General features: G+C 40.7%; 113 protein-coding genes and 1 riboswitch (2 of these 114 only partly in view). Of the genes, 76 read left to right on the plus strand and 37 right to left on the minus strand.

The features are described 5' to 3' along the window. The 6 genes from BN6556_RS12125 to BN6556_RS12150 form a co-directional block, all read left to right on the plus strand. Positions 1-693, plus strand: partial view of a 2-oxoglutarate dehydrogenase E1 component gene (locus BN6556_RS12125; protein ID WP_078060082.1) — the end only. 2,178 nt of this gene lie to the left of the window's left edge; 693 of the gene's 2,871 nt are visible here — the last part of the coding sequence; the start codon falls outside the window, past its left edge; it ends in the stop codon at positions 691-693. Further along, the gene (gene odhB / locus BN6556_RS12130; RefSeq protein ID WP_066191799.1) at positions 680-1,972 is read left to right on the plus strand and encodes a 2-oxoglutarate dehydrogenase complex dihydrolipoyllysine-residue succinyltransferase; all 1,293 of its coding nucleotides are present in this window, start codon (positions 680-682) and stop codon (positions 1,970-1,972) included. Before BN6556_RS12125 ends, odhB begins: the two co-directional genes overlap by 14 nt. Before the next feature lie 110 nt (positions 1,973-2,082). Beyond that, entirely contained in the window at positions 2,083-2,361 is a 279-nt protein-coding gene (locus tag BN6556_RS12135; protein WP_148436771.1) for a hypothetical protein, read from the plus strand. Between the two features lie 54 nt (positions 2,362-2,415). Beyond that, positions 2,416-3,567, plus strand: coding sequence for a sporulation protein YhbH (yhbH, locus tag BN6556_RS12140; protein WP_066191805.1), 1,152 nt, complete (start codon positions 2,416-2,418; stop codon positions 3,565-3,567). A 119-nt stretch (positions 3,568-3,686) separates the two neighbouring features. Continuing rightward, positions 3,687-4,868 (plus strand): NupC/NupG family nucleoside CNT transporter, encoded by a 1,182-nt coding sequence (locus BN6556_RS12145; RefSeq protein WP_066191807.1) that lies wholly within the window; start codon positions 3,687-3,689, stop codon positions 4,866-4,868. A 332-nt stretch (positions 4,869-5,200) separates the two neighbouring features. Continuing rightward, positions 5,201-6,625: an aldehyde dehydrogenase family protein gene (locus BN6556_RS12150; protein ID WP_066191809.1), complete on the plus strand. Its 1,425-nt coding sequence runs from the start codon at positions 5,201-5,203 to the stop codon at positions 6,623-6,625. Positions 6,626-6,648: 23 nt separating this feature from the next. Here the strand turns inward: BN6556_RS12150 and BN6556_RS12155 are convergent, their stop codons facing one another. After that, positions 6,649-8,013: an MATE family efflux transporter gene (locus BN6556_RS12155; protein ID WP_066191811.1), complete on the minus strand. Its 1,365-nt coding sequence runs from the start codon at positions 8,011-8,013 to the stop codon at positions 6,649-6,651. A 124-nt stretch (positions 8,014-8,137) separates the two neighbouring features. Here BN6556_RS12155 and BN6556_RS12160 point away from each other — a divergent pair, with 124 nt between their 5' ends. Together BN6556_RS12160 and BN6556_RS12165 are read left to right on the plus strand one after the other, a co-directional pair. Beyond that, positions 8,138-9,208, plus strand: coding sequence for an undecaprenyldiphospho-muramoylpentapeptide beta-N-acetylglucosaminyltransferase (locus BN6556_RS12160; protein ID WP_066191813.1), 1,071 nt, complete (start codon positions 8,138-8,140; stop codon positions 9,206-9,208). A 62-nt stretch (positions 9,209-9,270) separates the two neighbouring features. Continuing rightward, positions 9,271-10,101, plus strand: a complete 831-nt coding sequence (locus BN6556_RS12165; RefSeq protein ID WP_066191815.1) for an aldo/keto reductase — start codon at positions 9,271-9,273, stop codon at positions 10,099-10,101. Positions 10,102-10,180: 79 nt separating this feature from the next. Here BN6556_RS12165 and BN6556_RS12170 read toward each other — a convergent pair whose 3' ends face one another. Then, positions 10,181-10,726, minus strand: a complete 546-nt coding sequence (locus BN6556_RS12170; protein WP_066191818.1) for a beta-class carbonic anhydrase — start codon at positions 10,724-10,726, stop codon at positions 10,181-10,183. Between the two features lie 153 nt (positions 10,727-10,879). Between BN6556_RS12170 and BN6556_RS12175 the strand changes: the two genes are divergently transcribed. From BN6556_RS12175 to BN6556_RS12190, 4 genes are all read left to right on the plus strand, one after another. Continuing rightward, positions 10,880-11,698 carry a S1C family serine protease gene (locus BN6556_RS12175; protein WP_316245324.1) on the plus strand — a complete coding sequence of 273 codons (819 nt, stop codon included), beginning with the start codon at positions 10,880-10,882 and terminating at the stop codon, positions 11,696-11,698. A gap of 142 nt (positions 11,699-11,840) precedes the next feature. After that, the gene (locus tag BN6556_RS12180; RefSeq protein ID WP_066191822.1) at positions 11,841-12,170 is read left to right on the plus strand and encodes a hypothetical protein; all 330 of its coding nucleotides are present in this window, start codon (positions 11,841-11,843) and stop codon (positions 12,168-12,170) included. A 311-nt stretch (positions 12,171-12,481) separates the two neighbouring features. Further along, a complete protein-coding gene (sigI, locus tag BN6556_RS12185) occupies positions 12,482-13,213 on the plus strand; it encodes an RNA polymerase sigma-I factor (RefSeq protein ID WP_066191825.1) in 732 nt (243 codons plus the stop codon). Next, positions 13,210-14,094, plus strand: a complete 885-nt coding sequence (locus BN6556_RS12190; protein ID WP_066191827.1) for an anti-sigma-I factor RsgI family protein — start codon at positions 13,210-13,212, stop codon at positions 14,092-14,094. The genes sigI and BN6556_RS12190 overlap by 4 nt, the downstream gene beginning before the upstream one ends. A 135-nt stretch (positions 14,095-14,229) precedes the next feature. Here BN6556_RS12190 and BN6556_RS12195 read toward each other — a convergent pair whose 3' ends face one another. After that, on the minus strand, positions 14,230-14,463 hold the full coding sequence (locus BN6556_RS12195; RefSeq protein WP_078060083.1) for a YhdB family protein: 234 nt from the start codon (positions 14,461-14,463) through the stop codon (positions 14,230-14,232). Between the two features lie 178 nt (positions 14,464-14,641). On the opposite strand from BN6556_RS12195, the gene BN6556_RS12200 reads away from it, so the two are divergent. The 8 genes from BN6556_RS12200 to BN6556_RS12230 all read left to right on the plus strand — a co-directional run bounded on the left by BN6556_RS12200 (position 14,642) and on the right by BN6556_RS12230 (position 21,948). After that, positions 14,642-15,214, plus strand: a complete 573-nt coding sequence (locus BN6556_RS12200) for a YhcN/YlaJ family sporulation lipoprotein (protein WP_066191832.1) — start codon at positions 14,642-14,644, stop codon at positions 15,212-15,214. Between the two features lie 189 nt (positions 15,215-15,403). Then, a complete protein-coding gene (locus tag BN6556_RS12205) occupies positions 15,404-15,871 on the plus strand; it encodes an S-ribosylhomocysteine lyase (protein ID WP_066191833.1) in 468 nt (155 codons plus the stop codon). Between the two features lie 178 nt (positions 15,872-16,049). Next, the gene (locus BN6556_RS12210) at positions 16,050-17,420 is read left to right on the plus strand and encodes a dipeptidase (RefSeq protein ID WP_066191835.1); all 1,371 of its coding nucleotides are present in this window, start codon (positions 16,050-16,052) and stop codon (positions 17,418-17,420) included. Positions 17,421-17,471: 51 nt separating this feature from the next. Then, complete coding sequence (locus BN6556_RS12215; protein WP_066191837.1) at positions 17,472-17,846, plus strand: rhodanese-like domain-containing protein; 375 nt, start codon at positions 17,472-17,474, stop codon at positions 17,844-17,846. 444 nt (positions 17,847-18,290) lie between these two features. Beyond that, positions 18,291-19,577 (plus strand): globin-coupled sensor protein, encoded by a 1,287-nt coding sequence (locus tag BN6556_RS12220; protein WP_161485703.1) that lies wholly within the window; start codon positions 18,291-18,293, stop codon positions 19,575-19,577. A 122-nt stretch (positions 19,578-19,699) separates the two neighbouring features. After that, the gene (locus BN6556_RS22130; RefSeq protein WP_161485704.1) at positions 19,700-19,852 is read left to right on the plus strand and encodes a hypothetical protein; all 153 of its coding nucleotides are present in this window, start codon (positions 19,700-19,702) and stop codon (positions 19,850-19,852) included. A 186-nt stretch (positions 19,853-20,038) separates the two neighbouring features. Further along, positions 20,039-21,454 (plus strand): SpoVR family protein, encoded by a 1,416-nt coding sequence (locus BN6556_RS12225; RefSeq protein WP_066191839.1) that lies wholly within the window; start codon positions 20,039-20,041, stop codon positions 21,452-21,454. An 80-nt stretch (positions 21,455-21,534) separates the two neighbouring features. Further along, entirely contained in the window at positions 21,535-21,948 is a 414-nt protein-coding gene (locus BN6556_RS12230) for a hypothetical protein (protein ID WP_066191841.1), read from the plus strand. A 42-nt stretch (positions 21,949-21,990) separates the two neighbouring features. Here BN6556_RS12230 and BN6556_RS12235 read toward each other — a convergent pair whose 3' ends face one another. The 4 genes from BN6556_RS12235 to BN6556_RS12250 form a co-directional block, all read right to left on the minus strand. Further along, positions 21,991-22,299, minus strand: a complete 309-nt coding sequence (locus BN6556_RS12235; RefSeq protein WP_066191844.1) for an ArsR/SmtB family transcription factor — start codon at positions 22,297-22,299, stop codon at positions 21,991-21,993. Between the two features lie 10 nt (positions 22,300-22,309). Beyond that, positions 22,310-23,227, minus strand: coding sequence for a cation diffusion facilitator family transporter (locus tag BN6556_RS12240; RefSeq protein WP_066191846.1), 918 nt, complete (start codon positions 23,225-23,227; stop codon positions 22,310-22,312). A gap of 149 nt (positions 23,228-23,376) precedes the next feature. After that, complete coding sequence (locus BN6556_RS12245; RefSeq protein ID WP_066191847.1) at positions 23,377-24,762, minus strand: sensor histidine kinase; 1,386 nt, start codon at positions 24,760-24,762, stop codon at positions 23,377-23,379. Continuing rightward, complete coding sequence (locus BN6556_RS12250) at positions 24,752-25,444, minus strand: response regulator transcription factor (protein ID WP_066191852.1); 693 nt, start codon at positions 25,442-25,444, stop codon at positions 24,752-24,754. Before BN6556_RS12250 ends, BN6556_RS12245 begins: the two co-directional genes overlap by 11 nt. A 471-nt stretch (positions 25,445-25,915) precedes the next feature. Here BN6556_RS12250 and qoxA point away from each other — a divergent pair, with 471 nt between their 5' ends. The 6 genes from qoxA to BN6556_RS12280 all read left to right on the plus strand — a co-directional run bounded on the left by qoxA (position 25,916) and on the right by BN6556_RS12280 (position 32,206). Continuing rightward, positions 25,916-26,920 (plus strand): cytochrome aa3 quinol oxidase subunit II, encoded by a 1,005-nt coding sequence (gene qoxA, locus BN6556_RS12255; RefSeq protein WP_066191853.1) that lies wholly within the window; start codon positions 25,916-25,918, stop codon positions 26,918-26,920. Positions 26,921-26,937: 17 nt separating this feature from the next. Then, a complete protein-coding gene (gene qoxB, locus BN6556_RS12260; protein WP_066191855.1) occupies positions 26,938-28,884 on the plus strand; it encodes a cytochrome aa3 quinol oxidase subunit I in 1,947 nt (648 codons plus the stop codon). Then, complete coding sequence (gene qoxC, locus BN6556_RS12265) at positions 28,881-29,477, plus strand: cytochrome aa3 quinol oxidase subunit III (protein ID WP_066191857.1); 597 nt, start codon at positions 28,881-28,883, stop codon at positions 29,475-29,477. Before qoxB ends, qoxC begins: the two co-directional genes overlap by 4 nt. Next, positions 29,478-29,783, plus strand: a complete 306-nt coding sequence (gene qoxD / locus BN6556_RS12270; RefSeq protein ID WP_066191860.1) for a cytochrome aa3 quinol oxidase subunit IV — start codon at positions 29,478-29,480, stop codon at positions 29,781-29,783. It abuts the gene before it with no gap. 1,081 nt (positions 29,784-30,864) lie between these two features. Further along, on the plus strand, positions 30,865-31,755 hold the full coding sequence (locus BN6556_RS12275) for a diacylglycerol/lipid kinase family protein (RefSeq protein ID WP_066191862.1): 891 nt from the start codon (positions 30,865-30,867) through the stop codon (positions 31,753-31,755). A 19-nt stretch (positions 31,756-31,774) separates the two neighbouring features. Next, complete coding sequence (locus BN6556_RS12280) at positions 31,775-32,206, plus strand: N-acetyltransferase (protein ID WP_066191864.1); 432 nt, start codon at positions 31,775-31,777, stop codon at positions 32,204-32,206. A gap of 67 nt (positions 32,207-32,273) precedes the next feature. On the opposite strand, the gene BN6556_RS12285 is transcribed toward BN6556_RS12280, so the two are convergent. The 4 genes from BN6556_RS12285 to BN6556_RS12300 are packed head-to-tail and all read right to left on the minus strand — an operon-like array spanning position 32,274 to position 35,789. Beyond that, positions 32,274-33,047, minus strand: coding sequence for an energy-coupling factor transporter transmembrane component T family protein (locus BN6556_RS12285; RefSeq protein ID WP_066191866.1), 774 nt, complete (start codon positions 33,045-33,047; stop codon positions 32,274-32,276). After that, a complete protein-coding gene (locus BN6556_RS12290; protein ID WP_066191868.1) occupies positions 33,044-34,615 on the minus strand; it encodes an ABC transporter ATP-binding protein in 1,572 nt (523 codons plus the stop codon). Before BN6556_RS12290 ends, BN6556_RS12285 begins: the two co-directional genes overlap by 4 nt. After that, positions 34,593-35,198 (minus strand): ECF transporter S component, encoded by a 606-nt coding sequence (locus BN6556_RS12295; RefSeq protein ID WP_066191871.1) that lies wholly within the window; start codon positions 35,196-35,198, stop codon positions 34,593-34,595. The genes BN6556_RS12290 and BN6556_RS12295 overlap by 23 nt, the downstream gene beginning before the upstream one ends. Continuing rightward, positions 35,199-35,789, minus strand: coding sequence for a YkoF family thiamine/hydroxymethylpyrimidine-binding protein (locus tag BN6556_RS12300; RefSeq protein WP_078060085.1), 591 nt, complete (start codon positions 35,787-35,789; stop codon positions 35,199-35,201). It lies immediately after the preceding gene. A 98-nt stretch (positions 35,790-35,887) separates the two neighbouring features. Further along, positions 35,888-35,992, minus strand: a riboswitch (TPP riboswitch). Positions 35,993-36,224: 232 nt separating this feature from the next. On the opposite strand from BN6556_RS12300, the gene BN6556_RS12305 reads away from it, so the two are divergent. From BN6556_RS12305 to BN6556_RS12325, 6 genes are all read left to right on the plus strand, one after another. Next, complete coding sequence (locus BN6556_RS12305; RefSeq protein WP_066191873.1) at positions 36,225-37,067, plus strand: DegV family protein; 843 nt, start codon at positions 36,225-36,227, stop codon at positions 37,065-37,067. A gap of 22 nt (positions 37,068-37,089) precedes the next feature. Beyond that, positions 37,090-38,223, plus strand: a complete 1,134-nt coding sequence (locus BN6556_RS12310; RefSeq protein ID WP_066191875.1) for a trans-sulfuration enzyme family protein — start codon at positions 37,090-37,092, stop codon at positions 38,221-38,223. A gap of 10 nt (positions 38,224-38,233) precedes the next feature. Further along, positions 38,234-38,986, plus strand: a complete 753-nt coding sequence (locus BN6556_RS12315; RefSeq protein ID WP_066191877.1) for a (S)-benzoin forming benzil reductase — start codon at positions 38,234-38,236, stop codon at positions 38,984-38,986. Between the two features lie 123 nt (positions 38,987-39,109). Next, on the plus strand, positions 39,110-39,211 hold the full coding sequence (locus BN6556_RS21700; RefSeq protein WP_078060086.1) for a YjcZ family sporulation protein: 102 nt from the start codon (positions 39,110-39,112) through the stop codon (positions 39,209-39,211). A gap of 283 nt (positions 39,212-39,494) precedes the next feature. Next, on the plus strand, positions 39,495-40,256 hold the full coding sequence (gene map, locus BN6556_RS12320) for a type I methionyl aminopeptidase (RefSeq protein WP_066191879.1): 762 nt from the start codon (positions 39,495-39,497) through the stop codon (positions 40,254-40,256). A 408-nt stretch (positions 40,257-40,664) separates the two neighbouring features. Continuing rightward, positions 40,665-41,192: a GNAT family N-acetyltransferase gene (locus tag BN6556_RS12325; protein ID WP_066191880.1), complete on the plus strand. Its 528-nt coding sequence runs from the start codon at positions 40,665-40,667 to the stop codon at positions 41,190-41,192. A gap of 412 nt (positions 41,193-41,604) precedes the next feature. Here the strand turns inward: BN6556_RS12325 and BN6556_RS12330 are convergent, their stop codons facing one another. After that, entirely contained in the window at positions 41,605-42,495 is an 891-nt protein-coding gene (locus BN6556_RS12330) for a cation diffusion facilitator family transporter (protein WP_066191883.1), read from the minus strand. Positions 42,496-42,649: 154 nt separating this feature from the next. On the opposite strand from BN6556_RS12330, the gene BN6556_RS12335 reads away from it, so the two are divergent. Continuing rightward, positions 42,650-42,892: an IDEAL domain-containing protein gene (locus BN6556_RS12335; RefSeq protein WP_066191885.1), complete on the plus strand. Its 243-nt coding sequence runs from the start codon at positions 42,650-42,652 to the stop codon at positions 42,890-42,892. A 102-nt stretch (positions 42,893-42,994) separates the two neighbouring features. Here BN6556_RS12335 and BN6556_RS12340 read toward each other — a convergent pair whose 3' ends face one another. Beyond that, positions 42,995-44,242 carry a helix-turn-helix domain-containing protein gene (locus tag BN6556_RS12340; protein WP_066191887.1) on the minus strand — a complete coding sequence of 416 codons (1,248 nt, stop codon included), beginning with the start codon at positions 44,240-44,242 and terminating at the stop codon, positions 42,995-42,997. A 134-nt stretch (positions 44,243-44,376) separates the two neighbouring features. On the opposite strand from BN6556_RS12340, the gene BN6556_RS12345 reads away from it, so the two are divergent. The 9 genes from BN6556_RS12345 (at position 44,377) to BN6556_RS12380 (ending at position 54,411) form a co-directional block, all read left to right on the plus strand. Continuing rightward, entirely contained in the window at positions 44,377-45,687 is a 1,311-nt protein-coding gene (locus BN6556_RS12345) for an ABC transporter substrate-binding protein (RefSeq protein WP_066191889.1), read from the plus strand. A 57-nt stretch (positions 45,688-45,744) separates the two neighbouring features. After that, on the plus strand, positions 45,745-46,662 hold the full coding sequence (locus BN6556_RS12350; RefSeq protein ID WP_392388593.1) for a carbohydrate ABC transporter permease: 918 nt from the start codon (positions 45,745-45,747) through the stop codon (positions 46,660-46,662). Further along, positions 46,662-47,489, plus strand: coding sequence for a carbohydrate ABC transporter permease (locus BN6556_RS12355; protein WP_187374479.1), 828 nt, complete (start codon positions 46,662-46,664; stop codon positions 47,487-47,489). The genes BN6556_RS12350 and BN6556_RS12355 overlap by 1 nt, the downstream gene beginning before the upstream one ends. A gap of 22 nt (positions 47,490-47,511) precedes the next feature. Beyond that, entirely contained in the window at positions 47,512-49,548 is a 2,037-nt protein-coding gene (locus BN6556_RS12360) for a beta-galactosidase (protein WP_066191891.1), read from the plus strand. Between the two features lie 151 nt (positions 49,549-49,699). Next, complete coding sequence (locus BN6556_RS21705) at positions 49,700-49,834, plus strand: maltose acetyltransferase domain-containing protein (protein WP_078060087.1); 135 nt, start codon at positions 49,700-49,702, stop codon at positions 49,832-49,834. Positions 49,835-50,000: 166 nt separating this feature from the next. Then, positions 50,001-50,756 carry a M15 family metallopeptidase gene (locus tag BN6556_RS12365; RefSeq protein ID WP_078060088.1) on the plus strand — a complete coding sequence of 252 codons (756 nt, stop codon included), beginning with the start codon at positions 50,001-50,003 and terminating at the stop codon, positions 50,754-50,756. A gap of 986 nt (positions 50,757-51,742) precedes the next feature. Next, positions 51,743-52,603, plus strand: coding sequence for a sporulation peptidase YabG (yabG, locus tag BN6556_RS12370; RefSeq protein WP_066191893.1), 861 nt, complete (start codon positions 51,743-51,745; stop codon positions 52,601-52,603). 134 nt (positions 52,604-52,737) lie between these two features. Further along, positions 52,738-54,123, plus strand: a complete 1,386-nt coding sequence (fumC, locus tag BN6556_RS12375; RefSeq protein ID WP_066191895.1) for a class II fumarate hydratase — start codon at positions 52,738-52,740, stop codon at positions 54,121-54,123. Positions 54,124-54,210: 87 nt separating this feature from the next. Beyond that, positions 54,211-54,411, plus strand: coding sequence for an alpha/beta-type small acid-soluble spore protein (locus BN6556_RS12380; protein WP_066191897.1), 201 nt, complete (start codon positions 54,211-54,213; stop codon positions 54,409-54,411). Between the two features lie 431 nt (positions 54,412-54,842). On the opposite strand, the gene BN6556_RS12385 is transcribed toward BN6556_RS12380, so the two are convergent. The 3 genes from BN6556_RS12385 to BN6556_RS12395 all read right to left on the minus strand — a co-directional run bounded on the left by BN6556_RS12385 (position 54,843) and on the right by BN6556_RS12395 (position 58,359). Then, a complete protein-coding gene (locus tag BN6556_RS12385) occupies positions 54,843-55,943 on the minus strand; it encodes an ABC transporter ATP-binding protein (protein WP_066191899.1) in 1,101 nt (366 codons plus the stop codon). Between the two features lie 143 nt (positions 55,944-56,086). Further along, positions 56,087-56,986, minus strand: coding sequence for a PucR family transcriptional regulator (locus BN6556_RS12390; RefSeq protein ID WP_066191902.1), 900 nt, complete (start codon positions 56,984-56,986; stop codon positions 56,087-56,089). A 122-nt stretch (positions 56,987-57,108) separates the two neighbouring features. Continuing rightward, positions 57,109-58,359, minus strand: a complete 1,251-nt coding sequence (locus BN6556_RS12395) for a YheC/YheD family protein (protein ID WP_066191904.1) — start codon at positions 58,357-58,359, stop codon at positions 57,109-57,111. Between the two features lie 102 nt (positions 58,360-58,461). On the opposite strand from BN6556_RS12395, the gene BN6556_RS12400 reads away from it, so the two are divergent. The 8 genes from BN6556_RS12400 to BN6556_RS12435 all read left to right on the plus strand — a co-directional run bounded on the left by BN6556_RS12400 (position 58,462) and on the right by BN6556_RS12435 (position 68,416). Beyond that, positions 58,462-59,574, plus strand: a complete 1,113-nt coding sequence (locus BN6556_RS12400) for a DUF445 domain-containing protein (RefSeq protein WP_066191906.1) — start codon at positions 58,462-58,464, stop codon at positions 59,572-59,574. A 138-nt stretch (positions 59,575-59,712) separates the two neighbouring features. After that, positions 59,713-60,063, plus strand: coding sequence for a YlbF family regulator (locus BN6556_RS12405; RefSeq protein WP_066191908.1), 351 nt, complete (start codon positions 59,713-59,715; stop codon positions 60,061-60,063). Positions 60,064-60,283: 220 nt separating this feature from the next. After that, positions 60,284-60,754, plus strand: a complete 471-nt coding sequence (tnpA, locus tag BN6556_RS12410; protein ID WP_066188382.1) for an IS200/IS605 family transposase — start codon at positions 60,284-60,286, stop codon at positions 60,752-60,754. Between the two features lie 349 nt (positions 60,755-61,103). Beyond that, positions 61,104-61,685, plus strand: a complete 582-nt coding sequence (locus BN6556_RS12415; protein WP_066191910.1) for a helix-turn-helix domain-containing protein — start codon at positions 61,104-61,106, stop codon at positions 61,683-61,685. A gap of 141 nt (positions 61,686-61,826) precedes the next feature. Beyond that, the gene (locus BN6556_RS12420; RefSeq protein WP_066191911.1) at positions 61,827-62,726 is read left to right on the plus strand and encodes an ABC transporter ATP-binding protein; all 900 of its coding nucleotides are present in this window, start codon (positions 61,827-61,829) and stop codon (positions 62,724-62,726) included. Further along, on the plus strand, positions 62,719-63,978 hold the full coding sequence (locus BN6556_RS12425) for an ABC transporter permease (protein WP_066191912.1): 1,260 nt from the start codon (positions 62,719-62,721) through the stop codon (positions 63,976-63,978). Before BN6556_RS12420 ends, BN6556_RS12425 begins: the two co-directional genes overlap by 8 nt. Before the next feature lie 415 nt (positions 63,979-64,393). Beyond that, complete coding sequence (locus BN6556_RS12430) at positions 64,394-65,584, plus strand: metallophosphoesterase family protein (RefSeq protein ID WP_066191916.1); 1,191 nt, start codon at positions 64,394-64,396, stop codon at positions 65,582-65,584. Positions 65,585-65,596: 12 nt separating this feature from the next. Beyond that, entirely contained in the window at positions 65,597-68,416 is a 2,820-nt protein-coding gene (locus tag BN6556_RS12435) for an AAA family ATPase (RefSeq protein ID WP_066191920.1), read from the plus strand. Between the two features lie 215 nt (positions 68,417-68,631). Here BN6556_RS12435 and BN6556_RS12440 read toward each other — a convergent pair whose 3' ends face one another. The 4 genes from BN6556_RS12440 to BN6556_RS12455 form a co-directional block, all read right to left on the minus strand. Then, the gene (locus BN6556_RS12440) at positions 68,632-69,858 is read right to left on the minus strand and encodes a hydrolase (RefSeq protein ID WP_066191922.1); all 1,227 of its coding nucleotides are present in this window, start codon (positions 69,856-69,858) and stop codon (positions 68,632-68,634) included. A 141-nt stretch (positions 69,859-69,999) separates the two neighbouring features. Then, a complete protein-coding gene (locus tag BN6556_RS12445; RefSeq protein WP_066191924.1) occupies positions 70,000-71,004 on the minus strand; it encodes a peptidylprolyl isomerase in 1,005 nt (334 codons plus the stop codon). A 236-nt stretch (positions 71,005-71,240) separates the two neighbouring features. After that, entirely contained in the window at positions 71,241-71,420 is a 180-nt protein-coding gene (locus BN6556_RS22545) for a hypothetical protein (RefSeq protein WP_066191926.1), read from the minus strand. A gap of 282 nt (positions 71,421-71,702) precedes the next feature. Further along, positions 71,703-72,242 (minus strand): metalloprotease family protein, encoded by a 540-nt coding sequence (locus tag BN6556_RS12455; RefSeq protein ID WP_066191928.1) that lies wholly within the window; start codon positions 72,240-72,242, stop codon positions 71,703-71,705. A gap of 146 nt (positions 72,243-72,388) precedes the next feature. On the opposite strand from BN6556_RS12455, the gene BN6556_RS21955 reads away from it, so the two are divergent. Then, on the plus strand, positions 72,389-72,598 hold the full coding sequence (locus BN6556_RS21955) for a hypothetical protein (RefSeq protein WP_148436775.1): 210 nt from the start codon (positions 72,389-72,391) through the stop codon (positions 72,596-72,598). Positions 72,599-72,626: 28 nt separating this feature from the next. Here BN6556_RS21955 and BN6556_RS12460 read toward each other — a convergent pair whose 3' ends face one another. Continuing rightward, a complete protein-coding gene (locus BN6556_RS12460; RefSeq protein ID WP_066191931.1) occupies positions 72,627-72,986 on the minus strand; it encodes a YtxH domain-containing protein in 360 nt (119 codons plus the stop codon). Between the two features lie 67 nt (positions 72,987-73,053). Beyond that, positions 73,054-73,473, minus strand: a complete 420-nt coding sequence (locus BN6556_RS12465) for an HIT family protein (protein ID WP_066191933.1) — start codon at positions 73,471-73,473, stop codon at positions 73,054-73,056. 250 nt (positions 73,474-73,723) lie between these two features. Here BN6556_RS12465 and BN6556_RS12470 point away from each other — a divergent pair, with 250 nt between their 5' ends. Together BN6556_RS12470 and BN6556_RS12475 are read left to right on the plus strand one after the other, a co-directional pair. Beyond that, a complete protein-coding gene (locus tag BN6556_RS12470; protein ID WP_066191934.1) occupies positions 73,724-74,470 on the plus strand; it encodes an ABC transporter ATP-binding protein in 747 nt (248 codons plus the stop codon). Further along, positions 74,463-75,671 carry an ABC transporter permease gene (locus BN6556_RS12475; RefSeq protein ID WP_066191937.1) on the plus strand — a complete coding sequence of 403 codons (1,209 nt, stop codon included), beginning with the start codon at positions 74,463-74,465 and terminating at the stop codon, positions 75,669-75,671. Before BN6556_RS12470 ends, BN6556_RS12475 begins: the two co-directional genes overlap by 8 nt. A 37-nt stretch (positions 75,672-75,708) precedes the next feature. Here BN6556_RS12475 and BN6556_RS12480 read toward each other — a convergent pair whose 3' ends face one another. After that, positions 75,709-76,872 carry a M20 family metallopeptidase gene (locus BN6556_RS12480; RefSeq protein WP_066191938.1) on the minus strand — a complete coding sequence of 388 codons (1,164 nt, stop codon included), beginning with the start codon at positions 76,870-76,872 and terminating at the stop codon, positions 75,709-75,711. A 319-nt stretch (positions 76,873-77,191) separates the two neighbouring features. Between BN6556_RS12480 and BN6556_RS12485 the strand changes: the two genes are divergently transcribed. Both BN6556_RS12485 and BN6556_RS12490 read left to right on the plus strand, forming a co-directional pair. Next, on the plus strand, positions 77,192-77,623 hold the full coding sequence (locus tag BN6556_RS12485) for a disulfide oxidoreductase (RefSeq protein WP_066191940.1): 432 nt from the start codon (positions 77,192-77,194) through the stop codon (positions 77,621-77,623). 1 nt (position 77,624) lies between these two features. Then, complete coding sequence (locus BN6556_RS12490) at positions 77,625-78,104, plus strand: thioredoxin family protein (RefSeq protein WP_235817523.1); 480 nt, start codon at positions 77,625-77,627, stop codon at positions 78,102-78,104. A 32-nt stretch (positions 78,105-78,136) separates the two neighbouring features. Here the strand turns inward: BN6556_RS12490 and BN6556_RS12495 are convergent, their stop codons facing one another. Further along, positions 78,137-78,610, minus strand: coding sequence for a hypothetical protein (locus BN6556_RS12495; RefSeq protein ID WP_066191942.1), 474 nt, complete (start codon positions 78,608-78,610; stop codon positions 78,137-78,139). Positions 78,611-79,507: 897 nt separating this feature from the next. Between BN6556_RS12495 and BN6556_RS12500 the strand changes: the two genes are divergently transcribed. From BN6556_RS12500 to BN6556_RS12530, 7 genes are all read left to right on the plus strand, one after another. Then, on the plus strand, positions 79,508-81,682 hold the full coding sequence (locus tag BN6556_RS12500; protein ID WP_235817524.1) for a transglycosylase domain-containing protein: 2,175 nt from the start codon (positions 79,508-79,510) through the stop codon (positions 81,680-81,682). Positions 81,683-81,792: 110 nt separating this feature from the next. Continuing rightward, the gene (hemE, locus tag BN6556_RS12505; RefSeq protein ID WP_066191944.1) at positions 81,793-82,824 is read left to right on the plus strand and encodes a uroporphyrinogen decarboxylase; all 1,032 of its coding nucleotides are present in this window, start codon (positions 81,793-81,795) and stop codon (positions 82,822-82,824) included. Positions 82,825-82,957: 133 nt separating this feature from the next. Continuing rightward, entirely contained in the window at positions 82,958-83,893 is a 936-nt protein-coding gene (hemH, locus tag BN6556_RS12510) for a ferrochelatase (RefSeq protein WP_066191946.1), read from the plus strand. Further along, entirely contained in the window at positions 83,890-85,305 is a 1,416-nt protein-coding gene (gene hemY, locus BN6556_RS12515; RefSeq protein ID WP_066191948.1) for a protoporphyrinogen oxidase, read from the plus strand. Before hemH ends, hemY begins: the two co-directional genes overlap by 4 nt. Before the next feature lie 1,231 nt (positions 85,306-86,536). After that, a complete protein-coding gene (locus BN6556_RS12520) occupies positions 86,537-87,532 on the plus strand; it encodes a lipoate--protein ligase (protein ID WP_066191951.1) in 996 nt (331 codons plus the stop codon). 76 nt (positions 87,533-87,608) lie between these two features. Continuing rightward, complete coding sequence (locus tag BN6556_RS12525; protein WP_066191953.1) at positions 87,609-88,778, plus strand: M48 family metalloprotease; 1,170 nt, start codon at positions 87,609-87,611, stop codon at positions 88,776-88,778. Between the two features lie 14 nt (positions 88,779-88,792). Continuing rightward, positions 88,793-89,737, plus strand: coding sequence for a hypothetical protein (locus BN6556_RS12530; protein ID WP_148436777.1), 945 nt, complete (start codon positions 88,793-88,795; stop codon positions 89,735-89,737). Here the strand turns inward: BN6556_RS12530 and BN6556_RS12535 are convergent. After that, positions 89,734-90,027, minus strand: a complete 294-nt coding sequence (locus BN6556_RS12535) for a TIGR04104 family putative zinc finger protein (RefSeq protein ID WP_066191957.1) — start codon at positions 90,025-90,027, stop codon at positions 89,734-89,736. The genes BN6556_RS12530 and BN6556_RS12535 overlap by 4 nt on opposite strands. A 99-nt stretch (positions 90,028-90,126) precedes the next feature. Between BN6556_RS12535 and BN6556_RS12540 the strand changes: the two genes are divergently transcribed. The 4 genes from BN6556_RS12540 (at position 90,127) to BN6556_RS12555 (ending at position 93,059) form a co-directional block, all read left to right on the plus strand. Continuing rightward, positions 90,127-90,705 (plus strand): chloramphenicol phosphotransferase CPT family protein, encoded by a 579-nt coding sequence (locus BN6556_RS12540; RefSeq protein WP_066191961.1) that lies wholly within the window; start codon positions 90,127-90,129, stop codon positions 90,703-90,705. Between the two features lie 78 nt (positions 90,706-90,783). Further along, entirely contained in the window at positions 90,784-91,575 is a 792-nt protein-coding gene (locus BN6556_RS12545) for a carbon-nitrogen family hydrolase (RefSeq protein WP_066191962.1), read from the plus strand. 5 nt (positions 91,576-91,580) lie between these two features. Beyond that, a complete protein-coding gene (locus BN6556_RS12550; RefSeq protein WP_066191965.1) occupies positions 91,581-92,753 on the plus strand; it encodes a pyridoxal phosphate-dependent aminotransferase in 1,173 nt (390 codons plus the stop codon). A gap of 18 nt (positions 92,754-92,771) precedes the next feature. Further along, complete coding sequence (locus BN6556_RS12555) at positions 92,772-93,059, plus strand: hypothetical protein (RefSeq protein WP_066191967.1); 288 nt, start codon at positions 92,772-92,774, stop codon at positions 93,057-93,059. A 30-nt stretch (positions 93,060-93,089) separates the two neighbouring features. On the opposite strand, the gene BN6556_RS12560 is transcribed toward BN6556_RS12555, so the two are convergent. The 6 genes from BN6556_RS12560 to BN6556_RS12585 form a co-directional block, all read right to left on the minus strand. After that, on the minus strand, positions 93,090-93,995 hold the full coding sequence (locus BN6556_RS12560) for a sensor domain-containing diguanylate cyclase (protein WP_066191969.1): 906 nt from the start codon (positions 93,993-93,995) through the stop codon (positions 93,090-93,092). Between the two features lie 357 nt (positions 93,996-94,352). Next, the gene (locus tag BN6556_RS12565; RefSeq protein WP_078060090.1) at positions 94,353-94,808 is read right to left on the minus strand and encodes a DUF2269 family protein; all 456 of its coding nucleotides are present in this window, start codon (positions 94,806-94,808) and stop codon (positions 94,353-94,355) included. Positions 94,809-94,850: 42 nt separating this feature from the next. Further along, positions 94,851-95,282: a small multi-drug export protein gene (locus BN6556_RS12570; protein WP_066191973.1), complete on the minus strand. Its 432-nt coding sequence runs from the start codon at positions 95,280-95,282 to the stop codon at positions 94,851-94,853. 147 nt (positions 95,283-95,429) lie between these two features. Further along, complete coding sequence (locus BN6556_RS12575) at positions 95,430-95,873, minus strand: flavodoxin domain-containing protein (protein WP_066191975.1); 444 nt, start codon at positions 95,871-95,873, stop codon at positions 95,430-95,432. A gap of 18 nt (positions 95,874-95,891) precedes the next feature. Next, on the minus strand, positions 95,892-96,941 hold the full coding sequence (locus tag BN6556_RS12580) for a ribonucleotide-diphosphate reductase subunit beta (RefSeq protein ID WP_066191977.1): 1,050 nt from the start codon (positions 96,939-96,941) through the stop codon (positions 95,892-95,894). 119 nt (positions 96,942-97,060) lie between these two features. Then, positions 97,061-99,352 (minus strand): ribonucleoside-diphosphate reductase subunit alpha, encoded by a 2,292-nt coding sequence (locus tag BN6556_RS12585; protein ID WP_066191979.1) that lies wholly within the window; start codon positions 99,350-99,352, stop codon positions 97,061-97,063. A gap of 359 nt (positions 99,353-99,711) precedes the next feature. Between BN6556_RS12585 and csaA the strand changes: the two genes are divergently transcribed. From csaA to BN6556_RS12600, 3 genes are all read left to right on the plus strand, one after another. Further along, positions 99,712-100,041 carry a chaperone CsaA gene (csaA, locus tag BN6556_RS12590; protein WP_066191981.1) on the plus strand — a complete coding sequence of 110 codons (330 nt, stop codon included), beginning with the start codon at positions 99,712-99,714 and terminating at the stop codon, positions 100,039-100,041. Between the two features lie 234 nt (positions 100,042-100,275). Further along, on the plus strand, positions 100,276-101,145 hold the full coding sequence (locus tag BN6556_RS12595) for an ROK family protein (RefSeq protein WP_078060091.1): 870 nt from the start codon (positions 100,276-100,278) through the stop codon (positions 101,143-101,145). Positions 101,146-101,276: 131 nt separating this feature from the next. Next, positions 101,277-102,194, plus strand: coding sequence for an aldo/keto reductase (locus tag BN6556_RS12600; RefSeq protein WP_066191986.1), 918 nt, complete (start codon positions 101,277-101,279; stop codon positions 102,192-102,194). A gap of 261 nt (positions 102,195-102,455) precedes the next feature. On the opposite strand, the gene tnpC is transcribed toward BN6556_RS12600, so the two are convergent. Beyond that, positions 102,456-104,018, minus strand: coding sequence for an IS66 family transposase (tnpC, locus tag BN6556_RS12605; RefSeq protein ID WP_222860567.1), 1,563 nt, complete (start codon positions 104,016-104,018; stop codon positions 102,456-102,458). Between the two features lie 66 nt (positions 104,019-104,084). After that, complete coding sequence (gene tnpB / locus BN6556_RS12610) at positions 104,085-104,435, minus strand: IS66 family insertion sequence element accessory protein TnpB (RefSeq protein ID WP_205410304.1); 351 nt, start codon at positions 104,433-104,435, stop codon at positions 104,085-104,087. Between the two features lie 170 nt (positions 104,436-104,605). Here tnpB and BN6556_RS12615 point away from each other — a divergent pair, with 170 nt between their 5' ends. Beyond that, positions 104,606-105,001 carry a DUF5412 family protein gene (locus BN6556_RS12615; protein WP_066191988.1) on the plus strand — a complete coding sequence of 132 codons (396 nt, stop codon included), beginning with the start codon at positions 104,606-104,608 and terminating at the stop codon, positions 104,999-105,001. Between the two features lie 175 nt (positions 105,002-105,176). Here BN6556_RS12615 and BN6556_RS12620 read toward each other — a convergent pair whose 3' ends face one another. The 3 genes from BN6556_RS12620 to BN6556_RS12630 all read right to left on the minus strand — a co-directional run bounded on the left by BN6556_RS12620 (position 105,177) and on the right by BN6556_RS12630 (position 108,769). After that, positions 105,177-106,163, minus strand: coding sequence for a polyprenyl synthetase family protein (locus BN6556_RS12620; protein ID WP_066196344.1), 987 nt, complete (start codon positions 106,161-106,163; stop codon positions 105,177-105,179). A 27-nt stretch (positions 106,164-106,190) separates the two neighbouring features. Beyond that, positions 106,191-106,742 carry a Gx transporter family protein gene (locus BN6556_RS12625; protein WP_066191990.1) on the minus strand — a complete coding sequence of 184 codons (552 nt, stop codon included), beginning with the start codon at positions 106,740-106,742 and terminating at the stop codon, positions 106,191-106,193. A gap of 131 nt (positions 106,743-106,873) precedes the next feature. After that, positions 106,874-108,769: an FAD-dependent oxidoreductase gene (locus tag BN6556_RS12630; protein ID WP_066191992.1), complete on the minus strand. Its 1,896-nt coding sequence runs from the start codon at positions 108,767-108,769 to the stop codon at positions 106,874-106,876. Positions 108,770-109,113: 344 nt separating this feature from the next. Between BN6556_RS12630 and BN6556_RS12635 the strand changes: the two genes are divergently transcribed. The 6 genes from BN6556_RS12635 to BN6556_RS12660 all read left to right on the plus strand — a co-directional run bounded on the left by BN6556_RS12635 (position 109,114) and on the right by BN6556_RS12660 (position 114,465). Further along, the gene (locus BN6556_RS12635) at positions 109,114-110,169 is read left to right on the plus strand and encodes an FAD:protein FMN transferase (protein WP_392388609.1); all 1,056 of its coding nucleotides are present in this window, start codon (positions 109,114-109,116) and stop codon (positions 110,167-110,169) included. Positions 110,170-110,185: 16 nt separating this feature from the next. Next, the gene (gene menA / locus BN6556_RS12640) at positions 110,186-111,127 is read left to right on the plus strand and encodes a 1,4-dihydroxy-2-naphthoate polyprenyltransferase (RefSeq protein ID WP_066191996.1); all 942 of its coding nucleotides are present in this window, start codon (positions 110,186-110,188) and stop codon (positions 111,125-111,127) included. Positions 111,128-111,164: 37 nt separating this feature from the next. Then, on the plus strand, positions 111,165-111,971 hold the full coding sequence (locus BN6556_RS12645; protein WP_148436779.1) for an energy-coupling factor transporter ATPase: 807 nt from the start codon (positions 111,165-111,167) through the stop codon (positions 111,969-111,971). After that, positions 111,962-112,819 (plus strand): energy-coupling factor transporter ATPase, encoded by an 858-nt coding sequence (locus BN6556_RS12650; protein ID WP_066196347.1) that lies wholly within the window; start codon positions 111,962-111,964, stop codon positions 112,817-112,819. The genes BN6556_RS12645 and BN6556_RS12650 overlap by 10 nt, the downstream gene beginning before the upstream one ends. Further along, positions 112,816-113,616 (plus strand): energy-coupling factor transporter transmembrane component T family protein, encoded by an 801-nt coding sequence (locus BN6556_RS12655; protein WP_066192000.1) that lies wholly within the window; start codon positions 112,816-112,818, stop codon positions 113,614-113,616. The genes BN6556_RS12650 and BN6556_RS12655 overlap by 4 nt, the downstream gene beginning before the upstream one ends. Positions 113,617-113,928: 312 nt before the next feature. Beyond that, positions 113,929-114,465 (plus strand): hypothetical protein, encoded by a 537-nt coding sequence (locus BN6556_RS12660; RefSeq protein WP_066192002.1) that lies wholly within the window; start codon positions 113,929-113,931, stop codon positions 114,463-114,465. Positions 114,466-114,735: 270 nt separating this feature from the next. Here the strand turns inward: BN6556_RS12660 and BN6556_RS12665 are convergent, their stop codons facing one another. Further along, on the minus strand, positions 114,736-115,343 hold the 3' portion of the coding sequence (locus BN6556_RS12665; protein WP_066192004.1) for a M14 family metallopeptidase. It continues 583 nt past the right edge of the window; 608 of the gene's 1,191 nt are visible here — the last part of the coding sequence; the start codon falls outside the window, past its right edge — the gene reads right to left on this strand; the stop codon is at positions 114,736-114,738.

Genomic DNA, 115,343 nt, shown 5'->3' on the forward strand with positions numbered 1-115,343 from the left:
CATGGCTATGAAGGGCAGGGACCTGAGCATTCCAGCGGCAGAGTAGAGCGTTTTTTAACGATGGCAGCAGAGAACAACTGGATTGTTGCCAATGTAACTAAAAGTGCCCAGTTCTTTCATTTGTTGAGACGTCAAGCTGCATTAGTGGATAGTGAAGCTGCCCGTCCGCTTGTCTTGTTTACACCTAAGAGTTTACTAAGGAGTTCGCGTGTTATTTCTGAAATAGATGAATTTACAAGTGGCAGATTTCGGCCGCTCATCCCACAGCCTGGTTTAGAATTAACCTCTAACAAAGCAAAACGATTGTTGATTGGAACAGGGAAAGTTATGGTAGATATTGAAGAAACAATGAGTGAACAACCACAGAAATATGAACAAATTCATGTGGTGCGTCTAGAGCAAATCTATCCATTTCCTGAACAAAAGCTTGCAGAGATTATTGAAGCTTGTGAGAACTTAGATGAGGTTGTGTGGGTACAGGAAGAACCTCGTAATATGGGAGCATGGAATTTTGTGAAAGAGCGTTTGTTTAAGATGTTGCAAGATACGAAGCTAGAGTTGCATTATGTTGGACGTGGGGAACGGTCTTCGCCTTCCGTAGGTGATCAGCATATTCATAAAACAGAACAACGAAAAATAATCACAAATGCATTAGATATGGCTGAAGGAGGAGAAACCAATGAAGGAAATTAAGGTCCCGGAATTAGCAGAATCCATTACAGAAGGTACGATAGCAGAATGGCTTGTTAAAGAAGGTGACTCCGTTGAAAAGGGTGATCCAGTCTGTGAGCTGGAAACGGATAAGGTAAACGTGGAGGTTAATGCAGAGTATGCCGGAGTGTTAACCGAACATATCAAACAAGAAGGCGATGATGTTGAGGTAGGTGAAGTCATTGCCAAGATAGATGAAAATGGCGAAGCAGGTGGCGATACATCGGCTGAAGAGGAAAATGAACCGGAAGCAAGTACCGATTCAAGCTCAGATGTAAGTGAGCAGACAGAAAAGCAGCAATCCAAAACAGAAGCTGCTTCACAAACACCTTCAGAACCTAAAACTGCGGGTGAGGATCAAAAAGTAGTTGCCTCACCAGCTGCAAGAAAGCGTGCTCGTGAGTTGGGAATTGATTTGAATGATATTTCACCGTCAGATCCATTAGGTCGGATTCGTACGGAAGATGTAGATAACGCCAATAAAGTGGATCGTTCATCATCTTCCAAGCCAGAAAAGAAAGCGCCAGAAAAAGAACAAGAACAACAAGATCCAGCAGGGAAGCCGGTTAAACGTGAGAAAATGACACGTCGTCGTCAAACCATCGCCAATCGTTTAGTGGAGGCACAACAATCAGCTGCCATGCTGACAACGTTTAATGAAGTGGACATGACTGCGATTATGAAACTTAGAAGTGAGCGGAAAGATAAGTTCCAAGAAAAACATGGTATTAAATTAGGTTTTATGTCCTTCTTTACGAAAGCAGTCGTTAGTGCTTTGCGCGAATTCCCATATTTAAATGCGGAAATTCAAGGAAATGAGATTTTATTGAAACAATTCTATGATATCGGCATTGCCGTGTCTACCGATGATGGCTTGGTGGTACCAGTTGTCAGAGATGCCGATCGTTTGGATTTTGCCGGGATTGAGTCAGAAATTGCTGATCTAGGTAAGAAGGCGCAAGAAAAACAGCTGCAAATTAGTGATCTTCAAGGAGGATCTTTCACGATTACAAATGGAGGTATTTTTGGATCGCTGTTGTCAACACCGATTATTAATGCGCCACAGGTTGGTATTCTAGGTATGCATTCGATTCAAAAACGTGCCATGGTAATGCCAGATGATTCCATTGAAGTTCGTCCAATGATGTACACTGCCCTTTCCTACGATCATCGTATTGTTGACGGGAAAGAAGCTGTACAGTTCCTTGTTCGGCTGAAACAATTGCTAGAAGACCCTTATGATTTATTGTTAGAGGGATAAACACATTCGTATCACATGACGGAAAGCGTGAGAAGAGTTATTTAGTACTCTTTTCGCGCTTTTTTATGATAGGGCACGGGAGCGGACGGAGCTCAAAGGTCAGTTATAAAATGACGGCCAAAATCCGAAGGAAAGCCGCCAAAATGGTCGTCATTCCGAAAATGACGGCCAAAATCCAAGGGGAAGCCGCCAAAATGGTCGTCATTCCGAAAATGACGGCCAAAATCCAAGGGAAAGCCGTCAAAATGGTCGTCATTCCGAAAATGACGGCCAAAATCCAAGGGGAAGCCGTCAAAATGGTCGTCATTCCGAAAATGACGGCCAAAATCCGAAGAAAAAACCAACCAATGGTCATCATCACCATTCCCCATTCTCCAAAAAAAGCTTAATCATTCTTCGTGCCTTTGCATAGAATAAATTAATACACACGAAGGAGGGTTGGCATGGCTAAAGATAATTTTATCATTGCAGAAGAAGATTGGTCCCTCCATCGAAAAGGATTCGATGATCAAAAGCGTCACCAAGACAAAATAAAGGAAGTAATGAAGAAGAAGTTACCAGATATGATTAGTGAGGAAAGCATCATCATGTCTAAGGGTAAAGAGATTATTCGAATACCAATCCGTTCGTTAGATGAGTATAAGATCCGTTATAATCATTCCACCAAACAACACGTGGGTCAAGGCAAGGGAGATAGTCAAATAGGCGACGTTGTTGCACAAAGCCCTGAGCAGGCAAAAAAGGGACAACAACCCGGCAATGCAGGTGATCAGCCAGGAAGTGATTATTATGAAGCAGAAGTAGATTTTGAAACCTTAGAAGAAACTTTTTTTGCAGAACTTACCTTGCCTAACTTAAAAGAGAAAGAGAAGGAGAATATTACGATCACCGATGTAGAATTTCGTGATATTCGTAAAAAAGGTTTAATTGGTAATATCGATAAGAAAAGAACAATGCTTGCTTCCTACAAACGCAATGCCTTGGAAGGGAATCCATCGTTTATGCCGATTTATCCGGATGACCTGCGTTTTAAGACATGGGATCATATAGAAAAGCCGGAATCAAAGGCGGTTGTACTCGCTTTAATGGATACAAGCGGATCGATGGGAATTTGGGAAAAGTATGTGGCAAGAAGCTTTTACTTTTGGATGACCCGTTTTCTAAAAAAGAAATACGAAACCGTCGATGTGGAGTTTATCGCTCATCATACGGAAGCGAAGGTAGTTGATGAGGAATCCTTTTTCACCAAAGGAGAGAGCGGTGGAACCATTTGTTCATCGGCGTATAGAAAGGCATTAGAGCTAATAGAAAATAAATACCCAGCAAGTCGTTATAATATCTATGTATTTCATTTTTCAGATGGGGATAATCTCACATCTGATAACCGCCGATCGATTCAAGCAGTGCAGCAATTATTAGAAGAGGCTAGTTTGTTCGGTTATGGTGAAGTGAATCAATATAATCGTTTTTCTACACTCATGCAAGCCTTTAAAGAAATTGATCATTCTCATTTTAAGAAATATATGTTGCGTAATAAAGCCGATGTATATTATGCGATGAAGCATTTCTTTCATACCGCTCCAACTAGAGAGTGAAACGGCTTACAGATTGTAAAAAATTTCTCAAAAAAAATAATATGCTGCTCCTCTTTTTCATGCTAGAATGAAGATGAAACACCCATTAATTTCTAACCATGTTGGAGGAGGAGCAGTATATGAGTATTTTATTAGGATTAGTAGCTATTATTCTTCTATTAGGTATCGCCTATCTCATGTCGAACAATCGAAAGCGCATTAATTATGTAGGAATCGGTGTTATGCTAGTTGCACAGGCCATTACGACGGCTTTTATGTTTATGACAACCATCGGTGAAACCATTATCAATAAAATATCCGCACTGTTTAATAAACTCATTGAATTCGGAACGAGCGGTGTGGATTTTGTTCTAGGTGGGATAGAAGGAGAAGGTGTCTTCTTTTTTAATGTGGCATTGATCATTATTTTCTTTTCTACCATCTTATCGGTATTAACCTATTTGAAAATATTGCCCATTATTATCAAGTATTTTGGGTGGTTTATTTCGAAAATAACGGGACTGCCGAAAATCGAATCGTTTAATGCGGTAAACAGTATGTTTTTCGGTCAATCAGAGGCGCTATTAGCGGTTAAATCGCAATTCCATCATTTATCCGATAATCGACTTTATATTGTGAGTGCTTCGGCGATGGGATCGGTATCTGCTTCTATTGTCGGTGCTTATCTGCAAATGCTGCCTGCACAATATGTATTGGTTGCAATACCGCTTAATATGTTTAGCGCCCTCATCATGGCATCGATCATTGCACCAGTGAAGGTGGAAAAAGATGATGATGAAGTAGATGTGAAGAATGTTTCAGAGGCAAAAAGTTTATTTGAAGCAATGGGAACTGGTGCTTTAGACGGTGGGAAGATCGCATTAATTGTTTCGGCTATGCTGATTGCCTTTATCGCAGCTCTAGAGTTGGTTAACTGGGTCTTTGCAGCAATTTTTGCTGGGACAACCCTTCAAGATGTACTTGGTTATGTGATTGCTCCATTGGCTTATTTGATGGGCATTGCGCCAGGGGAATTACTGCAATCAGGTAGTATTATGGGGACAAAGATTATTACCAATGAGTTTGTGGCAATGGGTGAATTGCAGGCGATAATGGGAGATTTATCGGAGAAAACAATAGGGATTGTGACTGTCTTTCTGACTAGCTTTGCCAATTTTAGTTCGATCGGCATCATTGCAGGCTCGGTTCAAGGTATTGATAGTGAGAAAGGGAAAGCCGTGTCGCGCTTTGGTATGAAGCTGTTAATTGGAGCTACCTTAGCATCTGCCTTATCTGCTACCATGGCTGGATTGTTTTTATAAGTATCATCATTAAGAAAAAACGAGCAAACTCTGCTACCCTAGATACGGACTCTCGGTTCGTTCAAGGTCAAAATTGTTCCACATCCTATCCTATCAAGAATGCCAATGCTATAGTTCCTGTATCAGCATGAAGGGTGAACCCCGACTCAAGCAATGAAGCGAAAATAATCCCTCACAAAACTGCAGTGAGGGGTTATTTTTTATGATCCAATAGGAATAAAGACTGTATCTATTTAAACTTTAAATCTTTACAGGAAACGATCTAATGGTTTACTGCAAAAAAGAAAGTGGAATACTGTTAATAAACAATCAAAAAAGAGGTGTCTAGCACGATGAAACATTTTCAATTATTTATTGATGGAGAATGGACGGACTCCAGTGAGACGATTGACGTTTTAGATAAATATACGCAAACATTATATGCAACGGTAGCGAAAGCTGATGAACAGCTGGTAGACAAAGCAATAGCCAGTGCTACCAAAGCATTTAGTGAGCAACAATTAACGCCATTTGAACGATATCAAATATTGCACAAGGCATCAACACTCATTAGCGAGCAAAAAGACGAGCTTGCGATGATTATTACCAAAGAAGCAGGGAAGCCTTTAAAGCAGGCACAAACAGAAATTGATCGTACGTCTCTTACCTTTCTATGGGCTGCAGAGGAGGCAAAGCGGATTCATGGGGAAGGTGTTCCAGTAGAAGCGGCACCAGGTTCGGAAAATAGAATGGCATTTACCATCAAGGTTCCTGTTGGGGTTGTTGGTGCGATCAGCCCGTTTAATTTTCCAATGAATTTAGTTGCTCATAAGCTAGCGCCAGCCTTGGCTGCAGGAAATGCCGTTGTGTTAAAACCAGCGAGCAAAACACCGGTTTCCGCGCTTAAGTTAGCCAGAATTTTAGAGGAAGCAGGTCTGCCTAAGGGATTACTCCAAGTTATCGCGGGTTCTGGTTCAACCGTCGGCAATCAAATGATGAAGGATAAACGCATTGCTTTATACACGTTCACAGGCAGTGCAGAGGTCGGTTTGAAATTAAAACAAGAGACCGGTTTAAACCGGTTGATCTTGGAGCTGGGGAATAATTCACCAGTAATTGTGGATAAGGAAGCGGATATTGCGTTGGCTGCAAAAACCCTTGCCGCACAATCCTTTGCCTTTGCCGGGCAAGTCTGTATCTCGGTTCAGCGGATTTATGTCGATGAAGCGATAAAACAAGCATTTATCGAAAAATTAACTGAAGAAATGCAGCATCTAAAAGTGGGAAATCCAGCTGATGTTGATACAGATGTCGGTCCGATGATTGATGAAAAAGAAGCGGAAAGAGCAGAAACATGGATAATGGAAGCACAAAAAGATGGCGCAGAAGTCATCCATGGAGGACAACGCCATGGAGCGCTATTGGAACCAACCATTATTTCAAATGTAACCAAAGACATGCGAGTTGTTTGTGAGGAAATCTTTGCACCCGTCGCCAGTATTATAAGCTATACCGATCTAGAATCATGTATAAGGGAAATCAACCAGTCTCCCTATGGTTTACAAGGTGGTATTTTCACTCAAAATATCGATACGGCTTACTATGCAGCTAAACACGTGGAAGTTGGCGGCTTTATGATTAACGATGGCTCTCAATATCGGGTAGATTTGATGCCGTATGGTGGTGTGAAAGATAGTGGTAACGGTAAAGAAGGTCCGAAATATTCGATCAATGAAATGACAGAAGAAAGGTTAATCGTGATGAATTTGAAGGTGTAGCATTCCGCTGCACCTTCAAATGTTTAAGATTCAGCTATCTTTACTCTCTTCGCTTTATTTTGTAAGTAGTACATTCTGCCAAACAAGGTAATCGCTCCGGCAAAGAGTCCGATGATTAAGCCAAGCCAGTAACCAAAGGCGTCAAGACTTGTATAATGGGCAAATAGCCACCCACTTGGCAATCCGATCAGCCAATAGGAGACAAGCGACATCCAAAAGGTAATATTAACATCCTTATACCCCCTGAGTATTCCTTGAACCGGGGCGCCAACTGCGTCTGCAAATTGAAAGAAAATCGCGTAATAAAGAAATTGTTTGGTTAATGCCAATACCTCCGGATGATCACTATATAATCGAGCGATTGGATCATCGAGTAGATAAATAACAGCCCCAGCTAAGACAGCAACTACAATTCCGGAAGCAATCCCGATGTAGGAATAAACCCTGGCATCGCGAGCTCGATTGGCACCTATCTCAAAGCCGACGGTAATCGTTAACGTCATGGCGATACTAAGTGGGATCATATAAAGTAATGATTCAAAGTTCATGGCCGCTTGATGTGCAGCAATCGTATTAGTACTATACACACTTAGCATAAAAGTGACGGCAGAGAAAATACTAACTTCGAAAAAAATGGAAAAACCAATGGGCACGCCTAATTTTAAATGAGCTAACCATTCTTTTACATCCGGTTTCCGTAAACGGCGAAAAATATGATGTTCACGGAAAGGACGGACATAATGGACAATCCAGATAGCAATGATTGCGTTAATAAAGAAGGTTAAACCAGAAGCTACGCCAGCTCCAATACCTCCTAGGGCAGGAAATCCCCAATTGCCGAAAATAAACAAGTAGTTCAGTAAAATATTAATGGGAAGAGATATTAAGATAATAATCATTGATAATCGTGTTTGTCCTAATCCATCCATATAAGATCGCAATAGATTATAGACAAATAATGGAATGATACCCAGCCCAATCGAGATAATATAATATTTTGCTACATAAGCCACCCTGTCTTCCAAATCCATTAATGATAAAATAGGTTCTAACAGAAAAATAGCCACCACCGTTACAGTAACACCTATAGCAACTGCTAAATAGAGACCTTGCTGTACGGTGAAGGGGATCTTTTCTTGCTGTTTAGCCCCGGAAAATTGAGCAACAACTGGCGATATGGCCATTAAAATCCCAACAACCATCATTTCAACAGGAACAAATAGACTAGAGCCTATAGCCACCCCAGCAAGATCAGCCGGACCAGCTTGACCAGACATAATCGTATCAAAAAAGTTCATTAAATACATACTTACTTGCGTGATTAGAATAGGTATCAGTATAATCAAAAAGAGTCTTATTTTTTCTTTAAGCGTTTTGGTTTGAAACATGATGTATCTTCCTTTTTGTTAGTGAAATAAAAAGATACAAAAAGCACAGCGTGATGCCGTATTTTTTGCACATAAGCTAGAGGGATTATAACATATATTGTGAATAGAGAGGTTGGATTTGCATATGGAACGTAAACAAATTATTTTCACTGGTGGTGGATCAGCCGGCCATGTCATGGTTAATTTGGCGATTATCCCTGTTTTCCTCGAAGAAGGCTGGCAGGTGGATTATATCGGGTCTCATAACGGAATCGAGAAATCTTTGATAGAGCCAATAGAAGGGGTGACCTATCACCCTATTTCAACGGGAAAGCTACGTCGCTATTTCTCTAAGGAAAATTTCAAGGATCCTTTCAAAGTCATGAAAGGGACGATACAAGCTGCTCGCATTATTGGAAAGAAAAAGCCGGTGGTGATTTTTTCTAAAGGAGGATTTGTTTCGGTACCTGTACTAGTCGCTGCAAGGCTGCGTCGTGTTCCAGCGGTTATTCATGAATCCGATTATACACCTGGATTGGCGAATAAACTCGCGATTCCCTTTGCGAAAAAAGTGCTTGCCACTTTTCCAGAGACGATGAAATATCTTCCTGCAGATAAGGGGGAATGGGTTGGAGCAGTCGTTCGCGAGGCGTTATATACAGGCAGTCGTGAAAGAGGATTTGCTTTTACCGGTTTTACTTCTGGAAAGAATGTACTTATGGTGATGGGTGGTAGTAACGGTTCACAAAAGGTAAATCAGGCTGTAAGGGATGGGCTAGAACAGCTACTGAAAGAGTTCCAGATCGTACATATCTGTGGTAAAGGTAATATCGATCACTCGATACAAGAAGAAGGCTACCGACAATACGAATATATACAGGACGAACTTCAGGATTTATTAGCGATAACGGATATGGTTTGTTCCCGGGCTGGGTCTAATTCTATCTTTGAATTCCTTGCTTTGAACAAGCCGATGCTCTTGATTCCTTTATCCCTGCAAGCGAGCCGAGGAGATCAAATTGTCAATGCTGAGTCTTTTGAAAAGCAAGGATATGCTCAGGTATTGCAAGAAGAAGCGTTAACGACAGAATCCTTGATCCGTTCACTAAAACAGCTAAAAGCAGGTAAAATTACTATGAAAGAAAAAATGATGGCTTATCATGCTAGCGAGGCAAAAGAAAAAGTCATTAATACCATTAAACAACAAGCAAAATAAGTCTTTTATTTTGGTTAAGCTTGGCTATTATATTAAAATAGTGGAAAAGGAGGCAATGATCTATGAGTTTAACGAGCACATTAACACTAAACAATGGTACGAAGATTCCAGCAATCGGATTAGGTGTCTACAAAGCAGAGCCTGGGGATGAGGTCTATTATGCGGTACGGTCTGCGCTAGAACTAGGCTATCGTCATATCGATACGGCCTCCCTCTATGCCAATGAAGAAGGAGTAGGGCAGGCAATTAAGGACAGTGGTATTCCTCGTGAAGAATTGTTTGTAACCACCAAAGTTTGGAATGATGAACAAGGGTTTAAAGAAACCAAAGAAGCCTTCCAACGCAGCTTAGAGCAACTTCAGATGGATTATGTCGATTTATATCTAGTCCATTGGCCAGTGACAGGAAAGTTTATCGAGACATATAAGGCATTGGAAGATATTTATCGCAGCGGTCAGGCGAAAGCAATTGGGGTAAGTAATTTTGAACCGCATCATTTAGAGGAGTTGCTAAAGGAAACGAAAATCGTTCCTGCCGTAAATCAAGTTGAATTACATCCACAACTGCAGCAGAAGGAAGTGCGTGCCTTTGGCGAGGCCCATCAAATCCTGACAGAAGCATGGGCGCCTTTAGGAAAAGCCCGTTATTTTGATCATCCTGTCTTAACAGAACTGGCTGAAAAATACGATAAAAAGCCGTCTCAGATTATCGTACGCTGGCAGTACCAAAGCGGGATAATCACCATCCCAAAATCGGTTCATAAAGAACGCCAGCAAGAAAATGTAGATATCTTTGATTTTGAACTTTCTGCAAAAGATATTCACAAAATAGAACAGATGGACGCAAATTATCGCTTAGGTAAACATCCAGATGAGTTTGATTATGAGGCGTGATCTGTGAACTGAGAATATAAATAAGACTGTCGTCTAGGTGGTTGAAGAAACCATCCAACTGGCGACAGTCTGTTTTTTCTTAGTACCCTTTCTGCACAAGATCAAGCTTACCTGTTTTCGGATCAATAACCAGACCGTGCACAGGAACGTCTGCTGGGAGAAGCGGATGGTTTTCGATCGTCTGGACGGATTGTTTCACGGAGTCGTTGACATCTTCAAAACCATTCAGCCATTCCTCTGGCGCCTTATCAAGACGATCAATCGCTGTTTGGTCAATCCCTCTTTCCTTCATCAATTCTACAAAACCATCAGATTCAAGCCCTGTCATACCACAACGATGGTGCCCGATTACAAACACTTCATCTGCTTGCAAAGCGTGGATGGCAACTAGAATACTCTTCATCACACTATCATAAGGGTCTTTCAAAATGGCACCAGCATTCTTAACCATTTTGACGTCTCCATTTTTGAGGTTTAAGGCCTGCGGCAATAATTCAATGAGGCGAGTATCCATACAGGTAAAAATAACGGCTCGTTTGTTTGGGATTTTATCCGTTACGTAGCGCTCATATCCTTTTTCCTCTACAAATTTCTCATTAAATGCCAGTATGTCATCTAATAACATCCTATCACTCCTCTATCTTTACTTTAGTTACGAATTCAAAAACCAAAAAAAAATATATATGTTTTTTGTCGGATTTTGAACAACCTCTTTTAGTTTATCATTGTAATCAATAAAATGGTATAATAATGCTGTCAAATCGTCAGAGGATGGTGGATGATGAAGAACACCGACGACCAAACGAATGATATCATTGATAAGGATTTATATGAAGATATTGAACCTGAAGAAATGTATGTGCTTATTGAGGAAGAGCGTCGTAAACTTCAAGAACGAGAGCAGCAAGAAGAAGAACAGCCTAAAAAACGTTTTCCTAGATGGATTTTCTGGCTGATTGCTGTTGTTATGTTTATTCAAGTCATTGCGATTTTTCCGCAGACTTTTTCCATACCAGCTATTCAATTTCTCCAGACATCGATCGCTATGATGCAAGATGATGCCGTTAAGCAATATCGGGAGGCCGTTGTTGTCATTGAAGGAGCTGATAACAAAGGGACAGGATTTGCTATTTCAGAGGATGGCTATGTTATAACGAATCATCATGTAATTGAAGATCAACCAAACATAACGGTCGCTTTCGCAGATGAAGGGTTGTTTCAAGGAGAAGTAGTGGCGTCTTTTCCCCAGATTGATCTGGCTCTGTTAGATGTGGAAGGTTCCGGTTTGCCCCATTTACCATTAAGTCAGCAAGCACAGCCAGAGACAGTGGAAGAAGTGACGTTTATTGGTAATCCACTACAATTTAATGGTATAGCTAATCAAGGAGATATTATTGGTTCGATTACCTTATCTTCTTGGGAGAAGCCTGTGTATATGTTGGACGCGCCGGTTTATCGGGGAAATAGCGGCAGCCCGGTTATTGATGATCAAGGTGAGGTAATAGCCGTTATTTTTGCCACCTTGAACCATGATGAATATGGAAAAATAGGGTTAGCCGTTCCGATTGATTATTTTCACGAATTATGGAACGAATGAAAGGGTCTGTAATCTACTATTAGGTTATAGACCCTTTTTGTATGGAACTTTGGGTGAACGAGCTTGGATCAATCAGGCACAAATCCATGAATAATATGCCAGGAAGCTGAATCTAACAGACAAAAAAACGGTGGATCACGAAATGTTGTCCGTAAGAACGGATCTAACAGACAAAAAATCGCTAAATCACGAAATGTTGTCCGTAAGAACGGATCTAACAGACAAAAAATCGCTAAATCACGAAATGTTGTCCGTAAGAATGGATCTAACAGACAAAAAATCGCTAAATCACGAAATGTTGTCCGTAAGAACAGATCTAACAGACAAAAAATCGCTAAATCACGAAATGTTGTCCGTAAGAATGAATCTAACAGACAAAAAAACGCTAAATCACGAAATTGTGTCCGTAAGAATGGATCTAACGGAAAAAAAACCGCTAAATCACAAAACACTGTCTGTAAGAATGAGTTGATAACTAGAGAATAACGGATCATCTTGCTTTTTTATTAGAGGTGATACTATATAATCAAAGTCAGGATAACTGATTTAGGTATATAGGGTTATGGTAAGCATAAATACCCACCATTTGCAAATGAATTTTAATGATTTGTAAATAAATCATGGTAGATACAATCGTTAATTTCTTTTATCCTATAACAAATGGCAACATTATCATAATAAATATGACAAAAAAACTGGTGAAATAATGAAACTTTTAGATAAAAACAGACAAAAAGAGATAAATATACTACGAATTTTTATAAAGGACTGGTGGTGCATAATATGTTAGGAAGCCAGTTAATGGATAGAGAAAGAACACTTGAAGAGCAAATTGAGCTGATTCAGCACGGAGATGATGAATTAAGAAATCAAGTAATCAAGGCATATCAACCGTTTATTGCAAAATGTGTGTCAGATGTATGCAAACGATACATACAGAAAAATCATGATGAGTTTAGTGTAGGAATGATAGCTTTTAATGAGGCTTTGGATATTTATGCAAGAGAAAGAGGAGCTTCTTTCCTGTCCTTTGCACAGGTAATTATCAAACGTAAGGTAATCGATTATATACGAAAAGAACAAAGGCAGTATATGTATCCTTCGTTGGACGCAACCGATGATGACGACCTGGAAGAGAGCCCCATTCAAATTGTTGAGGCAAAAAAGGTATTTCAGTTAAAAGAAGAAACCTGGCAGCGTAAGCAGGAAATTGAGCAGTTGTCCAAACAGTTACAAGGATATCGTATTTCTTTTGCTGAGTTAACCGAGATTTCCCCGAAACACAAGGACGCACGGGAGTCTGCCATTTTTGCAGCCCAACAATTGGTTCATCATGATGATTTAAAGGCGTATGTATTCCATAAAAAGAGAGTACCAATCAAAAGGTTGCTGCAACTGGTATCTGTCAGCAAAAAGACACTAGAACGAAATCGAAAATATATCTTAACCATTTTTATTATTTTAACGGGGGATTATGTCTACCTAAAAGAATACCTCAAGGGGGTAGATCTGTGAAAAAAGGAATTATTGTGGAACACCGTCCATTTTATACAATTATCATGGACAGAGAAGGGGTGTTCCACAAAGCAGAACCAATAAGAGAGAAGGATATTGGTGTGGAAACCATCTATAAACCCAAGCCTTCCCGGGTCCGTTCTTTTTTTATGATGTTTCAAGATCATAAATGGAGATGGCTACCTATGGCATTAGTGTGTTTATTGATTATAAGCCCACTTTATTTACTATTAGGTAAAAATGAGACCTATGCCGTTATAAGCATTGATATTAACCCGAGCTTGAATATTAAAATCAATCAAAATTATGAGGTGCTGGAAGCCGTTCCAATGAACAAATCTGCTGAAGAAATGTTAAAGCAGATAGATATACAAGGCAAATCCCTTACTGCCTTTACGGACGATATGCTCGACTATCTCCCTGCACATCAAGAAAATGCGGTACCGTACTCTTTGTTAATGGCGATTAGTTATTTTGATGAAAAAGATAATCCTGCTTTTCAAGAAGCATTCCATCAACATTTGCAAAAATTGGGTTATTCAACGGCTATTTATGAGGTTTCTGATCAATTAAGACGAATGGCAGAAAAAGAATATATTTCGATGAATAAGGTAGTTGCTAATTTGTTAAAGACAAATGAAACAGATGCGATTCAACCGGTTTCTGTTGATCAAGAGGATTCCGCTCTTTTTTTGAGTAAAGAGAAACAAGAACTTATTAAAAATTTTTATGATCATGCCTCGGAAGAAGAGAAGGAAGCATTTAACATCGACCAAAATCATTCATCGAAGCATCACTCTCATTTTATGTGTGAGATCGTACGAATTCCAGAAAAAAGGGATACAATAAAGATGAAGGACCTCCCCAAGAAGGCAGTTTAATGAAGGGTAAGAGTCCGCCACCCCAACAAAGGTAGTGGAGCCGCGGACAGTTTTGTGTTTTTATGATCCTGGTGTAACCGCTTGTTATTAAAAAATATTCCAAAGGCATTCGGTAACACCCCGGTAGGTCTCGCTTTATGATTCAAGGTGGTACATGTGTTCAATCAAAGCATAATCAATATAAAGAATCAATTGGTTATACATATCAGTTAAATACATATCGGAAACAGGATAGTGGTATGCGTGTAAAAAATGTTCGATTTTCTTAGAGAGGAGGTCGTCTTTTGTTCGTACCATCAAAACAAGTAAATTATCCCATTCGCCCCAAAGTGTGTAATACAATGCCTTATCATAATCAACGGTGTACAAATAAAAGCCCCCTTGCCTTGTTTTAGTCATTAATCATCGGGGTTGCGTTTAGTTTGTGTTAAAGCTCGAAATTAAAACTGGATAACTCTTGGACTTGTTACCATTTTTTGAAAAGCATAGTCTGTACCGATTTTACCAATACTACGGAAGAATAAGGTTAAAGAAGGAGGTAAAATCGATGAAATTGCCAAAACTGGCTGTAGGTTTAGCAGTAACTACTATGTTAACATTAGCTGCTTGTAACGGGGACAATAATCCGGATAATGCAGCCGATGATGGAAATGGAACTCGTCCAATCGGTTATAATCAAGCGACGGACAATCCGCAAATGGAGCGAGAAGGAAATCGTGACGTGGCAGAAGAACGCATGCAGGATGACAATGGACAGACGGAAAACAAATATGATGTATCTGAAGAAGCGGCTGAAAAAATATCTGCCGATGTAGAAGAAGTGGACAGGGTATATGTATTGAAAACGGACAATAATGCCTATGTTGCTGCTTCTTGGAATAAGCAAGCAGATAATGCCAACCAAGATAAACAAGAGCTTTCCGATGAAACCAAGAAAAAAATTACAGATGTCGTTCAGTCTGTCGATAAAGATGTGGACCATGTTTATATCTCGACCAACCCAGACTTTTTCCAATTAAGCGGACAGTACATTGACGATATGGAAAATGGACAACCGGTGGAAGGATTTTTTAAACGGATGGGTAATATGATTGAGCGTGTATTCCCGGATAGAGGTTAATCATTCATTTGGAAAGAAGCTCTTACCATGCATGTCATGGTGGGGGCTTTTTTTGCTGGCAAAAAACAAATTCCTATATGTCGATTAAATACACAGCAAAATCAATCTAGTGAATGAAAAAACAACCTATGATACAATAGTATATATAGTAAGACAAGCTCTAAACGAAATTGACAAGGAGTGTTTACGATGGTAAATAAAATGAATGTAGAAAGCTTTAACTTAGATCATACAAAAGTAAAGGCACCATATGTGCGTTTGGTTGGGGTCACAACAGGTGAACATGGAGATAAGGTGTATAAATATGATATCCGTTTTTGTCAACCTAACCAAGATCATATGGATATGCCGGGCTTACATTCTCTCGAACACTTAATGGCAGAGAAAGTTCGTAACCATATTGATAATATACTAGATGTTAGTCCAATGGGCTGCCAAACAGGCTTTTACTTGTCCATTATAAATAACGATAGCTTTGATGAAGTAGTGGATGCTCTGGATCGCACCTTAAATGATGTTTTAAACGCGACAGAAGTTCCTGCTTGTAATGAAGTTCAGTGTGGCTGGGCGGCTAGTCATAGTTTGGAAGGTGCTCAAGCCATTGCTCGTAATATGTTATCCCATAAAGAAGAGTGGGACGTAGTGTTCGCTGATTAATATTAGAAAAAAGTGATAGTCCCGTGCAAAAGGGGAACTATCACTTTTTTGATTAGAAGAGGAAAACGGACTAACTTGGATATATGCCACCATTGAAAAAAATGAAGCATTTCTGATGTATCATTTCCTGTAATCATGTTAAACTATGGAAGTGAATGAAGAAAGGAATGAGCGACACATGAAAGAAGTACTAGATTATTTAGAAAAAACACAAACGACACATCTGGAAGAACTCAAGCAATTTTTACATATACCGAGTGTAAGCACAGACTCTAATCATAAAGAAGGTATCAGAAAAGCAGCACAATTTGTTGCCGATTACTTAAAAGAAGCTGGATTTACACGTTCAGAAATGCAAGAGACACCAGGTCATCCGCTAGTTTACGGAGAATGGATGGAAGCTGGAAAATCGGCACCAACGGTATTAATTTATGGGCATTATGACGTGCAGCCGCCAGACCCATTAGACCAATGGCAGAGCGAACCTTTTGCCCCAGAGGTAAGAGAGGGACGTTTGTTTGCCCGGGGAGCCAGTGATGATAAGGGTCAAGTATTTATGCATTTAGCTGTATTAAAGGCTTTTTTAAAGACGACAGGGGAACTGCCTTTAAATGTGAAGGTTTGTATCGAAGGCGAAGAAGAGATTGGCAGTGCTCATTTATATGACGTATTGCAGCAGCGTAAAGAGCAATTTCAAGCCGACTTTGTAATGATTTCAGATTCGGGAATGGTTGCCAAGGATCAACCAACGATTCTGTATGGTTTAAAAGGATTTACTGGTCTGGAAGTAACACTCAAGGGACCAGAAAATGATCTCCATTCAGGCTTATATGGCGGCGCGGTAAAGAATCCGGCAATGGCCTTGGCTCAACTATTAGCAACGATGAAAAATGAAGAAGAGGTTGTAACAGTAGCCGGTTTTTATGATGAAGTTGAACCTTTAAGCGAGGATGAAAGGGTATTGATGAAAGAAGCGCCAGGCGAAGATTATCCTACTTCAACAGGGGCACCATCAACGATTTCTGAAAAAGGTTATACAGCCAAGGAACACACCATGGCACGACCTACATTAGAGATTAATGGTATGTATAGCGGGTATCAAGGCGAAGGAACAAAAACAATAATTCCTGCAGAAGCAACGGCCAAATTGACCTGTCGTTTAGTACCAGGTCAAGACCCATCGGCTATTCAGGATTTGCTTGTTGCGCATTTGGAAAAGCATGTACCAGAAGGTGTGACTTTGTCAATTACTCGTGAGCCATTATCGGCAAAGGCCTACAAGGTATCACCAGATCATCCATTGATTCAACATGCAGCAGCGAGTCTTACAGAGACGTTTGCAAAGGAGGCTGTCTTTGTTAGAATGGGTGGCTCTATCCCAGTAGTAGAATGGTTTGACGCTCTGTATCAAATTCCTGTTGTTTTGCTGGGATTCGGTACACCAGAAGACCGTCTTCACTCGCCAAATGAAAGCTTTCCTGTTGAACATTTTCACAAAGGAATGCAAACCCTCGTTCATTATTGGGAAAAGGTTAAAAACATGCAATAGTAAAACAAGGAACCGGCACAACATATACTGTCGGCAGGAGGATGTAAATAAATGATATTCATATGGCTTGGTATATTATTGTTGGTCGTATATGGTGTGTCGTATTTGGCTTATATTCGATATGTGCCTGTAAAAGGTGTTCCGTGCTTAGAGAAAGAACGTGTGCAGCGGAATCAACAAACCATGGTAGATATTCGGGATTACCATGAGGCCGCTAATGATCGTGTAGAAGAAGCGATGAGTATTCCCCTTGCTTATTTAGGCAGATACTATAAAGAAATCCCTACTTCTACTGTCCATATTATTGCCGCAAACCAATTAGAAAAAAATCTGGCCATTCGATTGTTGAAGGGTAAAGGATTGTATGTGAAAGGTTATACCTTAACCAATTGCGGTTGCCAGAAAAAACTTCATAACATTGCGTGAAGAGAAAGACAGATGGTATGCGCACCATCTGTCTTTTCTATTATGAACAAATGAAGTATTTCTAAGTAATTACCTTGAAAGTATTAAATCTTTGGCACAACAGGATGTGGATAGATTTTGACCTTGGCGGAACGGAGTACTGAAAAGACGGAGGATGTAAACAGTCGGTGCTAGACAGCGCTCCGAAAATAGGTTCCGCTTTCACCCACAAGGCATAAGTCAACTGCCAACAAAAATGGTATACTTAACAAAACTCCTCTTTATCGGTAGTCAGTATTTTCTTTTGACTATATATGTTGAATGAAATAATGTCTCATGGATCAAACTAGGTATTTTTTACTGCAAAAATGGTATAATACATCCCTTTACATGTGAATGTATGGTAAAATAGTGTAAGACATGTTTCGCAATATAGATTGGCATGGAATGATGGGGGTTTTTAAAGTGAAGGGCATATTTAAGAAAAAAACGACAGCGCCAGTGATAGAGGAAACGGAGGTCGTTTTAAACATTCCAGAACAAAGTACTTATGATAAACAATTGCAGATGATCGATTTAACGGAAGAAGATCTGAAAATCTTACGACATATTCAACCTTGGATCACGATGAATATTGAATCTATGGTTGATCAATTTTATTTAAATTTAGAGAATGAACCAGCTTTAATGGAGATTATCGAGGAGAACAGTTCTATAGAACGCTTAAAACAAACGTTAACGATACATATCCAAGAAATGTTTAATGGTCATATTGATCAAGGTTTTATTGACAAACGGATGCAAATAGCCCATATACATGTCAAGATAGGGTTAGAGGCCAAGTGGTATATGGGTGCCTTTCAAGGATTGCTGCGCTCCATCATTGACACATTACAGCAGCATATTCAGGATCAGATCTTCTTCGCAGATGCTGTATTGGCTACTACGAAAATTATCTCATGGGAGCAGCAGTTAGTGCTTGAAGCCTTTCATGATGAAATCATGCGTGAGTATAAAGAACAGGAAGCGGAAAAAGAAGCCTTGCATCAGAAGATAAAGGAAACTTCCGAGCAGTTGGCGAGCATTTTTCAACGATCACAAAGTTCCACAACTACATTGGTTGGTCAGCTTGATGACATCCTGCAGTTTGCTCAACAAGGTTTGGCGACGAGTGAGTCGGTAGAAACAGATTCTCTTTATCGGCATAAGGATTTACAAAAGCAAGAACAACAAATGGCAGATATTGATGAAAAGATGGAGGGAATTAGGCAAGAAAGTAAAGCCCTCTCGAAAATATCGCAACAAATTGATTCGATTGTCCGGCTAGTGACAGATATTGCTGAGCAAACTAATTTATTGGCGTTGAATGCAGCAATTGAAGCGGCTCGGGCAGGAGATGAAGGCAAGGGTTTTGCAGTTGTTGCGGATGAAGTGCGTAAATTATCAGAACAAACCAAGCGTTCGGTTAGCAATGTAACAGAGTTAATAGGAGAAACGAACAGCCAGGTAGCTAAGGTAACCAAATATGTGAACGACATGCAACAATCTATTTCAAGCAGCACTCAAAACATGCGTTACCATTCCCAGTTTTTTGAAGAGTTAATGAAAAAAATGCATGAGGCAAAGGAACAAAATAATACGATTGAAAAAGAGATGGAGCAATTCTTTCACAAGATGGATGAAGTAAACCAATCATTTGGTGAAATATCCGAGGCGATCAATGATCTGGTAGAAATGATAGAAGAAGGTTAGGAACGATAAGTCTGGAGATACTTCTTGTCATGAACAAATGATTAGCAATCCAAAAACAGCTATTGCAGTAGCTGTTTTTTTATCGTTCGTTAGGAATTTTCGAGGTTAGCGTCATCCCGAAAATGACGACCAAAATCGGAGGTGCAAGCACTGAAATGGGCGTCATCACGAAAATGACGGCCAAAATCGGAGGTGCAAGCGTTGAAATGGGCGTCATCATGAAAATGACGGCCAAAATCCGTGGGAAAAGCGCTGAAATGGTCGTCATCACGTAAATGACGGCCAAAATCGGAGGTGCAAGCGCTGAAATGGGCGTCATTCCGAAAATGACGGCCAAAATCTGAAGGAAAAGCGCTGAAATGGGCGTCATTCCGAAAATCCCGAATGCCTAGTTGTCCCATTTTCAGTCTATACTAATTATTTTTGGTCGTTGTTCATATAGTGTAGTGGAGGTGTTGTGTTTGAAAGCAGAGGATCAATTGACATTAGAAAAGGCGATTCATGATATTACGGAGATTGCCAAAGGGTTTGGTTTGGATTTTTATCCGATGCGTTATGAGGTATGTCCGCCTGAAATCCTCTACACATTTGGAGCGTATGGAATGCCGACGCGTTTCTCTCATTGGAGCTTTGGTAAACAATTTCATCGGATGAAATTGCAATATGACTTGGGGTTAAGCAAGATATATGAATTAGTGATCAATTCAGATCCGTGCTATGCCTTTTTGCTACACTCCAACAGCTTGATTCAAAATAAGTTGATTGTAGCCCATGTGTTGGCACATTGTGACTTTTTCAAAAATAATCTACGCTTTCAACATACCAAAAAAGACATGGTGGAAAGTATGGCGGCGACAGCGGATCGCATTGCTGCATATGAAAAAGAGCATGGTATACATGAAGTAGAGACATTTCTGGACGCGGTTCTTGCGATACAGGAACACATTGATCCAACCTTGGTAAAAGCACGTTCACAAGATGACGAAGAGCAAAAGACAGCAAATAAACCTTTATCAGAATACAACGATTTATGGGAACTTGATCAAAAGGGACATTCGAAACCTTTCGCTGCAACAAGTAAGAAAAAAAGATCTTTTCCATCAGAGCCAGAAAAGGATATCCTCTTATTTATTGAACAGCACAGTAGAGAGCTGGAAGAATGGCAACGTGACATATTAACGATGATGCGAGAGGAAATGTTATATTTTTGGCCACAGCTGGAAACAAAAATTATGAATGAGGGCTGGGCTTCTTTCTGGCATCAGCGAATTCTGCGTGAATTAAATTTGACCCCAGCAGAAACCATTGAATTCGCCTCTTTGAATGCAGGAGTTGTCCAACCGTCTACCACTCAAATCAATCCCTATTATTTAGGGGTGAAAATGTTTGAAGATATCGAAGAAAGGTATAATCATCCCACGGAGGAGATGAAAAAAGCAGGAGTAGAGCCAGGTTCAGGCAGGGATAAAATATTTGAAGTTCGTGAGATTGAATCAGATATTTCCTTTCTAAGAAATTATTTAACAAAAGACTTCGTCAATAAGGAAGATATGTATGTATTTCAAAAACAGGAACGGCAATATAAAATTGTCGATAAGGATTGGCGACAGGTACGTGAACAACTGATTACCAGTCGTTTTAATGGTGGATTCCCATATATTACCGTAACAGATGGAGACTATCTGCGGAATGGCGAATTATATTTGTGCCATCATTATGAAGGAGTAGAGCTTGATCTGCGTTATTTAGAAAAGACGTTACCTTACATTTATCAACTGTGGGGGCGACCAGTACATCTAGCTACTGTTGTCGATAAGCAAGGCTGTTTATTCTCATGCAGTGGTACGAAGGTTATAAAAAAACAATTAGATGAGTAGTACAATAAAGAAAAAATAGCTGGACAAATTACCTAATCAATAAATAGGACATATAGTGGTAGAGATAGGAGGTTGTTGTGATGGAGACATACTATTCCGTTGATCCATATATGTATGATGCAAATATAGAGACCAGGCCAGTTTCCTGGTTGCCATTTCCACCGTTTGGGCAAGGTGGACCAGGAGGAGCGCCTCCCTTTGTTTCTCCAGGGCAGGGCCCGCCACAAGCACCACCGCCACCTGGGCCGCCACCAAATCAAATCCCTCAAGTAATGAGCGGACCAGGAGGAGCTCAAGTGTTGGCGGTTGATTCCGGGTCGATGAGGCGTTGTTTATTCCGTTATACCTATATCTGGGAGAGCCCTCGCCGAGGTTTTTGGTTTTATCCTACTTTCTTGGGCAGAAGGTCTGTGGCAGGTTATCGTTGGACCGGATTCAACTGGATTTACTTTGGTGTTGATTTAAATCGAATTCAGTCTTTTACTTGTGTGTAAGAAAAAAACTTGGCAGCTGCTATGCCAAGTTTTTTCATTCCTTTAATGATGTGTTGCATGATCGATGGATTGTTGCAAAATCTTCATGACATGCTCATCATCTTGTGAATAGTAAATCGTCTTTCCCTCTCGTCTATATTTGACGAGGCGTAAATTTTTCAAAAAACGTAATTGATGGGATACATTGGACTGATTGAGATGCAGGGTTTCAGCTATGGCAGATACCGATAATTCACACTCAAATAACAAATGCAGAATACGAATTCTAGTGGGATCTGCCAGGGCCTTGAACGTTTGTGAAACAAGAAAAAGCGTCTCTTCATCGAGTGATTGATAACTGTTTTGTTCCATTGTCTCCCTCCTAGTTACAATGATTTTCCGATGCCTTAATATTAGCATGAATTCCTTCAATTTGTATCGTGGTATGTTGGATAGAGAAGCGATCCTTTAATAACTTGGATGCTTCTTTGATCAGCTGATCACGGTCTACCTTCTCTTCAACCACCACGTGGCAGGTGAAGGATGGAAAATCAGAAGTAATCATCCAAATGTGCAAGTCATGAATGGCTATGACACCATCCAATTGTACAAGTGAATTCTCAATATCTTGATAAGACAGATTATGAGGTGTTCCTTCCATTAAGATATGAAAGGAATCACGCGTGATGCGAAGACCGCTAAAAAGAATTAAAAGAGCGACAACGATACTGGCGATGGGGTCTGCTATATTCCAATCAAAGAACATAATCAACAGTCCCGCAATAATGGCGCCGACAGAACCTAATAAATCCCCCATCACATGCAGTAAGGCACTGCGCATATTCAAGTTTTCTTTGGTGTCACCGCCAGACATAAGAATAAAGGCGACCACGACATTGATGAGGAAACCGATGATGGCAATCCATAACATCGTTGCATTAACATTAGGCGGATCAAAAAAACGTTGAAATGCCTCATAGAAAATATAAATAGAGATGGCAATCAAGGCGACTCCATTAATAAGAGCGGCGAAAATCTCAAAGCGTTTGTAACCAAAGGTGTTTTGCTGATTAGCCTCTTTCTCACTTAATTTAAAGGCAAATAAGCTTAGTCCTAAAGCGAACGAGTCACTTAACATATGACCTGCATCTGACAGTAGGGCTAAACTATTTGTCAAAAATCCCCCGATTACTTCGACAATCATAAATAAAGTAATCAAGCTGAAGCTAAGCAATAATGCCTTTTTGTTATTGGTGTGGTGGTGCTCATGACTGTGACCGTGATGATGATCATGACTCATGTGAAACCCTCCTATACATATATGAACATATATTCATATTATAATATGAGAAAGGGTAACATTCAACCCTTTCAGAAAAATATGTTTATCATCCCACTTATCGTCTATTTTTGCAATAAAAAACCGGGCTGTCTGCCGCCCGGCTGTTCTTATTTAGGAAATCTTAAGCTAAAGGTAGTTCCTTCATTAAACTGACTGTCAATCTTAATCGTACCTTCATGCATTTCTACTAAGTGTTTGACAATGGCTAAGCCAAGACCCGTTCCGCCATTTGCCCTGGAACGAGATTTATCCACTCGATAGAAACGTTCAAATAAATAAGGGACATCCTCTTGCTTGATACCAATGCCTGTGTCGATCACTTCGATCCACACATCTGATGAAAGATCACGAATCTTTAGGGTGATTTGTCCTGTTTCCGTATAACGGACGGCGTTTTCTACTAAATTTGTTAAGATTTGATCGATACGGCTGCGATCGGCCTTTAATACGACATCGTGATCTGGAACGGAAAGATGCAGTTTCAATCCTTTATCAGCTGCCTTGAAATGGGATCGTTTCAATATCTCTTTCGCTAATTGATTCATATGCAGGTTTTCTTTATTTAAATCAATTTTGCCTTCTTCAATTTTGGACATATCGGTAAGATCGTCCATTAAATTACTGATATGGTCACTCTCATCCTCAATAATCTCAAGGAACTCATCTCGCTCCTCTTTGGATTGATAAATTTCATGACGGACGGCATTGGCGTAACCTTTCACATAAGTGAGCGGTGTTTTTAATTCGTGCGTAATATTAGAAAAGAACTCATTACGATTGGTTTGATAACGTTCCAGTGTTTCCGATAAATGATTAATTGCTTGTGCCAAAGAACCTATCTCGTCATTTGCCTTGTAATCGACACGTAAGGAAAAGTCCTTTTGTTCCGAAATTTGTTTGGTTACTTTTTCCATTGCGATTAAAGGGGAGCCTAGTTTTTTAGAAATAAAGATGGTAAAACCAATGGCTAAAATGACGGCGCCTAGGCTGGCTAATACCACCAAGACAATAATATTGTGAATCGAATTACTGATTAATCCAAACGAAGAAAATAGAACGACACTTCCTTGCGTACCATTTTGATTGGTAATTGGTTGTGCCACCTTTAAATAATTGGATCCATTAAAATTGTACTCCTCCACAATCGTTTCCCCGGATTCCAACTGTTGGATTTGTGGATTTTCCAAGATTTCCTCCGTAATATCATCATTCCAATTCGTTTGCAGAACCGTGTCACCGTTTTGATCCAGAATGGCGGCACTTGTATCCGTCATCGTGGTTAAATGTTCGAGTAATTGCATATTCTCTGGGGATTCCAAATCTTCAACCTGTGTTGCGTAGTTCTCCGATAATCGGATAAGCTGTGTTTCCGTTTGATTGACAGAATAGTTAAGAATCAATTGTAAAATGACGTATCCCAATGGAATAAGGATAATTAATTGTAAAAATAAAATCGTGGCTCCTAACTTAAAGACAACGCTATTAAGTTTCATTTTTCCCCTCCCATTCAAATTTATAGCCTACTCCCCAAACGGTCTGAATCGGCTGATATGACATCCCCGCCCTTTTTAACTTGTCACGGACATATCGTACATGGGAGTCAACGGTGCGAATATCAACAACTTCATCCAACCCCCAGATAATATCCAGCAGTTGTTCTCTGGTATACACTCGATTTGGATGAGAAGCTAGTAAATAGAGCAGTTCAAACTCTTTTGGGCTGTATTTGATCTCCCTGTCTGTCACTTTCACTTGATGGGAAGCAGGGTCGATTTCTAATTCAGCAAATTTCAAGGTATGGAAGGGGGCTGCTTTTTGAAAATGACGTAATTGAACTTGTATTCTAGCCATTAATTCTGGTGGTTCAAATGGTTTTACAATATAATCATCTGCACCTACCGTTAAACCTTCTACCTTCTGTGATGTATCGTTCAATGCCGTTAATAACATAATCGGCACATCAGGCTTCAAGGTTTTCATTTGTTTACAGGTCTCGACACCATCAATCCCTGGCATCATGATATCTAATAAGACTAGATCCAATTCTGTATCTTGCAAAGTTTGAATCGCTTCTTTACCATCAGCTGCTTCAATCACTTCAAATTCGTTTCTTAGATATAGTCTCAACATATGACGCATCTGTTGTTCGTCATCGACAATTAAAATCTTTGTCATGTTATTATCCCTCGCACATCTCAAAATTTATCCTCTATTTCAAATAGTATATAAAAATGGGAGAATAGTAAAATAATTGCCTTATAGAGGATGTTCCAAGAACACCTTGTATTTTCACATGCATGATAATCATTTTTGTGTCCAAACCCATAGAGACACCCAGATACATGATAACATAACCTGGGGATCTTCGTATGCAAGAACGAAAGGTGTAACAAAGAACTTTCGTGTACTTGTTTTGTTCCAGCATAGGGTGGGTAGAGCATGTATAATTATGAACTTTTTATGACGATTCTGTTTTCATCATAATTTCATCATATTTTCTTGGCATCATAAGAAAATGACGTTTTTTCGTGCGTGTTCAGTTCCGTTATGACCAACGCAGAAGTTCAATACGTCCTTTTTGTTGGGTTTTTGAACATTCTATTTAGGGGTGTCGAAAAAGAAGTACTTATAGAGAGGGGAAGGGCCATGACAATGAGGAAGAAGTTACTGTATGCTTTTACATTGTTATTACTGCCTGTGTTTCTTGCTGGCTGTGAGTCAAAGCTGTTAGTTTTTGATCCTAAAGGGCCGATCGCAAGAAGTTTAACAGATTTAATTGTATATTCAATTATTTTTATGCTAGTCATCGTAGTAGTGATATTCATTTTATTCGGCTACTTCATCTGGAAATATCGTGCGAAGAAAGATGACGGGGATTTCGAACCGAAAGAAGAAAAAGGAAATCATTGGCTTGAAATCACTTGGTTTACCATTCCTGTTCTTATTGTGATTGCATTAATGATACCAACTGCTAAAACCATTTATGATGTTGATGAAGTTCCGCAAGGCTATGAAGAGGAAGAGCCGCTGGTCATTCATGTAACATCAGCAGATTGGAAATGGATATTTAGTTATCCGGACCAGGATATTGAGACAGTGAATTATATTAATATCCCAGCAGATCATCCCGTTCAGTTTAAAATGACCTCTGCCGGTACGATGCAATCGTTTTGGGTTCCGGAATTAGCCGGTCAGAAATATACGATGGCTAATATGCAGACCAATCTTTACATGGTAGCAGATAATCCAGGGAGTTTTTATGGGCGAAACACCAATTTCAATGGTCAAGGCTATGCGCACATGAATTTTGATGTTGAGGCATTAGAGTCAGATGACTTTAACGAATGGGTCAATGATGTCAAAAATGCGGAGAATGAATTGACGGAAGCACAGTATGCAGAATTGTTAAAACCAAGTGTTATCGGACGTATGACATTTAATGGAACCCATTTAGATTGGATTGACCATGCTCATGGCGGATCAGAAGAGTATATAGATCCAGAACTATATCGTGAATATGAAGATGAAGGTGGATCAGAAAATAGTATGGAGTCTGCTCAAGAGAGAATTGAAGAAGCGGAAGAAGCAGAAACCAATCAAGATACAGAAGAGAGTAGTGAATCTGACGCAGCAGATCACTCACATCATTAAATAGAGGTGGTGACGGCATGTCATTAGATGAATTTTTTGTTACGGGTGATCCATTAATTTTGGCTTCACAGGTAGCAATCGGCTTAACGATGATTGGGCTGATTGCGCTAATTACGTACTTAAAGCGCTGGAAATGGTTGTGGAGCGAATGGTTTACAACCGTTGATCATAAAAAAATTGGGATTATGTACATCTTATCAGGTGTGTTGATGTTTTTTAGAGGTGGTGTCGATGGTTTATTAATGAGGACACAGACATCACGGCCGGAAATGGGTCTGTTAGATGCACAGCACTATGATGAGATTTTTACAACACACGGTGTCATTATGATTTTGTTCATGGCGATGCCGATGTTGATCGGGATTATGAACGTTGTTGTACCTTTGCAAATTGGGGCAAGGGATGTTGCCTTTCCGAAATTAAATGCATTTAGTTTCTGGACGTTCTTTGTAGCAGCGATGCTATTCAATCTTTCCTTTGTAATTGGGGGTTCTCCTGATGCAGGATGGACATCCTATTTCCCATTAGCGGGGAAAGAATTTACACCTAATGTCGGCAATAACTACTATGCGATTGCTTTACAAATTGCAGGGATTGGTACACTGACAACAGGGATTAACTTTGTCGTAACGATTATCAAAATGCGTGCTCCGGGTATGAAATGGATGCGGATGCCGATTTTTACATGGTCGACTTTTATTACATCGATTATTATCGTGGCAGCATTTCCAATTTTAACAATTGCCTTGCTGTTTATGACAATGGATCGGTTATTCGGTACTCACTTCTTTACCGTTGCGGCCGGTGGGGATCCAATGTTATGGCTAAATCTGTTCTGGTTGTGGGGGCACCCAGAAGTATATATTGTGGTACTTCCAGCCTTTGGTATGTTCTCTGAGGTGATTGCAACGTTTGCCCGCAAAAATCTCTATGGTTACAAGTCAATGGTGTTTGCGGTAGCAGGTATCGCCTTTTTGAGTATGCTTGTATGGGTACACCATTTCTATACAATGGGTAACAGTGCAGCCGTTAACTCTATTTTCTCGTTAACAACGATGATGATTGCGATACCGACTGGGGTCAAGATATTCAACTGGTTGTTTACCTTGAGGAAAGGCCGGATTGAATTCTCCTCGGCCATGATGTGGGCATTAGCGTTTATCCCTTGTTTTACGATTGGTGGGGTTACAGGTGTCATGCTAGCAATGGCTGCTGCCGACTATCAATATCATAATACCATGTTCTTAGTGGCACACTTCCACTATGTATTGATTCCAGGTGTGGTGTTTGCTGTTTTTGCAGCTATATACTATTGGTGGCCAAAAATGTTTGGTTTCAAATTAAACGAAAAAATCGGAAAATGGCATTTCTGGTTGTTTGTAATTGGCTTTAACATGACGTTTATGCCTATGTTCTTTGTTGGGTTAGACGGTATGTCACGTCGGATGTACACATACTCAGAGAGTACCGGTTGGGCACCATATTTAGGCTTTTCGGCAATCGGCGCATTTATCATGGCAGCAGGTTTTGCGGCCTTATGTTATAACATTTATTGGAGTTTTCGTTATGCGTCCAGAGATATTGGAGGAGACCCATGGAATGGACGTACCCTTGAATGGTCAACGGCATCTCCAGCTCCCGAGTATAACTTTGCAGTGGAGCCACAAGTAGAGAGCCTAGATGATTTTTGGTATAAGAAAAAACAAGGAAGAACCGATTTGAAGAAATCAGATATCCAATCGATTCATATGCCAAGCAATTCTTGGACGCCGATCGTCTTATCAATTGCTTTCGGTGTGGTAGGTTTCTTCTTGGTATTTGAATGGTTTACCTTGGCGATTATTTCCTCGATAGGTATTGTTATTGGTTTAATCGCAAATAGCTTTGATTATGATGAGGGTTATCATATTGAAGCAGAGGAAGTAGAAGAAGAGGAACGAAAATGGAGAGGTGATTTAAAATGACATCACAGACAACCCCATTAGAATATCGGTCACATCAAAATCAAATGAATATAGCCGGATTTTGGATTTTCCTTGGCGCAGAAATTGTGCTGTTTTCCACCTTGTTCGCTTCCTATTTTATCTTGGAACACAACACAGCAGGTGGGCCAGCGGGTCAAGACATCTTTGTTTTGAAAGATGTCATGATCGAGACCTTCCTGCTGTTAACAAGTAGTTTTACTTGTGGGTTGGCAATCCATTCGATGCGACACCAGGATAAAAAAGGCTTAATGGCATGGATGATAGTAACACTTATCCTAGGTGCCGGATTCTTATATATGGAGATTAATGAGTTTATTCATTTTGTCCATGAGGGTGCGACGATCCAAACGAGCGGCTTCACTTCTGCTTTGTTTACGTTGCTAGGCACACACGGGGCACACGTAACGTTTGGTATCTTTTGGGTTATTATGCTGCTTATTCAGCTAGCACGTCGAGGTATTACGGAAAAAACATCTAGCAAACTATTTATCGTTAGTTTGTATTGGCACTTCTTAGATGTTGTGTGGATCTTTATTTTTACCTTCGTCTATTTGAAAGGAATGGTGATGTAAATGAGTGCACAGTCTTATCGTTTTCCGTGGAATCACTTAATCGGTTTTGTATTGTCAGTTTTATTCACACTCCTTGCTGTGTTCATTGCTTTTAATACCGACTTTTCATCAACAGTTGTTTTATGGATTATTGGTATATTTGCTGTATTCCAAGCGATCATTCAGTTGTTTATGTTTATGCATGTCACTGAGGGTCAAGAAGGGTTGCTGAATATCATTAACATGTTCAATAGTGCCGTACTTGCCTTAATTATCGTATTTGGTACCATCTGGGTATTGACTTCCGGTCATGCAGGGGGCCATTAAGTATCATTAGAATACAGCTGCCTTTTCGAGGCGTTTAAAAGAGGGAAGAACCATGAGATGTGGTTTTTCTCTCTTTTTTGTAAGTTTAGAAAATATAAAATCTTTGACATAATAGGATTTGAAACGATTTTGATCATGAACTTATCGAAGTACCGATAAGACGGATTATGTTAAGTAACAGGCTATTCCAAGTGATCATGTTGAACGTTTTTAATGTGCTAGGAAGCGCTCCGGAAATAAGTTCCGCTTCGATGCATAGGACATGCAAGTGCAGGCATGGCGATTGTCGTCGTGATCTTAGCCTGCGAACCTTCATGGCTTGATTCAGCCTCCTGTTTAGAGAATGATTCACAATCATACGTTATGGTTCTATGTAAAGAACGAAACTACCTGGTAACGTGTGTTCATCATGATGTCGAAAAAGCCGTTGACCGTTCTTTTTGGCTGCAACACTGTCTAGGTACCTAGAACGTTTCCTCCTTGCAGTGATAAACATTGTTGTACTTTTACCTAGCGGAGGGAATATGCGGAGACTGGAAAATGGTTTACAGGCTAAAAACGCAACGTCCTGGGACTGCGATTACTCGCCCCACCGAAGCCCATTTGTTGCAACGCCTGCACTTGCACGTCCTGTGCATCGCAGGACGAGCTGAAGATCCACTAAAAAGTGCTTTTCTTTTTAGTTAGCTGAAGCCATCCCCATGGAAAGCGCAGCATATTCCCGTAGCGCTTGCTTCACACAAATAAAACAATCAAACTCACTGCTAATGAAAGGGCTCTACTTAACATAATCCGTCTTATTGGCAGTTCAGTGACTTATTCGTAAAGGATTGGTCAGTTTTAAGCCTAGTTTTGCTTTGCAGGTATGATAATGAATCTAACAGACAAAAATAACTCCATCATAAAATGCTGTATGTGACAATTCAGCAACCAACTGGGAGGAACCGATAAAGCATAAACCGAATGTTACTTCTAGAATCAGAGTGCAAGTGTGTAAGTAAAAGAAAACGGGTAAAGAACTATGGTGATAAGGTTGTTAAAAAAAGAGACTTACATTAATATAAGAAGAGGATGTGCAGGCATGAAGAGTGCAGCGGTTATTTTGAATCCTAATGCAGGAAATGGAAAGCTCAAAAAAGAAACAGATACGATCCAAGCCAGATTAGCTGAGGTGTTTGAAGAGGTTCATCTCTATATAACTGAACAAGAAGGTGATGGCAAAAAATATGTAGAGTTGCTGGCAAATAACACCGATGTCATCATTGGCGCAGGTGGTGATGGAACTATTTTTGAATTGGTAAACGCCATCGCTCCATTAGGGCAACGACCGATATTTGCCATTTTACCTGGGGGAACCTGTAACGATTTTTCCAGGGCAATAGGAATGAGTCAAGACCCGCTGTTAGCATTGGAACAGATTATACAAAAACATATAAAAATAGTTGATATTGGCTATTTTAAAGAATACTACTTTCTCAATTTCTTAGGCATTGGCTTGATTGCCAAGGTGGCAGAGGAAATGGAAGATAGCAATAAAAAACTCCTTGGTAAAATGTCTTACTATCTAAATACGTCCAAGATAGTCTTTCAAAATCAGCCCTTCCATTTGCATGTAAAAAGCGAAGAACAAACATATAATGGAGAAGCGGTGATGTTAGTCATTGGCAATGGTCCCTTTCTTGGCGGTATGAAATCATTTTTCCCTCATGCCGATATGGAAGATGGCAAGCTTGATGTGTTAATTATGAAAGAAACGAAATTTCAACAATTCTGGACATGGCTGGAAGCGCAAACGCAACAAGATTATCCGCAAGACAGGGATGATCAACTAATATACTTTCGCACGAGCCAGCTTCAAATAGAGACAAGGCCTGTACAGCATATCGACAGTGATGGTGAAATATTAACAGAGACACCAACAGAGGTATCTGTCCTCCCACAACACTTACAAGTACTGTCGGGAGATGAATGAAATAGGAAGGAGAAGAAACATGAATATTAGAAAATATCAGGCAACCGATGCGAAACAATTATCTGATATATGGTATCAAACATCTGTTATTGCCCATCATTTTATCGATAGTCGCTACTGGGAATCGCAAAAACAAGCGATACAAGATCATTACTTATCGGAAGCAGAAACATATGTGCTTGAGGATAACCATCAAGTGATTGGTTTTCTTTCGATCAAGGAGGATTACTTAGCAGCATTGTTTATCGATGCCGCCTATCAAGGTAAGGGCTATGGTAAGCGACTCCTCCAATTTATTAAAGAAAAAAAAGATCACTTAGAACTTAAAGTATATCAAAAAAATCAACCAACGATTTCCTTTTATCTCAACAATGGCTTTGAATTAAAAAAGGAGACCATCGACGATAATACAATGGAAAAGGAGTTTGTGATGGAATGGAGAGCCTCCTAACAGCGAGAACAGCAAGGAAGGGAGGCTTCCAGACCAACCTCCATTCCTCCCTGCCTGTATATAGCTATCAACCGCTAAAAATTTGAAGATAGCCAAATGAATAAGAAGTATAGTAAGCAAGGGTTAAAAAGAAAAACATGACCGCTAAGAATAGCCAATCTTTCATGTTGACCCTCATTTCATGGTAATAGGTGCGATGCCTGCTGCCGGTGAAGCCTTTCGATTCCATAGCAAGAGCTACACGCTCTGCCTTGCGGATAGAATTGGCAAGTAAAGGGATAGCATATTGTCTACCTTGTTGCAATTTATTTCGAAGTCCTTTTGCTCGGTGCACGCCACGAATACGATGGGCTTGACGCAATAGATCCAATTCATGCTTGAAGGTAGGTAGAAAGCGATAACCTGCCAAGATACCGTAAGTAAGCTTTGGCGATAATCTAACCTGCTGCATTAAGCTCAGCATAAATTTAGTTGGGTCTGTTGTTAAGGCGAACAGTAAAGACAAAGAGATAAAACATAAAGAACGCAATGCCAAACTAACCCCAACTTGAAGGCTGCCTGAGGTAACCTCAAACCAAAGAAATTGGAAGATAACAGGTCCTGTTGCGTACGCTTTATCGGTATAAAGCATCGACATCCAGGCAACACTTATAGCAAAGAAGGAAAGTGGCAAGAAAAATATAAGCCATTTTTTAACGGATATGTTAGCGAAAAACAACGTTAACAACAGAACAAAGACAAAGAAAATCAACGGTGTAATGATATCAAAGGCAAAGCTTAGCAACACCCCAGGAAGAAGTATTGCTAATGCCTTGATACTGGGGTTAATCGTCTGTATCATAAAGACCCTGCCTTCTGCTTCTCTCGCCTCTTAAAATAAGGTGGACGAAGTCTTGCTTCCTGTAAAAGCAGAGGATGTTTCCATAATTCATCCGGAGTATGATCAAAGGCGATTTCCCCTTGATGTAACACCAAAGCTCGTTCACAATGACTAGCCACTACATCCATATCATGTGTAACAAAAACAATGGCCGTCCCCTGCTGGCGTAATTCTTCTATTAAGTGAAGCAGTTCTTTTGTCGTTTGGGCATCCTGACCAAATGTAGGTTCATCGAACAGCAATAGATCAGGGGTTTCATCTAACATGGCAGCAACACTTAGCCGTCTTTTTTGGCCACCGCTTAGCATAAATGGGTTTGTCCATCGATGCTTTTGCAAATGTAACGTTTGTAAGAGTTTCTCCGTACGTTGATCAATCCTATCTGGAGGTTGCCCATTAAGCCTCATACCAAAACTAATTTCATCATAAACAGTTGAGCAAATAAATTGATGTTCTGGTTGCTGAAAGACAAAGCCTGTTCTTTGTCTTAATGCTTGTTCCTGCCAATTCATTATGTCTATACCATGAAAAGAAATCTGACCATAGCGGGAAGTTTTTAGCCGGGATAGCAGCTGCAACAAGGTGGATTTTCCCGCTCCATTTTCGCCTAAAATAGCTAAAAATTCACCCTTGCAAATGGAAAACGATATGTTATTTAAAACCAACCGCCCTTTCTGGTGAAAAGACAATGCATCGACGCGTACAATTTCTTTCCCGTTGGAAGCAGCCCGTGTAGCCCTAACAGTTGACTGCTCAAATGCTGCAGGCGTGATAATGTGATAAGAGGCTAGTTCTTTGCTGTGTGATGTAAAAACCGTGTGTGGCTGATCATCCATTACTAGTTGATTGTCCTGGTTTAACACGAGCATCCGATCGGCAATGCCTATCCAGTCTTCTGCCTGATGCTCAATAATAAGTATTCCCAGCTGCCGTTTTTGCTGAATGGTTGTTATAGTGTTGACTAATTCTAATCTGGACATTGGATCAAGATTGGCAGCTGGTTCATCAAGAATCAAATATGCTGGTTCAAGCAGCAGAGTAGAGGCGAGGGCAATTTTTTGTTTTTGCCCGCCAGATAGATGATGAATTTTATGATGGATAAACGGACGCATGTCAACTAACTCGAGTACTTCGATCATACGAGAGCGCATTTGCTCTTTAGGTACAGATAAGTTCTCCAGCACAAAGGCCAATTCATCTTCGACATGAATCATACAAAATTGACTTTCAGGGTCCTGAAAAACAATACCCACTTGTTGATTTAACTGTCCCTTCGGATAATCTTGAATAGCCTTTCCCCGAAAAAAAATGTCTCCAGCTATAGAACCCTCGACTGCTTCAGGATATAGCCCGTTAAGGCAGAGGGCGAGCGTGCTTTTACCCGAACCACTTGATCCCATTAATAGAGTTATTTCATCGCTGTATAAGGAAAGAGACATCTGCTTAATGGTCGGTTTCTTCTCCTGTTGGTAAGTAAATGAAAAATCTTGTAATTGAAACAATGGACTACGAGGCGCGGTCGTCTTCACGTTGTTGTTGATGCTCCTTTCCTAATGGATATCCCGTTAATACACCAGTAGCCGCTAATTGATCGGCTATAAATTTACCTATTATACCTGCAAAGATGGCACCACTGACTAATCGAGTGATTATCATAAGGATGAGAAGCCATGAAGCATAAGCATCATATCCCGATACAAAGTAGTTATATGGAAAGCTGACCAAGGCTGCACCCATTCCAGAAAGGATAAGAATTCTTAAGCGATAGTCCTTCCAGCCCGTCGCTGCAAAGGCGAGCTCCGCCCCTGCTCCTTGAACAATCCCGCTTAGAATCAATGATGGACCAGCTGTTGAACCAATTAATACCTCGGTTAATGCCGCAATGATTTCCGATGTCAGTGCAACACCCGGTTTGCGGATGATGTAGGCAGCAATAACAGATACCATAAACCAAACCCCGAAAATAATTTCATAACTAAGGGGACCTAAGCCAAACGGTGTTAATATCCCAAATAAAACATTGCCTACTCCAAAAAAGGCTAAATAAATCAATCCAAAAACAACCCCGAGCATAGACATTAAGACAATGTCTTTTAATTTCCACTGCTTCATTTATTGTCCCCCTTTAGATGGACTATTTGCTGAAATGGTAAATGACATGGTGACATGTGACACTTTCTGTTGCACTTGCTCAAAGCAATGCTCCAATACACGAAAGATATCATGGACATCGCCATCTAACCTTGTTGCATAATGGCTATGGCTGACGTCAACCCCTGCCGTTTTGGACCAATCGATTTGTTGGTAGATTTGCTCCATATAATCTTCTCTACCTAACGGATATAATGAAAATCTACAGCCCGCTGATTGGTTTAGTGAGTCAGCTGCTTGGTTCATGACTTGACTGGATTCATCCATATATACATCTCCAGTTGAATCACCAGGACATCCGATGGAAAAGGTTCCACTCATAGCCACATGTACACCTGTTTTAGCAGCATGAAGAAAAAGGGCTTTCGTCACATCGAAAAGGTGCACACGTTTCCCACGAATACAGGTAGAGACATCATCTGTGTGCATCCATACTTTGGAGCTGTCTACTTCCCGTAAACTCGATAAGATAATATCAACAAAACGATCACTCATCGGGAATAACGTAAATTGACACCCTGCAATCCGACTTGTTCCACAATGACTTGTCATAAAAAATACCTCCAGTCTATTTTTGATCACAAAAAAACTGCACTCCGAAGGGAATGCAGTTTGTACGTATGTAAAGAAGCTAGGTAAACAAATCGTCCATACGACCAACTACACTTCCCCACGCTAGTATTATCTAGTTCGGGTAATAAGGGTCAGGTCACAGACCTTCTCAGCCATTTCACAAAGCTCCCCTAGTGTACTACGGTTTATGCAATTTTTTACGGTTGGAACCGCAGCTAAACGTTTTTCGATAAACGTTTAGCCTGTGATAGTTTCTATCTTACAAAAACTTTTGCTATCTGTAAAGCCCTGTTTGTTCTCTCCCTATAATCTATTCCACAGGTATGGTATGATATGAATAGGAATACACGGCATGAAATAAGCAAAATAAGCGCTTAATAATAGACAAATATGAAAGAAACGAGGGGATTGCATATGACGAAGGTAGCTTGGGTCACAGATAGTTCATGTGGACTGGATGCCACTTTTGCAGAGGAAAATAATATTTTTATTATACCTTTAAATGTCGTTATCGATGGTAAGGCATATAAAGAAGAGGTGGATTTATCCAAAGAGGAAATATACGAACTGTTGCTTCAACATGGTGAGGGAGCAAAGACAAGTCAGCCGGTGTTTGGTGATTTTACTGATTTATATGAGCGATTAGAGAAGGAATATGACGTAGTGATTGCTATCCATGCCTCTAGTAAACTAACGGGAACCTATCAAAGCTCTGCAGCTGCGGCTAACATGAGTTCTTTGCCAGTCACGGTCATTGATTCTCAGATTGGTGATTTTGCCTTGGGCCAAATGATTCGTCACGGTGTATCGATGGCAAAACAAGGGGCAGATGTTGCAGAAATTGTCGAATATTTAAAAGGATGTCCGAATCGAGCCCAAATGTATTTAATGCCACAAAGTTTTGAACAATTACGTAGAAGCGGAAGGGTTAGCGCGGCCCAAACGTTATTTGCCTCCCTGTTGAATATTCATTTAATTCTTGGTTTTGACGAGGGGAAAGTAGTCGTAAAGGATAAAGTGCGAAGTAAAAAGAAGGCAAAACGTCACATGTTCCAGCTATTAGCAGAGGCAATGCAGGAGCACCAATTAAAAGAAATTTGTATCTTACATGCTGGTGTGAAGGAAAAAGCGCACCAGTGGAAAGATGAAATAGGCAGTCTTTATCAAGGGTTAAAAATACAAGTGCAAACCCTGGTGCCCGTTGCTGGTGTTCACACTGGTCACGGTACCTTGTGTTTGGCATGGTTGCGAAATTAAAGGATAGATGGGAAGTGAGAGAATGGAACAAGGTTTTGATACAAAGTCGGTACATGTAACGATGGAACGAGAAGGGATACCAACAAAGGTTACCCCTATCCATCAGACATCTGCTTTTACATTTAAAGACTTGGAGGATATGGAATCTTATTACAGCGGAGAACGTGACTATTTATATACCAGGGTTGGTAATCCCAATACAGATGAGTTAGGTACTGCTGTGGCGCAATTAGAAGGGGCACCTGCAGGTATCGCTACCTCATCTGGCTTATCTGCTATTTTGGTTGGTATACTAGCTGTTGCTAAAGCAGGTGATCATATTATCGCAGCAGAAGATTTGTACGGGGGTACTTATGAATTATTGGAAAAGGAGTTAACGGGCTTTGGCATTGAAGTAAGTTTTGTAGATTTTGGAGAGGATTTAACCTCCTCATTACAGGATAATACCGTTTTATTGTATACAGAATCATTGACCAATCCCTTGTTACGTGTCGAGGATTTGCCGAAAGCTAACGAGTTTGCCAAAAAGCATGATTTAAAATGGATGGTAGACAATACTTTTGCCACACCATATTTGATTCAGCCTTTTGTAGAAGGCGCGGATTTAGTCGTACATAGTGCAACTAAATATATAGGTGGTCACAGTGATATTACGGCAGGAGTGCTTGTTGGTCAAGCGGATGTAATCGCAATTGCGCGAGAAAAGATGGTTAACTTAGGAAGCAATCTCAGTCCGTTTGAGGCATGGCTAACGGTTCGTGGCCTCAAGACATTAAGTGTAAGAATGGAGCGGCATGTCAAGAATGCGTCCGCCTTGGCCGAGGCATTAAGAGGGCATCCAGCGGTGCAAAAGGTATACTATCCAGCCTTTCTGTCAGAACAAGGTAATGGTGCGCTTGTGACGATTGAGCTAAGTGATGCAGCAAATATAGAAACTTTTTTTCAATCGTTGGGATGGGTGAAGATTGTTGCCACCCTAGCTGGGGTAGAAACAAGTGTGTCGTATCCAACCAAAACCTCTCATCGAAATATGCCACCCACCACTCAACAGGCTTTGGGGATAAGTGAAGGGATCGTTCGAATTTCGGTAGGGATAGAAGAGGCACAGGATATTATCACCATGATTGTCAACGCCTTAGATCAAGCACAGAAATGAGGGGATTCGTATGAAATATGCGGTAGTTACTGGCACATCAAAAGGTTTGGGGGCAGCGATTGCGAGACTATTTATGCAAGCTTCTATCCATGTCATCGGACTGGCACGGCATGAGAATCAGGATTTAGCCAATGAAGATCTTCCTGGCCAGTATCATCATGTGACAGTGGACCTAGCAGATCTTCAGCAAACCGAGCAGAAGTTGCAAGAGGTGATGGACGATCTGAAAACAAAACCACTGCAAGCTGTATATTTAGTGCAAAATGCAGCGGTTGTTACACCGATAGAGCAGGTAGGGAAACAAACGAGTGGTGAATTAACAAGACATGTCCATGTGAATTTGCTGTCTCCTATGATAATTACCAACCTGTGGCTTCAAGGCTGGCGAGAGTCTGATATTTCATGTGTGATTGCCCATGTTACGTCTGGTGCAGCGAATCGATCGGTCTATGGTTGGAGTGCTTATGGCAGTTCCAAGGCCGGATTGGATCGGTATACACAAACTGTGGCTCTAGAACAAGAACAACTTGGCACAGGAAAAAAAGTACTGCTGTTTGACCCAAGTATTATGGATACGGATATGCAAGGAGAAATCCGCTCTTCCGACGAGAGTCAGTTTAGCGATGTACAGCAATTCAAAGACTATAAACAGCATAATCAATTGCGCAGCACAGAGAAAGTCGCGCGTGTGTTGGTTGATCGCTTGTTGAAGCCAGAGGATCTTGTTAATGGGCAATACCTTAGCGTGAAGGAACTACTGTAGCCGATCGCTTTTTGCCTGTACATCAAAAAATAATTAGGTATCCACCCATTTTTTTAAATAATAAGGACTTTTTTTCCCTTTTGACATACCTTATAAGTGTAAGTATGAAAAGGAGGGATTTTGATGAGCGGACAATATGGTTACGGTTCGGGATTTGCATTGGTTGTGGTGTTGTTTATTCTTCTAATCATCATCGGTGCTTCTTGGGGTTATGGCGGCTATTAATATATGATGGGAAGAACCTGACAAACCAACGTGTTGTCAGGTTCTTTCGCATAAGGAAAAACAGTATATACTTTTTGTAAAATAAAATCTCGTTCACAAAATACATCCTTGCTGATCCGATACTTTTTACAGGCGTTTAATTAGCGGATTCAGTTTCGTAACAAGAAGGCAGTGAAGCACCTGATTGGATTTTGTAATAGTTTTTAGCACAACTTTTGATCGAAGTATGATAAACTTTAAAGGAGTAAGGTCTGTTAGAAGAGTAAGAAAGGAAGTTTGTTTAATGATTACAAGGAAGAGTAAACGTGAAATAGAAATGATGAAAGAAGCAGGGAAGTTATTAGCACGTTGTCATCAGGAAATTTCCAAACGCATCCAGCCAGGTGTTACTACAAAGGAAATTGATGATTTTGTAGAGGACTTTTTAGCGGCAAATGGAGCCACACCTGAGCAAAAAGGGTACAACGGCTATGAGTATGCAACATGTGCATCAGTAAATGACGAGATTTGTCACGGATTTCCACGGGATGAAAAGCTGGTAGAAGGAGATATTGTCACAATTGATATGGTGGTCAATTTAAACGGTGGATTGGCTGATTCCGCTTGGACTTACTGTGTCGGTGAACCAGATGAAAAGACAAAAAAGTTATTAGATGTTACGAAACAGTCTTTATATGTGGGCATGGAACAAGCCTTGCCGGGAAATCGCATTGGAGATATTGGCCATGCGGTGCAGCAATATGCTGAGGCGGAAGGTTTCTCTGTTGTGCGTGACTTCACTGGTCACGGGATTGGTCCAACCATTCATGAAGATCCGCAAATACCTCACTTTGGTTTAGCAGGGAAAGGGCCACGATTGAAAGAAGGAATGGTTATTACGATTGAGCCGATGATTAATGAAGGAGCATGGCAAAGCAAGATGGATAGCAATAATTGGACAGCACGAACAGTGGACGGAAAGCGATCTGCCCAATATGAACATACATTAGTAATTACCAGTGACGGACCCATGATTTTGACAGATCAAGAGGGGCTGACAGATTAGATAAATTGAATATAACATAAATATAAGTCGGCTTGTTGGTGGAATATCCACTGATTTTGATTTTGTGATTTGCAAGGTATTAGCCCAACAGGCCGGCTAGCTTAAGGAAAAACGGAGCCTATTTTCAGAAGCGCTTGTTAAGCAGGGATACTAATGCAACAAGCTCTGTACAGTAGCTATTTTATTTATTGACCAATTTGGAAGGGTTTCCATTGTTGCCATGTGTGATTGGAAAGCATAGTTCAATGGTGGTGATGATCAGCATTTGTGCTATGTTGATTAACTATGTAGACAAAATGGACAAGGAGGGTCATTATTTTTCCGGATACAGCATGACCATCAGCTTGCAGACATGATTTTAAAAACAACAGTTTCTACACATAATAAAAGGTTAGGGTGTAAAATACGATGTATCAAATTCGTAAGGCGACGATAAATGATGCCAAAACGATTGCAGAGGTTTACGTGCATAGTTGGAAGGCAACTTACAAAGATTTAATTAATGAACAAGATGTCTCAAACACAACAGTAGAGTATCATCAAGTTTATTGGGAAACGATTTTGAAGTTATCCAGAAAGCAACAACCTGTATCCGTGATAGAGGTAGAAGGTGATATCGTTGGCTTTATCGCTGGAGGAAAAGAGCGCACTGAACGTTTTGGGTTTGATGGAGAAATCTCAGCTATTTATTTATTACCTGATTACCAAGGAAAAGGTTTCGGCAAGAAATTATTAAAAGCGTTCGCAGAAGAGATGCAAGAACTAAATTATAATTCCTTGTTGATCTGGGTGCTCACGAATAATCCCACCCATCATTTTTACTTGCGACTCGGAGCTGAGAAGATCGAACAAGAACAAACAACTATCGGAACAGGGACTTACCAGGAAACAGCTTATGGTTTTCCTAGTATTACAGCGTTATTGGAGAAATTATAAAATGGAGGGCCACGGCGGGTAGAAGCCATGGTCCTTTTTGGTAATAGTGAAGAAGAGCGATGACCAATTGCTTTGTCGGAATTTTGCGGTTTAGGAGATACTGAATAATTGCTACCCCGATTTGAATACAATGAAGAACGCAATTTCTCATAAGAATGGATCTAACGGACAAAAAACGGGCACCCCGCAAAGTTTTGTCCGTAAGAATGAATCTAACGGACAAAAAAACGCCGAACCGCAAAGTTTTGTCTGTAAGAATGGATCTCACGGACAAAAAACCGTCGAACCGCAAAGTTTTGTCCGTAAGAATGGATCTAACGGACAAAAAACCGTCGAACCGCAAAGTTTTGTCCGTAAGAATGGATCTCACGGACAAAAAACTGCCAAGACACGAAATTCTGTCCGTAAGAATTTAGTTGGATTGTCCTTTGTCCTCTTCCACAAAAGGTTCAATATGAATATGGGCATGAGGAATGTCATGCTTTTGTTTCAAAATATCTTCAATCTGATCGGTTATCTTATGGCTTTCTTTTACCGTCATATCAGGATCAACATAGATAGTTACCTCTATGTAAGATTGGTTACCATGCAGTCTGCCTTTGATATCTTTGATTTGCAGCACATGGGGTTCTTTCTCTATTGTCGCTTTAATATCTTCTGCCTCATCTGGTGAAAAGCCATCTGTTAGTGTATAGGTTGCTTCGCTAAAAGTATCCCAGGCCGTTTTGCATATAATAAGACCAACTAGGGCGCCAGCTAATGGGTCCAGCCAATACAATTGAAATTGTGCGCCGACAATACCAACAAAGGCCCCAATACTGACCAATGCGTCGGATTTATTATCTCGAGCCGCCGCTTTCAAGGCAGTACTATTCGTTCGCTTTCCAAGCCGAAGGTTGTATAGATATACAGCAAACATGACGATGGCAGCTCCTAGAGCAGTCCATGCGGTCAACATACTTGGTGGTTGAAATTCCCCGGTAAACATCGTTTGGATGGCATCCGATAAAACATGGAGACCGACTGTCATCATAATAAAGGCAGCGATAAGAGAGGCGATCATCTCCGCTCGAAAATGACCATAATGATGATCAGCGTCTGGTGGTTTCCTTGATATTTTCAAGCCAATAAGAATGGCTACAGAGGCAATAACATCAGTTGTATTGTTTAGACCGTCTGCACGTAAGGCGGCAGAATTACCGATAGTGGCAATCAACAGTTTGACGCAAGCGAGGACAAGGTAGGTAATAATGCTTAACCATGCCCCTTTTTCCCCTTCTTTATATTTATCATATTGATTCATAGACATCCTCCAGTAGAGCAATGATAAGCTCAGTTTACCAAATAAAGTTCATCAGAAACAACTATCTTCTTCTAATGAACAGACAGAACGATGTTTGAAATGTCTGTGGTTGGGGAATATGTAAGTAACTAAGCAAGAAAGGGAGGCGTGCTTGTTGAAAAAACATATGGTGAATTATCATTTGCAACGTTTTGACCGCAATCCAGTAAAGGTTATACAGGCAAGAAGGGAAATTTCTTCCGAGATTCGTTTAGCTGCTAAAATGGTGTTGGACGATATTTGTTTTCAAGGCAATAAAGCGCGTCTGGACGAGGCAATCAATCAAGCATTGGATCAGAGTAATGAGGAAGCTTTTCAGACCTTGACAAAAGAATATCGATATATTTGGGAGCTATAAGCAATGGTAGACAAACACATAAGTTAAAAGAATATCCTCCATAAAAAAAGAACGGGCAAATAGGTTGTCTGTTCTTTTTATATTGCTTCTAAGTTTTCACGATTATAAAAGATTGCTATCCATGTCAATCCATTGTTTCATATATTGTTTAGGTGTATGTCCTGTATGCTTTTTAAACACCTTAGTGAAATAACTTTGATCGGTGAAATTAAGCAATGTATAAATCTCTGCTAAGGAGTAATCCGTGAATGTCATTAATTTTTTTGCCTCTTCAATCTTGGTTTTTTGAATGTATTCGGTTATTGGAACACCTACTTCTTGTTTGAAAAGGTTAGATACATATTTTGGTTTTAATGAAACCACTTTTGCAAGTACGGAAAGGGTTAGTTCATCATAAATATGCGTGAAAATATAGTTGATGCAGTCGCCTATTGGCTTGGAGTAACGTTGTTTTTGGCTTTTTTTTACTCTTTCCGCAAATTCGGAAAGAGCATTTTCGATAAACATTTCGACTTCTTTAATCGTTCGAATTTCTTCGAGTTCTTGAATGAAATTATCCCCTAGTGTATAAGCAACTTCAGGATGCAATCCACCGGCTATGGCGGCACGAGTAGCTAGTGTAATGGTAGCAATCTTTAAGTTTTTTTGATTTCGAAGTTCCCCCTGTCTAGCTAACTTGCCAAATTGAATATCCGATCTGTGATGAAAGGTTAGATTATATAAGACCAAACCATCCTTATCTCCTTCTTTAATAAATTGATAAAGTCTTTTTTCGGAAATAGGGTCTTGATGAAAAGCCTCATTTTGCAGTAAAACAGACACCTCTTTATCGGGTTGTTGGTATCGTTGAAAAACAGCTGGCTGGAGTAGGTTCTGTTTTGCTAGCTCTTCTATCTCAAACTTTTTTTCGAAAATCAGATAACAAGTAAGTATACTTATTTGCAATAATTTCCAACTACTGAACGCTGGTACATTATAAAAATACTCTCTTACCTCTGTTTCAATATCCCATAACTTGTATAGGCTGATTATATCTTTTAAAAAATTTTCCGAAGGTTTAGGAGAGATGGATGGTCCTAAAATAACGGAGCCAGTATATCTCTCATTTACTATAATTGGTATTTGAACAAATTGTTCTAAAAATTCATTTGTATAAAGTTTGGGCAATAGCTCAGAGGGTTTCTGTATCGTTAAACTGTTTATATGCTCTTGTCTGGATGAGAATAAGGGATTGAGAGGCACATTTAGAGAGAAATCTAACTCGATATGACCATGCTTATCTAATACATAAATAGGGATATTGTTCGTTTCACTGACTAAATAGCAACTATATTTTAAATGATGATCCATTTTCAAATCTCCTCGTTAAAATGATATAAAAAATGATATCATTCTATTTTTGTAGAAATTATACCATAAATGCAATCAAATTGTTTTTATAATATATCTTGTAAGCGATTAAAACAAAAAGGGGTGTATGACAAATGAAAAAATATTGGTTAATGACACTTGTAGCCATTTTCACTATCTTTTTAGCAGCTTGTGGGGGTTCTTCAACCGATGCAGAAGACGTAACCATGCCAGACAATCCAGAAGACTTGGAAGGGGATATCACCATTTGGGCTTGGGAATTAGAAGCAAACTATTTGGAGCAGGATGTGGTACCAGCGTTTAATGAGGAGTATCCAAATGTAAACGTCAACATCGAACAAAGTGGTGTCGATCAAGTGTATCAAAAGGTGAGTGCAGGTTTATCCAGTGGAGGAAGTGGCTTACCAGATATTTTCCAAGTAGAAAATAATCGGATTCATTCCTTTACCAACGAGTTCCCAGACGGTTTAACCGATTTAAATGAGTTAGGTTTTGATGAACACGAGGATAAGTTCGCGGAATCAAAAGTAGAAGGGTTGAAAACGGATGACGGTATGCTAGCAGCGGCACCTAGAGACTTAGGCCCTGTTGGGGTCATGTATCGTACGGATGTTTTTGAGGAAGCAGGTGTTGATCCAGCAAGTATTGAAACATGGGATGATTATATCGAAGCAGGTAAACAAGTGGTGGAGCATACGGGTAAAGCATTTTTAGGTATGGATAATGAAGGTTTATTCCGAATTATGCTGCAACAGCAAGGGGCTTATTTCTTTACGGAGGATGGAAAATTAGATTTAACTTCCGAAGAAGCTAACAATGCTATCGAAGTGATTCAAGAAATGCGAGATGAAGATCTTTTAGTATATACCAATAACTGGGATGGACAAGTGGCAGCCATGAAAAATGGGGAAGTGGCAAACCACCCTGGTGCGGTATGGTGGAGTGGAACAATGATTGAACAAATGCCTGAATTATCTGGGAACTGGGACGTATTTGAATTGCCAGCCTTTGAAGAAAGTGGTAACCGAGCAGCGAACGATGGTGGTTCGGCCCTAGCAATTCCATCAGCATCTGAGAATAAGGCAGCAGCCTATGCCTTTGTTGAATTCGCTTCCACTGATGTGGATTCTCAAATCAATGGATTAACAAACAGAGGGTTATTTCCGTCTTTAACAGCGGCTTATGATGAACCTATCTTCTCTGAGGATCAGGAATACTTTAACAATCAGCCATTTTTTGAGAAATTTGCAGAAACAATAGAAGACATTCCACCAGTTAATCACGCACCAGGGGAGCTAGAAGTTCGGTCGATTATGGAAAGTGAATTTGAGTCTTTCTTATTAGAGGACAAAGCGGCAGATCAGGTGTTAAGTGATGGCCAAAGTCAGTCACAACAACAAACAGGATTAGAAACGTCCGAATAATCAAGCTGACGCGAAGAGACTGGCATAAATGCTCAGCCAGTCTTTTCCCAAGGAGGGATGACATTGCAAACCAGTCAACAGGAAAAAATGGCGAAAAATAAACAAGATAGAAAAGCCTTGATCACACCTAAAACAGCGCCGTACATTTTTGTCGCACCAGCTGTTCTATTATTTTTAGCATTCATGGTGTATCCGATTATCTCTTCCTTTATTTTAAGTTTTCAAACAAGAACGGGGGGAGCTTACACCTTTTCCGGTCTTGACAATTATATCCGATTATTTAATGATCCATTGTTTTATAAAGCGATGGGGAATACGTTTATTATCCTCCTCGTTCAAGTACCGATCATGTTATTTTTGGCGGTGGTATTAGCCGTATTCTTAAATTCTGCTTTATTGTCGATGAGAGGCTTTTATCGCGTGGCCTTTTTTACACCGGCAGTTACTTCCTTAGTAGCCGCCTCGATCATCTTTGTCTTGTTGCTCAATACGGATTATGGGCTGATCAATTATCTCTTAACCTCGATGGGGATGGAGCGGATCGGCTGGTTAACGGATGCAACGTGGGCCAAGATATCCTTAATCATTGTCACCACATGGAGATGGACAGGTTATAACATGGTCATTATCCTAGCCGGATTACAAGGGATACCACATAGTCTATATGAGTCCGCCAGTATTGATGGAGCCAGCAATATACGAAAATTCTTTACTATTACTTTACCGCAGCTTAAGCCTGTATTGCTGTTTACGTTTATCTTGTCAACGATTGGTACCTTCCAATTGTTTGATGAGCCATATAACTTAACAAATGGTGGACCAAATAATGCCACGTTAACGATTACCTATTACCTGTATAACCAAGGTTTTGAGTATTTTGATTTTGGTTATGCATCGGCGATCGCCTATATCATTGTATTATTTATTGCGATATTGTCGTGGTTACAATTTAAAGTAGCAAGGGATGATGACTAATGAAAAACAAAAAATTACTGCAAAAAATTGGATTACACGCCTTTTTATTAGTCGGTATTGTCGTATCATTGGCCCCGTTTTACTGGATGGTAGTGGCAGCTACGAATCCATCAGGGGATGTCCTGTCATTCCCGCCTAAATTAATTCCAGGCGATTATTTGGTGGAGAATTTTATTGGGTTGAGTGAATCCATTGATATTTTAAGGGCTTTAATGAATTCCATTGTTATTGCTGGCATATTTGTGGTGTTAAGCTTGTTTATCTGTTCATCAGCAGGTTATGCCTTTGCCAAATATAAATTTAAGGGAAGCAATCTCATTTTTGCCGCTATTTTGCTAGCTATGATGGTGCCATATCAAGCAACGATTATTCCGCTGTTTCAAGTATTTGGTTCCTTAAATTGGATCAATACGTATCATGCGGTGTTTTTACCACAGCTTTGTTATCCATTTGCGATATTCTTGATTAGGCAGAATATGAAAGGTATACCGGATTCCTTAATCGAAGCAGCTAGAATTGATGGGGCAGGAGAATTGTATATTTTTTTCCGCATCGCACTTCCAACGATGAAGCCGGCACTCGCGGCAGTGGGAATCTTTCTGTTTACATTCCAATGGAATAACTTTATGTGGCCATTAATTGTCATGACCACACAAGATAACTATACATTACCAGTCGCATTATCCACACTCGCTGGGCTGAACTCGATTGATTACGGACAATTAATGCTTGGTACAGCAATTTCTGTTATACCAGTAATGACAGTATTTTTAATCCTGCAAAAACATTTTGTATCTGGTATTTTAGGAGGAGCTGTGAAAGAATAATACATCTTAGGGGGACTTTCGAATGAAGAAACGAGTAAATGAAGACAAATTAACATTAGGGGTATGTTATTACCCGGAACATTGGCAAGAAGAAATATGGGAAGATGATTACAAGCGAATGAAAGAGCTAGGTTTTACCTATGTGCGAATGGGCGAGTTTGCCTGGACCATTTTTGAACCAGAAGAAGGCATCTTTTCGTTTGATTTATTTGATCGTGCCGTTGCCAAGGCGCATGAATTCGGATTAAAGGTCATCATGGGGACACCAACGGCTACACCACCAGCTTGGCTGACAGAGAAATACCCTGATGCTTTAAATGCGACACAAGATGGCATACCTTATCAACATGGGGCGCGCCGCCACTATAATTATAATTCAGAAAATTACCGGAGACTGTCGGCGATTGTCGTGACCGAAATGGCCAAACATTTTCATGATCATCCGGCTATCGTGGGCTGGCAAATTGATAACGAACTAAATTGTGAAACCGATGTTTTTTATTCGAAGGCGGATCATGATGCTTTCCGAGAATGGGCCAAGCATAAGTATCAATCACTCGACAATTTGAATGAAGCATGGGGTACGGTTTTCTGGAATCAGACCTACACTAGCTGGGATCAAGTTTATTTAACACGTAAGACGGTTCCTGATTCACCAAACCCGCATCATGCTTTGGATGAAAAGCGCTTTTTCTCAGATAGTGCGATCTCTTTTGCCAAATTGCAGGCAGACATCTTACGTGAACATGCACCGAATCAATGGGTAACCACGAATGGCATGTTCGGTAACTTGAATAATCATCAAATGACCGATGACTTGTTAGATTTCTATGCTTATGATTCGTACCCAAACTTTGGCAGGATCAGTCAAGATGATTCTGAAAAACCATTGCGAGATCGTAAATGGAGTTGGAATTTGAGCATGGTACGAAGTATCTCTCCTAACTTTGCCATATTTGAGCAGCAATCTGGACCTGGCGGCTGGACGACAAGAATTGAACAACCTTCGCCAAAACCCGGTCAGCTGCGCTTGTGGACCTACCAATCGATTGCGCACGGGGCAGATATGATCTTGTATTTCAGATGGCGAACAGCGACGAAAGGAACCGAAATCTATTGGCATGGTATTAATGATTACCATAATGTTCCGAATCGTCGTGTCAAAGAAGTAGACAGAGTGAGTAAAGAATTACAGCAATTAGGAAAGGTTGCCGGCTCTACTTATCAAGCAGACATTGCCTATTTGAACAATTATGATAACGAATGGGATGGAGCATTTGATAATTGGGTTGGACCTTATGAATCCAAGAGTAAAGAAGCATGGTTTAAGGCTTTGCAATATAATCATGTACCGATGGATATATATGATTTTACAAATGACACCACCTTGGAAGATTTGAAAAAATATAAGGTGTTAGTTTACCCTCATCCGGCTATTCTAACGGAAGAACATGCCAAACTGTTTACGGGCTATGTCGAACAAGGTGGGAAAATTATTTTTGGCTGCCGTTCGGGTTACAAAGATGAAACGGGTCAGGTCTACATGAAAGAATTCCCTGGCTATCTAGCGGAATTGGCAGGAGTGACGGTGGAAGAATTTACAAGAGTGGCTGAATTTGAACCAACTCCTGGCATTCAGCTGCAGAATACCTATGAGGTAGAGGCCAATGACTTTAATGAGGTATTACGCCCACACCAGGAAGTCGATGTATTAGCTACCTTTACGAATGCCCATTTTGCAGGCAAACCGGCGTTGGTGAAACGCACTTATGGACAAGGGGAGTGTTATTACTTTGGCGGGGTGTTTAACCAAGCTTTAGTCAGTCAGCTGATCGATGAATTTGGTTTGAACAGGTATCAAGATCTATTCGAATTGCCTGAACAAGTGGAACTATCGATCCGCAAGAAAGACGGCAGGGATTACGTTTTCTTATTAAACTATGCCGATGCTCCTCAAACAGTAGGGATTAAGAAAGACTTTACCGATGCGATTACAGGCAACCATCTAACGAATAAGTATACCTTGGCCCCTTTTGATGTATTGGTGTTGGAGAGGTAGAAACACATTATTTTAAGTAAAGCTTGATGTTGAGAAGATGTAGAAAAAAGCGATCTGCATTTTCTGATGAATGAGAATGTACAAAAACTAAAGAAATGATCGTGTTGCAAGATGGACACGATCATTTCTAGTAATTGTGAGGAGAATACAAGTGAACAAAGAAGAAGTGAAGCAAATGGTGAACTCAGGAGAAATGTATGATGATACACATCCTGATCTGGATGCCCTTCGTAAAGAAGCGATCGCAACTTGTCGACGTTATAATAAAAAAGTAAATAAAAGATGATCAAAAGCTCGGTAAATATCTTATATGAAGAACTTTTTCTTATGACTCATAAATTCCTCTTTCCTTCGAACATATAAAAAGTGAAGAATAACTACAACTATGTTATATTAAATTAGGATCAAATAATAATGAAAAAATTGAAAAGAGCAGGAAAGAAGGATAGATAATGAGCATAATCATGAGTGCTATGTTACTGTTTGCCTCTATTGTAGACAGCGATGAACTATTAACGGTTAAATATATGCCTAATAGCACGATTCAGTTAGTACACAAAGAACCAGCAACCGGATTACTGGAGTACATTCATAACAATCAGGAGGAAGTAGACGAAGATGGTCTGGTGATCGTTAATGATCCCGAAAGTATAGAAGTGGTGGTAAACAAACAACGTAAACTGCCAGATGGATATGAGCCGCAAAATTTAGTGGAGGCAGATGTACCATATCTTGCACCAGCCGGAGACCCTAAACGTTTAGTAAGAGAAGAGGTTGCTGGCGCGCTTGAACAACTGTTTGTCGCTGGTGAAGAAGATGGGATGGACTTGGTAGCCGTCTCAGGCTATCGAGGATATGATCGGCAAAAACAAATTTATGAAGCAAATGTGCAACAAAATGGCGAGGAACATGCCAATAAATTCTCAGCTAAGCCTGGCACGAGTGAGCATCAAACAGGATTGGCAATGGATGTCGCTTCTGCGGCTCAAGTGGCAGTATTAGAGCCTAGCTTTAGTGAAACAGATGAAGGGCAGTGGCTGGCAGATCATGCACATGAGTACGGATTTATTATTCGTTATCCAGAGGGCAAGGAAGAGACAACGGGATATAACTTTGAACCATGGCACTTACGGTATGTTGGCAAAGAAATGGCTACCTCGATCTATCAAGCAGATCAAACAATGGAAGAATTTTTTCAATTAGATTAAATCATGGAGAAAAACCGGGCTGGTTAATGCCCGGTTTTTCTTAAAATATAAGAAAGTATAGAATTCTGAGTATGAAAGGATGTGGACCGATTTTGATCTTGAATGAATGGTGGTGCCGATAAGATGGATTATGTAAAGTGGCAAGTCCATCTATTCCATGTAGTAAAGTTGATTGTTTGCCAGTGCTAGGAAACGCTCCGGAAATAGGTTCCGCTTTCCGCGAGCTTGGCTCAGCCTCCTCGTCAGCAAAGATCGCTTCCTGCGGGGTCTTCACACTGCGCTTTTCTCTGTCTGGCTACAAGCGTCAAAAACTAGACAACTTCCCGACAGCGCCCTACGATAAGTCATCATCGGTTCGTCCCTCACCGTGATTCCTTTATCTCAGTCGCTTCGGTCCAGTTGTTACGTTTTTACCCGACGCTTTCCGCCTTTCTTACAGGAGTCTCCACCTATTTCCTCCGCTGGGTAGCAGGACTACAATCGAATGACTGCTAGGATGAAGCGTTCCAGACACTATATTTCTGCCAATAAGAAAACCACATAACCTTTTTCTGAGAACGGCTGGATCCTATGTTATGACTTTTATATTAGTACCGTGATCCATTACGCAGCCAAAGAATCAGTTGACGATTTTTTCCTTTTGCTACAACAGTGTCTAGGTACTTAGAACGCTTTCTCCTTGCAGAGATAACCATTGTTGTACGCCAATCTAGCGGAACCTATTCCCGGAGCGCTTGCTTTGCACAGATAAAACGGTCAAACTCACCACTAAGGAAAGTGGGCTACTTTACATCATCCATCTTATCGGCAGTTCATTAACTACTTTGAGTGGTCGATAAAGGACCAGGCGGAATTTGCTTGATTTTTCTTACTAAAGAAAGATGAGACTTAAGCTCATGTCAATATTTGGCTAGATACGCAGCTCACTAGGTAAATCACCATTTATCACTCACCTTCATACGATATAGCATGATGGGGGTGAAGCAGTGAAACTAATAACCGGAATGCTGGTAACAAGATATTCTCATCAACATGACATTGTTTTTCGCGTACAACAAATACAAGAGGATAAGGTCATCTTACATGGGGAGGATTTAAGGCTGGAAGCTGATGCACCGAAAGAAGATTTATGTATACTCCCTGAGAAGGATATTCGCAAGCGACAAGATGAAATGAAGGAGCAAGAAGAATTTTCTTACCGGCTGTTTCGTCAAGATTATCAATTAATGAAAGAAAAAAAAGAAGTAGATCATCATAAACAAGAACCTCGCAGTGTCAAGCGATTTCAATTACCTGCCAAGGTGCTCCATATTGATGGGGATCGCCTGTATTTAAGGAAATGCATTGAGTTGTATCAACGCTTAGGATTACAGGTACATGGAGTCTATGTCCCTGAGTCAGAGGTGCCGCTTGAGATAGAAGGTCTCATTGAAAAAATACAGCCGGAAATTTTGGTCATAACAGGTCATGATGCTTATTCAGAGGCAAAAGGAAATAAAAAGGATATCACTGCTTATCGTAATACACGCTACTTTGTAGAAGCTGTTCGAAAAGCGCGAGTGACTACACCAAATCTTGATCAGTTAGTGATCTTTGCAGGCGCTTGCCAGTCCCATTTTGAATCCCTGATTCGGGCAGGCGCCAATTTTGCCAGTTCACCTGATCGTATTAACATTCATGCCTTAGACCCTGTCTATGTTGTGGCAAAAGTGGCTTATACACCGTTTATGGAAAAGGTAAATGTGTATGAAATCCTCAAAAACACCCTTACTGGCGAAAAAGGTTTGGGTGGTATGGAAACAAGAGGTATTTATCGTACGGGAATTCCTTATGTAGAAACAAAATAAGCAGTTTGGGTGGACTGTAGCAGGTCTGCCTTTATGCTGTTTGTAAAATTCTGAAAAGCCAGTGTTATGTCTCTATTTTTCCCTGCTTTTTTGTTACAATAGAAGGGAATGATAAGATAAAGGAGAGAATCGTAATGGATTATCGTATGGAACGAGATACAATTGGTGAAATGAAAGTGGCAAACGATAAATATTGGGGTGCCCAAACACAACGTAGTAAAGAAAACTTTCCTATCGGTAAAGAAACCATGCCCGTAGAGATTATTGAAGGCTTTGCTATTCTAAAGCGAAGCGCTGCGTTGGTGAATAACGAGCTTGGTTTGATGGAAGATATCAAGGCAGAGGCAATTAAACATGCCGCAGATCGCGTCTTGACTGGTGAATTGGACGAGCATTTCCCGCTAGTGGTTTGGCAGACAGGAAGCGGTACACAATCCAATATGAATGTGAATGAAGTCATTGCTTATGTAGGAAATCAATGGCTGGAACAACAAAATAAGGAAGAGCGTCTGCATCCCAATGATGATGTTAACAAATCGCAGAGTTCGAATGACACCTATCCAACGGCTTTACATATAGCAGCTGTACGCAAATTAGCGGAGGTAGTGCAGCCTGCATTAACAATCCTGAAACAAACATTAAAGGAAAAAATGGAAGCGTTTGAGGATGTGGTGAAAATTGGTAGGACACACTTGCAAGATGCCACTCCACTGACATTGGGTCAAGAAATCAGCGGCTGGCACCGTATGTTGGAAAAAACAGAAGGTATGATTCAAGATAGTATTCCTTATGTAAAGGAGTTAGCGATTGGCGGGACTGCAGTGGGGACAGGCCTGAATGCACATCCGGAATTTTCGGAACGTGTAACCAAAAAAATCAGCGAATATACCAAGCATGATTTCGTATCAGCTCCAAATAAATTTCATGCCTTAACTAGTCATGATGAGTTAGTCTATGCGCATGGTGCTTTAAAAGGACTTGCAGCTGATTTGATGAAAATCGCCAATGACGTACGCTGGTTAGCAAGTGGGCCTCGCTGTGGAATTGGTGAAATCACGATTCCTGCCAATGAGCCAGGAAGTTCGATCATGCCGGGCAAAGTCAATCCAACACAAAGCGAGGCCATTACCATGGTAACTACTCAGGTGATGGGAAATGATGCGGCAATTGGTTTTGCTGCTAGTCAAGGTAACTTTGAATTAAATGTATACAAACCGGTAATTGCCTACAATTTCTTACAATCGGCACAATTATTAGCGGACAGCATGATTTCCTTTAATGATCGTTGTGTAGTGGGACTTGAGCCTAATCATGAGCAAATCGAAAAGAATTTGAAAGACTCGTTAATGCTTGTTACCGCATTAAATCCTCATATTGGTTATGAAAATGCTGCAAAAATCGCCAAGACGGCTTTTGAGGATAATGCCACTTTGAAAGAAACGGCGATTAAGCTTGGTTTAGTCACAGCGGAACAGTTTGATGAGTGGATTAAACCGGAGGAAATGACCTATCCCAAGTAATGAGGTAATTTCTATAAATTGCTAATGTATCGATAAGTATAAGGATCACCTTTTGGTTCACAATATGGGTACAGGAGGTGATCACAGATGGCAACTAACAATTCAAATCAATTGGTTGTTCCTGGCGTGGAGCAAGCTCTTGATCAAATGAAGTATGAAATTGCACAAGAATTTGGTGTGAACTTAGGTGCTGACAGCACTTCTCGCGCGAACGGTTCTGTTGGTGGAGAAATCACAAAACGTTTAGTAACAATGGCTGAACAACAATTTGGTGGGCAACAACAATAATAATAGCTAACCAAAAAAGAAGGAGAGCTTTTGAGTATTCATTAGCATCTCCTTCTTTTAATGCTCAATTCTTGGCCTAAAGTAATTATTAAACTGCCGATAAGACGGATTATGTTAAGAATTTAGTTCATTTATTTCATGTAGCCAAAATTTGATTGTTTGTCAGTGCTAATAGGTGCTACGGAAATAGGTTCCGCTTTTGCCCGAATCGCCTGTTGACTTATGCCCTGTGGGTAAAAGCGCAGCATATTTCCGCTTGCTTCGCACAGATAAAACGATCAAACTCATCACTTAGGAAAGTACATTATCCATCTTATCGGTACTTCGATTTACTCATGTTTTAAGTCATTCCACAATCTATTATGTTTTCTTTTCTTATCTTACAAGAAAAGAGGCTTTGTATTACAAAGCCTCTTTCGTCATAACCTTCATTATTTAATTCTTTCTTCTGACTCTTGATCGAAGAAGTGACATTTGTTCATGTCAAATGCTAAGTCGATGCTTTCTCCACCATTGATGTCGGTACGAGAATCTACGCGAGCGACAAATTCTTGACCGTTTACTTCGGAATAAAGATAAGATTCAGAACCCATTAACTCAGCAACGTCGATTGTCGCTTGAATTTTCTTACCTGGATTGGCATCCAAGAATACCGGCTCATCATGAATATCCTCTGGACGTACACCTAGTACGACTTCTTTACCTACGTAACCTTGGTCGCGAAGGACTTTCATTTTTCCTTCTGGTACTTCTACATTGGTATCCCCAAGCTTAATCGTTCCTTCATCTAAAACACCATTGAAAAAGTTCATAGCTGGTGAACCGATGAAACCACCAACGAAGATATTGTTTGGTTTATCGTAAACTTCTTTTGGTGCCCCAACTTGCTGGATAAGACCATCTTTTAATACGACCAATCGCGTTGCCATTGTCATCGCTTCTGTTTGGTCGTGTGTAACGTAGATAGTAGTTGTTTGCAGACGGTGGTGTAGTTTTTGGATTTCCGCACGCATTTGTACACGTAACTTGGCATCCAAGTTGGATAAAGGCTCATCCATTAAGAACACTTTTGCGTCACGAACGATTGCACGCCCTAGTGCCACACGCTGACGTTGACCACCAGAAAGTGCTTTCGGTTTACGATCTAAGTATGCTTCTAGACCTAAGATACGAGCTGCTTCGGATACACGACGCTCGATTTCGTCTTTTTTAAATTTACGTAGTTTTAGACCAAATGCCATATTGTCATACACATTCATATGTGGATAAAGGGCATAGTTTTGGAATACCATCGCGATGTCGCGGTCTTTTGGAGCTACATCGTTCATTAATTTACCATCAATATAAAATTCCCCATCAGTAATTTCCTCTAAACCGGCAATCATACGTAAAGTCGTCGATTTACCGCAACCAGATGGACCAACAAAAACAACGAATTCTTTATCTCCAATTTCGAGGTTGAAATTGTCTACCGCTTTTTGTCCGCCTTTGTCATAAACTTTGTCAATACTTCTAAGTGATAATTCTGCCATTGTATTCCCTCCTAGATTTGAAAGCGTTTCATGATCTGATTATTAGTTTACTAGGTAATCGCCTACATGTAAATGGAAACCGTGCACAAAAAAAAACATTCTCTTTGTGCACGGTTACAAAATGAAAAATGGGAGCTTATTTGTCAGTTATTCTCCCATTTTAAGATAAAACATAGATATACAGCGATGGCGCTGTTAAATTGTTTGACATCGATGCCGGTTTTTTCAATGAATTTATCGACACGATATTGCAGGCTGTTTCGGTGCATATACATTTTCTTCGCCGCCAAAGTAGCATTTGAATTAGATTCTAAAAAGACTTGGACGGTTTTCAACAATTCAGCTTCTTCTTTAACAGGGTACAAAACAGAATCTAAGATCAGCTGACGTTCTTTGGCAGTGATATGGTGTAAAAAAAGATAAGGAATGGCATCCGTAAAAGGCAACACATCATGGTTATAGCTCTTGGTGATATGGAAACATTTTTTAATCCATTGATAGAAATCAGGTGCTTGTTGGATATCATACAAAGATGGGCTGACAAATAATTTGATATTAATATAGAAGTCAGAGGTAAGCACTTCAATAATTTCCGCATAGGAAACCATATCTTCCATCGAATGTTCTGTTTCTTGAATAATAACTCCTTCATGATTGTTTTCCCAAAGAATTGGAGTTTTATCTGGGAATAGACCATAGATAGCTTCACGAAAAGATTCAGGATCGATTAATTCATCGGATAAAGAAAAATAAACAAAATGGTAGGAGGTAAATTGGTTCTCCAGCCAATGTTTTGGGATTTCACGATGAAATAAAATATCGATCCACCATTTTTCCTTGTCTGTGGTTGGTAATTGTACGGCTTTATAAGGGGTAAGGAAAAGTTCCAACAAGTCCATCTCGCGTTCTGATAAATCAGCTTGTGGAATACCAACAATCTCATTCTGTTCAGTCACATACCATTTATATGTAAAAGCGTCTGTCTTGGCTTCGTCTGAAACCATAATTAGATTTGGAAACATCTGTTGTAGTTGTTCAAGCATTATTTGTCCTCTTTCATTATTATTTTTCTCTCATCGTTCCTAGATGGTGAATACATACATTCATTATAACAAATAATCAGACAGACCCCCACTTTCACCAATTGGATGACTGTCTGATGGTGCTAATCGGCAATTTGACTTTGGAGAAGCTTGCCAAAATATTCGGTGGTGTGAGCCGCAAACTCGCTTTCGAGAAAAATGTCCCAGCTAGGCTTGGCATATACTTCTTGTAACCAGATGCGTCCTTCTTTGTCTATGGCAAAATCAAAAGCAAGCTCAGCGATCTTTTTTTTCGTCAGTGTTTGACTGATTTGCAATGCTAACCTATCCACTTTGTTGAGCTTATCCTGTGGAATATTCGTTGTTTCCAAGCGATGCGTACGCTGATTATCTGGATGCCTGCCGTATCGTAAAACAATCTCCCATTTATCGGTGTGAATGGTATGCACTCGTATCATGTATGGATAGCCTAACGAGAGCATTTCTTGTAATACGATAGCATCTAGGTTATTAGAGAAACACTCCGAGATAAGTTCTGTAAGGTTAGTAAATTGTTTGGACTTACCGAGAACAGGATAAGCAATAAAATGGTCTTGTTTTTTTTCAATCATTAGGGAATAATACTGATTCGTCTGATAGAGCTTGATGGCTTTCTCTTCTAATTGTTGTGCGATGGTGGAAATAGAAGGATGAAAGATGCATTCAGGTAAGAGATATGCCAAATCCTCCTGTTGTTTAAGCTGATCATAGACATTCCATTTGTTAAAAAACCCCTTATTAAATATAATAGCAGTGGACGATAAATCCTCAATGATCGATTGATGAAAAGGATGTGCTTCGATCTTGCGGTTGGGCAGACGATTGTATATGCGAGGCGGAATAACTATTTCCAGCGCTTGCCATTGTTTGTCCTCCCACACCGCTGCGGTTAGTCTTTTATTCGTTCGATCGACGTGCTTTAATGTGAAACATACCGTCAGAAAACCGAGTGTTTTCCCTGTTTCTGTCAATTCCTGCAATAAGGTCAGCCATTTGGACCGGCTGGGGTGTTGATGCAGCATGATAGCAAAAGGATGGTAAAGGGAACAGTGTGCTCCTTCTTTCCATAAAATCACTTGCTGGGCATCGTCTATTTGTAAATGATGAGACAGGGCGGAAGATAGATAAATGATGTGTGCCTCTTTCTGATGACCTAATATGTCACACGATGAGCGTTTCGTTTTATATTGTAGAAAATCGGTAGTTCGAAATGTGGTATATTCCTTTTGTGGAAGGATCATACGGTATTTCTGACTGGCGTATACGGTGATGGTATATATTTGTTTGATTATCAACACCTTCTTTAAAGAAGTATTAAGACTTGCTTGATACATTATATGCTCGGCTCATGGGTGTATACCTTATGGAGCAAGTTCAAGTAACCCTTGGCAATTTCGTATGGTTGTCATCAACTCATAGAAAGGTGGAAAAATCGTTTGAATACCTTGTTAATGATCTTATTTATGGTGCTTATCGGTTCTTTTATTGGTGGATTAACCAACTATGTTGCCATAAAAATGTTATTTCAACCACATCAGCCGAAGTATATTGGTAAGTGGCGTGTTCCTTTCACCCCTGGAGTGATTCCGAAAAGACGTGATCAATTGGCGAAACAGCTGGGCAGTTTAGTCATTAATCATTTAGTAACAGTGGACAGTATTCAGCTTAAAGTACAGGATCCTGTACTGAAACAAAACGTGGAAGAACAGGTGATAAAGGAGTGGGATTACTTTTTGCAGCAAACGACTAGGATCAATCAGCTGCCTGTCTCGTTAGAACCGAATCTGTTAAAAGAACATCTTGCACAACGAATAGTTGATCATATCAATGGCTTTGTGGAAAAACACCGCCAAGATAAACTTGGCTCTTTTATCGATCTGCTGGTAGACGAGGAAGATGTACGGCGAATGGCAGATCTTGTACAGAATAAACTGATGGATATTGTAGCAGGTGAAGAAACCCAACAAAAAATGGAGGAGATCATTCAAGACTATGCCGTCTCGAAAGGGTTTTTCGGTAGAATGTTGTTGTCGATGTTTAGTGGGGATGAATTAGCAGAGAAAATTCAGCGTCTCGTCATCAATTACATCCAATCACCGCAAGGGAAAGAGTGGATACAGCATACCACAAAGAAAGAGTGGCAACAGTTGCTGGAGCAAAGAATAGACGTGATCGGCACCTTTTTTAAAAAAGAACAAACGCAAGAAATCGTTCGTTCTTTTGTCCAAGAACAGCTTCCGCTCGAGCAATGGCTGGATACGCCAATACAGGATTTACTTCAACCATTATCGAAACAGGTGAAGGAACAAGTGATCCCGCAAGCGATCGATGGGCTATTTGACCATCTGTCACAGCAGATTCCAAAAATCATGCAGCAGCTGGAAGTAGAGAAGATGGTCGAGAATCAAGTTGCTTCTTTTCCCATTAAACGTGTAGAGGAACTGGTTTTGTCTATCACTCGTAAAGAATTCAGTCTCATCACTTATTTGGGCGTCTTTTTAGGGGGAATGATCGGTTTTATTCAGGCGATTCTTTTGCTCGCCGTATAACTACTTGCGGTAAATCTCCTGTCGTGAGTATGAAGGTTTCCCTTTATCGTAGTTTAATTCTTTGTTATAGTGGTATGGTACATGTAACAAGCATATGTATAAAACAGGCTAAGCCAATCTTTAGGAGGATTTTATTTTATGGCAAACATTCAAGACAGTGCCCATGCGTTGGAACAAGCAATTCAGGAGAGTGAAGAATTTCAGGATCTAAAGGCTGCTTATGATAAAGTCATGAGTGATCCCAACGCGAAGCAAATGTTCGATAATTTCCGCAACACGCAGTTAGAGTTACAGCAAAAGCAAATGCAAGGACAGGAAATTACCGAAGAAGAGATTGAAAAGGCGAAACAAGTGGTTGAACTTGTACAGCAACATGAAGATATCTCGAAGCTAATGGAAGAAGAGCAACGTTTAAACAACCTGATAAATGATATCAGCCGTATCATTACAAAACCGTTAGAAGAATTATATGGTGAGCAAGCTCAGTAAGCAGCTAGCGCCTACCTAACCGAATGGATGCAAAAGTGGGTCGCATGAAATCAAACGAAGTGCTGGATTTCATGCGATTTTTTTATGGTCTTTGAAAACCCCTGGCTATGCCGGGGGTTCCATAGAGCTTCTAGCGCGGGGGCAAAAAAAGCCTCTCTTCATGATAAGATAAGGTTGGTTTCCCGACCACCAAATCTCATCAAAGAAGGAGGCATGTCCAATGCAGGACAAGAATAGTTTAGCACATACACAATGGAGATGTAAGTTCCACATCGTTTTTGCACCAAAATATAGAAGACAAATTATTTATGGGAAATATAAAAAAAGCATCGGAGAAATAGTAAGAGAGCTTTGTGAAAGGAAAGGGATTGAGATACACGAGGCAAATGCATGTAAAGATCACATTCATATGTTAGTAAGTATTCCACCAAAACTAAGTGTATCTCAGTTCATGGGCTACCTAAAGGGCAAAAGTAGTTTAATGATATTCGATCGCCACGCTAATTTAAAGTACAGATATGGTAATCGTAAATTTTGGTGTCGAGGCTACTTTGTAGATACAGTGGGCAGAAATAAAAATCAAATTCAAGAATATATTAGAAATCAGCTTAAAGAGGACTACATGAGTGATCAGTTAACATTATTTGAAGAATTTGATCCGTTCACTGGAGAGAAAAATAAGAGGAAATAAGAGATTCTTTTAGAATCAGTGAGTGAGTGTGGTGCAAAAGGGAAACCATTCAGTGGGCCTTTTAGGCCGAGGCCGGTAACATAGGCTTTCAGCCGCAGAGCAAACCACCAGTTCACACTGGTGGTTTTGATTGTAGAGAAAATAAGCTGACATCAATCAATAGAGGTAAGCGCATAGTTATTTAGCATCATCCGCAGTCCCCTTTATAAAGTGTGAACAAGCACTTATCAATCCCGTCATAATAGCTTTGCACAATGATTTTGTCAAAGAAATTAGCTCCTATTCCTAACATTTTTGGTGGTCTGCACGCAGCTATTCTGTTAGGATACACACAGGAGGTTGCCATGTGATGGATATATATAAACAGATTCAATATTACAGAAAACAAGCGGGATTAACGCAAGAAGAATTGGCCGATAAGATTTATTGCAGTCGTAATTCGGTATCTAATTGGGAGCGAGGAAAGACATACCCCGATGTGGAAGCCTTATTACGAATGAGTGAGCTGTTTGAGACAACAATTGATCACTTAGTAAAGGGAGATCTAACAGAAATGAAAGAAGACTTAAACCTAACTCGTATCAATCGATGGGGGATCGTGATGACGTTGGCCTTCAGCCTATTAGTATTAATGCTTCTGCCAAGTTTCCATTTTTTCGATAACTATGCGTTTACGGTGCTCATACCATTGGGGTTGATTGGTATTTACGCAGGTTATCGCATAGAAATCTACAAAAAACAGATCAAACAAAATAATCACTTAAAGACATTAGAGGAAATCATCCAGTATGTAGAAAGGGAAGACGGGCATACAGCTACTTCCACGAAGCCTTTCAATAGTCGGTTAATGACAGCTATGTATGGCGTCGTTTTTTTACCCTCATCGTCCTATCTGTTTTTATCTTTTTGCCACCGCGTTAAGAGTCCGTAAGTTATTCCACTTGTAAGTGTGCTGAACCGAAATGGTGCAGGGAAACAACAGTCTCAGTGTATCCTGCTTTAGAAAACAGCCTTAAGTAAATGAAACTTTTCCTTAACCATCAACGTAAGAAAAAAGAAAGGAGTGGAGGACGTGACGTTAAAATTAGAGAATGTTACTAAGCAATTTGGCAGCTTTACCGCTGTTGATCAGTTATCGCTGGAAATACCTGCCCACAATATCTTTGGTTTTCTTGGGGCAAATGGGGCAGGTAAGACAACAACCTTCCGTATGATTTTGAATCTGATTGACCAAACTTCTGGAACGATTACCTGGAATGGGAAAGTGATTGATTACAGCAAGACGGATGATATTGGTTATTTACCAGAAGAACGAGGATTATACCCGAAATTGAAGGTGAAGGATCAACTAGTGTATCTTGGAAAACTAAGAGGTATGCAAAAAAAAGATGTCGAAAACGAATTGGTTCACTGGTTAGATCGGCTGAAGGTTCCGCATTATTTCGATAAAAAAGTCGAAGAGCTGTCTAAAGGGAACCAGCAAAAGATCCAATTTATTTCTGCGGTGATACATAAGCCGAAATTGTTAATCCTCGATGAGCCGTTTTCCGGTCTGGATCCGGTTAATGTAGAGCTATTAAAGGAATCCGTGGTTGACCTGAAAGATTCAGGTACTTCGATCGTATTCTCTTCTCATCGAATGGAGCACGTAGAAGAACTATGTCAGCATCTATGTATGATGCAGCATGGGAAGCCGATTTTAGATGGAAATCTTCGCGAAATCAAACGCTCTTTCGGCAAGAAAAATCTGGCCATCAACGCCGATTTTGATTTGAACTTTGTCGAGCAGATTCCTGGAGTGTTAAAGGTAAAGTATCTGCAAGATGGTGTCATGTGTCAAATTGAAAATGAAGAGGTTTCACAAGGTGTATTGCAGGAAATAAACGGAAAAGGATTCATCCGAAAATTTGAACTAGAAGAGCCTAGTCTAAATGATATCTTTATTGAGAAAGCAGGTGAATCTTATGAATAAGTTCTGGACCGTTTTTTCTCATACGTTTTCATCCAAAATAAAGTCGAAATCATTTATTATTACTACGGCTTTGTTTATCGCCTTTATTTTCTTAATGTCTAATTTTGATTCTATTATCAATGTCTTTGATTCGGATGAATCGGAAGAGTCTGGATCAGATCAAATTGCCTTAGTGACAGAAGAGGATGCGTGGGCAGAGATGCTGCAAGCTGGTGCCCAAGGGGAAGTAGAACTGGAGCGATTTGAGGGAACCTCGGAAGAAGCACAAACAGCAACAAGCGAGGAAGAATACTCAGGAGTACTGGAAGTAACGGAATCGAATGGTCTTCCTGAAGCCATCTATTATAGCACAGGTGATATGGAGCTGACGATCCCGGGAATACTTCAAAGTCAACTCCAGCAATTAAAGGTAGCAGTAGCCACCGAAGAGGCAGGGGTTGAATCCGATGTGGTAGCTTCGATCAATGAGCCCGTTTCCTTCCAGCAAGAAGTAATATCAACAGATAGCGAGGCAGGTGAGGGCGAGAAGTCAATGGATGAAATGATGGGAGCAAGAGCGCTTGTTTATGTGATTTTATTCCTATTGTATTTCTCCGTGATTTCTTACGGGAACATGATTGCCATGGATATTGCTAACGAAAAAACGTCAAGGGTTATGGAAATTCTAATATCCAGTTCTTCTCCTGTCAGTCAGATGTTCGCCAAGATTCTGGCTATCGGTCTGGCGGGATTGGTACAAATGCTTCTTTTCTGTGGGGTAGGCTATTATATGCTGATCCAGCAGCAAGAAGATGGCTTTCTAAGTGACTTAGGATTGAATGATGTGAGTCCCAGCACGTTTGTTTATGCCGTAATCTTTTTTATCTTAGGATATTTCTTATACGCTACCCTGGCAGCTATGCTTGGATCATTGGTAAGCCGTACCGAAGATGTGCAGCAATTAATGATGCCAGTTACTTTGTTAATTGTCCTTGCCTTTTTCATTGCAATGTTCGGTCTGGCCATGCCAGAATCACCATTAGTTGTTATTTCGTCTTATATCCCATTCTTCTCGCCGATGACGATGTTTTTGCGGGTTGGTGTGCTCGATATTCCATTCTGGGAGATTGCGATCAGTATTGCCCTTCTAGTTGCTGCTATCCTTCTGTTGGCAGCATTAGGAGCAAGAATCTATCGCGGGGGTGTATTGATGTATGGTACATCCACTTCGCTAAAAGACTTCAAAAAGGCCTTGCAATTGTCTAAAAAATAAACAGAAGACGAGCCACTTTTTTTAAAAAGATGATGACGGACAACACTACGCTGTTTTTCAGTAGTGTGTCCGTCTTTTTTGATAGGGTAGGAAAGCATATAATCCTTAGTATAATAGGACTTGGAATGATTTTGACCTTGAATCAACGAGAGTACCGATAAGATGGATGATGTAAAATAGCCAGATCATTTATTCCATGTAGTAAAGTTGATGGTTTGTCAGTGCTAGGAAACGCTCCGGAAATAGGTTCCGCTTCAATGTATAGCACACGCATGTCCTATGCGTTGAAGCAGGAGCGCTCGTCTAACAAAAAAACAGGCAAACTTACCGCTAAGAAAACTATCCTTTCTTTTTACACATCGAACGTGCATTCTGTTTTTGGTTCTGTTACAATGAAAGAAAGGAAGTGAGAGACATGCAAACAGTGACGTTTATCCATTGTGCAGACTTGCATCTGGATAGTCCCTTTAAAGGATTATCACATTTACCAGAGAATGTCTTAAGACAAGTGCGTCAAAGTACATTTCAAGCATTAGACCGGTTGGTAGAAGAGGCCATTCACCACCAAGTCGATTTTGTATTAATGGTTGGCGATATATTTGATCAAGAGGAACAGAGTATGCGGGCACATATGGCATTTCGCCATGCCTTGCAGCGTTTAAAGGAACATGAGATTTCCGTCTACTTGTCTTTTGCCAATCATGATTATCTTAAGAGTCATACCTTTCCACATCATTACCCCAGCAATGTCCATTGGTTTGACAGAGAAGAGGTTCAGACGTTTCCTTTTAAAAAGGAGGGGCAATTGTTGGCACAAATTTATGGCTTTAGCTATGAAAACAGGGCAGTTTCTATTGATAAGACCAGTGAATATCGGAAAACGGCAGACGATTGCTTCCATATTGGGATGCTGCACGGAAGTAAAGGGGACAGCGATCATGTACCTTACGCTCCTTTTTCCTTACAATCGCTGAAGCAAAAGGGATTTGACTACTGGGCGCTGGGCCACATACATAAACGAGAGGTACTTTCCACCAAGCCAGCAATTGTTTACCCTGGTAATATGCAAGGAAGGTCTAGTAAGGAAACAGGGGAGAAAGGATGTTATCTAGTTACGTTAACCGAACAGGAAACGACCTATCACTTCTTACCACTTGCTCCGATTTTATTTGAGAAAAAACAGTTGTCATTAACAGAATGGGACAAGCTGGACCTATTAGCAGATAACCTGTTTGAGCTGGCAACTCAGGCAAGTGATCGGACGGTCTTTATACAATTAGCGTTTGATCAGGTACAAGGCGAACAGCGGAATTGGTTTCTCGACCGTCATATGGATGACATGATCGATTATGTAAACGAACAAGCACAGAAATCCTTTTTGATTGGGTACAAATGGAGAGAAGCGGCGTCATTTAATTGGCAGGATGGCGGTGCTTTTATGGAAGAGCTATCTAAGGCTTTTGCTGCAGAAGATATCACAGAAGCGATTCAACCGATCACTTCTCATACAGAAGGAAAGAAGTGGGTGCACACGGGAAAAGGGTTAGATCCAGCTGAAATTACCAGAGAGGCAGAAGCCTTACTTGCGCGGTTATTACGGGAATAGGAGGTGAAGTAGATGAGAATTATGCAAGTAGATATTTATGGATTCGGAAAATGGGTCGATGCCAGCTTTTCGTTTGATCAAGGAAATTATATAGAGATTTCAGGCGATAATGAGTCTGGCAAAACCACGCTAAGACAGTTTATTCTCTATATTTTATTTGGATTAAAACCGAAGCCGCTAGCAGCTTATATGCCGAAAAAAGGATCTGCACTGGGCGGGCGAATCACACTAACTGACATCTATCAGGTGCCAGTTACCGTGGAACGGGTTCGCGGTAAACAGGGAGTGAAGGTATATACAACGGATGGAGAAATATTTGACGAAAACTGGCTGAATCAACGGCTGAAGGGGATGACACGTGATCAATTTGAATCCATCTATACGTTCACCGCTTATGAATTACAACAGATTCAACAGATCGACAATCAGGCGCTACAAGAGGTGCTATTAACGATTGGTATGATTGGATCGGATCGTATTTATCAAGCAGAGAAAAACTTAAGTAAGCAGGCAGACGAGCTATTCCGTCCCCATGGTAAAAAGCCGGTAATCAATCAACAATTACAACATTTGGCTGCCACACATCAACAATGGACTAATGCAAGGGAAAAAGAACAAGGCTATCGCGCCAAATTAGAAGCAGTAGAAACAATGGAGGAACGGCATAAGGAGCTACAGCAAGACAAACAGCAAGCAGAAGCACGCTGGAAACAAGTAGAACAGTGGCTGATTCACGACAAACTTATTCGTGATTACTATTTGACGACAAAGCAGCTTGCCCGTTATCCGGAAAACCTTCATTTTCCCAGTTTAGGGCTGGATCGTTTGCAGGAATGGAAGGAGCAGCTGTTACCACTGCAAAGTGAAGAGCAGGTTATTCGCAATGAAATGGAAGAAATCGAAAACAACATAGAGGAGATCGATCTGTTGACGAACGAAGAACTAGAGGAGTTGGAGCAAGAGGTTATCCTCCAGCAGCAGCAGTATGAGCAGCAGGAAACACTTCGCCAATTGGATCAGCAAATAACCGAACAGCGCCGGGAATGGACAACAACATTACAACAGTTACAGTTACCCATTTCCAGCGCTGAGGTGGAACAACTGGAGTTACCTTTCTACCTGGAAGAAGAATGGACAGGTCTTGCTACACAATATGACAAACTGGAAATGGAACGGCAATATCTTCGTAATGATAACCAATCAGCTGTACGAGTGTTAAAAGATCATGAGGAAACCAAAAAACAGCTGCAGTTAGAACAGCTGTCAAAGGAAGAGCTCCAAGCCTATCAAGCCGATATACAAGCCTGGCAAGAGGCAGCAGCAACTAGTCGTCAACGGCAAAAATTAGACGAGTGGAAGCAGGCGTTTGATCAACAAAAACGGCTTTCTTTGCTGATCATGGGAGGAGGCATTATCCTAGCCATCGCGCTTCTATTTTTTACGGATTGGGTTTGGTCAGTCGTACTAGCTGTTTTATCCGTATGTCAGTATGCAGCATTTCATTTATACGGAAAAACAATGGCACAATGGTTAGCACCAGAACAAACAATGACTGCCTCCTTGTCGAACTCAGAAATAGAAGCTAGGAAAGAGAAGCTTGTTGAACAGGAACAGTTGCAAACCAAGATCCAGCAATTGGACAAGGATATACAACAGCAAAAGATGGAACAGCTTAAATCGAGTGAACGGATTCGTTTTATAGAGGAACGGATGGAACAATTAGAACAACGCATGGCCGACTATCAAAAGCAATATCCTTTTTTACAGTCGGTATCTTTTGTTTATTGGCCTAAACTGTATCAGCAATTACGTTCATTGAAGGATAGGGCAGATAAAACAGTGGCACTTAGATTAGAGCGAGAGGCATTACGAGAACAATTGGATAACGTTGAATGGGAAGGGGACCCAGCAGCCAAGAAACAAGAAGAGCGGCGGAAGCAGGAATTACAGCAGCAGCTTCAGACTAGAAGGGATTCCTTGGAGAGTAAGTGGACTAACAATCAAATGAAACAGAAGCCATACTATCATGAAATCCAGCAATTATTAATAGAAGCGGGAGCGGAATCAGAGCAGTCATTCATCGAACAAGGGGAGCGATACCAACGTTATCACACGCTTCAGGAGGAGCAACAACAACTATCTGACAGCTTGCGCATGGTATTTACAGAAGAGGAGCTTCAGCAAGTTCAAGCAGGAGAGTTTGCCGAGAAGCATATCTTGCAAACAGAACAAACAGCCTTGCGTCAAACGATGGCTGACATAGAGGAACAGCTGCAAGCACAACAAGCAGCGCTGAGTGATGAAAAGGCAAACCTGACCATGCTGGAAGCAAGCGAAGATACCTCTTTATTAAAACACCGTATGGCCGAAGAACAGGATGAACTGGATCAAACAGTTCAACAATGGGCAATCTATCAAGTGGCCTTGCATAAATTAACTCAAGCTAAGGCAAGTTATACCGAAAAATACTTGCCTAAGGTACTAGAAGCAGGTAGTCGATATTTTTCTCGTTTTACCTTACAGCGTTATCGACGTATCTTATTGGAAAATGATCAGAAAATCATAGTGGAGGACAGTCAGGGCTATTGGTTTGAAATCTCAGCGTTATCACGGGCAACACAAGATCAATTGTATATCGCTATTCGTTTTGCACTTAGTCATGTGATGACAGAACGTCTGGCTGTCCCATTTCTGATTGATGACGGTTTTGTTCATTTTGATCCAAATCGAAGGGCGGAGATTATTCAGTTGATGGAGGAATTAAGTAAGGATCATCAAATCATATACTTCACCGCCAACCCTACAGCGGCTGCTGTTATTCGATTAGAATAAGAAATAAAAAAAGATAAATCTATCTATGATAAGTTGGATGAAATCATGTCTCATGAATCGGATAGGAATGGATCAAACGAGGTATTATCAGGAAATCATACGAGCAAAGACTTGCTTGAAACACGTTTTTGTTCCATTTATAAGTTCTACTTATCTAATCGTTAAAAGCCCATCTAGCGGAATAGGGTTAACATCCGTTAGATGGGCGATATGAGCTATTTTTCTTCATCTGCTTCCGTATTTTCATAGCGGCTGTCTAAATAATCGACAATATGGATCAGGTATCCTTCAATGTTTTGTGGTTTTCGCACGGCACTGCCCCATTCTGGTAAACCATGGTGGCATAAAATACAATGTGCCATCAAATGGATATTTTCCATTTCTATTGTAATTTGGTACTGTTCGATTACTTTAGATAAGACCAAGACCCCGTAAGGAATATGGCCAATCGTTGTCCCTAATGGATCCATACTAATTCCTGCTTGTTTATGGTTTTCTGTATGAAACGTTGCTGTCGGGAAAAGGAAATGAAAAATATCAAACGATTTACCAGCATAATCGTACTCTGCTAGTTTTCCAATGTCATGAAATAAGATGCTGGTGAGCAGAGCATCATAATTAATCTTATCGAATTTATAGTCTCCCATTCCTTGCAGCATGTGATAGAGATGATCAATCGTGTCACGCCAAACATAGGAAGGATAGTCGTCGTCTGCTTTTAACGTCTCCCAAACTTCTAGCTTGTACTGTGTCTCTACTTTTTGAATTAATTTCATAACCGCCCGGAAAGGATTGTCAGATTGCATCGTAATATAGCGGCAAAAGCGCATTAAGCCAACTGTATGTTTCAACAAACCTCCAAGGTAATTGTGATGAAAACCTTTGGCAGCAGGGCTGATACGGAATGACTCCCAAAGCTGTTCCATCGCTTTCAGAGCAATTTCTTGATAAGGGTCCTTTAATTCCAGCAGATAGGCAAATAATTCTTCGGTTAAGGCATGGATGTCTTGTTTAGTAAAGGGAAGCAAAAGGAATGGATCTACTGCTTTCTTAACAGGTGTCATCTCATAGATAGTGACGCTTTTGAAGCCATTAAAAACATCTACTTGTCCACGTATATCAAAGACTCCTTCTTGTTCTAAGATAGGAACCATTTGGTTTACTTCGCCATTGTTATCCCACATTTTTGCTGATATCATGCCAGATTGGTCGCCCAGTGATAATCGCAAAAACGATTTATTTGTTTTGGTTTTCTTCACCTCGAAGTCGTTCAATAATACGCGGCCGGAGACACGATCCCCTTTGCCGAGTTCTTGAAGATGCAGTCCTTGTAGGGTGTCAGGCAGAGTTGGTGCTGGGAAGCTGTCAGCAATCCATTGGCGCTGTTGATCGGTCAATGAGTAATTAATAGCAAACATATCATAAAAATAAGTAGAAGACATAAGAACATTTCCTTTCAACTAAATATATTCATTGTAGCATAAGCCCGGCTAACTACCAGAAGATTGCAGGAGGCTCAAAATGTAACAACAAAACCCTTATCTTCTGAACGATTAAGAAGATAAGGGTTGAAATAAAAGTAATTATTCAGCAGATTCGTCGGTGTTTTCTTCCTCGTTGGTCTGATCATCAGCTGGTTCCTCTTCATTCGATTCATCAGCAGGTGCTTCTTGATCGGATTCTTCGCCGCCTTCAGCAGGTGCTTCTTCAACAGGCGCTTGTTCTTCTGGATCTGGGAACTCAAATAAATCCTCGAACTGATCAATTTTCACATCAATATTAGATTCTCGCATCATATCTTGAAGCTTTTGCTGGAAAGCAGCTTGATCTATCTTAGTAGAAGCAATTTCACGTCTTATTTGATCTCTGACATCCTCCAGTGGCTCCACATCTTCATTTTCAACGTGGTCTGTCACTTGAATGATATGGAAACCATTCGTTGTTTGGACTGGGTCACTAATCTCATCGATTTCTAGATTATAAGCGGCTTCTTCAAATTCTGGCACCATCTGTCCTAAACCAAATTCTCCAAGGTCGCCACCATTGCTTGCACTTCCAGGATCAGTAGAATATTCTTCGGCAAGTTCAGCAAAGTCGTCACCATCATCTAATCGGTCTTTCACTTCTTGAGCCGTTTCTTGATCTGCTACCAGAATATGACGTGCATTTAAGTTAGTCTGCATCTTTTCATAACGGTCTTCAATTTCCTCATCCGTAACTTCGACATCTTCTGTCGCCGCCTTTTCTTGTACGAGGCTGGCACGTAAGTCTTCTTTAAGATCATCTTCATTTTCGTAGCCGTTTTGGGTTAAGAACATGTCCCATTGGTCACCGGCTTGCTCTTTGAAGTTTTCTAATTCTTGGTCTACTTCTTCATCGCTCACTTCATAATTACTTTCCAATATTGTGGTAAGCACTAGCTGTTGTAGTACTTGTTCGCCGCCATTATCTACAAGCTCTTGATAGAACTGTTCTTTGGTGACATCTCCTGAATCGGTCTCTACTACTGTTTCTGAATCATCAGAAGAACAGGCAGATAAGGTAATAACACTTGCGGCAAATGCTGCGGAAACTAATACTTTTTTCATTTGTACATACACCCCTAATTCATTTACTATATCTAATTTTTGATTTGATTCATGCAATAATATAACACAAATAGCGTTGAAATAAATATTAAATTGTAATATTACATTAATTTTCCTTATTTATTCGTTGATGTAGTATGGGAAAAGCATGTAATAAAAAGGTTAGGCTGTCTATACTTTTCAGGTGTCGTGCACATTCCATCGAAGCCATTTGCTGCCCTTTTTTAAACAGCTTATTACACATAAATAACATCTACGTAAGAAGAAACAAGTAAAATGGTGATTAAAATATTAATAGTACGAAACACATTGGATTGCTTCTCTTGTCCCATTTCAGTTTGTAGGCAAAATCTCATGGTGAGCGAATTAAAAATAAATAGTATAAAAAAAGCAAAAAACACAAAAATGAAGAACATTCCGATATACCCCCTTAAGCTCCTTTCCTTACTTTAACAAAAAAATCATGATTTGAACAGTAGATACCTACTCATTTTCCCAACACCGACAGAAAATTCACCATATGGAGTTGAATTAATCGCTTTAAAGAAGGCGCTTTCTCAACTTGTGACATATCATTAAAACGATAAGGCTTGCACTGCGGAATAGTATAGAGGAAATGCAGTTGCTAAATCTGACTGGTTATAAAAGCGCTCCAGTCAACTATTCTGGAGCGCTGTCCAAATCATCACGGTCTTTTTCTACTGATGAACTAAAATATTATACCCCTTATTATCATTAGATACCATACATTTTTTTGGAGCCTTTCGCAAGTAATGAATATAAATATAATCTGGCCAAGAAAGACTGATGGTAATGGCGCTAATTATTAAAAAGTATAGATAGTAGCTTGGCAGCAAATAGCTTGCCACTAGACAAGGTATGACAATTACGATAGTCGGTGTAATTAAAGCAAACAGCAAAAGACTTTTTCTAATCTTCGTATGATAACACATCTGGAAATTTGGAAAAAACCAATAACTCCTTTTCCATTGAAACTTCACTTGTCGATGTGCCAATTTTATTGGAAGTATCCGTAATACTTTGTGTAATAAAGGTAACAAGGCCAACACAATGATTAAAGGCAACCACCCGGTATCTTGGATAGCTACTTCTTGATGAATGGCATGGAAACCTAAATATAAAATAATAAAAGAAAAAAGACCCAAAAGAATAGATAATAAAATACTGCGATAAAGCCCTAATTGTTTCCCAACACTAATGGAATCCCAACAATTCATCAAGACCCCTCCTCACCAAGAAAATATATCGTTGTTTGTTTCTGCCAATATGACTATAGTACCTTTCCACACGAAAATCAATAGTTTTTCAAAAAAAATATAAGTAATCGCTTCCAATTTGAACTGCCTTTGTTTATAAAATGAAAATGACGACCAAAATCCGAGGTAAGCGCGCCCAAATGTCCGTCATTCCGAAAATGACGGCCAAAATCCGAGGGAAACGCGCCCAAACGTCCGTCATTCCGAAAATGACGACCAAAATCCGAGGGAAACGCGCCCAAATGTCCGTCATTCCGAAAATGACGGCCAAAATCCGAGGGAAATGCGCCCAAATGTCCGTCATTCCGTGTTATTAAAAATAGAGCCAGCAGTCGCTGGCTCTATTTAAGATTCTTTTGTCTTATCTTCTAATTCTTTGAGACTTTTTTCAATTTGTGTCAGATATTTTTGGATGTTTTTTTGATGGGGCTCCACAGTTTTTTTCCATGTTTCAATCGATTCTTTGATGTCGGCCGCTAGATCCTTAATGAGGGCAGCCCCTTCTTTGGAGGTCTTGGAGATCTGCTCTCTTAAGTCTACTCCTTCTGTTTTTAAATGATTGATATAGCGCTTGGCTTCTTCACCTTTTACCTTTACATCCGTTCTTAATTCTTTACCTGCTTTTGGTGTGCTTAATAGCGTAGCTGCTGCACCTACTACACTTCCAGCTAAAATACCGACGACTAACGATTTCGCATTCATCATTACGAACTCTCCTTTCTAAGTATAACATTCTCTTTTTTTGACGATATCAAACCATTATTTTTGAATTTTACAGATTTGTTGTAATGGCAGAAGCTAATTCTTCTAAATCAAATTGCTCTTCGTGTGTTACCCATTTGGGTTGATAACCATCATTGGCATCGTATCGCGGGATCAAATGAATATGCAGGTGAAAGACCGATTGTCCGGCATATTCCCCATTATTATTAAGGATATTAATCCCGGCTGGTTGGAATGCTTGCTTTAACGCATTGGCAATCTTCGGCACTCGTGAAAATAACGCTGCTGCAGTGGCTTCATCTGTTTGATAAATGTTTTCGATATGTGTCTTAGGTATAACAAGTGTATGTCCTTTGGTCACTTGACTAATATCAAGAAAGGCATAGACATCATCATCCTCATACACTTTGGCGGACGGGATTTCTCCAGCTATGATTTTGCAAAAAATACAGTCAGCATGTGCTGTCATTATGATCGCTCCTTTTGTTCGTATATTGTGGATTGGGAAGGATTGGCTAGCAACCGTTAAGAAACAGCTCCTTTTTGTTTGTTTTCCTATTCCATTCTATTATACATGATTTGAACGCTGAATAAAAAGTAAACCACTAAAACTTTTCCATTCCTATAGTGATTCATGTCTATCCACACTATTATTTGGTATAATGAGTGAAAATGAACCATATAGAATAAAAAGAGCACAAATGAAAGGGATGTAAGCGATGGAACCTTTATTACATATTAAAGACTTGAAGGGTGGTTATACCCATCGAGATGTGTTACATGGTATTTCCTTTGATGTACACCCAAATGAGGTGGTCGGCATGATTGGACTAAATGGGGCAGGGAAAAGTACCACGATTAAGCATATTATTGGTCTGATGCAAGCGAAAGAGGGGACGGTATCGATAAAAGGGAAAACCTATCAGGAAACACCGGATAGTTACCGTCAGCACTTTTCCTATATTCCGGAAATGCCCGTGCTATATGATGAGTTGACCTTAGAAGAACATCTAAGGCTGACGGCGATGGCCTATAACTTGTCGGAAGAGGTGTATCAAGAGCGTGTAACCCCTTTATTAAAAGAATTTCGTTTGGAGAAGAAAATGAAATGGTTTCCGATTCATTTTTCGAAGGGGATGCGACAAAAGGTGATGATTATGTGTGCCTTTTTAGTAGAACCAGCCTTGTATATTGTGGACGAGCCATTTGTTGGATTAGATCCGATCGGGATTCAGTCGTATCTGCAATTAATGAATCAAATGAAAGAGCAGGGGGCAGGGGTGTTAATGTCGACCCACATCCTGGCAACGGCTGAGCGTTATTGTGATCGGTTTGTGATTATCCATGATGGATTGATCCGTGCTTATGGTTCGTTAGATGAGTTGCGAGAAACGTTTGACCGCCCGCAGGCAACCTTGGATGATCTCTATATCCAACTGACGAAAGAGGCGGATTCCTATGCTTAATACCCGTCAGATGTTTGCGGAGCGGCTCTCTGCTCATTCTAAGGAATTAAGTAGATATTTACGCTATATCGTTACCGGGCATATCGTGATTGCTATGGTATTTATTGTGGGGGCAATGTCGGTATATTATCAGCAATTTTTAGAGGATATACCTGACTATTTTCCTTCTGGATGGGTGATTGCAGTTGTACTAGGACTGTCTGTGATGTACAGCCCGATTCAATTATTATTAAAAAGGGCAGATATCGTGTTTTTGATTCCGGCCGAACACCGTCTGCATGGTTATTTTCGCCGGGCGTTGGTATATAGTTTTTTTTCTCAGCTTTATTGGTTTGTAGCAGCGATTATTGCTGTGGCCCCTTTATATATTGAGGTCTTCCCAGATAGTTCATTTTTGTGGTTGTTTATCGTGCTCTTGATTGTGAAGGCATGGAGTCTGATGGCCAATTGGTGGATGCTGCGGGTGCGAGATCGTCAGCTGCGAAGGATAGATAAACTGGTTCGCGCCGCCTTGATTATTACGCTAGTCTATTTTTATGTGGTACAGGAGCCCCTTTTCTTATGTATAGTTACGGCGTTGCTAGCTCTTTTGTATGGTGCCAATTTTATGGTTGGCAGGAGAAATCCAGGCTTAAATTGGGATCTGTTGATTGAGAATGATTACCGTAGAATGCGCCGATTTTATCGGTTAGCCAATATGTTCACAGATGTACCACATATGGAAACAGAGATTAAGAAACGACACTGGCTGGTCCGTTTATTAACGAGTCGTTTTCCATTCAAACAATCGGCCGCTTACCCTTATTTGTATCGGATTACAACCGTAAGAAGCGGGGAGTATCTGGGCATTTATCTACGTTTACTGGTTATTGGTGGTTTGCTGATTTATTTTGTACCTAATCAATGGCTCAAACTTATTTTTGCCTTGTTATTTGTTTATATGATCTTTTTACAGATTGTTCCATTGTGGAAACACCATGTCACCATTGTCTGGTTGGATCTTTATCCGATTCCGTTTCAAGAAAGAAGGCAGGCATTTCTATCTTGGATGCAGCAAATGACAGCGTCAGCGGCAGTGGTTTTTATACTCTTGTTATTGGTAATGGGCCAATGGCTTGCTGCGCTACTCATGCTAGTGCTATCCCTGCTTTTTGTCTGGCAGCTGGTACCGGTGTACCTTCAGAAGAAAATAGAAACATGACGAAAAGCTGTCCTTTCGGTTAGGACAGCTTTTTCAACTATTGCTCCTCCAAAGTAACCGCCACAAGCGTCTTGGCGGCAATCAGCATTGCCCGCTCATCAAAATCAAACATCGGATGATGATGCGGTACAAAACCATTGTTGATTTGCGCCCCAGTAAAGAAGAAGGCGCCAGGTTTGTGTTGTAAATAATAGGAGAAATCTTCGCCGGTCATGCTTGGGCTAACCATTTCTACCTTTTCCACACTTTTGACATGTTGAGCGGCTGCGATGACCTTCTCCGCATTTGCTGCGTGATTCACAACGGGGGGATAACCATACAGATAGTCATAATCATACGCTATTTCATGCGCCGTACACACCCCTTGTGTGATTTTGCCAATTTCTTCGCGGATAAATTGCTGTATATCTGGATTAAAGGTGCGCACGGTACCTTCTATTGTTGCGGTGCTAGGAATCACGTTGTAGGCATTGCCTGCATGGAATTTCCCAATTGAAAGTACGGCCGTTTCCAGTGGATCAATCCGTCGGCTGACGATCTGTTGCAGCTGGGTGACCAAATCAGAAGCAGCTACAATCGGATCTTTCGTTTGGTGCGGAATGGCCCCATGGCCGCCTGTTCCCTTGATATCAATAATAAATCGATCGGCTGCCGCCATAAAATTACCTCGAGCACTTTCCACCACGCCATAAGGGGTACTCGTCCATAAATGGGTGCCGTAGACGACATCGACATTATCCAACAGTCCTGATTCGATCATCGGTTTAGCACCACCTGGAGCAAGTTCTTCCGCATGCTGGTGAATAAAAACAACATTACCTTGCAGTTCATGCTGATGCTGTTTAAGAACCTTGGCTACCGCTAACAAAGTGGCAGTATGTCCATCATGTCCACAGGCGTGCATCACATTGGCATGCTTGGATTTATAGGCAACCTCTTTCTCATCTTGAATCGGCAAAGCATCGAAATCCGCACGTAATGCCACGGTTTTGCCGGGTTTCTTTCCTGCTAATGTAGCAATTACCCCATTGCCGCCCACATTGGCTCGATAAGGAATATCTAATAGCTGGTACTGTTCCTGGATAAAAGCGGATGTCTTTGTTTCGTGAAAAGATAATTCGGGATATTGATGTAAAAAGCGCCTTGTTTTGACCATCTCATCAAATAAAGCATCTAGTTCGGCAAAAAGTATATCTCTCATTTCATCACCTCATAGTGGGTAGTTTCGTTTATCATTTCGTAACCTGTCTGTTAGCTGGAAATCTTCTTTTAGTATAACATATTTGCTGTTAGGGGGGATGTCTGTATAGGGATAAAAAATAGTTGGCTAGAAGTAGAGTAACTGTTAACAACAATTATGGAGGGCGAACAATCACTGTTTAACCCGTTTATGAAAGAATGAATCTACTAACTATCTTTACTTTACATGATAAAGGAATTCCCATATGATTAGAATTGAAAAAAGTGCGTTCTGATTGTGTTTCCTATCAAGGAATGTATAATGATGAGGAAAGGGGAATATGCAGAAGATGAACAAGCGACAGGAGACATTCCTTTTTGTCATATGGGCACAAAGTGTCGTGGCGACATTAGGAAGTCTATTTTATTCGGAGATCATGAAGTTTGTACCATGTGAACTATGCTGGTATCAACGAATTCTTATGTATCCACTCGTTATTATTTATGGTTATGCCTTATATAAAAAGGACATCCGCTATGCCTTTCCAGGGTTAATCTTAAGTACAATTGGCGTGTTTGTGTCTACGTATCATTACCTTGTTCAAAAAGTACCCAGTATGCAAGAAGCAGGGGGGGCATGTGGTGTGATCCCATGCAATACGACTTATGTCAACTTTTTTGGATTTGCAACGATTCCATTCCAGGCAATGATCGCCTTCCTCGTTATTACGGTGATTCACATCATTGTCATTGTTCAGCAAAGGAGAGCTTAAAGTGAAGAAAATGATTGTGTTTGTATTAATACTGGTGGTTATTTTTGCCGCTTTAATATTTGTGGTTAACTATCAGCAATCGCAACAGCTTGATGGGGTGGACAACCCTTATAATAAAACGGATTTGCAGCAAGAAACGATTGATCAGTTAGACGATGAAAATTATCAAAATCAAATCCTGCCAGAAGAATTGTCTAATCGTTTAGAAAGCGGAGAAGATGTGACTGTCTATTTTTACAGCCCTACTTGTATCCACTGTCAACGTGTTACGCCAATCGTGGCACCAATGGCAGAAGATATGGGGGTTGATTTAGTGAAAATTAATTTATTGGAATTCCAGGCCGCTTGGGATCAATTCCAAATTCAATCAACACCTACCATGATCCATTACAGCGGCGGGGAAGAATCGGCACGCCTTGTAGGAGAGCAGTCAGAGGAAACATTTGAGTCATTTTTTGAACAAGAAGTACTTGGTGAGTAAAGAGGAGAAGACTAATTATGCGAATGGCATAACTAGTCTTCTTCTTTTTCACCTACATGGAAGGTTTCACTGTAGGCAGCCCCTTTGATGTAATCACTGTTTGTTTCATGAGGTAATGTGGTACCAGATTTCCACAATTGATAATCGACAGCCTCTTGCCATTCCAGCAATAAGATATAGGTATTGCCGTGCTGCGGGCGTAACAAGCGAGCGGCGATCGTACGGTTTGCTTGCTGGACGATTTTTTTATACTCCATTTCAAAAATGGGACGGCCTTCTTCTGTTGTTGGAATAAAGATAAGAACTGCATATCCGGATTCAGTTAGGTTGCCGTTGGTTGCGATAACGTGATAATCACGGCTTGTGCTAAAGGCTGATGGCTGGTCATCCTCATAGTAAGCTACCGTTTTGACCTCATTATGCATGATGAGAAAAGGGGTGATCGCCTGTTTTTCTTTTATTTTCTCCAAGTATTCCAAGGTTCCGTTCGTCATATAACCATTCATGTCTTTTCACTCCTCTTATCATTATGTTACCTATCATAACTTGATCTATATTATTCGTCCATTCCAAGCGTTCTATGATAAAATAATGTTGTTGTCTTTTTTTAGGCAAGGTGAATGATAGGTAGCCTGTTATAGTATTTAGGGCTGTGTTGCATTTGAAATTGGACAGAAGTTATGAGATAACGTCAAAATAGCAAAACGACATAAGATCGATTATGTAAAGTAGTCATTTTCCCATGCAGTGAGTTTGTCAGTTTTTTCTGAGCAAGGCAAGCGCTCCGGGAATATGCTTCGCTTTCCATGGGGACGGCTTCAGCTAACTAAAAAGAAAAACACTTTTTAGTGGATCTTCAGCTCGTCCTGTTCCCATAGGAGTCTCCGCATATTCCCTCCGCTAGGTAACAGTGCTACAATTTTTATCACTGCAGGGCTTAGAGGTTCTACGTATATGAACTGTGATTAATTAGGGAGATTACATCATAAATATGAAGTATTCTATTAGTCTGCACCACCGTATTACTATTTCCTAAGATAAGTCCCAAGAACACATTCCAAATTTGGATTTGGTTGCACGAAGAACTATTTCCTCCATCTCTCCAAATGATTGCATGGACTATTTTACATAGTCGATCTTATCGGCAGCTTGATTACTGGTAATAAGGACGAAAAATAGGAATCATCATATGTCTCTATCACCATGATTCCATGAAAAGTTGCTGTATTTGGAATCTTAGCTTAGCAGCGAAGAACGAAGTCCATCGCTTGTTTTTTTGAAATCAGTCAAGATAAATGCTATATACAACACGATGGATGTCAAACATTTGTCTTAAAATACGATTTCGATAAATGGTTTTGCAGGTAACAACATATCCTAAGGAAAGAAGGTGGTGAACAAGCTTGAAAAATAATAACATCAAAGAATATTGGCTGGCCTTTATAAAGAAAATCAAACCATATAAATGGATTGTCTTGATTGCTTCTTCCATGTTCCTGATTGCCTTGTTAGGTTATTTGTTTATTGTATTCGGCGGACGATTTGTATTCGACGAAAAGGCTGTTATCTTACCAACAACCTCTCGCGTTGTCGCAGAAGATGGGACACTATTAGGTAAACTATATACGGAGAATAGAGATTACGCCACATTGGAACAAATACCTGATCATGTGGAAAAGGCCTTTCTGGCGGTAGAAGATCAAGATTTTTATCAACATGCAGGAATTTCACTGCCTGCCGTAGCACGGGCGGTTTATCGCGATGTGATCACCATGAGTAAAGCAGAAGGTGGCAGCACGATTACACAGCAATTAGCCAAGAACTTATTCCTGCAAAATGACAAGTCTTGGATGAGAAAAACCAAAGAAGTGATGGCTTCTGTTTATTTAGAACGGAATTATACGAAATCTGATATTTTAGAATTATATTTAAACGAGATTTATTTAGCACATGGCATTTACGGAATAGGAACAGCGGCTGATTACTTTTTCAACAAGCCAATTGCTGATTTGACTATCGATGAAGGGGCGTTACTTGCAGCGATGGTGAAGGCGCCCAATAGCTATTCGCCGCATCATGATATCGAGGAGGCCAAACAGCGCAGAGATTTGGTATTGCAGCAGCTGGCTAATGAAGGGGAAATTTCAACGGAAGAGCTTTTGGAATTACAGGCCAAGGAAATAAAAGTGGCAGACCAGCCGGAGGAACGGGAACCATGGCTGGATGATTATTTTGCCTATGTGTTAGAAGAAGCAGAACAAGCATATGATTTAAGTAGAGAGGCATTAAAGCGCGGAGGTTACACGATCGAAGTAAATATAGATCTAGAGATGCAGCAAGTGGCTTATCAGCAAATGCAGGATGATCAATTTTTCTCTGGATCAAATCAAAACATGTCGAGCAGTTTTGTATTAATGGATCAAGAGACAGGGGCATTAAAGGTGTTGCTCGCAAATCGCTCCTTTCAGTTAGGGGATACCAATCATTTACTCACACCTAAACAGCCAGGATCGGTAATCAAGCCTTTAGCTGTATATGGCCCAGCCTTGGAACAAGGAAGTTACCAGCCGTATGATCTTCTGCCTGATCGAGACATTGACTATGATGGTTATCATGTTAATAATGCCGATGGACAATACCAAGGAGAAGTTACCATGTATCAAGCTTTGCTTCAGTCAAGAAATGCACCAGCTGTATGGTTATTGGATCAAATTGGTATCGACTACAGTAAATCCAGCTTAGAAAAAATGGATATATCATTAGAAGACAATGGATTAGCGATGGCTTTAGGTGGCTTAAAAAAAGGCTTAACACCGATTCAGATTACCGAGGCTTATCGCACGTTTATTCACCAGGGAGAATGGCAACAGTCAAAAAGTATTCAAAAGATTTATAAACAACAGGGCGAGGAACTAAAGAGCAGTGAACAAAAGCGAGCGCAAGTATTTCAACCACAGAATGCCTGGAATATACTTCGAATGATGGAGGCGGTTATCACCGAAGGTACAGGAACTGCCGGTGAATATAATAAAGCACTCGCGGGTAAAACGGGCTCTACCCAACATCCGGAAGTACCTGGAGAAGTGAAGGATGCTTGGTTTGCCGGGGTAACACCTGATTATGTATCTGCTGCTTGGATCGGTTATGACAAGGCGACCGAGGATAACTATTTAACAACTGGTTCCGAAGCAGCTGTTCGCTTAACGAAAGCCATCCTGACAGAAATCGATAAACGCACTTCGTTGGCGGAAAGTTTCGAAGTGCCAGCAGATGTAGAAGACCTTCCTGAACCGATTGAAAACCTGCCAGTGATTGATGACCTGCAGGTGAATCTGAAATTTGGTGGCTTTTCGATCATACAGGGGAATTTAAGCTGGACAACAGGTGACGATGACCGCATTGTCTATCGCATTTATCAACGGGATGGTGAGGGTGATCAGCTGCTTGGTGAGATAGAAGGACAAGGCGATTACACGATTCAATTACTTTCTCTTATTCAGACAAAAGAATATTATATTGTACCTTATAACCCATTAACGAAGCAGACTGGTGAACCGTCGAACATTGCAGGTTTTTAGTTTTAATAGACAACACTGATTCGTACAAATTAATGAACATTTTAAAAAACACTATACAGAAACGCTCAAACCTTCTATAGTGAAATGGAAAGAAAAAAAGGGTGAAACGAATGACGACATTTAATGATACGATTTTAAAGGCGTTTCGTGGAGAAGCGACCGACTACACTCCTGTTTGGTATATGCGGCAGGCAGGGAGATCACAAAAAGAATATCGAAAATTAAAGGAAAAGTATTCCTTGTTTGAAATTACGCATCAGCCAGAACTCTGTGCTTATGTGACCAGGTTGCCCGTAGAGATGTATGATGTGGACGCTGCTGTACTTTATAAGGATATTATGTCCCCACTACCGGCAATAGGTGTCGATGTGGAAATCAAATCAGGGATTGGACCTGTGATTGACCAGCCGATCCAATCATTGCGTGATATTGAGAAATTAGGAACGATTGATGCAGAAAGTGACGTGCCTTACGTTTTAGACACAATTCGTCTGTTAACCAAAGAACAGTTGAATGTGCCTTTAATAGGTTTCAGCGGCGCCCCTTTTACACTGGCTAGTTACATGATTGAAGGCGGTCCGTCGAAGAATTACCACAAAACGAAAGGCATGATGTATAGTGACGAAAAGGCATGGTTTGCGTTAATGGATGTCTTGGCTGATATGACGATCAGCTATGTAAAGGCACAAGTTCATGCTGGTGCTCAGGCCATTCAAATTTTTGATTCATGGGTCGGGGCATTACATGCAGCCGATTATCGCAAGTATATCAAGCCGGTGATGCAGCGTATTTTTAGTGAATTACGTGAGCTCAAAGTTCCATTAATTATCTTTGGTGTAGGGGCGAGTCATTTAATCCACGAGTGGAATGAATTACCCGTTGATGTGATTGGTTTAGATTGGCGCTTGTCGATTAGTGAGGCTCGTCATCTAGGTATTACCAAGCCGCTACAAGGAAATTTGGATCCAGCCTTTTTGTTATCTGATTGGGAAATGGCAAAAGAAAAGGCGAAGCAGATTATTGATGAAGGAAAAGCACAACCAGCTCATATCTTTAACCTGGGCCACGGTGTTGTTCCTGAAGTGGATCCAGAACGTTTGAAGCAATTGACGGCTTTTATTCATGAATATTCACAAAGATAAAGGGAAATAGATATAGCAAGACTATGCTAGTTCACCTTAAGCGTTGATGGAATAAACAATAAAATAGCGACAACAGTGACAATACATGATAAAAAGCATCTTAATGAATTTAGTAAGAAAGGAATGTTTCTTTATGGCAAAGAAAAAAGTAGGATTATTGGTGATGGCTTATGGCACACCTTATCAAGAAGCGGATATTGAACGATATTATACCGATATTCGCCATGGTCGTAAGCCGACGCAGGAGATGCTCGATGATTTAACGGAGCGATATCGAGCGATTGGCGGAATTTCTCCGCTTGCTCGAATTACGCGAGAACAAGCGAAGGCCATTGAACAATACGCCAATCAGATGCAAGATGAAGTAGAGTTCGTTCATTATTTGGGCTTAAAACATATTGAACCGTTTGTGGAAGACGCCGTTGAGCAAATGGCTAAGGATGGTATCACGGAGGCGGTTTCGCTTGTATTAGCACCACATTATTCTACTTTTAGTGTCAAATCTTATAATGACCGAGCTCAGGAAGAAGCTAAGAAACACCATATTACGATCGAATCGATTGAGAGCTGGTATCTGGCAGATGGATTCATTGGCTACTGGGCAGATGTGATTAAACAAGAATATCAAAAGATTGAGGACAAGGATCGGGCTGTACTGATTGTATCCGCACATAGCTTACCAGAGAAAATTTTGCAAGATGGTGATCCTTATCCAAAACAATTGGAAGCGACAGCTGCACGCATTCAACAAGAGACAGGTATTGAACATGTAGAAATCGGCTGGCAAAGTGAAGGAAATACCCCAGATCCATGGTTGGGACCTGATGTTCAGGATTTAACAAGAGATTTATATGAGCAGAAAGGATATCGCTCTTTTATTTATGCTCCAGTTGGTTTTGTTGCCGACCACTTAGAAGTTCTTTATGATAATGACTATGAGTGTAAGAAGGTCTGTGATGATATCGGAGCTGCTTACTATCGTCCACCGATGCCCAATACCGCACCAGCATTTATTGATACGCTCGCTGAAATAGTCGTGTCTAAATCCAAAAGTGTTGCTACCTCATGAAAAAAATTACGATTATAGGCGGCGGAATAACTGGTTTAACGGCTGCTTACTATCTGGAGAAACAAATCAAAGAGGCACGACTAGACTATCGAGTGGAGCTATTGGAAGCGAACCAAAAATTGGGCGGTAAGATTCAAACCGAACATCGGGAAGGTTTTACAATTGAACGAGGACCGGATTCCTTTTTAATTCGAAAACAATCGGCGGAAAGACTGGCACGTGATGTAGGAATAGGAGATAAACTTGTGAAGAATGGAACAGGAAAATCCTATATATTAGTGGGGGATAAGCTACATAGTATGCCTCAAGGGTCGCATATGGGCATACCAACACAGGTTAGGCCTTTCCTCCAATCGAGTCTGTTTAGCATGACAGGGAAATTACGGGCTTGTATGGATTTCGTCTTACCAAAAGGAGAAGCAGCAGCAGATCAATCGTTAGGAAAATTCTTTCGCCGTCGTCTTGGTGATGAAGCAGTGGAGAATTTGATTGAGCCATTGTTATCAGGGATTTATGCTGGGGATATTGACGATTTAAGCTTAATGGCTACTTTTCCAAATTTCTATCAGTTGGAACAAGAATATGGTAGTTTAATGAAAGGGTTGCGTAAGACGTTACCAGCACCATCCTCGACTCCTGGGAAAAAAGAAAGCAAATTCTACAGTATTCAAGGTGGATTAGAGACGTTTGTGCAGGCGATAGAGGCACAACTTTCCGAGGGTACTGTTCAAACGGGAAGCACCGTGGAAAGTATTGAGAGACAAGGGGAAGCCTATCAATTGCATATGAAAAAAGGTCCTGACAAGACATCTGATATTGTCCTGATCGCTACTCCTTATCCGGTGATGAAAAAAGTATTAAAGTCGTTTGATTTTGCGGATGAATTAACCAATATAAAAGCAACCTCTGTCGCTAATGTAGCCTTGGCTTTTGATCATTCTGCCATTAAAGAAGATATTGATGGTACGGGATTTGTCGTATCTCGAAATAGTAATTACCGTATCACGGCTTGTACATGGACGCATAAAAAATGGCCGGGAAACGTCGCTCCAGAAGGTAAGGCTTTGCTGCGCTGTTATGTTGGACGACCTGGTGATGAAGATATTGTTGATTTATCGGATGAGGCATTGGAAGAGATCGTTTTACATGATTTGAATAAGATTATGAATATCGAAGGGCAGCCGTTGTTTTCCATCGTATCACGCTGGAATGACGCGATGCCGCAATATGGTATTAACCATAAACAAATGGTCGAAGAACTAGAAGACCATTTGGCAGCGGATCTTCCTGGCGTGTTTGTAGCTGGAAGTCCCTATAGAGGAATTGGACTCCCTGATTGTATAGACCAAGGAGAAGCTGCTGTACAGGATATCTTAGATTTTATGGCAACGGAGACAAAAGGAATTATCTAGCAAATTTATATCGATAAAATACAGAAAAGGGCGGGGAAGTATCCGCTCTTTTTTTATAAGCAAGGAAAGCATAAAATCCTTGGAATGATAGGTCTTGGAATGATTCTGACCTTGAACGAATGGTGGTACCGATAAGATAGATTATGTAAAGTATCTAGTTCCATTATTCCATGTGGTAAAGTTGATTGTTTGTCAGTGCTAGATGGCGCTCCGAAAATAGGTTCCTCTGGGTAGTAGCACTACAATCGAATGACTGCTAGGATGTAGGATTCTAGGCACCATCATCATGCTAGATAAACTTGTTCAGAGAATGATTCGATCATACATTATGGTTTTTATAAATGAAAGAATTATTTTGTAGCGTGATCCATGACATATCCGAAAAATAAGTTGACGATTTTCTCCTTTTGCTACAATACTGTCTAGGCACCTAGAACCCTTCATTCTAGCAGTAACAACCATTGTTGTACTTTTACTTAGCGGAGGGAATATGCGGAGACTCCTATGGGACCAGGACGAGCTGAAGATCCACTAAAAAGTGCTCTTCTTTTTAGTTAGCTGAAGCCGGCCCCATGGAAAGCGTAGCATATTCCCGCAGCGCTTGCTTTGCACAGATAAAACGATCAAACTCACCACTAGAGAAAGCAAACTACTTTACATAATCTATCTTATCGGCAGTTCAGTGGCTACTTTGAGTGGTCGGTAAAGCGCCGGGCGGGGGTTGCTCGGATTTTCTTAGGTGAATATAGCTTTCCAGTGATAATGTTCTTAGAGATATGGAAACGTGTGAGACCATCTACTTTTATTATAAGATAAAAGGGATCAATGGTTGAAGCCTGGGACGTGATCATGAAAAGAGAATTGCCTCTCATGGCAACACAAAAAAGCAGCTAATAAATAGCTGCAGATGCGTGTCTTTCACCTATACCTCTTATGGATTGGATGGGAATGTACATCATCCTAGTGATGGGCAGGATAAAATGGGATGAAGACATCAAGGTATAAGGCAAAAGACAACACAAGTTAGCGGCAAATCATAGTAGCAACATCGCTATGATTATCATCCGCACAATGACACCATTTGACATGCAATCTATCAAACTGTGTTTTTTATTGTATTATAACAAAATGAAAAAATCAAACGTTTGTATTAGTACAATTTCAAATAAATTGAGTTATGATTCTACATCTTTTATACTAAATAAAGAAGGAATCGAAAGGAGATACTTAAATGAAATTTATTGATAATAAAGGAATTACCGATCCACAAGTTAATTTGGCTATAGAAGAATATGTGTTGAAGCATTTCGGTGAAGAGGATACGTATTTATTATTTTACATAAACGGTCCATCCATCATTATTGGGAAAAATCAAAACACGATTGAAGAAATTAACACCGATTATGTAGAAGCAGAAGGAATCAAAGTAGTGCGGCGTTTGTCTGGCGGTGGCGCAGTTTATCATGATGAAGGTAACTTAAATTTTAGTTTTATTACAAAAGACGACGGAGACAGCTTCCAAAATTTCGCCAAGTTTACTGAACCAGTGGTGGATGCTCTGCGTCAGCTTGGTGTCCCAGCGGAATTAAAAGGTCGTAATGACTTGGTCGCAGACGGTCGTAAAATTTCCGGAAATGCTCAATTTACCACGAAAGGACGTATGTTCAGTCATGGCACCTTGATGTATGATTCAGAAATAGAAAATGTGGTACGTTCCCTTAATGTCAAAACAGAAAAAATAAAATCAAAAGGGATTAAATCGATTCGCAGTCGGGTCGCCAATATCTCGGAATTTGTCGATGAAAAAATATCGGTGAAAGAGCTAAAAGAGCATATTTTACGATATATCTTTGAAGTGGAAAGCCTTGAAGAGGTCCCTCAATATGTATTGACAGAAGAAGATTGGGCTAATATCTATCAATTGTCGGAAGAGCGTTATCAAAAGTGGGAATGGAATTATGGTAAATCACCTGCCTTTAACCTGCAGCGCTCCCATAAATTCGATGGTGGTCTGGTCGATCTTCGCTTAGATGTTCAGAAAGGCATGATTGAGCAATGTACGATTTATGGTGATTTCTTTGGTGTTGGCGATGTGAAGGAGTTAGAATCGTTATTACAAGGAGTTCGTTATGAGCGTCAGGCGATTTCCGAGGCCGTTAAAGATATTGATATTTCTCATTATTTAGGTAAAATAAGTGAAGAAGAGTTTTTAAGTTTGATTTATTAGAAGGAATGGCCTCTTATCTTTGTTCGATAAGGGGCTATTGTTAATTTGCTCAAAATAAAGGTGCAGGAGACGTTTGATGAAAAAAATCATACTTGCTTACACGGTTTATGTCCTCCTTATTTTTGGTTATTTTTATTTCTTTTATCCGTTAGATTCCTTTGGGGACACTCGTTATGGTGCATTGGCCCATGCTTTTTTCTTTGCCATGTGGCCGCTGCAGCTCTTGTTGTTATATGTGTTGCAAACGAAAACAAAGATACTGCAAAGGCTGGACGACATGCCCTCTTTGTTCAGAAAAGCAATCCTCTTTACGACATTGTTAATGGTTTTGGATTACCTGCTCCATTTTCCTTTTCGCCTGGTGTGGTATTGGATTGGGATTCATGAAGGGGTACGAACGCAAACGATTTGGTCTTGGTTAACCGACAGTATATTAAATAGCCTGCTTTTTTGGTTTGCTCTCTCGCTGATTGTATGCGTGGTGCAGTGGATCATCAAGAAATGGCCGGCGTGGTGGGGAATGATCGTATGGGTATTGGCGATACCAGTGGTGCTTTTTATTACGTTTATCCAGCCGATTTGGATTGACCCGTTATTTGATGATTTTTCTCCATTGGAACAGGGAGAACTACGCATGGAAATAGAGGAATTATTGACGGAAGCGGACATCGCGGATGCGACCCTGTTAGTCGTCAACAAAAGCGAGAAAGTTTCTACCTATAATGCCTACGTGAATGGCATTTTTGACCATATGCGGATTGTCCTATGGGATACGACAGTAGCCGGTATGGAAACAGATGAGGTGCTTTATATTATGGCGCATGAGATTGCCCATTATTTATTCCATCATGTCTATTGGGGAGTAGGTTTATATTTGCTAGGCAGTCTGCTTATCTTACTCGCTTTGCAGCAATGGACTAAAAGGTGGCGAAAGACTTATACAATACCTGCCCTGGCCCGGCTTTTGACGATAACAGTTGTGATCTTGATGCTTGCCGGACCGATCGAGTTATCGGTTTCACGATTAATGGAAAAACAGGCAGACGCTTATGCGATTGAGCATACCGATAATCTGGAGCCTGCCTTGGCCAGTTACCAGCAGATGGCCGAACAGTCAAAGGCGGATATTCAGCCTGCTGAATGGATTGCGTTCTTTCGATCGAGCCACCCTTCCTTAGCGGATCGGATGGAAAGCGTACGAGAAGAAATGGATCAACGTGAAACAAAACAGAATAATGATTCGTAACAAAGAGAGAGGTGATGAATATGGATACACTTTATCAAAAAATAACGAAGGCACAGCAAGACAAACGAAAGCTGCAGCGGCTCCAGCAAGAACAAAAAAATCTCACGATTGAGTTAGATTCTTTGGAACAGCAACAAGCAGATTATCATGCCAAACTCCAAGAAGAGAAAGTAGATGTGGAGAAACTAGAATCCGTGAGCTTGACCAATCTATTTTATACATTGATTGGTCAAAAGGAAGATAAATTGGATCAAGAGAAGCAAGATGTTACCAAGGTTCAACTACAGTATCAAGAGGCGCGGGAGTCAGTTGCCGATTTGAAAGAGGATAGGCATCATGTGCAAAGCAAGATTTCGGAGCTAGGCGAGCCGGATTTGCGCTATCAGCAATTGTTAGATGAAAGATATCAGCATTTACTGGATATGGGCCATGAGACAGGTCAACAGGCCTTAACTATTTTGGAGAAACTGGGAGATATGAAGGATGAGCAAACGGAAATAGCGGAAGCCGTGGACGCAGGTATGAAGGTAAGGGAAAAGCTTGCAGAGACGCAGGAGGCCTTATCTAAGGCAAAGAATTGGGGAGCGGCCGATATGATTGGAGGCGGCCCCTTTACCACAGCGATAAAGCATGGTCATATCGATGATGCCAAGCAAGCTTCGCATGATGCACAGCGTTTGCTGCGGAAATTTTCTTATGAATTAAATGATATCGGGCAAAGCTTTCAAGCAGATATGAATATCTCAGGTGGGCTCACTTTTGCCGATTATTTTCTCGATGGATTAATTGTCGACTGGTTTGTGCAAGATAAAATTAATCAGTCAGCAGAACAGGTGGATGAAATGCATGGTCAAGTAGAGCGTACCTTGGTCCAGTTGGAGGAATTAAATCGAGAAATCAATCAGACGATCGCCGATGCGGATAAACAGTGGGAAGAGCTTGTGATTCATGCCCATTAATAGATTTTCTCATCCTCAGTAAGTGTCAGGGTAAAAGGATAGATCATGAGAACAATGAGAGCACTAATGATCAGATAACTGATTGCCCATCTAGCAGGCACATCAAACAAAAGCAGCACCAGAGCCATCGATGGAATGATCGATAAGAAGAAGCTGTATGTTCTTGTCTTTCTGGTGGGGAATTGTTTTTGATGACAAATTGGACAACATAAGCCGTGGTCAAAGGTCATCCAAGCCTTCATAGTCTGCTTCCAATTCCATTTGCTTTGGCACGAGGGACAGGTAGGCATGATGAGGCACTCCTTTTTCCTTATTTTATCAAGTATATGAAAAAAAGAACGAAAAGTCTAATGAAAATGCCGGAATGACGGCAAGTAGGAGGGGTCAATTTGTCGAGTGATGCGTACGGTCATATCGTGATTTTGAATGGACCGCCACGTTCGGGGAAGTCATCGATTGTAGAAGAAATACAAGCCACTTTTCCAGGGGTATGGCTTAATATTGGTGTGGATCATTATATGAAAATGATCCCTCAGCAATTTCAACCAGGCATCGGCTTGCGTCCTGGAGGCGAACGACCGGATTTGGAAGAGACTATTGTGCAAATGTATCAAGGGTTATATCAATCGATTGCTGCCCATAGCCGTCTCGGTTTGAATGTGGTGGTAGACGTTGGTCATCATGATTTTTATTCGCAAAAGCGTGACATCTTTTCATGTTGTCGGGCAATTTTGCAAGGGCTTCCTGTGTTGTTGGTAGGGATTCATTGCCCGATTGATATCATTATGAAGCGCAGGTTAGCTACATGGGGTGCTGGTTATCAAGAAGATGGGACGATCCCATTACCTGTACAGCGCTGGCAGCATGCAGTTCACGACGGACATTCGTATGATGTAGAGATCGATACTTCTGTGTCCAGTCCGGCGCAATCGGCAGCGTTGATTGAGGAAAAGCTTCGGTCTTTATAGTGGGAATCACGCTTTATTCGCGTAATGGCCGCCGATGCTTTACAATAAAGAAAAGAGACAAAAGTGGGGTGCAGGCAAATGAAATATGCCATTTATCAAATGGATGTGATGGTGGCAGATCCTTCAGCCAATCGAGCAAAAATAACAAAGTGGATTGAGGCACAAATGGTGCAAGACAATCCGGATGTACTGGTGCTTCCAGAAATGTGGAATACAGGTTATGCCTTGGATCAATTGGAAGAAATCGCTGACCAAAACGGAGAAATTACGATTCCATTTTTAAGCTCCATGGCTCGCGATTTTCAGGTGAATATTATAGGTGGATCGATTGCCAATCAAAAGAAGAAAGGTATCTATAATACTGCTTATGTCTTCAATCGAGCTGGTGAGCTTATCTATGAATATGACAAGATGCACCTTGTACCCATGTTGGATGAACCGATCTATTTGCAAGGTGGTGAACGCAAGGGACGGGTCTTTGCATTAGATGGTGTCAAGATGGGTCTGGCTATTTGTTATGACCTGCGTTTTCCAGAATTGTTAAGGGACTTGGCCTTACAAAAGGCGGAAGTGATTCATGTCGTGGCACAATGGCCGGCTGCGCGAAAAGATCACTGGCGTTATCTTCTGCATGCACGAGCAATCGAGAATCAATGTTTTATGATGGCAGCCAATAGCAGCGGCAGTTGTAATGACACCCAGTTTGCTGGTGATTCCTTGGTGATTAATCCAGCCGGTGTATTAGTAGAGAAAGGTGCCAGTGAAACAGAAGCTACGATCAAAGCAGCCATCGACCTGGAAGAAGTGGCAACTATGAGAAAAAATATTCCTGTGTTTGACAGCAGGGTACCTGAACTGTATGGAGAGTGAAGTAAATGATCGAGTTTGAATATGCAGCGGCATTAAAACGATTGCCGGAACAATTTTTTGCTCAATTAGTTAAAAAAACGCAAAACTTAATCCAACAAGGGCACGATGTCATTAATCTGGGACAAGGCAATCCCGATTTGCCTACACCCGATTTTATTGTGGAGGCTTTACAGCGGGCTGCCACTCATCGCAAATTTCATAAATATGCCCCTTTTCAAGGATTTCCCTTTTTAAAAGAAGCGATTGCCGATTTTTATCAGCGAGAATATGGGGTAGAGGTGGATCCGAAGACAGAGGTGGCCATTTTATTTGGTTCCAAGACAGGTTTGGTGGAAATAAGCCAATGCCTGTTAAACGCTGGTGATAAAGTGTTAGTTCCTGATCCTGGTTATCCTGATTATATGTCTGGTATTAGCTTAGCGGGTGCTGAAGCGGTTTATATGCCTCTAAAAGCGGAGAGACAATTTCTTCCGAATTATCAGCAAATGGCCGCCACTGATTTAGAGCAGGCCAAGCTAATGTTTTTGAATTACCCCAATAATCCTACGGCAGCTACTGCGACAAAAGCGTTTTTTGATGAAACGATCGAGGTAGCTAAGCGGCATCACATTTGTGTTGTCCATGACTTTGCTTACGGCTCGATTGGGTTTGAAGACAGCAAACCGCAAAGTTTCCTGCAATCAGAAGGTGCAAAAGAGGTTGGGGTGGAGATGTATACCCTTTCGAAGTCGTTTAATATGGCGGGATGGCGTGTTGCCTTTGCAATCGGTAACCCATCAGTAATCAAGGCATTGGAATTGATACAGGATCATTATTATGTCAGCCTTTTTGGTGCCATTCAGATGGCCGCTAAAGAGGCATTAGACCATGGTCAAACAGCCATGGAACAGTTGAATCGAACCTATCGGGAACGCAGGGATACCTTTTTACAGGCAGCTGAAGCGATAGGCTGGAAAGGTGGAACAGCTCAGGGCTCCTTTTTCGTATGGATGCCCGTGCCTAAAGGCTATGGCTCCGAAGCATTTGCTGACTTACTGCTGGAAGAAGCACATGTGGTTGTCGCACCTGGTAATGGTTTTGGTGAAACAGGTGAAGGGTTTGTGCGGATAGGTTTATTGGATGAACCCCACCGATTACAAGAAGCCTGTCAAAGAGTTGGGGCATTATCCGTGTTTTAAATAGAAAGGGAGTATACGATGGGGATTTTCTTTGAGAATGATAAACGCATCAAATATCCGAAGCCAAAAGCTTTGCTGGCGGTTCAATTAATCACTGCCATGGCAATGGTCGGTTTTTTAATCTATGGTATAATACAAGAATTTGATCCGATTTACGTAGGGTTAGCTAATCTGCTTCTTGTCGTGACGTTGATAATAGATAATATCTATTACTATCAAAAAACAAAAGTATGGGATAAAAAATCGTGGCTTGTTATCATTGTATTTGGACTGTTGGCTTTATCGCTATTGTTGTCTGCTTATTAATGGATAATGGCAAACAAGCCGATCTACCTGTTATCCACTCGGCATCATCGTGAATTTTCCCTTGCCTTGTTGTTTTGCTTGATAAAGCCCCTCATCTGCTATTTGCAATAATTTTTTTAATGACTGTTTATTTTGATAATGGACAATGCCAATACTGACTGATATATCGATAGCAGGTGAGAAATCACTCCATTCAGACAAGGAAGCAATGATGGCTTGGGCACAGGTACGAGAAAAAGACTCATTCGGTGACCCAGGCAGAATGATAATAAACTCATCCCCGCCCAAACGGAATAGCCTATCTTGCTCACGCAGGTTCTGCTCTAAGCGGCGGGTTACCTCGATTAAGATTTCGTCCCCAGCAGCATGTCCATAACAATCATTTACCTCTTTAAAACCATCTAAATCAATCGATAGCAAGGTACCTTTGATGGAGGCCTTTTCAAAATACTCGTGCAAATAACGACGGTTGTAGGTTTTGGTCAACATATCTTGTTTGGCTTGTTTTTCTAGTTCCATTAGATGGGCAAAGAGCCGCGAAAACTTTTCTAACACTTCCATCGTGTGATGATCAAATTGCCCGGGCTTGAGGTTGATGGCACATAATGATCCAAATAGGCTTCCATCTTGATAATAAATTGGCACGCCTGCATAAGAGCGGAATGCCAACTGTTTGGTGAATGGCAAGCTCTTGGTTTTGCGATTTGCTGCGGTATTTTTGATCATAACAGGTGCTTTCGTGATAAATACTTGATGACAGTATGTTTCTGATAAGGCAATCGGTTTATTTTCATAAGCTTTTAAGTTGGTATCACCCTGATCGAGAATGCGTAATAAGGTAAAAGTATCTCCGTCGATACGCCCGATATATAGCTGATTATCAGGCAGTGCATTGTTCACAAGTTCCAGCAAGTTATCCAAAGCATTTCCTTCCATAATAACCTCCAGGCTAAATAATAGGAGTTTAAGCGTGGTCATAAAGCATGATATACCCTTATTATAATAGACGAAACAACGGTAAACAATAACTATTCATGGACAAAATCATGCAGGTGCCAACATGAAAAGCGATTCTTTGACAATTTCTTTCGTTTTTAATGCGTTGGAAAGCCAACTTATAGCGAATCATATCTAATGAATAGGAGCTGCTACTATGGAGAAATCATCCCATAACTATAATAAAATGAAAAACTCCAAACTGATCGTGTTGATAGGGGATTGCCGCTTTGAATAGGCTTTTGATTTCTTATTATCTTATTATTTTGAGATGCAGAGTATGGGAAACATGTTGTATCAGAATGGCTTGAGTACCATCAACAGTATAATGACAAGCAAGAGCGCGTTGACAGCGTACTCGACTCGTAATAGTCTGTTCCTCAACTCATGATAATAAGCTGGCGTCTCCGTTAAGGTTTGATCCGCCAGCATCTGTCTGATGGGGGCAGAGATCTTTCGCAAAAGGGTAGCGCCTAAGATAAGCACGAGGAGATACAGGACAAGGCTCGTTAGATACCAGCCTTGTTGAAAAAGAGAAGGGGTTATAACACCTAACAGTAATCCAGACAACAATAATAGAGCTCCTCCGACTTGGATGAAATGATGCAGACGACGCTTGACCGTGAAGGCAAAACGAATATCTGTCATGGTATGGGCATGCTTCACGATGGTTGTTAGCACAAAACCTGGCCCAATCCCGATGATAGCCGATATAATATGAATCAATATCAGGATGTTGTAGAACGTCATCATTATGCCCTCCATTAGTAAAGTAATTAACAAATATTTCTGATGTTATGTCTGGACAAACAGGTCGAACCCTAATGCTGTTACGAGTCCGAAGACGAGGGACCAGCCTGCTATACTGATGATGGACCAAGTCATGGTTGCCTGTTTGCTAGCACCTAAGGTCATCCCGATAAAAGCGGCTATATGAGAACCAATTAAGATGGGCCCCAGTAATAACATACCTGGCAATCCATATTTATCCCAAAGTTTACGAGCTCGTGCGGAACGTTTCGAATTGTTATTTTGTTTTTTCATCAGCCATTGCTTCAATTTATCAAAGCCAATAATTAAAGGGAAGATAGTGATCATATTGCCAATAAAGGCCACTAAAACCACTAGCACAGGGTTTAACCCGGTCACAATCGCTACCGGTATAACCAAAGCGATCTCCAGCCAGGGAATCGCTGCACCTAATAATACAAGCAAGTACTCGATCATATAGAAAATCCTCCTTATGTTCCAATAGATAAAAAAAGAAGGCTATCACCACGGTATGGCAATAGCTCGGGCATTCAGACAATATCTATTATAGCACAAAATCAATTATTCAACACTTACTCACTATATGCAACGAATGCCAACTGACTAGGAAGTAACAGCTACTCGGCTAGTCAAACGATCGCAAAATGTATCACATTTGCTGATATCCCCTTTTTGGGGAGTGAGTTCCACCTTCAGCGTGACCGCTAGGTTGCTTTGGGCATAGAGCATATCACGGAAAAGATCGACAGCACCGCAGAAGCTGGCAAAGAAACTGTCACCAGTGCCAAATACACCAGTTGTTATCTGTTGGACATCTTCATCTTCAAATGCCTCAAATAGCTCTTCCATCTCCATTGGCAGCTCCCCGTTATCCCAAGAATACGTACCGACCGCAATGATGTCATAATCCGTTAGTTGAGCGGGATTAAAATCATCTACGGGGATTAGGTCGGTTACCACGCCGCGTTTTTCCATATGTTCATGAATCATTTCTGCTAATGTCGCTGTATTGCCAGTAACTGATGTATAAATAACTGCAGCCTTCATACAGCAACACCTCCTTTATTATAATTCATCAAATCCATTGGAAGAAGAAACTTTTGTATACGTTCTTGATTTTTGTTCAAAGAAATCTGATTTTGTTTCATTCATCATTTCATCACTAAACACATGAATCCACTGCATAGGATTTTCTTGATCTGGATAATAGTTATCTAAACCAATTTGACGACATCGTTTGTTGGCTAAATATTCGACATAACCATGGAATTCGTCCAGGTCAATCCCTTCGATATCCTTTAGAATGTAATCTGCCCATTCCTTCTCTAGCTCTACCGCTCGATTGATTGTATCATAGGCATACTGGATATTTTCGGGTGTATTTAGTTCTGGATTTTCGGTCAATAAAATACGAACAAACTGTGCGACAAAATAGGCATGCTGCATCTCATCACGCTGAATATAGCTAATCATGGTGCTTGTTTTTAACATTTTTTGCTGCCGTGCAAGATGATAGAAGAAGGCAAAACCAGCGTAAAAATAAATACCCTCCAGATTAATCGAATTAATCGCTAATTCAAATAAACGCTGTGGCGTAGGTTGCTCCCGGAATGCCTCATAACTATCTAAGATTAATTGGTTTCTTTTCTGGACAATTGGATCCTCTTTTGCTTGATTAAACCGTTTGTTTTGCTCGCTGATAGGGACTAAAGAACTCAAAATATAAGAATACGATTCGTTGTGTACCGCTTCTTGTTGTGAGATAACCGCAAAAATTGCCTTAAAGCTGGAATCAGTTACATAGTCCATGACATGTGACATGGTTGGTGTTTGCAAGCTATCTAAAGAAGCAAGTTGTGTATTAATACGTAAGAAAACATCTTTTTCGATATCAGTTAGGTTATCCCATTGCTTGATATCATCTTGCATATTGATTTCTTGTGCCTTCCAAAAGTTCGCCAGTAATGTTTGATATAAGTCATACATTTGTGGATAGGCGATATCATTCCAATTAAGTACACCAGAAGATTCGCCATTGATAATACCAGTTGATTTATTGGGATGAGTTGGATTTAATAGTTTTATTCTGTTTAGGGTTTGATCCACTTGTGTCATGCTACCCATATCCTCCTTTATTACATGCAAGCAGTGAGCCCAGTGTAAACGACTGTGTAAATATTCCGATCCGTTTTGCTTGGTCTCACCGCTTGTGTTTTCAATTGTGTCTCGATCGATTAACTATGACATGCCTCACATTCTTCAATCTCTGTTTGTGATGTGCTTCGGACATAGTAGGTTGTTTTTAATCGATTTTCCCATGCAGCTACGTGTAAGTTTAATAGATCAACGGCTTTGATGTCGTGACGGACATAGAGGTTAAAGCTGATCGCCTGATCAATATGACGCTGTCTCTTCGCGTTTTGTCTGATACTCCATAACTGGTCTAACTCATGACGTGCACGGCGATAATAGTTATAAGTGACGTGATCCAAGTCAGGTGCCGTTACTTTAAATTTAAAGTTTTTCTTCTCTTCGGCATATTCTACGTTATAGATTGGATCAATCCCATCTGTTGAACCGCCGATCTTAGCGGTAGAAGAGTTAGGAGCAACGGCCATTAACCAGCCATTACGCATTCCTTTTTCGGCAACTTGTTGGCGTAACTCTTGCCAACGGTCTGTCGTATAATCACGACGGTCAAAGTAGACGCCAGTTTGCCATTCGGATCCTTCAAATTCGTTGTACGAACCTTTTTCCTGAGCCAATTCCATCGACGCCTTAATCGTATAATAAGCAATGTCCTCATAGACTTTATCCGCATAATTAACAGCTTCCTCTGATTCCCAGTGGATGTTCTCTAGCGCCAATAGGTGGTGCCAGCCGAATGTACCTAAGCCAACTGCCCGGTATTTCTTGTTGGTTGCTTGTGCCTGACCAACAGAAATCGTATTAAGATCAATCACGTTATCCAGCATGCGAACCTGAATAGCGACAAGACGCTCCAAGACTTCTGCGCGAATCGCATTTGCCAAGTTAACAGAAGATAGATTACATACGACAAAATCACCTGGTTTACGGATAATTACGATATTGCCGTCTTCATCTTGATATTCCTTGGTGATGGATGTAGCTGACATGTTTTGTGCAATCTCTGTACATAAATTACTACAATAGATCGATGTTTTACCGATGCCGCGTTTATGTTTATTCGGATTTTGTCGATTGACTTCATCACGATAGAACATATACGGGGTACCTGTCTCTAACTGTGCGACCATGATACGAGCCATAATATCCATGGCGCGATACGTTTTTCTTGGTAATAATGGGTGGTTTACTGCTTCCCAATATTTTTCAGAGAAATATTTCTCGTTTTCTTCGTCATAGAAATCCTCTAGTCCGAGTGGATTACCATCTTCATCTTTCCAGCCCATCGTTTGCTTCACTTGATGTGGGCAGAATGTATGCCATTCACCTACACTCTTGCCTTGCTCATCCCGTTCTTGCAGCTGCTGCATGAATAAATCTGGGATGGACACTCCAGAGAAGATATCGTGTGCTTTACGTCGTTCGTCTCCATTATTCGTTTTTAAATCTAAGAAGCCGTTCATAATATCCTTGTGGAATACGTCGAGATAGATGGCAACGGCCCCTTGGCGTTGTCCTAATTGATCGACACTAACGGCGGTATCATTAACAAGGCGGATCCATGGTACTACTCCAGAAGAATTGCCTTTAAACTTCTTAATGTCGGAGCCTAACGCACGGACTTTGCCGTAATAGATACCAATACCACCACCATCTTTACTAAGGCGGGCAATATCCCAATTGTTTAGATAAATGCCATCAAGCGAGTCGTCTACCGTATCAATGAAACAAGACGATAGTTGTCCATAGCTTTTACCGGCATTGGATAAGGTAGGGGTTGCTACGGTCATATACAGGTTGCTTAAGGCCCAGTATGCTTCCTTTACCAGATCTAGTCGTTTTTCTGGTGCCTCTTTTTGCATAAGTGTCATGGCAATGATCATAAAACGTTCCTGAGGCAGTTCGTAAAGGTTACGTTCATGATCACGTGCCAGATAGCGATCGGCAAGTAAGAATAATCCAATATAGTTGAAGAGCTTATCTCGCTCTGGTTCAATAGCGGTTTGTAAAGAATCTAGTTCTTCTTTGCTGTAAGATGCTAATAAATCCGTTGAGTAGATGCCGATATCTGTCAGAGTATGAACCAATTCATACAGGCTGCCGTATTTTTGCTCGCCATCGTAGCCGCGGTTAGAAGCAGCTTCCCGATATAGGTTATCCAAGTGAAAATGAGCAGCTACAAACGTCCAATCCGGTTGATCCATCGCAATTTGGTTTAACGAGTAGAATAAGGCTTCTTGTGTTGTTTCCTGGTCTGATTTTGTTGTTTGTTCAATGCGTTGCTGAATTTCTTTGGTATCTAAGTCGAATGTTTCCCCAGCTTGTTGTAATGCATTGATGACTGAATGCCTGATACTGTTTGCTTCCGTTGTTGTCATAATTAAAGCCCTCCATATACATAATAAAAGCGCCCGAAAGAGCGATTTATATTTAATAGTGTTATGTAATATTGCTAACCAGCAAATACAATATATTGATGTTTTGAACTCTTTGTTGTCTATATATTGTATTTTAAATGATGCAGGGCATTTTGACAATAAAAAAGTATTTGGATTTGTCATTGTTTTTTATAAAGGTTGATAGGGTGAGGGTTGGTCGAAAAAGATTGAGACTTAAGTAATAGCTTACCGACTTTTTCCGACAGCAATAGAGGTGAAAAATAGACACTGAATTGTTATTATAAGATAAATTGAAGTGAAATGTCAAAGTATATAATGGAAAAAGAAGAGGTGGTTAGATGGCAACAATAGAAGACTTTTTGAAGCTGGACCTAAGATTGGGTACTATTATAGAGGCCGATTATTTAGAGGGAGCTAAAAAGCCTGCTATCAAATTAAGAATAGATTTTGGAGAACTTGGTGTAAAACAATCCTCTGCTCAAATTACCAACCGATATTCGCCGGAACAATTAATAGGGAAACAAATAACGGCAGTAGTTAATTTTCCAGTGATACGCATTGCCGGTTTCCGGTCCGAGGTGTTGGTTTTGGGCGGTGTGCCGAGCTATGGGGATGTTATTTTGTTAACGCCCGATCAACCAGTGGAAAATGGTACGAAAATTTTCTGAAATGTGATAGCAGATAGGGATATACAGCTGTAACGAAAAGTTTTCATGAATACCTCCTTATCGGCAGTCACATCTCTTTTGATTAGCAATAAAGAACCAGACAGATTTTGCCCTGTTTTCTTTGACAAATTAGCTGAAAAATATACATTATCCGTGGTGATTATGCTAGAATAAAAGAGGATAATAAAAAGCATTTGAGCTATTATCAGGGAAGTTGAAGAGGAGGCAATCATAGTGAAATTAGGTGCAATTGAAGCTGGTGGAACAAAATTTGTATTAGGTGTAGGAACCGATCAAGGTGATATTCTGGAAAAGGAAATTATTCCAACCGAACATCCCGATATTACAGTCCCGAAGATCATTGCCTTTTTTGAAGGAAAAGGAATTGATCGTTTAGGGGTAGGAGGATTCGGACCAATTGATATTAATAAGCAAAGCGATACATATGGACAACTCCAAAAAACACCCAAACTAGATTGGGTAGATTATCCACTAGGGGCAACGTTAAAGGAAGCGCTCCAGGTTCCAATCGAGATTGATTCTGACGTAAACGTGGCAGCGATGTCAGAGGCGAAGTGGGGGAATGCAACCGATGTTGATACGTGTTTATACATAACCGTGGGGACAGGGATTGGTGCAGGAGCTTACTTCAACGGTCAAACGCTTAAAGGGCTGTCACATCCAGAAATGGGACATATAAGGGTAATCCGCCATCCCGATGATAATTTTGAAGGCGCTTGTCCGTATCATAAAGACTGTCTGGAAGGGCTTGCTGCCGGACCAGCCTTAGAGCAAAGATGGGGTAAAAAAGGGCAGGAATTAGCAGATGATGAGAAAGTATGGGAGATGGAGGCATACTACCTTGCCCAAGCGTTAACCAACTACATTTACATTCTTTCTCCTGAGCGAATTATTATGGGTGGCGGTGTGATGAAACAAGCACAATTATTCCCGTTAATTCGTAAAAATGTCTTGGAAATGCTGAATGGCTATGTCAGCTCTCCTTATTTAACGGAAAAAGAAATCGATCGTTATATAGTCGCTCCAGGCTTAACAGACGAAGCCGGTGTCAAAGGTGCCTTGTATTTGGCGATGGATCGGTAAAAATTCTACAAAACCCTGTCATGAAAATATGGCAGGGTTTTGTGAAGGAATAATGGTCGAACGTGCAATATAATCGCTTACACCCTTTTTATATGCTAAACTAGCTTTATAAAGAATAGAGGAGTGAAAGCATGAAAAAATTAGAACTTGGAAAGAGTGGTTTACAAGTTAGTGAGATTTCATTAGGCTGCATGCGCATGGATCAGTTATCCGTTCAAGAGGCTAATCGTGTGATTCAAAATGCCTTGGATTTGAATATTGATATGTTTGACCATGCCGATATCTATGGTAAAGGTCGGTCCGAGGAAATCTTCGCAGAGGCGATTCAGATGTCTCCGTCGGTTCGTGAGCAAATGGTTATTCAAACAAAATGCGGTATTCGAGACGGTTTTTTTGATTTCTCCAAAGAACATATTCTATCTTCTGTAGAGGGAAGTCTAAAACGTCTAAAAACCGATTATATCGATATTCTGTTATTACATAGACCGGATACCTTAGTTGAGCCCGAAGAAGTGGCAGCGGCCTTTGATGAATTAAAGCAAAGTGGTAAAGTACGTCATTTTGGGGTGAGTAATCATAACCCGTCACAGATCGAATTATTAAAAAAGAATGTCAAACAGGATTTGATTGCGAATCAGTTACAATTAAGCATGATGTTTACTCCGATGATCGATGCTGGCTTAAATGTCAATATGGAGCATGATCCGGCCATTGTGCGTGACGGCGGTATTTTAGATTACAGTCGTTTGCATGATATGACTATTCAGCCATGGTCGCCATTCCAGCATGGTTTCTTCGAGGGAGTATTTATCGATCACGAAAAGTTCCCGCAATTAAATGAAAAGTTACAGGAGTTTGCAGATAGGCACCAAGTGACCAAATCGGCGATCGCCATTGCTTGGATCTTACGCCATCCTGCCAATATGCAGCCAATCGTAGGCACGATGAACCAAGAACGATTAACGAATATTGCCAAGGCAACCGAGGTCACTTTAAGCCGTGAAGAATGGTATGAGCTCTATCGCGTAGCGGGCAATAAGTTACCATAAAACAGTTATTCAAAAGTGATAGGCATACGAAAAAAATGCCTAGTTGAAAGCATTATTGAAGCACGAAGACTCACTTAGTTAAGAAGCTTCCTTTTGCAATGAAAGGAAGCTTCTTCGTATAGAAATAGCTATCTTTAAAATGACACGTATTCGTTCGTTTCATGAATTGTAAGCGATCAATACTCAAGTGTATAGAAAAATCCCCAACCCTGCGATAAACTGTTCTAGAAAGAGGAACAGAAGGGTTGGGGAGATTTATCCTTATTTCTTGTTTCGTGGCTTTGGCAGCGTTCTTTCCTGGCAACGTTCTTTGACGTGGGAACGCCATGGCAAATAAGCCTTCCAATCTTCCTCATTGGCTAAGGTGGGAAGGTTAGGAAGTTCTTCGAGTAAATAAGTGATATATTTTTCGGGAACGAGGTTATTTTGTTTCGCTGTTTCGATGATACTCATGATAATCGCAGCGGCTGTCGCTCCTTCATAGGTGGCGCTGAATAACCAGTTTTTTCTTCCCATCACGAAGGGTTTGATGGCGCGTTCGGCTCGGTTGTTATCAAGCGCTAGTTTCGCATCTTTCAAGACCGTGCGAAACGTGGACTCGTATGTCAAAGCATACTGTATCGCTTCGCCTAACTTGCTGCCGGATAAAGGATCTTGTTCCCGTAACCAATCAAAAAAGGCATCCATTTTGGGTTTCAAGATGGTTTGGCGTTTCCCCAACCTTTCCTCATCGGATAGTTCGGACCACGCGCGCTCATACGTGAAGAATTGGTCACACCTCTCGGCTGCTTGTCGACTCAACGCATCGGCGGGACAATCCTTTGGCATCGCGTCTATGAATTTGCGACGAACATGCGCCCAACACCCGACCAACTCTACGTTAGAAAGGGCTTGATAAGCTTTCCACATATCACAATGGATGTACCCTTTATACGTACCAAGAAAGCTTTGAGCGACATGGGCTCCCCGACTTGGATCGTGATGATAGAGCGTGATCGGCTTTTCACTATGTTTGGCGCTTAAAAAGGTCCAAAAATGCGTATTCACGGTATCACTTTCCAACACCCGATACGTTGTTTCATCGGCATGTAACATCGGCTGTTGAAGTAGCGTGTCTTTCAACAGTTGATAAAAAGGGGCTAAATAATACTCCGACACTCGTATATGCCAATTGGCAATTTGTTGGCGCGTAATGGGTAAACCAATGCGGTGCCAACCTTTTTCTTGACGATAGGCAGGTACTTTTAACTCAAATTTCTGATGCATCGACTGGGCAATAATCGAAGCAGAACCCAAGCTATTATCGATAGGCGCTTTGGGAACTGGTGCTTTGATAATCTTATCTTCTGGCCCTTGTTTGGAACAGGCTGCGCACTTATAAGCGTGTTGGTAGTGCACTTGTCGTTGAAGCTTGGCAGGAAGGTAAATGACTTCTTCTCGCACGGCATAGCTCCCGATGGCGTCCAACGTTGCCTCACACGTGGGGCAAGTACAGGCCTCTCCCTCCAGTCGATGGTGAACAGGCTGCTCCGGAAACTGGTCTAAAATGGCTTTTTTTCTGCCTTTTGTTTTCTTCCGTTTCGCGGTAACCTCCTCGATGTCCTCTTCCACGATAGGAGGGGCTTCTGGTGCATCAAAGAAGGTGAGTTGATGATCAGGAGGTAGTGTTTCTTTGGATTTACCGAAGATTTTTTGGGTGAGGTAAGCGACTTGTTCCCGCAACAATGTCAGCTCATTCGCTTGTTGAGCGAGCTGAGCTGTTAATTGTTCGATTTGTTTCACTTGTGCTTCGTTGATTTTTAGTAATGTCTCCTCGGGACTCATACGCGTTTCTCCCTTTTATTTTCTAACTATATTATACCATAAAAGGGATATAAAAGCACTCTTTATTTAATAAAAGGCGCGAGAAGAAGCGATTTGTATCGGTGGATCAATCGAAAAACCACGGAGTAGCCAATCCACTTGTTGACTGGTCAGTTCCCGGGCTTCTTTGGTCGTTCGAGGCCATTTTAATTGCCCATTTTCAAACCGTTTATATAACAGCCAGAAACCTTCTCCATCCCAATGCAACATCTTGAAGCGATCCTGCTTGTTTCCACAAAAGAAAAACAACGCTTCTTGAAAAGGATCTAAATGGAATTGGGATTGCACCGTATAAGCCAACGAATCAATCCCATACCGCATGTCTGTTTTTCCACATACAATATAAAACCCTTTCGCTTGCTTTAAATTAACAATCAAATAGAAAAACCTCCTGTATCTTTGTCTTACCATAAGTGTACAGGAGGTGATGCTGCATTTATAGATACTTGGTTATTGATCGCTTACCATGAATTTTAGTGTTATGGAGGTACCAAACATGTTAAAATGATCGATAAAAACGTATGATTAACATGTAAATGAGGTATTGTATGACATTAATCAAAAAGCATAAATATCTCGTCCTCTTCTTATTTTTTCTAATTTTAAGTATTTTCGTTCTTTGGATTAGACCAATGGTTTGGGGACCTTTTGGGTTCGAAAATATGGATGTATCCAATCATCAGGTGGTATCTGAGTCAGAAAATGGGGAATATGCGATTAAGGTATATTATTACCCAGGCCCTACAGCTTATTTCGAGTATACGTACATTGGAGCATTGTATAAGGAGAATGACTTTATGAAAAATATTTTTTGGATTGGACCGAGTGGCAATGATTTTGAGGTAGTATGGTTAAGTGATCAGTCTATTTTGTTAAAAAATCTGAGTGGTGATCCACAGAAAGTGGAGTTGGATGTATTAAAAGATAGCTATGATTTTCGCTGACAAATGCTATTTCTTGTGGGAGTGGAAATAGAAGAGAGGCTACGGTAATCATGTACCATAAACATATCAATAGCAGGTCCAGCAATCAGATCATTCAGAAAGAAAATGATCTGATTTGCATACAAGTACCTTTTTTCAAATCTGTTAAAGACTACGATGAAGTTTCCATATGTTCTTAAAGACTGCGATACAACAGCTTGCTGGTTAATTCAAATAAGGTTTGTTTATACTCGCCGTCGGGTAGTTTTTTTAACGCCTTTAAAGCCTTGATGGTATATTTCTTTGCTAATTGCTGTGCATACTCAATCCCTTTTGTTTCTTCTACGATGGCCATTATTTCCATTAATTCTTCATCGGTTAGCTCCTCTTTTTTGTCTAAATAAGGAGTTAATAATTCAGGTTTTTCCCGCATGGCATAAAGAAGCGGAAGGGTATAGACACCTTGGCGAATGTCCGCTAACTGGGGTTTTCCCATGGTCTTGCGATCCCCAGTGAAATCTAGTATATCGTCGATGATTTGAAAGGCCATTCCAATATAATGCCCCATATTCCAGGCAATCATCGCTTGTCTGCGTGAAGTCTGGCCGGTAATGGCCCCAGAATAACAGCTGACTGCAAACAACTGTGCCGTTTTACCAGATATACGATTCAGATAATCTTTGACACTTGTCACCTGTTGATAACGGGAATGGAGTTGATCTAATTCACCAGTCAAAATTTTCTCCATACTACGAGCATTGAATTCTAGATGAGATAGTGATTTGGCATATTTAGACAAAATCGTAAAGCATACACAAAATAAATAATCACCGGAATAAACAGCAAATTGATTTCCTTGGTGCGTGTGAATCGTTGGTGATCCGTGGCGGGCGTCTGCTTCATCAATCACATCATCATGAACGAGCGTTGCCATGTGCAATGTCTCCAGTGCTGCCGCTACAGCAACCGCTCTTTCTTTTTCCTCCGATGTGGTCCCCCCTATCTGAGCACATAAGAGGGTATAAGCCGGACGCAGCAATTTCCCTCCAGAAGAAAGTAATCCACGGATAATCGCCTCAATTTGTTTATCATGAATGTGCATGTGGGCTGCGATAATCTGTTGGACAGCGCGCAAATCCGTTTTTAATTGCGGATATGATTCCCACATTGGATGAACTTGGATAGTCATCATTATCACCCCTGTTAAATGTTAAAAAGAATAACGTTTTTTATACTCCCATTCTTGCAAACTACGATAATAGTGGAGCTTCTCCACATGATTTAATAGATAATTGGCTACGATACCTACCGCAACCCCTGTCAGAATACCGATAAATGATAAAACAGGTAAGTAGAGCAGTACGGTCCATGTTTGGGCAATCCAGCTGGCGATAGTTAATTGCCCGATGTTGTGCAAGATAGCGCCTGTTACACTGACGCCAATAAGACTAACACGTGATGGACCAAGCTTTTTCACTCCCCACATACCTATAAAACTGAACAAGGCTCCTAATGCGCTGTACATAAAGGAAGAAATCGTTCCTCCCAGTAAAGCAGCCAGGGTAATGCGTATCGTTACGACTTTGGCAACATCTTTGGTGTGCAGGGTGTATAACGCCATACAGGTAATAATGTTGGCTAAACCAAGCTTTGCACCAGGAGCAATCACAAAGGGGGAAGGAATCGCGCGTTCCAGCAAGCCGATAATCACCGCTTGAGCAGCTAGTAATGCAATATACACAAGGCGCTGGTTATTTGTCATGATCGATCCTCCCCTTCTATTGGAATACATACTTTCTAGGTGTCAACATCCATTTTGTATAAATAACGGAAGATAATGGACACAAAATGATCAGTTATGATCAATGGGGGAGAACCCCCACTGATGTCAGTCTATTGATCATCTTTATAAATCGCTCGTTCCTTACCGTACCAGATGTCACCAGCTTTTTTCTGTAACCAAGGTACAACCCAATAATCTAAACCAATGGAACGTCCGGAACCATTAAGCAAGGCAATGGAGGCAGGAAGTGCCCAAACTTTATCCCAACCTAGCATAGCAGACAGGGTAAACATGGTCAGGAATCCAACACTCGCTACGTTCGCTAACCAAGTAAAGAGACCGAAAACAATCGCAAGTCCCATAAATAATTCAATGAATACAACAACTTTTTGCATAAATACGGCCATCTCAGGTGTTGGTAAGACAAGTTTCATAAACCATTCAAAGATACCAGGCATTTCGCTTAGGATAGGAGTAGCCCATTCTACAGCTCCTTCAGCCGCTTCACTTGCGCCACTAGCAGCCTCAGAGGCACCGCTGTTTGGTGTTTGTAGCCATTCAAACGGCATCCTCACGGTATTACCAGTCAACCAAGAACCTTCACCTAAACCTTGGAATAATTGAGGTATATTTTTGAAACTGGATGTCGCTTCTTCCCAAGTCGCCGCTCCCCAGATTTTCGAACCAGCTTCCACTAACCAAAAGCCACCAACGAACAAGCGTAACGGTAAACTCCATAAGACATTACCGTATCGAGTGGATAGCCCGCGGAAGATATTTCGCTTATCTTTTGTGTGAAAAAACTCATGCATAATATAATGGAACATATAATAGCCGCTTCGAATACCAAAGAAATAGTATAGGTTAACCATGTGTTTCATAAAGTTGGCAAACCAGCCACTGAGACGTAGTCCCATTAAATTAGCGACACCGTATCTTGCCCCTATGGAAACCATTGTGCCGTGATATTTACCGTCATAAGCCTCTTTTTGGCCGTTATCGATCTCGGCAATAATTGATTTAGCTGCAGTTACACCTGTTTGCTCTGCTGCTTCGACAATTTGCGGGGTTGGTTTTCCCTCTTCTTCTTCAAAGTAAGCCAAGTCCCCAATGACATAGACATCTTCCAAATCTTCCGCTTCCATATACTCATTTACTTTTAAGCGACCTGCTCTAGCGCTTGGAATACCATATTCCTCTGTATCCGAGTTTGCTTTGACACCTGCTGTCCATATTAAGGTGTGGGTAGGCAGGGTCTCTCCAGATTCAAATACCACACTGTCCTCTTTTACTTCGACAATTGGTGAATTTTTCAACAGTTTGACGCCTTTTTTATTTAAATAGGCTTCCGCTTTGTCGGCACTTTTGCGGTCCAACATATTCAGAATAGTAGACATTGCTTCTACTACATACAATTGAATATCCTCTTCGTCTAGTTTATTTTCTTTGGCCAGTCGGTATTTCCATTCGATTAATTCCCCAATCATTTCAATGCCAGTAAAACCAGAGCCGCAAACGGTAAAAGTTAACATGGCTTGTCGCTTCTCAGGGTCACGCTCTAACGCAGCTCGTTTCACCACATCTTCTAAGTGATGACGAACGCGAACAGCATCCTCCCAAGACCAAAGGGTGAAACCATGCTCTTTTACACCAGGTGTGCCGAAATCATTGGCCTCTCCACCCATTCCTAAAATAAGATAGTCAAATGCATATTCCCCATGTTCAGTATGGATGGTTTTACTATCATGATCCACCTTTGTGACATTGTCTGTGACAAGATTCACTTTTGTACGATTAAATAACCGCCGTAAGTCAAATTGAATAGCAGAAGGCTCCACACGATGTGCAGCTACCTCGTGTAATTCTGTCATCATCGTATGATAGGAATGACGATCAATTAGCGTGATGGTGATTTCATCATTTTTTTTGTACTTTTTCGCTAATTTCTTAGCGGCATGAACACCAGCATAACCTGCCCCAATGATAACAATATTCTTCTTGGTCATTATCTCTCCACTCCTTTACTTAATAAATATCCTTGATCACTTTACTTTGTGAAATTGTGATCAATTACATTGTAACACACTTTGCTCATTTGTCTATAAAAATGATAAAGATTTCACAAATTAAACAAAAATAGAATCATGTTATAGAAAACAGGATCACAGAAAAAACATTGGTATATAACAATATATGCAATATTTTTATAGACATACAGACAAAAACGTTGTACAATTAAAATATAAAGTTTGTGAAATAATTAACAATAAATATAACTAAAACATTGTGAAAAGAATAACTAGTTTGATGGGGAATGCAATGGATTAGTCAAACGAATAAGAAGGGGTGGATAAACATGTGGAGACAAACGTGGATTTTAGGCATCATTAGTATGTTGATTATGGCAGGATGTTCTAATGGTACTAGTCAAGCAGACGATCAGCGCAGCTTAACCGACAAACCTTATGAAGAAACCGAGTTTTTATTGGGTACTGTGGTAACGGTCAAAATTTATGACGAAGAGAAAGAAGCGGTACTAGACAAAACCTTTGATCGAGTAAGAGAATTGGAAGATAAAATCACGATGAATGAAGATGGCAGTGAGGTCAATGAAATAAATCAGCAAGCTGGGAAGCAGCCTGTTCCAGTATCAGACGATGTATATAGTGTGATTGAGGCAGGGAAGAATTACAGTGAGTTAGCTGACGGTTCCTTTGATATTACGATCGGTCCAATTACCGGTCTTTGGAATATTGGTATGGATAATGCAAGAAAACCAACAGAAGAAGAGATTGATCAGGTATTGCCACTCGTTCATTACGAACAAGTGGCATTAGATCAAGCCGATCAATCGGTTCTGCTTCAAGAAGCGAATATGCTGTTAGACTTAGGGGCGATTGCTAAAGGTTATATTGCTGATGAGATTGTACAGCTTCTGGAAGAGCAGGGTGTGACAACGGCTATTATTGATTTGGGAGGAAATATATACGTGTTGGGTGATCAGCCGTCAGGTGGACAGTGGACAGTAGGTATTCAAAATCCTTTTATGGATAGGGGAGAAACTGTTGGTAAGCTGATGACGGTCAATCAATCTATTGTTACTTCAGGGATTTATGAACGCTATTTGGAAGTGGATGGGCAAAGGTATCACCACTTATTAGATCCTAAAACAGGTTATCCATTTGATGGTGAATTAGCCAGTGTTTCAATTATTAGTGATGATTCGATCGACGGTGATGCCTTGTCTACGATTTTGTTCTCAAAAGGTCTCCAAGCAGGAATGGAATTTATCGAGGAGTTTGAGGGTGTAGAGGCAATATTCATTACGAAGGATAAGGAAGTATACACAACAGAAGGGCTAGTTGATCAATTTGAGTTAACGAATGAGGCGTTTAGCCTGGAATAATAGGGGGGAGATTAGGATGAGGGGTACTACATTTTTGAAATTAGTAGAGATTCGTACGAAATTAGCGAGTTTATTTCCATTTTTGATTGGTCTGTTATTTGTGATATATCGTTATGAGGTTATTCAACCAGTCAATACCATCATTTTCTTTTGTGCGATGTTGTTGTTTGATTTGACGACAACGGCGATTAATAATTACATGGATTATAAAAAAGCAGTAAGCGATGACTACCGAGAACAATCTAATGTGATTGGACAAGAGAAAATCCCGGAAAAAGTAGTAGTAGCAACGATTATCACGATGCTGGCTATTGCTTCTTTACTAGGAATTTGGCTGGTATTTCGTACCGACTTGTTTGTGTTAATCATCGGCATGTTATGTTTTGCGATTGGTATTTTTTATACGTTTGGGCCGATTCCGCTGTCTCGTATGCCGCTTGGCGAAGTGTTTTCAGGTGTTACCATGGGGTTTGGTATTACCTTTCTCATTATTTACGTCAATGCATTCGATCAAGGGATTGCCCATTTAGGCTGGAGCGGTCGTATGATTACGTTTGAACTAGATGTCTTATTGATGTTGGAGATTTTTCTCATATCATTACCAGCCGTGTTGACTATTGCTAACATTATGCTGGCCAACAATATTTGTGACTTAGAAGAGGATGTTGCCAACCAGCGTTTTACACTACCTTATTATATTGGCAGAAAAAACGCCTTAAGATTATTCCATTTGCTTTATTTTTTGGCATTTCTCGCTATTTTAGGTGCGGTATTGATACAGGTTTTACCTGCTTATGTCCTGCTGGTATTTCTTGTTTTGGGGCCTATTATGAAAAGTATCAAACTATTTAAACAAAGGCAAAGCAAACTGGAAACATTCCCCTTGTCTTTAAAGAATATGATGTTGGTGAATGGAATGATGACAATTACCTTACTTGCAGCGGTATTCTTATCATGATAGTTTGATAGAGAAGGGAGAGGGGAGTGTGATGGTCATGTCTTGTGTAAAGGTGGAGAATTTAACCTTTCGCTATGATTTACGTCAAGATAAACAAACAATTGAAGATGTCTCATTTACGATGGATCCAGGAGAATGGCTAGCTATTGTAGGCCATAATGGTTCAGGAAAATCAACGATTGCCAGACTGCTAGTCGGTTTGTTAACACCGGCTCAAGGTCATATTTATATTAATGGAACAAAATTAATGGAAGAGACAAAATGGGAGCTTCGTCATCAAATTGGTTTAGTGTTTCAAAATCCAGAAAATCAATTTATCGGTACGACTGTCAAAGATGATGTTGCTTTTGCTTTAGAGAATCTTAATATGCCTTATGAGGAAATGAAGCAAAGGGTCGATCATGCACTAGAAAAAGTTGGGATGGCCGCCTATGCCAATTACGATCCTTCCCATTTATCAGGTGGACAAAAACAGCGGGTTGCCATCGCTGGATTACTTGCCTTACACCCGTCGGTCCTTGTCTTAGATGAGGCGATGGTCATGCTAGATCCAGCCAGTAAACAAGAGGTCATGGCTATCCTACATGAATTAAAGGAACACCATCAGCTTGCAATTATTTCGATTACCCATGATATGGATGAAGCTGAAGCTGCAGATCGCATGCTAGTACTCCAACAAGGGAAAGTGGTTGAGACGGGTGAACCTGCCCAAGTGTTTCAATCAGGGGCACAGCTAGAAGTCCCTTTTATTGAACAACTGAGAAGAAAGTTAAAAGAACGAGGTAGCACAATACCGGGTAGCTATATGACAGAAGATGAAATGGTGCGATGGTTATGCAAGTAACATGGGAGCAGGTAACCGCAGATTATCAAGTCGGTCCGATTCGCAGTCCAGAGATTTTAAAGTCTGTCACGGCAACGGTAAAAGAGGGGGCCTTTACAGCGGTGGTAGGTCAGACTGGATCAGGAAAGTCTAGTCTGCTTAAATCGACCAATGGTTTATTGTTGCCGATTCATGGTCGAGTAGGCATAGGTGATTTGGAATTGACCCCTGAAAATAATAAAAAATTACTCAAAGCCGTGCGACGTAAGGTGGGGATGGTTTTTCAATTTCCCGAATCACAACTGTTTGCTGAAACAGTAGAGAAGGATATCATGTTTGCCCCGATGAATTTCGGTTCAACGGAAGCAGAGGCCCGTCGTAATGCCCAAGAAATTATTCAACGATTACAATTAGATGCTTCCGTTCTACAAAAGTCTCCTTTTTCCTTATCGGGTGGCCAGAAACGTTATGTAGCCATTGCCGGGATATTAGCGATGGACCCTGTTATACTGGTGCTGGATGAACCAGGTGCAGGGCTGGATCCAAAGGGAAAAAGAGAAATGATGAAGCTTATTCATAACTGGCATACGGAGCGAGGCTTAACCACCTTATTTGTAACCCATGATATGGATGATGTTGCTTTATATGCGGATCAAGTCATAGTGATGGAAGCGGGAGGGGTTGTCTATCATGGGACCCCAGCTGAGTTATTTACGGATGCAGTGCAGTTAAGAGAATGGGAGTTGGAACTACCCAAGGCACGTCGTCTGCAGTTGAAGATAGAACAAGCGTCGGATATAAAATTATCGCGAACTTGTCTTACCTTAGATGAGCTAACCGATGCATTGATAGAGGCGGGATTAGCATGAATAAGTTAATCTTAGGACGCTATTTTCCTGGAAACTCACTGTTGCACCGGAACGATCCACGTGCTAAGCTGATCGCGGGTATCTCTTTTATTGCTATTTTATTTATAGCGAATAATTGGCAGACATATACGATACTTTGGCTGTTTACATTTTCGATGATGCGTTTATCCGGTGTTTCTTTTCGCGTCTATCTGCGTGGAGTCCGACCTTTAATCTGGCTGATTCTTTTTACCGTCATGTTACAATTGTTATTTACGGCAGGTGGTGAAATTTATTTGGATTGGGGACCTATCACCATTTCATCCTTTGGTTTAATAAATAGTGTTTATATTTTCAGTCGGTTTACCATGATCATTTTTATATCCACAGTGATTACATTAACGACGAAGCCCATTGATTTAACGGATGCGATTAACTATTTACTCCAGCCTTTAGGCAGGTTGAAGTTGCCAGTTAACGAGATATCGCTTATGCTCTCGATATCCTTACGCTTTATCCCCATTGTGTTAGATGAGACGCAGAAGGTAATGGATGCCCAGCGTGCCCGAGGTACAGAGTTTGGTGAAGGTTCCCTTCCACAGCAAATGAAGAAAATTGTACCGATTTTTGTGCCGTTATTTGAAAGTTCGTTACAACGAGCAGAGGATATGGCGAATGCTATGGAGGTTAGGGGTTATCAATCCAACAAGCCTAGATCTTCTTTCCGTCGTTTGAGCTGGCATGGAATCGACACAATCACGCTTCTTGTCATGGTATTATTAACGTTCATTCTGATTCTGCTGCGAACGGGAGGGTGAGTGTGATAACCAAGCGTTCTGCAGTGGTTGGCCGGGGCATTGTCGTGCACCATCTTCAGCTTAACGTGATTTAACGTGCGGTAGTCTAGCTGGAAGTGTCAGTTTATGACGTTTATTCTTCTTTAAGAGGGAGCTTTCTGCTAGAAATGCCGCACGCATAAGAGCACAAAAACGAGCGACATCATTCGATGGGTTTCCTCTTATTCAATATTTCACAAACTATTCACAAAACTACCGTTCACAACGTTTGATCACATGATATAATTATTGTGAAAGAAATCACATAATGAAATTTATTGGGAGGTAATTCGAATGAGAATCAAGTTATTCGCAACATCTATTTTATTAGTAGGTTTATTAGCTGCATGTGGCTCAAATGGGGAAGATCAAACCGAGGATACTGCAGCAAATGGAAATGGGGAAGAGGATGCAGTTACAACGGCATCTATTGTCAACGAATCAGAGGCTTTTGTAGATGCAGTAGGTGAAGATGGCACATGGATCATTGCCACTTTGGAAGATATTACAGTGGACGAAGATGTCGTAGTCGCTGGTGAATTCCATGACAAAGGTGATGAGGCAAATGATATTTATCGAAAAATTGCGCCTTATACCCAAGATGAGGATCACAACATTACCGATTCTTATACGATCACCGTACCGAGTTTGACCGTTCAGAGCGAAAACTTAAATTTCCAAGGCGGAACACTAGCTGGTGATGTGATTGTAGAAGCCAATGGTTTTACGCTTGATGAGTCAGCGACAATTGATGGTAACCTGCAGTTTGCTAATGAAGATGTCGAAGCTTCTGCAACGATTGATGGTGAAGTGACGGGTGAAATAGAATAAAAAAGAAAGTGGCACACCAACACAGATTGGCCGTGCCACTTTTGTGTGTTCGTTGGACTTCATTACAATCGGTGTTGGCAAGGCTGTGATTTTGAAATAGCAGATCTGATGACGACTAAAATGAGTAAACATCGCGAAAAAATGGTTGTCATTTGGAAAATGACGACCAAAAGGAGTGCAAATCTCAAGATAATGTCCGTCATTTGTATGGACAAAGGAGTAAACTTCTTGCCATGATGACGCATAGTTTTCTCGATCAAGCAAGTCTTCTTACAGATACAACGTCGCTAGAAAAATTCCCAGCATATCTTGATAGATTTGTTCAGATTGGCGAATCGGCAGGGGATTCATTCCTAATCCTAATTCAATCGTGAAACCGGGTTTTTGAAATTCTTGAATAAACCAATCCTTATAACCAGCAAAGCTGTCGACATATTGAACAGACTTATAGCCGCTTACGCGTTGATATTCACTGGCAATGCGGTGTGCGGCGGCTGGTTCTAAGCCTTGATACCCCCAATAAAATTCCTGACCTTGTGTATGTAGAGCGTTCATAATATCAAAAGAATGATGTTGTGCCAAAGCAGACATAGCGATTGCTTCTGGTTCAGTTAATGGCTGGTAGCCTGGGAAATCCCTAAAGCTCGGTGCTGTTGGTTTTCTGGAGGCATCCACTTCCCATAATGCAGCGAATTGATTGTTAAGGTCAACGCCATGGATATTAGCTTTCCAATTGGTGAAATCATGGTTTCCTTGGTTGATGGACAATACATCGTTCTGTTTGTCCTCAGCCGCCTGTGCTCCAAATAATACTAGGTCTACGCCGTCCGGATTGACCATAGGAACAAGTGAAAGCGTATTTTGTACAAAATAAGGTA

The sequence above is a fragment of the Gracilibacillus timonensis genome (assembly GCF_900086715.1).
In the GTDB taxonomy this organism is placed as follows: domain Bacteria; phylum Bacillota; class Bacilli; order Bacillales; family Amphibacillaceae; genus Gracilibacillus; species Gracilibacillus timonensis.

What these genes read in the sequence shown, in the direction of transcription:
- hemH (WP_066191946.1), top strand. Translation starts at nt 82,958, where the DNA reads ATGGCAAAGAAAAAAGTAGGATTATTGGTGATGGCTTATGGCACACCT.
- fumC (WP_066191895.1), top strand. Translation starts at nt 52,738, where the DNA reads ATGGATTATCGTATGGAACGAGATACAATTGGTGAAATGAAAGTGGCA.
- sigI (WP_066191825.1), top strand. Translation starts at nt 12,482, where the DNA reads ATGTTAGGAAGCCAGTTAATGGATAGAGAAAGAACACTTGAAGAGCAA.
- BN6556_RS12300 (WP_078060085.1), bottom strand. Translation starts at nt 35,789, where the DNA reads ATGACAAGTCATTGTGGAACAAGTCGGATTGCAGGGTGTCAATTTACG.
- BN6556_RS21700 (WP_078060086.1), top strand. Translation starts at nt 39,110, where the DNA reads ATGAGCGGACAATATGGTTACGGTTCGGGATTTGCATTGGTTGTGGTG.
- BN6556_RS12385 (WP_066191899.1), bottom strand. Translation starts at nt 55,943, where the DNA reads ATGGCAGAATTATCACTTAGAAGTATTGACAAAGTTTATGACAAAGGC.
- BN6556_RS12430 (WP_066191916.1), top strand. Translation starts at nt 64,394, where the DNA reads ATGCAAACAGTGACGTTTATCCATTGTGCAGACTTGCATCTGGATAGT.
- BN6556_RS12520 (WP_066191951.1), top strand. Translation starts at nt 86,537, where the DNA reads ATGAAATTTATTGATAATAAAGGAATTACCGATCCACAAGTTAATTTG.
- BN6556_RS12355 (WP_187374479.1), top strand. Translation starts at nt 46,662, where the DNA reads ATGAAAAACAAAAAATTACTGCAAAAAATTGGATTACACGCCTTTTTA.
- BN6556_RS12240 (WP_066191846.1), bottom strand. Translation starts at nt 23,227, where the DNA reads ATGAGTCATGATCATCATCACGGTCACAGTCATGAGCACCACCACACC.
- BN6556_RS12425 (WP_066191912.1), top strand. Translation starts at nt 62,719, where the DNA reads ATGAATAAGTTCTGGACCGTTTTTTCTCATACGTTTTCATCCAAAATA.
- BN6556_RS12475 (WP_066191937.1), top strand. Translation starts at nt 74,463, where the DNA reads ATGCTTAATACCCGTCAGATGTTTGCGGAGCGGCTCTCTGCTCATTCT.
- BN6556_RS12205 (WP_066191833.1), top strand. Translation starts at nt 15,404, where the DNA reads ATGGTAAATAAAATGAATGTAGAAAGCTTTAACTTAGATCATACAAAA.
- BN6556_RS12245 (WP_066191847.1), bottom strand. Translation starts at nt 24,762, where the DNA reads ATGAAACTTAATAGCGTTGTCTTTAAGTTAGGAGCCACGATTTTATTT.
- BN6556_RS12525 (WP_066191953.1), top strand. Translation starts at nt 87,609, where the DNA reads ATGAAAAAAATCATACTTGCTTACACGGTTTATGTCCTCCTTATTTTT.
- BN6556_RS12575 (WP_066191975.1), bottom strand. Translation starts at nt 95,873, where the DNA reads ATGAAGGCTGCAGTTATTTATACATCAGTTACTGGCAATACAGCGACA.
- BN6556_RS12235 (WP_066191844.1), bottom strand. Translation starts at nt 22,299, where the DNA reads ATGGAACAAAACAGTTATCAATCACTCGATGAAGAGACGCTTTTTCTT.
- BN6556_RS12600 (WP_066191986.1), top strand. Translation starts at nt 101,277, where the DNA reads ATGAAAAAATTAGAACTTGGAAAGAGTGGTTTACAAGTTAGTGAGATT.
- BN6556_RS12455 (WP_066191928.1), bottom strand. Translation starts at nt 72,242, where the DNA reads ATGAATTGTTGGGATTCCATTAGTGTTGGGAAACAATTAGGGCTTTAT.
- qoxD (WP_066191860.1), top strand. Translation starts at nt 29,478, where the DNA reads ATGAGTGCACAGTCTTATCGTTTTCCGTGGAATCACTTAATCGGTTTT.
- BN6556_RS12305 (WP_066191873.1), top strand. Translation starts at nt 36,225, where the DNA reads ATGACGAAGGTAGCTTGGGTCACAGATAGTTCATGTGGACTGGATGCC.
- BN6556_RS12545 (WP_066191962.1), top strand. Translation starts at nt 90,784, where the DNA reads ATGAAATATGCCATTTATCAAATGGATGTGATGGTGGCAGATCCTTCA.
- BN6556_RS12170 (WP_066191818.1), bottom strand. Translation starts at nt 10,726, where the DNA reads ATGTTATTAGATGACATACTGGCATTTAATGAGAAATTTGTAGAGGAA.
- BN6556_RS12365 (WP_078060088.1), top strand. Translation starts at nt 50,001, where the DNA reads ATGAGCATAATCATGAGTGCTATGTTACTGTTTGCCTCTATTGTAGAC.
- hemY (WP_066191948.1), top strand. Translation starts at nt 83,890, where the DNA reads ATGAAAAAAATTACGATTATAGGCGGCGGAATAACTGGTTTAACGGCT.
- BN6556_RS12175 (WP_316245324.1), top strand. Translation starts at nt 10,880, where the DNA reads ATGATGAAGAACACCGACGACCAAACGAATGATATCATTGATAAGGAT.
- qoxA (WP_066191853.1), top strand. Translation starts at nt 25,916, where the DNA reads ATGACAATGAGGAAGAAGTTACTGTATGCTTTTACATTGTTATTACTG.
- BN6556_RS22130 (WP_161485704.1), top strand. Translation starts at nt 19,700, where the DNA reads ATGACGACCAAAATCGGAGGTGCAAGCACTGAAATGGGCGTCATCACG.
- BN6556_RS12155 (WP_066191811.1), bottom strand. Translation starts at nt 8,013, where the DNA reads ATGTTTCAAACCAAAACGCTTAAAGAAAAAATAAGACTCTTTTTGATT.
- BN6556_RS12415 (WP_066191910.1), top strand. Translation starts at nt 61,104, where the DNA reads ATGGATATATATAAACAGATTCAATATTACAGAAAACAAGCGGGATTA.
- BN6556_RS12470 (WP_066191934.1), top strand. Translation starts at nt 73,724, where the DNA reads ATGGAACCTTTATTACATATTAAAGACTTGAAGGGTGGTTATACCCAT.
- BN6556_RS12180 (WP_066191822.1), top strand. Translation starts at nt 11,841, where the DNA reads ATGTTGTCCGTAAGAACGGATCTAACAGACAAAAAATCGCTAAATCAC.
- BN6556_RS12645 (WP_148436779.1), top strand. Translation starts at nt 111,165, where the DNA reads ATGTCTTGTGTAAAGGTGGAGAATTTAACCTTTCGCTATGATTTACGT.
- BN6556_RS12405 (WP_066191908.1), top strand. Translation starts at nt 59,713, where the DNA reads ATGGCAAACATTCAAGACAGTGCCCATGCGTTGGAACAAGCAATTCAG.
- BN6556_RS12275 (WP_066191862.1), top strand. Translation starts at nt 30,865, where the DNA reads ATGAAGAGTGCAGCGGTTATTTTGAATCCTAATGCAGGAAATGGAAAG.
- BN6556_RS12570 (WP_066191973.1), bottom strand. Translation starts at nt 95,282, where the DNA reads ATGATCGAGTACTTGCTTGTATTATTAGGTGCAGCGATTCCCTGGCTG.
- BN6556_RS12655 (WP_066192000.1), top strand. Translation starts at nt 112,816, where the DNA reads ATGAATAAGTTAATCTTAGGACGCTATTTTCCTGGAAACTCACTGTTG.
- BN6556_RS12615 (WP_066191988.1), top strand. Translation starts at nt 104,606, where the DNA reads ATGACATTAATCAAAAAGCATAAATATCTCGTCCTCTTCTTATTTTTT.
- BN6556_RS12560 (WP_066191969.1), bottom strand. Translation starts at nt 93,995, where the DNA reads ATGGAAGGAAATGCTTTGGATAACTTGCTGGAACTTGTGAACAATGCA.
- BN6556_RS12440 (WP_066191922.1), bottom strand. Translation starts at nt 69,858, where the DNA reads ATGTCTTCTACTTATTTTTATGATATGTTTGCTATTAATTACTCATTG.
- BN6556_RS12295 (WP_066191871.1), bottom strand. Translation starts at nt 35,198, where the DNA reads ATGAAGCAGTGGAAATTAAAAGACATTGTCTTAATGTCTATGCTCGGG.
- BN6556_RS12380 (WP_066191897.1), top strand. Translation starts at nt 54,211, where the DNA reads ATGGCAACTAACAATTCAAATCAATTGGTTGTTCCTGGCGTGGAGCAA.
- BN6556_RS12465 (WP_066191933.1), bottom strand. Translation starts at nt 73,473, where the DNA reads ATGACAGCACATGCTGACTGTATTTTTTGCAAAATCATAGCTGGAGAA.
- BN6556_RS12250 (WP_066191852.1), bottom strand. Translation starts at nt 25,444, where the DNA reads ATGACAAAGATTTTAATTGTCGATGACGAACAACAGATGCGTCATATG.
- BN6556_RS12340 (WP_066191887.1), bottom strand. Translation starts at nt 44,242, where the DNA reads ATGGATCATCATTTAAAATATAGTTGCTATTTAGTCAGTGAAACGAAC.
- BN6556_RS12150 (WP_066191809.1), top strand. Translation starts at nt 5,201, where the DNA reads ATGAAACATTTTCAATTATTTATTGATGGAGAATGGACGGACTCCAGT.
- BN6556_RS12495 (WP_066191942.1), bottom strand. Translation starts at nt 78,610, where the DNA reads ATGAATGGTTATATGACGAACGGAACCTTGGAATACTTGGAGAAAATA.
- BN6556_RS12535 (WP_066191957.1), bottom strand. Translation starts at nt 90,027, where the DNA reads ATGCCTACCTGTCCCTCGTGCCAAAGCAAATGGAATTGGAAGCAGACT.
- BN6556_RS12395 (WP_066191904.1), bottom strand. Translation starts at nt 58,359, where the DNA reads ATGTATCAAGCAAGTCTTAATACTTCTTTAAAGAAGGTGTTGATAATC.
- BN6556_RS12360 (WP_066191891.1), top strand. Translation starts at nt 47,512, where the DNA reads ATGAAGAAACGAGTAAATGAAGACAAATTAACATTAGGGGTATGTTAT.
- BN6556_RS12310 (WP_066191875.1), top strand. Translation starts at nt 37,090, where the DNA reads ATGGAACAAGGTTTTGATACAAAGTCGGTACATGTAACGATGGAACGA.
- BN6556_RS12485 (WP_066191940.1), top strand. Translation starts at nt 77,192, where the DNA reads ATGCAGAAGATGAACAAGCGACAGGAGACATTCCTTTTTGTCATATGG.
- BN6556_RS12660 (WP_066192002.1), top strand. Translation starts at nt 113,929, where the DNA reads ATGAGAATCAAGTTATTCGCAACATCTATTTTATTAGTAGGTTTATTA.
- BN6556_RS12165 (WP_066191815.1), top strand. Translation starts at nt 9,271, where the DNA reads ATGAGTTTAACGAGCACATTAACACTAAACAATGGTACGAAGATTCCA.
- BN6556_RS12215 (WP_066191837.1), top strand. Translation starts at nt 17,472, where the DNA reads ATGATATTCATATGGCTTGGTATATTATTGTTGGTCGTATATGGTGTG.
- BN6556_RS12550 (WP_066191965.1), top strand. Translation starts at nt 91,581, where the DNA reads ATGATCGAGTTTGAATATGCAGCGGCATTAAAACGATTGCCGGAACAA.
- BN6556_RS12200 (WP_066191832.1), top strand. Translation starts at nt 14,642, where the DNA reads ATGAAATTGCCAAAACTGGCTGTAGGTTTAGCAGTAACTACTATGTTA.
- BN6556_RS12460 (WP_066191931.1), bottom strand. Translation starts at nt 72,986, where the DNA reads ATGATGAATGCGAAATCGTTAGTCGTCGGTATTTTAGCTGGAAGTGTA.
- BN6556_RS21955 (WP_148436775.1), top strand. Translation starts at nt 72,389, where the DNA reads ATGACGACCAAAATCCGAGGTAAGCGCGCCCAAATGTCCGTCATTCCG.
- BN6556_RS12650 (WP_066196347.1), top strand. Translation starts at nt 111,962, where the DNA reads ATGCAAGTAACATGGGAGCAGGTAACCGCAGATTATCAAGTCGGTCCG.
- qoxB (WP_066191855.1), top strand. Translation starts at nt 26,938, where the DNA reads ATGTCATTAGATGAATTTTTTGTTACGGGTGATCCATTAATTTTGGCT.
- map (WP_066191879.1), top strand. Translation starts at nt 39,495, where the DNA reads ATGATTACAAGGAAGAGTAAACGTGAAATAGAAATGATGAAAGAAGCA.
- BN6556_RS12135 (WP_148436771.1), top strand. Translation starts at nt 2,083, where the DNA reads ATGACGGCCAAAATCCGAAGGAAAGCCGCCAAAATGGTCGTCATTCCG.
- csaA (WP_066191981.1), top strand. Translation starts at nt 99,712, where the DNA reads ATGGCAACAATAGAAGACTTTTTGAAGCTGGACCTAAGATTGGGTACT.
- BN6556_RS12390 (WP_066191902.1), bottom strand. Translation starts at nt 56,986, where the DNA reads ATGCTTGAACAACTACAACAGATGTTTCCAAATCTAATTATGGTTTCA.
- odhB (WP_066191799.1), top strand. Translation starts at nt 680, where the DNA reads ATGAAGGAAATTAAGGTCCCGGAATTAGCAGAATCCATTACAGAAGGT.
- BN6556_RS12145 (WP_066191807.1), top strand. Translation starts at nt 3,687, where the DNA reads ATGAGTATTTTATTAGGATTAGTAGCTATTATTCTTCTATTAGGTATC.
- BN6556_RS12345 (WP_066191889.1), top strand. Translation starts at nt 44,377, where the DNA reads ATGAAAAAATATTGGTTAATGACACTTGTAGCCATTTTCACTATCTTT.
- menA (WP_066191996.1), top strand. Translation starts at nt 110,186, where the DNA reads ATGAGGGGTACTACATTTTTGAAATTAGTAGAGATTCGTACGAAATTA.
- BN6556_RS12480 (WP_066191938.1), bottom strand. Translation starts at nt 76,872, where the DNA reads ATGAGAGATATACTTTTTGCCGAACTAGATGCTTTATTTGATGAGATG.
- BN6556_RS12445 (WP_066191924.1), bottom strand. Translation starts at nt 71,004, where the DNA reads ATGAAAAAAGTATTAGTTTCCGCAGCATTTGCCGCAAGTGTTATTACC.
- BN6556_RS12210 (WP_066191835.1), top strand. Translation starts at nt 16,050, where the DNA reads ATGAAAGAAGTACTAGATTATTTAGAAAAAACACAAACGACACATCTG.
- BN6556_RS12435 (WP_066191920.1), top strand. Translation starts at nt 65,597, where the DNA reads ATGAGAATTATGCAAGTAGATATTTATGGATTCGGAAAATGGGTCGAT.
- BN6556_RS12230 (WP_066191841.1), top strand. Translation starts at nt 21,535, where the DNA reads ATGGAGACATACTATTCCGTTGATCCATATATGTATGATGCAAATATA.
- BN6556_RS12325 (WP_066191880.1), top strand. Translation starts at nt 40,665, where the DNA reads ATGTATCAAATTCGTAAGGCGACGATAAATGATGCCAAAACGATTGCA.
- BN6556_RS12160 (WP_066191813.1), top strand. Translation starts at nt 8,138, where the DNA reads ATGGAACGTAAACAAATTATTTTCACTGGTGGTGGATCAGCCGGCCAT.
- BN6556_RS12330 (WP_066191883.1), bottom strand. Translation starts at nt 42,495, where the DNA reads ATGAATCAATATGATAAATATAAAGAAGGGGAAAAAGGGGCATGGTTA.
- yhbH (WP_066191805.1), top strand. Translation starts at nt 2,416, where the DNA reads ATGGCTAAAGATAATTTTATCATTGCAGAAGAAGATTGGTCCCTCCAT.
- BN6556_RS12315 (WP_066191877.1), top strand. Translation starts at nt 38,234, where the DNA reads ATGAAATATGCGGTAGTTACTGGCACATCAAAAGGTTTGGGGGCAGCG.
- hemE (WP_066191944.1), top strand. Translation starts at nt 81,793, where the DNA reads ATGACGACATTTAATGATACGATTTTAAAGGCGTTTCGTGGAGAAGCG.
- BN6556_RS12630 (WP_066191992.1), bottom strand. Translation starts at nt 108,769, where the DNA reads ATGACCAAGAAGAATATTGTTATCATTGGGGCAGGTTATGCTGGTGTT.
- BN6556_RS22545 (WP_066191926.1), bottom strand. Translation starts at nt 71,420, where the DNA reads ATGTTCTTCATTTTTGTGTTTTTTGCTTTTTTTATACTATTTATTTTT.
- tnpC (WP_222860567.1), bottom strand. Translation starts at nt 104,018, where the DNA reads ATGAGTCCCGAGGAGACATTACTAAAAATCAACGAAGCACAAGTGAAA.
- BN6556_RS12565 (WP_078060090.1), bottom strand. Translation starts at nt 94,808, where the DNA reads ATGATGACGTTCTACAACATCCTGATATTGATTCATATTATATCGGCT.
- BN6556_RS12280 (WP_066191864.1), top strand. Translation starts at nt 31,775, where the DNA reads ATGAATATTAGAAAATATCAGGCAACCGATGCGAAACAATTATCTGAT.
- tnpA (WP_066188382.1), top strand. Translation starts at nt 60,284, where the DNA reads ATGCAGGACAAGAATAGTTTAGCACATACACAATGGAGATGTAAGTTC.
- BN6556_RS12580 (WP_066191977.1), bottom strand. Translation starts at nt 96,941, where the DNA reads ATGACACAAGTGGATCAAACCCTAAACAGAATAAAACTATTAAATCCA.
- BN6556_RS12350 (WP_392388593.1), top strand. Translation starts at nt 45,745, where the DNA reads ATGACATTGCAAACCAGTCAACAGGAAAAAATGGCGAAAAATAAACAA.
- BN6556_RS12555 (WP_066191967.1), top strand. Translation starts at nt 92,772, where the DNA reads ATGGGGATTTTCTTTGAGAATGATAAACGCATCAAATATCCGAAGCCA.
- BN6556_RS12625 (WP_066191990.1), bottom strand. Translation starts at nt 106,742, where the DNA reads ATGACAAATAACCAGCGCCTTGTGTATATTGCATTACTAGCTGCTCAA.
- BN6556_RS12530 (WP_148436777.1), top strand. Translation starts at nt 88,793, where the DNA reads ATGAATATGGATACACTTTATCAAAAAATAACGAAGGCACAGCAAGAC.
- qoxC (WP_066191857.1), top strand. Translation starts at nt 28,881, where the DNA reads ATGACATCACAGACAACCCCATTAGAATATCGGTCACATCAAAATCAA.
- BN6556_RS12585 (WP_066191979.1), bottom strand. Translation starts at nt 99,352, where the DNA reads ATGACAACAACGGAAGCAAACAGTATCAGGCATTCAGTCATCAATGCA.
- BN6556_RS12285 (WP_066191866.1), bottom strand. Translation starts at nt 33,047, where the DNA reads ATGATACAGACGATTAACCCCAGTATCAAGGCATTAGCAATACTTCTT.